Below are 115,343 nucleotides of genomic sequence, written 5' to 3'. Positions count from 1 at the left end.
AGCACGTGGGCCAGGGCCTTCGCCCTCATCCTCGCCTCGGTGAACGCCATCGCCCAGCTGGGCTTCGTCATGGCGATGCCGCTGTGGTCGATGGTCGCCATCGCCGTGGACATCCTGGTGATCTACGGCCTGACCGCGGGCTGGCCCTCCCGGGAGCCCGCGGACACGGGGCGCACGGAGGGCGACGAGGCCGTCTACCGCAGCGGGTACCGGGCGTCACACGCGGCCCCCCGCCCCACGGAGACGCCTGAACAGACTGGCGGACCGCAGCAGACAGGCGGACCGCAGCAGACCATGGGCCAGGGGTCCTGAGTTCCCTCCCGGGCCGCCTCCGTCCCCAGGACGGGGGCGGTTTCGCCTGGCTGGACCCGGCTGCCGGGCCACCGGCCCGTTCGGTCGGCGGCCCGGCTCCGGACTCAGCGCTTGCGCGGGTGCACGTGGCTGGTGACGGCCAGCCGGTTGTAGAGGTTCATCACCGCGGCGGCGGTGATGAGCGCGGCCAGGGACTCGTCGTCGAAGTGCTCCGCGGCGGCGTCGTAGGCCTCGTCGGACACCCCGTGCTCACCCAGCCGGGTGATCTCGTCGGTAAGCGCCAGGGCGGCCCGCTCGGCGCCGGTGAAGATCTCACCGGCCTCGTACCAGGCGGAGACCAGGAAGAGCCGCTGCTGGCTCTCCCCCGCCTCCAGGGCGGCCCGGGTGTGCAGGTCGACACAGAAGGAGCAGCCGTTGAGCACCGAGGCGCGCAGCTTGACCAGCTCCAGAAGGCTGGCGTCGAGGTGCCCGGCGATGACCTTGTCGATCTCGTCGAGTTTCCCGTAGACCTCAGGAAGTTTCTTTGCCCAGATCACGCGTTCTTTGGCCACGGGGGACCGCCCTCCTCGTCGAACACCTTCGCCGCCCCGGCATCGAACCGGGGCCCGGACGCCAACGCTACCAACGCCCCTCCCGTACGGCCTGCCCAGAGAGGAACCGGATGGGAAAGGCTGGCTCCGGCCATTTCCCGTGTTCCCACAATTCCTCGGCACCGGCATGGCGAAAAGGATATTCGCTCAGAATTCTACTTCCTCCTACCGGCCGCAGGTGCTAGGTTTTCTGACGCCCGCAGGAAGCGTCCCCCTCGGAGAGCGACCGATGCCCACCGACCCCGAATCCGGCACTGACGAGGGTGGCGCCAGCGGATCCCCGGGGCCGGCGGGCGCCGCGGCGCCAGTGGAGGGCCCCGGCCCCGTGGGCGCCCTGTCCCGGAGGATCGCGGGCAAGGCGGCCCCGCTGTATCTGTCCATGCTCGCCACCATGGCGGGCGGCATGGTCACCGCTGGGGTGCTCGGCAGTTCCGGAACCGCGCAGCTCGCTGCCTACGCCTTGGTCATCGCGGTGTTCAACCCGGTACTGATGGTCGTCCAGGGCGTGTTGCGCGGGTCGACGCCCTTCGTCGCCGAGAACGGGGAGGACCCCCGTGCGCTCGCTCCGGTGCTCCGCGACAGCCTCTGGCTGGCCCTGGTCACGGGCACGCTCGGCGGCCTCCTGGTCGCCACCGCACCCCTGTGGGGACGGCTGATCGGCGTGGCCGACCCCACGCTGGCCGCGTTCGGCCCCTATCCGCTGTTCATGGGCCTGTACGTGGTCATCGCCTCGGCACGGGCCGCGATGACCGTGCTGCTCATCGGGCTGGGGCACAACCGTGCCGTCCTGGCGCTGAGCCTGGTCACCACCGCCGTCGTGGTCGTCCTCACCCCCGCGCTCGTGCTGGGTCCGGGCCCGGTGCCCGCGATGGGCCTGACCGGTGCCGGGGTGGCGGCGCTGGCCGACGGGGGCGTCGCCGTCTGCCTGTCTCTGTACGTCGCGCGCCGCATGACCGTCCTGCGCGGGCAGCCGGTCCGGATCGGACCACCCCGCTGGTCGGGTGTCCGCCGGATCGCGCGGGTGGGCCTGCCCACCGGTTCCACGCTGCTGGCCAAGTTCGGCGCGATGGGCGTCCTGGCGCTGGCGGTGTCTCGGCTGGGTTCCGTGGACGCCGCCGCCCACCAGCTGCTCGTGGTCGTCGCCACCTTCGTCTTCCTCTCGGCCACGGCCACCGGCCAGGCCACCGTGCCCTTCACCGCCCGCGCCGCAGGAGGGGGCGACCGGGCCGGGGTACGCCGGTCCGTCCTGGCGGGCTACCTGGTGGCGCTCCCGGTGGTCGCGGTGGGCGCTGCGCTGGTGTGGGCCGCGTCGGATCCGGTCGTCGGACTGCTCACCGACGATCCCGAGGTCGCGGCCGCGGTGGGCGCGCTGCTGCCCGTGCTGTTCGTGGTGGTCGTGGCCGACACCGCGCAGGCGCTGCCGGGGATGGGGCTGCTGGGCATCAGGAACACCAAGCCGTCGATGTACACGTTCGCGGCCTGCTACGGGCTGCTGGCTCTGGTGGCGGTGCCCGTCGCCGGGGCCGGAGGGCTGGCGCTGGTATGGGCCGTGTACGCGGTGGCCACCATCGGCCTGGTGGCCGGGCAGGGCCTGGCGTTCTGGCGGCTGTCCGCGCGGATCTGACACGGCGGGGGCCGAACAGGGCCATGGCCGGCCTTCGAACGGGCCCTGCCCGGAGCAGGGACGACGCGCGGGCGTGACCGCTGGCCTCGTGGGGCGGCCTTGCTGGACCGAGCTGCCCGACCCCTTGCCACACTTATCGAATATCGATAGATTTCCATCGCTGTTCGATCGAGGGAGAGACAATGGGAAAGCTGACGGTGCTTGCGCTGCGCGCCGTGCTCGTGGTGCTGCTCGCCGGCTCGGTGTTCGTGCAGGCGGTGATGGTTCCGCTGCTGGCCATCGATCTGAGGGAGCTCAACGCGGACTTCTCGTACCTGCGCGCCCCGGTCCTCGTGATCACGATCCTGGGCGTCGTGACGGCCCAGGTCGTCATGGTCTGCGTGTGGCGGCTGGTGACGATGGTGCGACGCGGAACCGTGTTCTCCCATGCCGCCTTCCGGTATGTGCACATCGTGATCGGCGCGATCGTGGCGGCCGCCCTCCTGCTGTTCGCGCTCGCGGTCGTCCTGGCCCCGGGCGAGGCCGTCGCCCCGGGCGTCGTCCTCCTGATGTGCGGGACCGTCGTGGCGGTCCTGGGGGTCGCGCTCATCGTGCTCGTGCTGCGGATGCTGCTCGCTCAGGCCGTCGCGCGCGACGTCGAGGCGACACGGATGCGGGCCGAGCTGGAAGAGGTCATCTGATGCCGATCACCGTCGACATCGACGTGATGCTGGCCAAACGGAAGATGTCCGTGGGCGAGCTCGCGGACCGCGTCGGGATCACGCCCGCCAACCTGGCGGTGCTCAAGAACGGCCGCGCCAAGGCGGTGCGCTTCACGACGCTCACCGCGCTCTGCGAGGTGCTCGAGTGCCAACCGGGAGATCTGCTGCGCTGGGAGGCCGGGGACGCCGCGGGCGGGTGACGTCAGCCGTTGGCGACGGGGGCCGGGTCCCACACGTGGCAGACCCCGCCGAAGCCCTCCCCGACGACCGCCACGGCGAACCAGTGGATCTTGTACTCACAGCGAGGTTCGGTGTTCGAGGCCCGCCGTGGGTACAAGACGGTCACGGCACGGAGGGCGGGTCGGGGTCGCGGGCGTCGTGGGCGAGCAGGGCCAGTTGGACCCGCCCGGACAGGTCCAGTTTGCCCAGGGCGCTGGACACATGTGCCTTCACCGTGCCCATCGACATGTACAGCCGCTCGGCGATCTCGGCGTTGGACAGCCCGTCGGTGACCGCCTCGGCCACCTCCCGCTCGCGGTCGGACAGCAGCGCCAGCCGTTCCCGGGCCCGCTCGCGACGCGAGGGCGCCTCGGCGTGCTCCGCGGAGTCGGTACCGGCCACCCGGCCCATGAGCGCGCGGGTCACGCTCGGCGAGAGCACCGGCTCCCCCGCGGCCGCGCGGCGCACCGCCTCCACGATCCGCTCCGGCCTCGTGTGCTTGAGCAGGTACCCGGCGGCTCCGGCGCGTAGCGCCCGTACCACTGTGGCGTCGGCGTCGAAGGTGGTGAGCACCAGGACCTGGGGACGCACTCCGCTACCTCCGCGCAGCGCCTCGGTCGCGGCGATCCCGTCCATCCCGGGCATGCGAACGTCCATGAGCACCACGTCCGGCCGGTGCTCGACCACAGCGGCGGCCACCTCGGCGCCGTCCCCGGCCTCTCCCACCACCTTGATGTCCCCGTCGCCGGAGAGCATGACGCCCAGGCCGGAGCGGACCAGCGGGTCGTCGTCGACGAGCAGGACGCGTATCGGAGTGTTCACGGCCTCCACCGTGCCACCCCTCCCCACCTGAGGAAGAGTGCTCCCGGGCCCGGCCGGGGCCGTCCACGGACGCGGCCGTTCCGCTTCGCCCGCCATCGGCGTGCCACTCGTCCACGCCCCTCCCCGGCCCGCGGGAAGGGGCGTCGGATCGACCGGGCGGCTCAGTGGTCGTCGACGGGCTCCAGCACGAGGACCGGGATCTCGCGGTCGGTCTTCTTCTGGTAGTCGGCGTAGTCGGGGAAGGCCGCCACGGCGCGTTCCCACCACAGCGCCTTCTCCTCGCCCGTGACCTCACGGGCCGTCATGTCCTTGCGCACGGTGCCGTCCCGGAGTTCCACGCGCGGGTCGGCGATGACGTTGTGGTACCAGACAGGGTGCTTGGGCGCGCCGCCGAGCGAGGCGACCGCGGCGTAGCGGCCCTCGTGCTCCACCCGCATCAGCGGGGTCTTGCGCAGCTTGCCGCTCTTGGCGCCACGCGTGGTGAGCAGGATGACGGGCATGCCGCGCATGCTCATCCCCTCGGTCCCACCAGACTCCTCGATCTGCTCAACCTGGTTGCGCACCCACTCCGTCGGGCTTGGCTCGTACACACCTTCGAGCGGCATGGAATCCGTCCCATCGTCGTATCTCGTCTCGCCACAGGACACTACTCTCAAGACCTTGGCTTCCTCCTCTTCCTGAAGAAGAGGATTCCGACCACCCCTGACGGGATGGTGGCACTGCGCGCCTCGCGGCGCGCGCTGGTTCCCGCTTCACCGACACGGCGACCCAGAGGTCTCGACAGGCTGGCACGGTTCGCCCCGAAGGATCAGTCCATCCGCGCGCAAGGGTGTTCCGGGCCGCGTTCACGTCCGCGTGAGGCCTGTACCCGCACGCGCCGCACCGCAAGACCGATTGGCTCTCTCGGCTCTGCGACGCGACGTACCCGCACGGGTGACAGGTCTGGGACGTGTACGCGGGACCGACCTCCACGATCTTGGTACCGGTCCGGCGGGCGGCGTTGTGGCACGCGAGTCCGAACCCGGGCCACCCCTTGGCCAGGATCGCCCGGTTCAACCCCGCCTTCTGCCGCACGCCTCGGCCCGGTGCGTCGGCGGTGCCCTTGGCCGAGGCGGTCATGCTCGTGGTGTGGAGCTTCTCCAACACCACGACCGCGTTCTTACCGCACAGCACGCGTGCGGTCTGCGCGGCGAAATCAGCACGCCGGGCCCGTACACGCCCGGTCAGCTTCGACAGGGCGGCCTTGGCCCTGGCCCGGTTGGCCGACCCCTTGCGCTGGCGGCACAGGCGCCGGCGCAGGCGGCGTTCGCGCTCAACCTCCTTCGGACCTGGTCGAAATCGCCGTAGACCTGGCACTGTTCGGCCTGGTCGAGGGAGCGGCCGACACGGTGCTGGCGGCGCGCTGCGCGCCTGGACCGGCTCACCGCACGGGCTTTCCGAGGAGGCGGGGCCCTGCCCCGGCTCAGAGGGGGTCGACGTCCTGCTCCGGTGCCGCGCCGCTGCCGTCCCTGGCCGCTGTGAGGACGATGAGCAGTGCGAGCGCCGCCGGAACCGCGGCGGCTACGGGCACCAGGCCGGCACCGACCGCCATGGCGCCACCGCCGAGCGCCCCTCCGGATGCGGCCCCGACGTGGACCGAGGCGCTCTGCACGGCCATCGCCTGGGTGGCGGACCGCTTTCCGGCCCGGTCGAGCAGTAGCGCCTGGAGGCCGGGCGGAACCGCCCACGCGGCGGCTGACCAGCACACCAGCAACGCGGCGACCACCGCCACCGGGACCGGCCGCAGCGGCCACAGCAGTGCCAGGGCGAACATCATCACGCAGAAGACGCCGAGTGCGTACGCCAGGGACCGCACCGCTCCGAACCGGTCGATGATGCGGCCCGCGCCCTGGGTGCCCAGCAGGCCGCCCGCGCCGGAGCAGACCAGAAGCAGGGCGAGCACACGTGGGGTCACCCCGGACAGCCCGGCCAGGACGGGCGCCAGGTAGGTCTGGAAGGCCAGGTTGCCCGCCACCGCCAGAACGGTGACCGCCAGCAGGACGGCGACGGGGCCCCTGGCCAGGGGCCGCAACAGGTCGGCGGGGGTGACGCGCGCCCCTACGGGATCGCCGGAGGGCAGGGTCCGGGCGATCAGGGCCAGGGCCAGCACGCTCAGGGCGCCGCAGAGCAGGAAGGCGCCCTCCCAGCCGAACACCGCGCCGACCCAGGTCCCGGCGGGCACACCGAGAAGGACGGCGCCGGTGAGACCGGTCGTCACGGTGGCGAGGTAGCGGCCCCTGCGGCCGGGAGGCGCCTGGGCCGCGGCCGTGGCCAGGGCCGCGGGCATCACCACGGCGGCGGCCAGGGCCGCGGCCACGCGCAGCACGAGGAGCTGCGCCCAGCCGTCGACGGCGGGAACGGCCAGGTTGGCGGCGGTGAACACGACGAGCCCGACGCACAGGGCACGGCGCACGGGCACACGCGGTAGCAGGAGCGCCCAGGCCGGTGCGGACAGGGCGTAGGTCAGCGAGTACACGGTGACCAGCTGTCCGGCGGCCGACTCCGAGACGCTCAGGTCGGCGGCGAGTCCGGGCAGCACGCCCAGGACGACGAAGTCGTCGGTCTGGACGGTGAGGGCGGCAAGGGCCAGGGCCGGGAGCCAGATCGGACGGCGCATGGAAGTTAAGGTAACATTTGTTACCCTAACTGGGTGTGCCAGGGTGAGGGCGGAGGTGGTGTTGTGCCCAGACCGGCCGATCCCGAACGCCGGCGCGCTGTCGTCGACGCCGTCATCGACCAGTTGGCCCGTACCGGCGTGTCCGGTTTCACCCTGCGCGGCGCGGCCCAGGGCCTCGGGCGGAGCACCCGCGTGCTCACCCACCACTTCGCGGACAAGGAAGCCCTGCTCACGGCGGTGTTGGAGCGGCTGGACGAGCGCCAGCACACGGCGCTGCGCGCCACACCGGGCTGGGACGACCCCTCGGTACCGGTCAGCGCGGTCATCCGCGACTCCTGGCAGCGCCACCTGGGTCCGGAGCTGGAGATGACCCGGCTGCTGCTGGAGATCGAGGGCCTGACCGCGGGCGGGCGCCTGACCGCCCGGGCCGGCTTCGTGCGTGGGCGCGCCGAGTTCGTCGCCCGGTGCCTGCGGCTACGCGGGCTGCCCGCCGAGGAGGCCCTGACCCGGGCCACCCTGCTCAACGCGGCCTACTCCGGCCTGGAGGGCGACTACCTCACCACCGGGGACCGGGAGCGCGCCGAGGCCGCCCTGGACGCGCTGTGCGCCTGGGTCGACTCCCCCGCGCTCAGTCCCGGACCCTGACGCGGGCGAAGACGCCGGTGAGTCCGTCCAGGAAGGCCGACAGCGCCAGCTCGAAGCTCGCGTCGTCGATCTCGGTGGCGTGCTCGGGCAGGCGGTGGGCCTGCGACAGGTTCGGGTAGCGGTCCCGGTAGACGCTCACGTCGTCGTCGAACCCGCGGGCGAAGGAGTTGGTGGCGGCCCCCACGACCAGGTACTTGGTGGAGGCGCCGATCATCGTGGCGTAGCGGGGCGGCCACCCTGCGCCCACCAGCCCGCCGTGCACGGCGTCCGCGCGGCGCAGCGCCTCCTCACGGCGGCCGGGCCCGGAGGAGACCACCGGCAGCAGCTGGGGGTGCTCCGTGAGGGCGTCGCGGTAGGAGCGGGCCCAGACGGTGAGCCCCTCACGCCAGTCGCCGCCCTCGAACCCCGAGACGTCGATGTATGAGGTGACCTCGTTGGCGACGTCGGTGAGCAGCTCCTCCTTGGTGCGGTAGTGGCTGTAGAGGGAGGCAGCCTGGACGTCGAGCTCCTGGGCGAGTTTGCGCATGGACAGCCCGTCCAGCCCGTCCCGGTCGACGAGCGCGAGCGCGCTTTGACGGATGGCCGGTTTACTCAGGATCGGCGTCTTGGGTCGGGCCACGGAAGGATCCCCTTCTCCACTGCGGCGGACGAACCGGTCCCTCCGGCGTCCGGCCTGATCATCGCACGTCGGCGCGCCGTATGCGGCCTCTTGGTGGCTTTCGCGCACATGGACGCCCCGCCCCCCGCAACTCCCCCGCGGATTCCGCGGCGGCGCCGTGGCGCCCGCTCCCACCTGCTCCGAGACCCCCCTTGCACGCACGGCCATGGACACCGTACCCTCAAATAACCGAACACTGTTAGGTTACTGGGGAGACAGGCCGTGATCGATTTCTCACTGAGCGAAGAGCAGCGCGCCGTCCGCGACTGGGTGCGGACCTTCGTCGAGCGGGAGCTGATGCCGCTGGAGAACGAGGTGCTGCGCCGCGAGCGCGAGGGGCACCCGCCCGGACTCAACGCCGAGGAGAACACCCGCCTGCGCGAGCTGGCCCGCAAGTCCGACTTCTGGGGCGTGGAGACCCCCGAGGAGTACGGCGGCATGGGCCTGGACCCGATCACCGCCGCGATCATCGAGACCGAGCTGGGCAGGAGCTTCCTGACCTTCAAGTTCGGCGGTGAGGCCGACAACATCCTCTACCACGCCAACGACGAGCAGAAGAAGCGCTACCTGCTGCCCACCATCGCCGGTGAGCGCCGCTCCTGCTTCGCCATCACCGAGCCCGGCGCGGGCTCCGACGCCAAGGCCATCCGCGCCAGCGCGGTCCGCGACGGCGACGAGTGGGTCATCAACGGCGAGAAGACCTTCATCACCGGCGGCAACGAGGCCGACTTCGCCATGGTCTTCGCCGTCACCGACCCTGCGTTGGGCGCCAACGGGGGCGTGACCTGCTTCCTCGTCGACCGCGACGCGGGCTGGACCTCCGAGCCCATCGACACCATGGGCGAGCGCCGCCCCGCCGCCCTGATCTTCCAGGATGTTCGCGTGCCCCACGAGAACATCCTGGGTGAGGAGGGCCGCGGCTTCGAGCTGGCCATGAAGTGGATCGGCAAGGGCCGCTACCTGCTGCCCGCCCGTGCGCTCGGCGGCTGCGAGCGGCTGCTGGACATGGCGGTCGAGTACTCCCGCACACGCGAGACCTTCGGCGCGCCCATCGCCGACCGGCAGGCCATCCAGTGGATGATCGCCGACTCCCAGACCGAGATCGAGGCGCTGCGCCTGCTGGTGCTGCACGCCGCCTGGCAGGTGTCGATGGGCCGGGACTCGCGGCACGCGCAGTCCATCGCCAAGCTCTTCGGCGGTGTGAAGGCCAACGAGATCGTCGACCGCGTCATGCAGATCCACGGCGGCATGGGCTACACCCGTGAGCTGCCCATCGAGCGCTTCTACCGCGACGTGCGGCTGCTGCGCATCTTCGAGGGCACTGACGAGATCCAGCGCCGCACGATCGCCCGCGACCTGCTCAAGGGCCACGTGAAGGTGGGCGCAACCTTGGGCTAGGAGCGGGAGAAGGGGCCCGTGCCGCGCGTGGGAGCGCGGCACGGGCCCCTTCGTGTGCCCGGCCGGTCCGTGTGGTCGGAACCGGGGCGCGGGCGAACCCTCACCGCGACCTAGTGCACGCCGACCAGGTCGCAGACGAAGATCAGGGTCTCGTTCGGCTTGATGGCGCCCGGGGCGCCGCGCTCGCCGTAGGCCAGGTGCGGCGGGATGACCAGCTTGCGGCGGCCGCCCACGCGCATGCCCATGACGCCCTGGTCCCAGCCCTGGATGACCTGGCCCGTGCCGAGCCGGAAGCTCAGCGGGGTGCCGCGGTTCCAGCTGGCGTCGAACTCCTCGCCGCTGGAGAAGGCCACGCCGACGTAGTGGATGTCGACGGTGCTGCCGTGACCGGCCTGCGCGCCCTCGCCGATCTCGATGTCGGTGACCTCCAGGTCGGCGGGCGGCGGGCCCTCGATGAAGTCGATCTCCGGACGCTCAAGCGCCATGGTGGTACCCCTCGCGTTGTCTATGGGAACAGAAGAGCCCAGGGTATCGGCGCGCCCGGTGTGCCCCGGCTCGGACCTGGCACAGACCTGGCGCGGAGCGGCTCCGGCCGGTTCCTCAGGGGTCCCCGACGGTCGCGGCGACGATGTGCCCGCGCCCCTCGACCTTGATCGGCCCGCTGTCCGCCTGCACGAACACCGACTCGCCGCGCTGCAAGGTCAGCCCCTGGCCGACCTCGGCGACCAGCTCCACCTGGCCGTGCAGGGCGAGCACGACGGTCGGCCCCTCCCCCGGCAGGTGGGCGGTGATGTGGCCGGGACCGATCTCGTGCAGAGCGAACTCGGGCGCGGGCGGGCGGAACTCCCGGCGCCCCTCCACATGGCAGGGCCGGGCGTAGGGGATGGGCAGCACCGAGAAGTCGACCACGTCCAGCAGCTCGGGCGCGTCCACGTGCTTGCGGGTGAGCCCGGCACGCAGCACGTTGTCGGAACTGGCCATCACCTCCACGGCGGTGCCCTGGAGGTAGGCGTGCATGTTGCCCGCGGGCAGGAACAGGGCCTGCCCCGGCCACAGGGTGACCCGGTTGAGCAGTAGGGCGGCGACCGCGCCCGGGTCGCCCGGGTAGCGGTCGGCCAGGTCCGCGACGATGCCGCGGTGAAGGCCGTGCGGGCCGGAGGCCGACCACTCGCGCACGAAGTCACCGATCAGCCGTTCGCGGTCGCTGTCGGGGAGGGTGAGCAGGCGGGTCAGTGCGGCGCGCAGGGCGGCGTGGGTGTCGGGCAGGGCCAGGTCGCCGCGCAGTGAGGCGGCCAGTTCACAGGTGAGCCCGTCCAGGTCGGCGTGGGCCGCCGCGGGTTCGCGGAAGCCGCACAGCGCCTCGAAGGGTTCCAGGGCGAGGAGGAGTTCGGGCTTGTGGTGGGGATCACGGTAGTTGCGGTGGGGGGCTCCGAGGGGGATGCCCGAACACTCCTCGGCCTCGAACCCGGCCCGGGCGCGGGCGGCGCCGGGGTGCACCTGGAGGGAGAGGGGCTCTTCGGCGGCCAGGACCTTGAGCAGGAAGGGCAGCCGTCCCCCGAAGCGCTCGGCGGTGCGTCGCCCCAACACGCGGTGGGGGTTGTCGGCGATGAGGCCGGGCAGGGGGCGCAGGCCGCCATCGCAGTGCGCCGTACTCGGCGCACCGTGGTGGGCACCCAGCCAGAGCTCGGCCTGGGGCGTGCCGTCGGGATCGGTGCCCAGCAGCCGTGGGATGGCCGTGCGAGCTCCCCAGGCGTAGGGTCTTACCTGGTTGGTGAGCCTGTGCATCCGACCCCCGCTTTCCCGTCTGCGTGTTCTCACCCCGTGGACGCCCCTACGAGATGGCAACAGTCTCGCGAAGAGACCGGTCGCGGTCGACACGGCTCGCCCCACTCCTGGAGGTAGTGCACACTTCACCTCGCGGGGTGTACGGGCACCCTACGAGCACGGAGCCCGGCTGCGGCAACGAAGTTACTGGCAAGTAAATCATGATCCCGGGTACGTGAACAGCACCACACGACCATCTTCCTCGTACGCGGGCACCGGTAGGGGCACCGGTGGGATCCGCGCGCACGGTCACCACGGCGACAGCTCCCCTCCTTCGCTCCGTGCCGAGTGGATCCGTGTGCTGGACGGCCCGCCGACCGGCTACCGTGCGTTGGTTGTATTTGTTCCCCGACGGGTGAGGCGGACACATGAGGCTGCGCCAAGGCGGACCGGCGGACCTGCCGGCGGCGCTGGAGACGTTCGACGCCACTGTGGCGTGGCTGGCCGAGCACGGCCGCTCCGGCCAGTGGGGCGACCAGCCCTGGTCACACGACCCGGGCAGGGTCGCCCGGGTGGAGGGACTGGTCGCCGAGGGGCTGTGGGTGGCCGAGATCGGCGATGACACGGCCGGGTTCCTCACCATCACCGAGCAGGCCCCCGACTACGCGCCCCCGGTGGCCGAGCGCGAACTCTACGTCCACTTGCTGCTGGTCTCCCGTGCGTACGCCGGACAGAACGTGGGCGGCACGCTGCTCGCCCTCGCCCGCAGACAGGCACGCGGGCGCGGCATCGGACTGCTGCGCGTGAACTGCTGGGCGGGCGGCGACGGAGCGCTCGTGCGCTACTACGAGAGGCAGGGCTTCACCCCCGTCAAGCGGGTGCTCGCCGGAGACAAGGAGCTCCAGGTACTCCGGCAGAGGGTCTGAGCCGCGACGGGGCCGCCGCCTCAGCGCTCGCGGCGCACCTTGTCGGCGGCCTCGGCCAGACGGTCGATCATTCGCCGGGTCAGCTCAGGGTCGGGTTGGGGCAGTCCGGCGATCGCCGACATGTACAGGCCGTCGCCCGCGCGCAGGATGACCTCGGCCAGGACTGGGTCGGTGAGCTCGGCGTGCAGCAGTTCGCCCCAGCGGCCGAAGAGGCGCTGGACCTTGCGGGCGGCCTCCTCCGGCATGTCCTCCTGGCCGCGCAGGGCCGCGATGACCGCCCAGAACAGCTCGCGCTCCTCCGTGCTGCGCGGCAGCGAGGTGCGCAGGAAGACGCGGACCACGCCCTCCTCCCCCTCCACGGCCTCGCGGAACTCCTCCTCGGCCAGCACGCTCAGGCGCTCGATGAGCCCCGTGAACATGGCGGCCTTGGACGGGAAGTGGTACAGCAGCCCGCCCTTGGACACTGAGGCGTCACGGGCCACGGCCTCCAGGGTCACTCCTGAGTAACCCTCACCGATGAGGATGCCCTGGAGGGAGTCGAGGATCCGGTCGCGGGTGTTCGAAGCATTCACGATTGACACTGTACCGGCTGGACGGTACTGTACCGGCTGGACGGTTGAAGAGTCCCGACGCATGCCCTCGGTCGACCAGACTTCCCGTTCCCGCCCGCCCGGCCGTTCGCCTTCCGCCTCCCGCCGGGCCGCGACCGCGCCCTCTGAGCCGAGCGGCGCGCCACCAGCGATCACGTAACGAGGAAAGATGAGTTCCGCCAAGGCCGGAAACGGCACCACTGGCGTGCGCGGCCGCGACGGCGCGGCGCCCGCCCTCGCGGGTCCGCGCGAGTGGGCCGCCCTGGCCGTCCTGGTCCTGCCGGTGGTCCTGATCTCGGTCGACTCGACCGTGCTCGGGTTCGCCGTCCCCGCACTGAGCGAGCAGCTGCGTCCCAGCGCGGGCCAGCTGCTGTGGATCGTCGACGTCTACGGCTTCGTCCTGGCCGGGCTGCTGATCACCATGGGGTCCCTGGGCGACCGCATCGGTCGGCGGCGCCTGCTCATGATGGGATCGGCCGCCTTCGGGGTGGCCTCCCTGCTGGCCGCGTTCTCACCCACGGCCGAGGTGCTGATCCTGGCCCGCGCACTGCTCGCGGTGGCGGGCGCCTCACTGATGCCCTCCACCCTGTCCCTGCTGCGCAACACCTTCCTGGACCCGCGCCAGCGGCTGCTGGCCATCGCCCTGTGGGCCTCCGGGTTCTCCGGCGGTGCCGCGCTCGGCCCGATCCTGGGCGGCTGGCTGCTGGAGCACTTCTTCTGGGGATCGGTCTTCCTGGTCAACCTGCCGGTGATGGCGCTGATCCTGGTGCTGGTCCCGCTGCTGGTGCGTGAGTCGCGCAACCCCGAGCCGGGGCGCCTGGACCTGCTGAGCGTGGTGCTGTCGATGGCCGCGATGTTGCCCGTCGTGTACGGGATCAAGGAGCTGGCCACCGAGGGCCTGGAGGTCGTCCCAGTGGTGACGCTGGTGGCCGGCCTGGCCCTGGGCTACGTGTTCGTCCGTCGGCAGCGGGGACTCGACGACCCGCTGATCGACGTGGGCCTGTTCCGGTACCGGGTGTTCAGCGTGGCCGTGGCCACCAACCTGATGATCGTGTTCTCGCTGGTCTCGTCGCTGTTCTTCCTGACGCAGTACCTGCAGCTGGTCCTGGGAGTCTCGCCGATGCGGGCCGGTTTCGTGCTGGTCCCGGGGCTGGTGATGTCGGTCCTGGCGAGCCTGGTCGCGGTACGGCTGTCACGCCGTATGAGTCTGGCCACTGTGGTCGGCGGGGCCCTGCTGGTGACCGCGGCGGGGTTCGCTGTGCTGGTGTTCGCGCCGGAGGCCGGTGTGGTCACCGGTGTGACGCTGGTGGCGCTGGGCTTCGCGCTGATCGCCACGGGTTCGGGGTTCGCCGAGACGCTGACCAACGGCGCGATCATGTCGGCGTCCCCGCCGCAGCGCGCCGGCGCGGCCTCGGCGATCTCCGAGACCGCCTACGAACTGGGCGCCGCGCTCGGTGTCGCGGTGCTGGGCAGCGTGCTGACCGCGTCCTACCGGGCGAACCTGAGCGCGGTGGACACGGTCCCGCCGGACGCGGTGGACGCCGCCCGGGAGACGCTGGGCGGTGCCGCGAACACCGCCACCGATCTGGGCGGCGCCACGGGCGGTGCCCTCATGAACGCGGCGCGGTCCGCGTTCACCGACGGGATGCACCTGACCAGCGCCATCGCCGTGGTGATCGTCCTGTACGCCGCCGCGCAGGCCTGGGTGCTGTTGCGCGGCCGGGGCAACCCGGCGGTGGAACCGGTGCCCGCTCCGGAGCCCGCCGAGGAGGGCGCCGGGGCTGAGCGGGGCGACGGGTAGCCAGCACGACGGGTGGTCAGCACGGCACGGCCCCGGGGGGGGACGCGCCCCCGGGGCCGGCGTGTGTCCGGGGCCGACGGGCTCAGGGGAGGCGGACCAGGTCCGCCTCGGCCCCGTCCCAGCCCGGGGGGACCACCGCGTAGGCGTCGGCCAGGGCGGCGCCGCGCAGACTGCCCGGCCGATCGTGGCCTACCGGACGGGCACGGCCTCCCTCCAGGTGGACTGGAACGAGCCTGGTGTCCCTGGAGTGGGCGCTCACCCGGCCCTCCAGGACGGCCGGGGGAAGTCCCCGGCAGGGGTCCGGGCGGCCCGCCATGGCGGCGAGCAGGGGAACCAGCAGGGTCACCGCGGCGACGAGGGCGGCCCCCGGATTTCCCGGAAGGCCCACGAACACGGTCCGGTCGGTGTGCGCCAGCAGCTGCGGGTGGCCCGGACGGCAGGCGACGCCGTCCACCACGACGCGTGCGCCCAGCTCCGCCAGGACCGAGCGCAGGTGGTCGGCCGGCCCTCGGGAGGAGGAGCCGCACACGGCGACCACGTCACAGTCCGGGCCCGCCACTACGTCGAGCAGCGGTCGCCGGTCGTCACCCAGGTGGCGCACGTCCTCGACCCTGCCGCCCGCGCGGTCGACGATCCCCGGCAGCATGGGGCCGATGGCATCACGCACACTCCCGTCACCGGGCAGGCCCGAGGTGGTGACCTCGTCCCCGGTGACCAGTACCGAGACCCGAGGACGCAGCACGGGCAGAGTCTCGTGGCCCAGGCTGGCGGCCAGGCCCAGCGCCGCCGGACCGACCACGGCCCCGCGTGTGAGAACGGTCTCACCAGGGGCGGTCTCCTCCCCCGACCAGCGCACGTGGCGGCCCGTCTCGGCGGGTCCGTCCACCGTCCCGTCACGGGTGACGGCCAGCTCGTAGGGCAGCACGGACTCGGTGTCCTTGGGGACCCGGGCACCCGTGGCGATCTCGACGGCCTCGCCGGGACGCAGGCCCGCGGACGCCGAGGGCGCTCCCGCCAGCTGCGTGCCGACCAGCCGCCAGGGGCCCCCGCCCGCCACGGCGAAGCCGTCCATGGCCGAGGCGTCGAAAGCGGGCAGGCCCGCCAGGGCTCGCACGTCCGCGTGGAGGACCGCGCCCAGGGCGTCCGCGAGGGGAAGATCACGCGGGACGGGGGGCCTGCGCCCGCCCAGGGCCTCGGCGGCCTCGCGTGCCTGCGGCCACGGCCGGTGCGTGCCGTGTCCCTTCCCGCTCATACCGTCTCCCCCTCGCCGCGCCGGTGTGTCCCATTGTCCACCCGGCCGCCACGACACAGGTGCCGACACCCGCCCCGCCCGACCCCGGCTGGGCGAACCGGTTCCTCCCTGCGCCGATTTGCCGTATACCAACTTTCCGCTAGAGTTCTTATCAGCAGCACGGCGGAGCCCACGGGCCTCACGCTGAGCAGCAAGCGGACGTAGCTCAGCTGGTAGAGCATCACCTTGCCAAGGTGGGGGTCGCGGGTTCGAATCCCGTCGTCCGCTCGGAGGAGACGCGAAGCGCCCAGGCGTTTCTCGTGTAACTCGGTGGAGTGGCCGAGAGGCGAGGCAGCGGCCTGCAAAGCCGTCTACACGGGTTCAAATCCCGTCTCCACCTCACATCGCTTTACGCGGGCGATTAGCTCAGTTGGTTAGAGCGCTACCTCGACACGGTAGAGGTCATAGGTTCGAGTCCTATATCGCCCACCAGCATCACCCCAGGCCAGAGCTTCGACTCTGGCCTGGGGTGTTTCCGGGGCCCTTGTGGAAGACATTCGGGAGACCAGTCCCCGAGCGGGCCCCTCCGTGAGCCCGCTTTCACCGCCCCCACGGCAGTGCTCTCCCAGCACCGGCGCCATGGCGAGGAGCCGTTCCCGCTGCCGTACGTTCACGCCTGCGCACCTGTCCCGCCCGCACCGGCAAGCGGGAGGAGCTGTTGAGCCTGACCAAGGATTCAGGCAGGCAGGGATGGCTGGAGACCTCTTCCCGGATGGCGGCGTCGAGGTGGACCGCTATCCACTGATCATGGAGCAGCTGGTGGGCATGGCCCCAGCCCGGGGCGAGGAGGGGGTCGGATAGGGGCGGAAGGGCGCGTGCGCACCGGTGTCGGCACCGGTGCAGCCGACGTCGACCGGGTCGTGGAACGTCGAGTATGGCACGGGCCACCGGCGACCGGGAAGGCCTTCCCGCCCCATCGCGACGCTTCCTTGACCGCGACCGGGCGCCTGCGTCCGGCCTGCTGCGTCGTCGATGAGACAGTCCAATCGGTTGCACGCTTTGAGGTACCCGATCCCGAATTCGACGCCTCATGCCGAGGAAACCGCAGGACACAGGCGTGAGAGTCATCTGGGATGCTCTACTTCCTTGCAAACGATTGCACTAACCCCCCTTGACATGGAAAGCGCTTTCTCTACTCTCAGGTAAAGCACGTCAATGCTCATGCTCTACTACGAAGGGTAAGCAGTGAGACGATCAATCACGCGTCGACTCGTGTCGACGCTGGTCACTACGGCCGTGGTGGCGGCTGGTCTGGCCCTGCCGATGTCCCCGGCATCGGCGCAGACCGATGGCGCTACGGGTTACGCGACTCAGAACGGCGGGACCACCGGCGGCGCGGGCGGACAGACGGTACGGGCCACGACCGGAACGCAGATCCACGAGGCCCTGTGCGATCGGCCCAGCACCGGCACTCCGATCATTATCGAGGTGGAAGGAACCATCGACCACGGCAACACCTCCAAGGTGTCCGGCGACGGTTGCGACACCGCCGACGACGTGATCGAGCTCAAGAAGATCAGCAACGTCACGATCGTCGGCACCGGCGGCGGAGCCGTGTTCGACCAGCTGGGCATCCACGTCCGGGAGTCCCACAACATCATCATCCAGAACGTGACCGTCCGGAACGTCAAGAAGTCCGGCTCGCCCACGTCCAACGGCGGTGACGCCATCGGGATGGAGAAGGACGTCCGCAACGTCTGGGTCGACCACGTCACCCTGGAGGCGTCGGGCGGGGAGTCGGAGGGCTACGACGGCCTCTTCGACCTGAAGAACAACACCCAGTACGTCACCCTCTCCTACAGCGTCCTGCGCGACTCCGGTCGTGGCGGCCTGGTCGGGTCCAGCGAGAGCGACCGCTCGAACGGCTACGTCACGTACCACCACAACCGGTACGAGAACATCGACTCGCGCGCACCCCTGCTGCGCGGCGGCACCGGGCACATGTACAACAACCACTATGCGGAGCTGCACAAGTCCGGCATCAACTCCCGGGCCGGGGCCACTGCGAAGGTGGAGAACAACTACTTCAAGGACTCAAAGGACGTCCTGGGCACCTTCTACACCAACGAGAAGGGCTCCTGGGAGGTCAGCGGCAACATCTTCGACAACGTGACCTGGTCCGGCGAGGGCGACGAGAACTACCCCGCCGGACCCGACCCGCAGTCCAACACGTCGGTGAGCATCCCCTACTCCTACGAGCTCGACGACGCCGGCTGCGTGCTGGAGGTACTGGAGCAGACCGCGGGCGCGGGCAAGGGCAACCGGGTCTCGGACGGCAACTGCGAAGCGGAGGACCCGGTCGACCCGGACCCGACCGACCCGGACCCGACCGACCCGGACCCGACTGACCCGGACCCGACCGACCCGGACCCGACCGATCCCCCCGACGGGACCAACCTCAGCATCGGGGCCGGCGCCGACGGCTCCAGCAAGGCCAGCGGGACCAGCTACGGGAACGTCATCGACGGCGACACGAGCACCTACTGGTCGCCGAGCGGCTCGACCGGCCGCATTTCGGTCAAGTGGGGCTCCGACCCCACGGTGTCCACGATCAACATCCGCGAGGCGGCCGGAGCCGAAGGCAACATCGGCTCCTGGCAGGTCGTCGACCACGACACCGGCGCCGTCCTGACCACCGGAAGCGGAGCCGGTGTCATCACCTTCGACCCGACGACGCTGCGAAAGATCAACTTCGAGATCACCAGCTCGGACGGCACGCCGCGCGTCGCCGAGTTCGAGACCTACGCCGGCTCGCCGCCGGACGGCGGAGGCGACACCCCGCCTCCGGACGGCGGAGGTGACACCCCGCAGCCTTCGGGCGACGAGTTCTTCGTGGCTCCGGGAGGTAGCGACAGCGCCTCCGGCACCGAGTCCGACCCGACGACGCTCCCCTCGGCGATCGACCGGATCGAGCCCGGCGGGTCGATCTACATGCGCGACGGTACCTATGACTTCTCCGAGACGGTTCACATCGAGCCGGGGAACGACGGCCTGTCGAGCGACCGCAACGAGCTGTTCGCCTACCCCGGTGAGACCCCCGTGCTGAACTTCTCGGCTCAGAGCGAGGACTCGTCCAACAGGGGACTCGCCATCGGCGGCGACTGGTGGCACATCAACGGCGTCATCGTCGAGCGCGCCGGCGACAACGGAATCCTGCTGGGCGGCGACAACAACATCATCGAGGGGGTGACCACCCGGTACAACCGCGACACCGGGCTGCAGCTGTCGCGGTACACCGCCGGGGCTCCCAGGGAAGAGTGGCCCTCGGACAACCTGATCGTCAGCTCGGTCTCGCACGACAACGCCGACTCCGACGGTGAGGACGCCGACGGGTTCGCCCCGAAACTCACCGTCGGGGAGGGGAACGTGTTCCGCCACACCGTGGCGTACAACAACATCGACGACGGCTACGACCTGTACACCAAGTCGGACACGGGCCCGATCGGCGAGGTGACCATCGAACACTCGCTGGTGTTCGGCAACGGCTCGCTCTCAGACGGCTCCCAGCACTCGGACGGCGATCGCAACGGGTTCAAGCTCGGCGGTGCGGGCATCGAGGTGGACCACAACATCCACCACAGCATCGCCTTCGAGAACGGCAAGCACGGGTTCACCTACAACTCGAACCCCGGCACCATGACGGTCTCGAACAACCTGAGCATCGGCAACGAGGAACGCAACTTCCAGTTCGACGGTGGCGACTCGGTGTTCCGCGACAACACCTCGTGCGACAGCGGCTCGACCGACCGGTACAAGGGCGACGCCGATGGCTCGAACCAGTTCTGGGACGGTTCCAACGGTTCCCGCTGCTCCCAGTACTCCGGGTCCCTGGACTGGAGCTTCGACTCGAGCGGCCGCCTCGTGGTGACCATCGGCGGCAGTGAGGTCAACCTGTAACCGATCCGGCCGACAGTACCGGAGCCGACTGGATACCGGCCGGCCCGTCCGAACGAACCGGGCGGGCCGGCCGTTCCGGATGTTGACGCCAGGACCGCGCCCGGAGGTTCCCCCGGCGCGGCGGTCCGCCCCGGGATCCGCTGAAGAGGTGGTCGTGCGCGCATTCCTCGATCAGGTCCGTGTAGCGGGCGTCCAGGAACGGCGGGAGCCGGATCCACCGCTTGTCCGACTGATCCACCAGGGCCGCTTCGCCGTCGAGGCCCGGTTCTCCCGAAGCTACGGCGATCCGCAAGGCAGGCCATGTTTGCCTGCCGCAGCTCGGGTAGGGGCCGGGTGCGCACCTGCGCGCCCCGCGGGCCACGGGGGGCGGCCTACACGGCCGTGCGGCCCCGGGATGACACGGCGCGGGTGCGGGGCCGAGCGCCCACGGGGGATGAGCGCGCACGGCCCGCGCCGGGCCGCCGGCATCGGGGGGATCCGCAGGGTCCGGCGACATGCGGGAGCCCCCGCGCGACCAGGGGTCGCGCGGGGGTTTTTCCGTGCCAGCACGGTGAGGCGGTGCGTCTCGCCGCCGGTAGTCGCTCTTACCAGTGCGGCCAGAGTGCCAGCCGGATCCTCCCCGTTGGATTCTCCGCCAGAACTACCGGCCCCGAAACCGACGAGGGCCGCTCACACACCATCCGCTCAGATCTCTACGCCGTGAGGAAGTCGACGAGCGCGCGGGCGATCTGGCCGGGCGCGTTCTCCGTGGGGATGTGCCCCGCCTCGGGGACGCGTTCGAGCGTGGTCCGCAGGACCTCCGAGGCGAACCGCTCGGCGTACTCCACCTTCTGGAAGTCGTCGTCCTCGCCCCAGATCAGCAGCTTGGGCGTCGCGGACCGCCGCAGCGCGGGAACGAAATCACGGGTGTAGCGGCTGTCGGCCGCGCCCGCCATGGCCGTCCAGGAGCGGCGGACCCGCGCAGCGGTCCACGGATCCAGATAGCCCGCGATCCGCTGCTCGGTGGCGGCACCGGCCAGCGCCATCGCCACGATCCGCCGGCGGTCGGCGAGAAATTCACCGGCGCTGGTCGCCGCGGCGACCAGCGGGTCCCGGAACCGGGCCACGCCGGGCACCGGCCAGGAGTCGTAGGTGACCGAGTTGACCAGGGCCAGCCGGGGCACCTCCAGCCAATCGTGGACGAGGAGATGCTGGGCGACGCCGCCGCCGATGTCGTGACCCGCCACGGCGATGGGTCCGGAGACCTCCAGCGCGGAGGTGAATCGCGCCACCCAGTCCGCGAGGGCCGAGACCGTGGCCGTTTCCAGGGTGAGCTCGCCTCCCGAGCGCCCCAGCCCGGGACAGTGGCTGCTCGGCCAGCGCCTCGACGCGGCGCGGGTACTGCTGGAGCAGCCCGACCTGCTGGTCGAAGCCATCGCCTCCCGGGTCGGACTCGCCTCGGCGGTCAACCTGCGCCGCAGTTTTCGGGCACATCTCGGCACCACGCCCGGCGCCTACCGGCGCACCTTCAGCGAAACCTGACAGCGCAGTCGGGGTACCGGCAAGGAGCGCAGTCCCTGTCGCTGCGGCCGCTGACCGCGGTCCACCGCAGTTTTACTCCTGTGCAGGTCAGCTTCCCGCAACGCACGGGCAAGCCCTCGCGGTGGCCATGGCCCCGCTGCTGGGGCACTCTCGCGAACACAGAGAGTAAATACTCTGTCACCTTTTATCGCGAGGGGCATCGGTGCAGGTCACCGGGATAGAGGCCTCTGAGGACATGACCCACACACCGGAGGTTCTTCATGCGCAAGCTCGCCTCGTCCCTGGCGTTGGCCGCCGCCGTCCTGGTCGCGGGCGCCGCACCTGCCCACGCCCAGGACGACGACTTCCCTGTGGACGTCAACATCATCGCCATCCCATTGGTGGAGAACATCACCGACGCGCTTGGCTGGGATCCACCCGTGTAACCCGTACCGCTGACGGTTTCACACTGCCCTTCGGTCACGGCGCCGTAACCTTCCCTGCCCCCGCAACGAGTCGTTGCGGGGGCGGCTCCGGGTGGCTGTGGCGACGGCCACCCGGATCCACCGGCCACGCGCGTAGTCGCTCGGGTGTCGGCACAGGTATCCCTCGTCGGGTTCGCCGCCACGGCGGTGGCCGCCGTCCTTGCCGTGGCGGCGGGGGTCACACCAGCAGGACCAGGGCTCCTAGCGTGGCACCAGTCGCAGCCCCGGCAATGAGCGGCGCGGAAGGCCATGCCGCTCCGTCCGCCAGGCACAGCCCGGCGGGGAGTGTTCTCGCACCAGCATGCCAAGACGGGTCGTCCCGCTAAGGACGCGTTGGCTCAGGGTTTGTTCCAAGCGCCGGCAAGACCCACCCGTCGGCCATGGTGCGGTGGAAGCGCTCGACCTCGCCCTTGGTTTGCGGGCGGTACGGGCGAGTCCGCTTCGGCCTGTCCGGCGTCGACGCGCGATTCCTCCGGCCCCGGGATCGCCCAGCGAAGCGCCGGGAGCACAGGGGCAGGCGTGGCTCCGACCTCACGAATGCACCTGCTTCGGCAAGGTGAGGATTTCGGCGCCGTCGTCGGTGATAGCGATCGTGTGCTCACTGTGCGCTGTCCGGCAACCTGTCGCACTTCGGAGCGTCCACCCGTCGGCATCAGTGATGAGTTCAGCGGTGTCCGCCATGACCCACGGCTCCAGTGCCAGCAGCAGCCCAGGGCGCAGTCTGGGTCCACGGCCGGGTCGTCCGGTGTTCGGAACGTGCGGGTCCTGGTGCATCGTCGATCCGACGCCATGGCCTCCGAACTCGGTGTTGATCGGGTACCCCGCCCCGCTGAGGACCGAGCCGATGGCATGGGAGATGTCGCCGAGGCGGGCCCCGGGGCCGGCAGCGGCGATCCCTGCGTACAGTGCGCGTTCGGTCGCGCTGATCATCGCGACGCTCTCCGGGGGCTTCGATTCGCCCACGATGAAGCTGATGGCAGAGTCCGCGACGACTCCGCCTTTGGAGACGGCGAGGTCGAGTGTCAGCAGATCGCCGTCGGCAAGCGTGTAGTCGTACGGCTTTCCGTGGAGCACGGCGTCGTTGACGGCCGTGCAGATGTAGTGGCCGAACGGCCCGCGTCCGAAGGACGGCTCGTAGTCGACGTAACAGGACAGCGCTCCAGCCTCGACGATCATGGTCTCGGCCCACCGATCGATGTCCAGGAGGCTCGCGCCGACCGAGCTACGGCTCCTCAGCGTCTGCAAGATGTCAGCGACCAGGGCGCCTGCCTCCTTTGCCCGGGGCAGCTCGGTGGGGCTCAGGATCTCGATCATGCGGCGCCTTCCTCATGTGGCCAATAACTATACCGGCCATGCTATCCCGGTACTAGAATCGGAGCCATGGTCAGATTGCCGCTCACACTCGCAGAGGTCGAGCGCGGACAGCGCCTCGGCGCCCTGTTGCGTCGCGCCAGGGGAGAGCGCTCGATGCTCGAGACCGCGCTCGATGCACGCGTCTCACCGGAGACCCTCCGCAAGATAGAGTCGGGCCGCGTAGCGACCCCCGCCTTCCCGACCATCGCCGCGATCGCCGATGTCCTCGGCCTCTCCCTCGATGCGGTGTGGGCCGAGCTCAACCAGCCCGAACGTGGTGTTGAACCGACCAGCTCTGGTCACAGCGCACGTAAACGGCCGGCCTCGTAAGTCCCGATCCCGCAGCTGCGTCGGAGGCGCCGAGGAGAGGGAAAGCGCGGGCGCGGCTCTCAACCAACGTCCCCGGTCAGCACATCTAGGCCAGCAGCGGGACGGGGTCGAACCCGTACGACTCGCCCCCGCTCGCGCGGGGAGCACTGTCTTGCCCACCAGCATCACCGCGGGCCAGAGCTTCGGCTCTGGCCCTTCGCGTGTCCGGCGCCCCCGGACCGAAGCCGTCCGGGAGGCCCCCGAGCGAACCCCTCCGTGAGCCCGCTTTCACCGTTCCCACCACAGTGCACTACCAGGTGCACCGCTGCCGCGGCCAGGAGGGAGGTTGCTCCCAGTAGTACCAGGCAGCGAGCGCCTGCGCTGAGAACACCCGCGGCCAAGACGGCTCGCCAGGCCCGCACCGTGGGACGCGCGGACCTGGCGGCTTACACAGAGCCAGATCCAGGATCGATCAGGGTTTGCGCGCCATCCCGCAGTACTCGTCAGCGGCCGCGGGCAACCCACCACCGACGTCGACCCGAGAACTGCGCCATTCCAGAGCGGGCACCACTCCGGGCTCTATCAGGTCCAGTCCCGCGAAGTACTCGCTGATCTGCTCGGGTGAGCGCAGGATGTACGGCAGGGCGGCGTCGGCGTTCCACGCCTCCGCGGCCCGCCGCATCCCCTCGCTGGTATCGGTGCTGTCGGCGATCGCGAGGAAACTGCCCGAGGGCAGCCGTTCCATGTACGAGCGCACCAGGGCCACCGCGGTCTCGTGTGTCTGATGACCCAGGACGCCCAGCATCGTCAAGCCCACCGGACGGGTCAGGTCCAACGTCCGGGAGGCCGCCTCCAACACGGCCTCGGGTCGGTGCACGTCGGCGTCGACGTAGTCGGTGGCACCCTCCGCGGTACCGACGAGTAGGGCGCGGGCGTGCGCGAGCACCAACGGGTCGTTGTCCACGTAGACCACGCGCGCGGCCGGGTCCACGGCCTGCGCGATCTCGTGGGTGTTGTTGTGGGTGGGCAGCCCCGTACCCAGGTCCAGGAACTGGTCGATGCCTGCCTCATCAGCCAGATGGGTGACCGCGCGCAACAGGAAGGTGCGCTGGGCGCGCGCCACGTCGGCCATCTCCGGGAAATCCTTGAGGACGAGGTCGCCCAGGGCCCTGTCGGCCGGGTAGTTGTCCTTGCCTCCTAGCCAGTAGTTCCACACTCGGGCGGAATGGGGGATGGAAGTGTCGACGGGGGGTGGAGAGGTCATGGGAATCATGCTCCAAACGAGGGGTGGGGAGGGGCCACATCTCAGGTGTTCTGTGCTGAGCAGCGGAGAACGCGCTTCGCGGGGTACTCGCGATCGTGGTGTGGCACTGGCGGTGATTGTAGTACTGCGCTCTGCTCGGCAACGCCTCCCTGGCGTGCACGGCCTGAGGGTCAGCGGCTTTCGAAGCATCCGACACGATGGGGTCCTGAACTGCCGAAGTCTTCACCCCGAACGTCGGCACCGGCGTCCGCACACCGGTCGCGGACGCAGTGCGTACGCTCCTGGCCGCCGTACGGAACCCGCACATCAGCAGCTCATAGGCACCGGTCAGCGCGGAACTCGGCCAGGCGTGGATAATCCGCGACCAGGCCGTGGGAGGCAGCGACCGCGGCGTCGGCCGCCAACGACGCACCGGAACCGGCGGTCCCTTCCCGTTCCCGGGGGCGAGGCCGACGGCGGCGCCGGGAGGAAGACGGCGGAGGAGCACGCGAGGATGCTCGGGGGAAGCCACACATCGTCGCGGTCGATTCAAAGCAGCTTCATGGCGGCCTACTACGCCGTCGACGGAGGGATTCGCGCCACGGTCGGGCCCGGGGCCGCCGCCAAGGGCCGATGGTCCCTCCCGGCGCGTGCGCCGCCGTGTTCGGAAGGGTGGTAGGCGGTATCTCGTTCTGTGGACGTGCCACAGTGCGCATTCGCCGGCGGGTGACCTGAGCGGCACTCGTCGGCGGCCTGTCGTCGTCGGGCCTGCGCTACCCTCATCCCGTCTCCCCCCACACACGACCAGGTGGACGCATGATGCCCGAAGGCACGGCGCGCCCCGAGAACATCGAGGCCCCAGGGGGCCATGATCTGCCCGGGACACCGGTGTCCCGGCCGCTGGCACTGCTCGACGCCGGGCTCAACCGTCTGGGGCTGCGCGGACCCTTCTCCCGGGACCTCGTTCTGGGCGTGCTCGTCGCGCTGGTCTCGATCGGCGTGCTCATGTCGATACAGGTCATGGCCGTGTCGGCGGGAGCGGCGTTCGCGCCGACCGCCCCGACCGCCCCGGCCGCCGTCGCCGTCCTGGCGTGTGCGCAGTCGCTGGTGCTGTGCGTGCGCAGACGCACGCCTCTCCTGTGCCTGTCCGCCGTGGTTGCCGCCCAGGCCGGGATGTACGCGCTGCCGCCCGACGACGTCGCCTTCCAGGGGCTGGCGTCGTTCTTCGTGGCCTACACATGCGGATCCCTCCTCCCGCCGCGACGGCTGCTCTGGGTCCTCGTGGCTATCACGGCCGTGCTGGGCGTCTGCGGCTTCGTGTTCGCGCTGCCGCCGTTCGGGCAGGTCCGGGTTGGAGGTGAAGAGCTGGCCGAGCGAGACCAGGACGGTCGTGCCCTCGGTCCGCTTGCCGGGGTCCGGCCCGAGCGCCGGGTGACCGTGAGGCGGTGGGCCCGCTCAGGCTCCGGCTCGCGGCGCTGGGAGCGCGCAAGCCCACGATGGTGGGGCAGGCCGCCGACAGCGCGCGCACCACGGGGGCAGCGGGTCGGCGGCGGCTTCGGGCACCCTCGGGTACGTCACCGAGGGTGCCCGTCGAGCCCTGGCCGGTTGGCGCGCCTCGGTGCTCAGACGGCTGTTTCCACCCTCCTCGCGGGGAACCCGTGCGCCCGTGCGACCAGGACGACGAGCAGTACCGGCGCGAGGAGCAGGATGACGCTCCACGGAAAGGCGCTGAATCCGAGCACGCCGAGGAGGATGCCGCCGACGACTCCGCCGCCCGCCATGGCCACGTTCCAGAGGGTGACGAGCATGGCCTGCGCCGGATCGCCTCCGGCGTCGGTCGCCGCGGTCTGCAACAGCGTGGGGACACCGCCCCAGCCGAGCCCCCACAGGAACACCGCCGCGTAGACCATCACGGGGCTCTGCGCCAGCACTGTCAGGACCATGGCGGCCACACCGATCAGGATGATGCTCGTGACGGTCAGGAGGCGCAGCCCGCGGTCGATGTGTACGCCCACGACCAAGATGCTGACGAGGGAGGCCCCGCCGAAGAGCAGGAGCACGACACTGACGAATTCGCCCATGCCGACGCCCTCGAGGAAAGTGGCGATGTAGGTGTAGAGGATGGTGTGGGCCAGCACGTAGACCAGGGTGACGACGAGGACCGGCACCACGCCAGGAATGGTGAGGGCTCGCAGAACCGACGTTCGGTTCTCCGGCTTCCGCCCGGCGAAGTCGGGAGCGACCAGGGTGATCCAACCGATCACGACGAGCGCGAGCAGGGACATGACGGAGAAGGTGATGCGCCAGCCCACGAAATCGCCGACGAAGGACCCGACGGGCACGCCGAGGGACAGCGCGACCGGAATACCCGCCATGACGATCGCGATCGCCTTGCCCCGCAAATGCTCGGGAGCCAGGCGGCGCGCGTATCCGACGAGCATCGCCCAAGCCAGGCCGGCCGCCACTCCCGCGACGAAACGAGCCCCCATGATCAGGATGTAATCAGTCGAGAAAGCTGTGACGGTATTGGCCAGGGCGAAACCCGCCATCGTGACCACCAGCAGCCTCTTGCGCCGCCACCCCGCGGTGGCGGCGGTGAGCGGAATGGCGGTAAGAGCGGTTCCGATCGCGTAGATCGTCACCACCTGTCCCATCGCGGACTCGCTGACGCCCACGTCCGCGCTCATCGCGGGAAGCAGTCCGGCGGGCAGTGCCTCGGTCAGAACGGTGATGAAGACCGCCGTGGCCAGCGCCAGAAGAGAGGCCACGGGGAACTTCTGGCCCTTGGTGCCGTTCTCGGGTGAGTGTGTGCTTTCAGTCGGCATAGCCGCATACTGAAACCCTCACATTTATGTGAAGGTCAATCGCAACACGAATGGGGCAGGTCACATGCGCATCGGTGAATTGTCAGAACGCACTGGCGCCTCGCGCCGCCTGCTTCGCTACTACGAGGAGCAGGGACTGATCGCCTCCCAACGTTGCGCGAACGGCTACAGGAACTACGACGAGCGTTTCGTGGACCGGGTGACACAGATCAGGGGCCTGCTCGACGCGGGGCTTCCCACCAGGATCATCAAACAGATCCTTCCGTGCCTCGACAAGCCCCGGACGATCCACTTCTCCGACGCCACACCGGAGATGATCGCCACCCTGGAGCAGGAGCGCGATCGTATGACACGCCGCATCGAGTGTCTGGTCCGTAACAGGGACGCGGTGTCCGAGTACCTCGACGCGGTACGCAACAACCACTCCCACGAGGTGGCCGAGACCAGCGCGACGGCGGGTACCAGCTGAGCGGGCACCGCTCCCACGCCAGCGGTCGGGCCCCGCCGACCGGGGCTGGCCCGCGGCCCCGACCGGGCCTGGCCCTCATCGCCGCCTTCCGCCCCTGGGGAGTCGGCCCGTAAGACGGCATCGGCCTGGCCGGAGGCCGCGGGACCCGGCCCCTGGCGACGCGGCGGCACGGTTCCTGGACCACGGGTACCTCCAGCGGATCCGGCCCCACGGTTTGGACACCGACAGCGCCATGGCCGCGGTGACCGCCGCCGAGGAGACCAGCGGCGGGAACAGCAGCCGGGAGTCCACCGCGAACGGCGCCCCTCGGCGAGCCGCCTCGCGTCCCCGCGCCGCCGGCCCCGTGGCTGAGCGGGGACGGGCACGCTCTTCCGCCACCCGTCACGGCGTCACTCGGAGCCGTCCCGCCGGAGGACGTCCTCCTCGGAACTCCCGTCGAACCTGGTACGGCGCTCCCGTTCCCGTGCGCTGTAGGCGGCCTCGCGGACGGCCTCCTGGTCCTCGAAACTGGAGCCGAGTGCCCCGGCCACCGTCCCCAGGGAGCTGGCCAGCCAGGCGATGGCGACATAGCTGTCCAGTCCCGCGTGGCCGAGCGACGATTCCATGACGCTGCTGTCGATGACCACCAGGGCCTCCGTGAGCGTCACCCCGAGCAGCAGGAGGTACACGCACGCCACGCCGATCCCCACGGTGCAGACGGTGGAGACGTTGTACAGCACCGCCTCCTCCCGTGCCCGCATCGCCTCCGGGCTCTCCCACAGCCCGTTGTAGACGATGAGCCAGACCGTCATGGCCGCCAGCGCGAACACGCTGATCAGGGCCAGGCGCAACGGGCTGAGTGCGTCGGCGATGGACCACATCGAGTTGTAGAACACGCCGAAGGAGCCCGTCGCGGCGGCCGCGGCGAACGCGCTGGAGAGGCTGGGCACGAGTCGCCACGGCCGGTTGCTGCGCACCATGCCCAGCAGCAGGCGTGTACGTCCGCGCAGCCCGACCAGCACCAGGTGCTCGTCCATGTCGTACTCGGGCCCGACGTCGCGGACCGAGGAGACGCGTTCGGTGATGCGGTTCGCCGAGCGCGCAGACGCCTTCCTCTCCCCTCTACGCGGGTCCTCGTCGGTCATCCGCTCGACGAGGTGCACGACCCCCTGCCCCACGTGGGAGCGCATCCGTACCCAGCCCGTTGCGGGAAGGGAGAGCATCGCCGTCCTGTGCGTCCTGTTGAGGCTGAAGAGCAGCGGCCGGGTCCCCACGCGCCGGGGCAGGTCCGTCAGAGCGACCAGGTACTCCCATCCCTCCTCCGCCATCACGACACGGCCGATCGTGTTGAGGGGTACGTCGTCGTTCTCGTCGAGGACGAGCGGTTCGGAGCGTACGCCCACCCGCCACGGCACCGTGCTGTCGACCTTCTTGGACAGCACGTCGGCCAAATCGTCGGCCATCAGCTCCGCCACCTTGCTCGGCAGCCCCGGGTCCGCGAGAAAGCCGATGGTGATGCTCCGGCCGTCCTCGGGTCCGTCGTCCTTCGACACCGATACCACGCCCTGTCCCGCCGGGTCGGTCACGTCGTGAGTGGCTCACCGGCACGGCGTCTCCCGGGCGGGTACGCGGCCCGCGTATCCGAGCCCTTTCCACGCACCGTCACCGGCAGGGGTACCGACGCTCACGGACCGGCCGCTACCCAGGGGCGGCCCCGTTGACACAAGCGGGGACGGGGTCCCGGTGCTCGGCGGATCCGGCCGCACAAGAGGAGCGCCGGCAGCGCCACGGCGATGGTGTCCGCGGGTGACAAGGGTCCCAATCCGGGCAGAGGCTTTGACCCTCACGGGTGTAACAGTGTTTACTCCAAGGGGGTGAACGTCTGTTCACCCCCTTCGTGCGCCCCGCCCGAACAGCGTGAACGAGCGCGTCAGAGCGTGTGCGCGCACTCCCTTCCCGAACACCTCGCCCATGCGCGTCCCCCGGAACGCGCCACACCTGGAGGTCGAATGCCGTCCGTCCCACGCGTGCCCGCCTGGGCCACCACGGGAATCCTCACTCTGTGCGGACTGATCGTCTCGCTACAGCAGACGCTCGTCATCCCCCTGATGCCGGAGATGCCGCAGATCCTCGGCGTGTCCGCCGACGACGCATCCTGGCTGGTCACCGCCACACTGCTGACCGGTGCCGTGGCCACGCCGATCGTCTCCCGTATGGCCGACATGTACGGCAAGCGCAGGATGCTGCTCGTCTCCCTCTCCGTCATGACGGCGGGTTCGCTCATCGCGGCACTCGGCAGCGGCTTCCCACCACTGATCGTCGGTCGGGCCATGCAGGGGTTCGGCGCCTCCCTGATCCCGGTGGGGATCAGCATCCTGCGCGACGAGCTGCCCAGGGAGAAGCTCTCCGGGGGCGTCGCCCTGATGAGCGCCACACTCGGTATCGGCTCCGCTCTGGGACTACCGCTGTCCGGCGTGCTCTACGGCGCGTTCGGTTGGACCTCCCTCTTCTGGTCCACCGCGATCGTGGGGGCCGTGCTCATCATCGCCATCCGCCTGCTGATCAACGAGTCCGCGCAGCGCTCCTCCGGGCGCTTCGACATCGTCGGCGCGATCGTGCTCTCCGTCGTCCTCGTCGGCTTCCTTCTCGCGCTGTCCAAGGGGTCGTCATGGGGCTGGGCGAGCGGCCAGGTCATCGGCCTGACCGCGCTCTCCGCCGTCGCACTCGTGGTCTGGGTCCCCCTCCAGCTGCGGACCCGCGAGCCCATGGTGAACCTACGCACGGCCTTCCGGCGCCCGGTGCTGCTGACCAACGTGTCCTCGTACTTCGCCGGGTTCGCGATGTTCCTGAACGGCCTGGTCACCACCCAGGAGCTCCAGGTCCCCGCGGACACCGGGTACGGCCTGGCGCTGCCCGTGGTCACCGCCGGGCTGGCGATGGTGCCGGGCGGCCTGATGATGCTGTGCTTCTCGCCGGTCTCCAGCCGCATGCTCAACCGGTGGGGCGGGAAGCCGACCCTGCTGATCGGTGCGACGGTCATGGGCCTGACCTACCTGTGGCGGGTGTTCAACTCCGACACCGTCCTGAACGTGATGCTGGGCAACATGTTCGTCAGCGTCGGCACCGCCATCGCCTTCGCCGCCATGCCCACACTGGTCATGGCGGCCGTGCCCCGCAGCGAGACCGCCTCGGCGAACGGGCTCAACACCCTGGTCCGCTCGCTGGGTACCTCCAGCGGCAGTGCCGTGGTCGCGCTGATCTTCGCCTCCCTGACCGTGAGCGTGGAGGGAACGGTGTTCCCCGCCGGCGAGGCCATGGTCCTGATCCACTGGCTGGGCGTGGCGGTGGCCCTGGCCAGCGTGCTGGTGGGGGCGTTCATCCCGACCCGGGGGTACGGAGGCGACGAGGAGTACGGGACCATCGGCACGGCCTCCGGTCCCGGGCGCGCCAAGGAATCCGTGGGGGCGGAACCGTGACCAGACCCGACAGCCGCAGCACCATCATCGCCGCGGCGCGAGAGCTCTTCTCCGAGCACGGCTACAACGGGGTGACCATCCGCGACATCGCCGCCGCCGCGGGGGTCTCCCCCGCCCTGGTCATCAAGCACTACCGCAGCAAGGCCGAGCTCTTCAACGAGATGGGGCCGCACGAGGTCCCGCTCGCCGAACTGGGCCTGCCCCGCTCCGGCATCGGTCGCGCCCTGGTGCAGAAGGTCCTCACCCGGCGGGAGCACGGTATCCCCGACGGCTGGCTGATCGCCGCCGCCCACGTCCGCGAGTCACCCGAACCCGACCGCACCCGCGAGGAGACGCGCGGGAAGCTCCTGGACGGAGTCTCCGCCCTGATCGGGGACACCACCCCCGAACGCCGCTACGCCAGCGCCATCTCCTGCCAGATGCTCGGCCTGGCCGAGGGCGTCCGTGTCCTGGGCATGTTCCCCACCGGAGAGGTCTCCCGCGAGGAACTGCTGGGACTGTACGCCCCGATCGTCCAGCAGCAGGTCGACGCCTGTGCGCAGGCGTGCCCGGACGCGGGTTAGGGGTGCCTCCTTCGCGGGCCCGTCCGTCAGGCGCCGCCCAGGGAGGTGCCGGGCAGGCGGGTGGCGACCCACTGGTCGTCGGAGTCCCGGCGCAGCTCCAGGGGACCGTGGTCCTCGCCGGGATAGACCAGGGCGACCGTGGCGATGGAGGTGTCGCCCTCCAGGTCGGCACCCATGGTGACCTCGCCGGTTCCGATGCCGTCCCCGCCCTGGAGGGACTCGGCGTAGAGGGGGAAGGCCGTCGCGCAGTCGTCGGTCCCGTGCGCGTCCACCAGCACCCCCCGGGCGGCCTCGTCCATCAGCGCGCAACCCGCCTCACCGTCGGCTGCCTGGAGAGAGGCCACGAACCCCTCGGCGGCACGCACCGCCTCAGCTTCGGCCTCCCCGCCCGACGCGGCGTCGGCCCCCTGGTCCGCGGCCCCCTCGGGGGACGGCTCCCCCTCGGAGCAGGCCGTGACGGCCAGCAGCAGGGCCAAGGGCAGTGTGAACAGCGGAGACCGTCTCATCGGAGCGCCTTTCGGGGGTGGGGGTAGGGCGTCGTGCCTGCACCATTGTTACCGTATCCGCCCGGCCCGTGACCAGCGGTGTCCGAGAGGCGGTTGACGGGCGGCGGCGAGGCCGGGGTTGTCCGCGCCGCCGGGCTCTGGTGGTATGGGAACGCGGTCCCCGTCCCCCCGGGGGTCCGACCGGACTTTCTGGCGCACAGAGCACGCGCGGGCGTGCCACGGGCGGCTTCGCCGTGCGTCCGCGCCGGAGGTGACATGACGTATTCGCTGCGGGAGAGCCGTCGGACGGACCCGTTCGCGCGGATCCCTCCGGAGCTGGGCATCCGGCTGCGTCCGCTGGTGCCGCCGCTGGTGGAAGAGGCTCTGGAGGGCATCCGGCGCCGGGCGGAGGGCTACGCCACGCCCCTGGGGCCCGCCGACGTCGAGGGCCTGCGGCAAGTGATCGGCACGGGGGTGCACGCGTTCCTGGACCGGGTGGAGGACGGCGGCCGCTCCCCCGGGCACGTGGACGCACTGGCCGCCGAGTTCCGGGAATTCGGTGCCGGTGAGGCCCGGCACGGACGCACCCTGGAATGCCTTCACGCGGGGATGCGCACGGCGGCGGCCGTGGCATGGCGACGGCTGGCCGACGCGGACGCGCTCACCCGCGACCACATGGCGGTGCTGGGAGAGGCGATCTTCGCGTTCCAGGAGGAGATCTCGACCGCCGCGGGCGAGGGGCACGCGCAGGTGCGCGGTGCTGGTGTGGACGCGCTGCGCCGCCGCCGGGCGCGGCTGCTGGAGGTGCTGCTGGCCGGGGCGGGCGCGGAGCAGGAGGCACGGTCGGTACCGGCGCTGGCACGGGCGGCTCGGTGGCGGTTACCCGAACGGGTGGCGGTGGCCCTGCTGTACCGGGGGGCGGCTGGTGCGGCGGTGGACGGGACGGCGGACGCACTGGCGCCGACGGGCGCGGGCTCCACCGCGCCCGCGCTGCCCTCGGACGTGCTGGTGGCTCCGGGCCGGGCGGAGCCGTACGCGCTGGTACCCGATCCTGAGGGCCCGGGACGGCTGCGGTCGTTGGAGCGCTCGCTGCGCGGTGCGTGCGCGGTACTGGGGCCGAGTGTCCCGCTGGGTCAGGCGCCGGTGTCGCTGGCGCGCGCCCGGGACCTGGTGGAGCTGGTACGGGCGGGCGTGGTGTCGGGCGAGGGCGTGGTGCGGTGGCACGACCACCTGCCCGCGCTGCTGCTGGCGCAGGACACCGGCCTGGTCGCGGAGATGGCGCGGTCCCGGCTGGCCCCGCTGGAGCGGCTGCGCCCGCCGCAGCGGGAACGGATGGCCGACACGCTGCTGGCCTGGCTGGAGTCGGGGTTGAACGCCAGCGAGGCGGCGGAGCGGCTGCACATCCACCCGCAGACGGTGCGTTACCGGATGCGCCAGCTGGAGGAACTGTTCGGCGCCCGGCTGAACGACTCCCGTGAGCGCTTCGAACTGGAACTGGTGCTGCGGGCGCGCCGCTTGCTGGGCCCCGTGGAGGAGGACGGATAGGAAGCGACGGAGAACCCGGTTCCCGCCGGGAGGGCCCCGGCGGGAGCGGTCCCGTCAGCCCTCCGGGGCGAGTGCCCGCACGACGGCGGCCGGGTCCTGCCCCGGCCGCGGCATCGGCGCGATCACCGGGGTGGTCACGCCGTTGGACATGTAGTCACGGATGCGCTCGCGGCAGTACTCGGCGGGGCCGTGCACGATCAGCTCGTCCACCACCGAGTCCGGGATCGCGGCCAGCGCGCCCTTGCGGTCGCCCTCGTCCCATGCCTTCCACATCGGGTTCAGCTCCTCGCGGCCCAGCCACTCGTGGAACGCCCGGTAGACGGGGACGTTGAGGTAGGCGGAGATGGCCCACCGGCCGATCTCACGTGCGGTGTCGGCGTCGGTGTCGGGCATGGCGAAGATCCGCGCGACGACCTCCTTGTCCTCGCCGTACTGCCGTACGTAGGGGGTCACCTTGCCCACGTCCTCCGCCGACAGCCAGTTGATGATGGCGCCGTCGCCCTCGCGTCCGGCGAGCTTGAGCATGCCCGGGCGCAGGGCCGCCACCAACAGCGGCGGGGCCTGCTCGGGGACCGCCCCGAGCGTGAAGCCCTTGACGCTGAAGGTGTCGTAGTCGGCCTTGACCTTCTCCCCCGTGAGCGCGGTCCGCAGGAACCGCACAGTGTCGCGCACCTTCTTGAACGGCTCCTCGAAGGGGATGGAGTTCCACCGCTCCACGATCACGTTGGAGGAGGTGCCGATGCCCAGCGCGAACCGGCCCGGCGCGGCCGCGGCCAAGGTGGCGGCGCTCATCGCCAGGGTGGCGGGACCACGCGTGTACGCGGGCACGATCGCGGTGCCCAGGCGTAGTCGGGGAGCCCACACGCTCGCCAGGGCGAGGGGGGTGAAGGCGTCGGTGCCGTTGGCCTCGGCCGACCAGGCGTCGGTGTAGCCCAGGTCGGGCATCTGCTCGATGATGGACCGCTGCTCGGAGAGCGGGACCCCCTCCAGCGGGATGGTGATGCCCCAGCGAGTGGTCATGGCGACTCCCTGTCGGTGTTCGAAATACCGAATCCGGTTCTTGTTGGCAAGACCGTACCGCCCGGTCGGTCTGTTGTCTCGAAGCGCCTCCCCGTTCGCGCGCCCCGGCTTGTGCCCCCGTCTTCCGACACGGCGGGCCAGCCCCGAGACGCGCGCTCCCGGTGGGGCGTATGTTCGTAGGGCTCGGAACCGGACCCGCCGTCGTCGGGTACCCGGCCGGGCGACAGAAGCGCATCCCAGACGAACGAAGGAGGCCCCTTCGTGGCCACGCCACCCTCCCCTTACGACTTCTTGCCCCAGGTCCCGTCGTTCACCGTCACCAGCGACGACGTGACCGACGGGCAGACCCTCCCCAAGGCCCAGGTGAGCGGGATCATGGGTGCCGGAGGCGAGGACGTCTCACCGCACCTGTCCTGGAGCGGCTTCCCCGAGGGGACGCGGAGCTTCGCCGTCACCTGCTTCGACCCGGACGCGCCCACCGCCAGCGGTTTCTGGCACTGGGCGGTGGCGAACATCCCCGTCGAGGTCACCGAGTTGGCTACGGGCGCCGGCGATGGTTCCGGACTGCCGGAATCAGCCGTCACCCTTCGCAACGACGCGGGCTCACACCGCTACATCGGCGCTGGGCCGCCTCCCGGGCACGGCCCGCACCGGTACTTCTTCGTGGTGCACGCGGTGGACGTTCCCAGCCTGGACGTGGACGAGTCGGCGACCCCGGCCTTCCTCGGCTTCAACCTGTTCTCGCACGCTCTGGGCCGCGCGATGATCACCCCGGTCTACGAGCAGGAGTAGCCGGAAGGCAGGTGGCACGGTGAAGATCCGAGGACAGGCTCGGCGAACAGGCCACCGAAGACGTGGGGCGGGTGCACGGCACCGCCGCGCACCCGTCTTCGGCCTTTTCCTCTCGGGGTCCGGTGAATACACGCGCGAGAGACCCGTCTGGTTCACCTGACAACCGGATCCGGCCAATGACAAGCCGTCCGACAGCCCCGCGGTCTAGGCTCAGTATCCATCCTCCGCATGTCCGCCGACCATGTCCGAAGGGTTCGAACGGTGCCACAGCAGCCTGCGAGAAAACCAACCGTCGTGGTGACAACAGCAGGGTCGGCTTCTACCCCCGGAGTCATTCTCCACCTGCGCGAACACGGTTTCCGTGTGGTGGCGACCGATGTCGACCCCACCGCGCCCGGCCTGTATCTGGCCGATCGCGGATACCTGGTGCCGCCGGGTGACAGCGAGGCGTTCCTGCCCCGGATACGGGCACTGTGCGCGAGCGAGAACGCCGCTGCGATCGTTCCCCTGGTGGACGAGGAACTGGTCCACGTGGACGAACTGGCCAAGGACGGGGTGGCGGTGCTGCTCCCCCGGCTGGACTTCGTCACCACCTGCCTGGACAAGTACGTGCTGATGCAGGAACTGGAGGACGCCGGGATCGGGGTGCCCCACACCTGGCTGGCCTCGGAGTGGCCCAGCGGCGCGGCGGACGCCGCGTCCGGGGGACTCATCGTCAAACCGCGCAGCGGGCGGGGCAGCCGCGGGGTGGTGGTCATCGACTCGGTCCGCGACATGGCCCACGTGGTGGCCGAGGGCGGCTACGCGGCGGACGAACTGATCGTGCAGGAGAGGATCACCGGACCCGAGTACACGGTGTCGGTGGTGGTGTGGCGGGACGGCGACGTGCAGGCCGTGGTGCCCAAGGAGATCGTCCTCAAACAGGGGGTCACCAGGTACGCGGTGACCCGGCGCCACCAGGAGGTGATCCGCACCTGCCGGGCGGTGCAGGCCGCGCTCCGCGCCGACGGACCGTTCAACGTTCAGCTGTCCCTGGACGGTGACGGCAGGCCGAGGGTGTTCGAGATCAACCCGCGGTTCTCCTCCACCGCGTCGCTGACCGCGGCCGCCGGGGTCGACGAGATCACCGGGCTGCTGAGGCAGGCCGTCGCCGACGGCCCCCGCCTGGCCGACGACTGGCGCGAGGGGGTGGCGATGGTACGCCGGTGGACGGACGACTTCCTCAGCGAGTCCGAGTTCACCGCGCAAGGCATCTCCCCCGCGCCCGTGGGCTCCCCGGTACCGCACCGGCCGCTGCCATCGGGCAGTCAGACACCCGTCGCTCCGGTGCGTGCGCGGTGACCGCCGCGTACACGGTGACCGGCGCTCACCCGTTGTCGACCGCCGTGGCCACGGCGGTCGTGGAGGTCGGGGCCCTGCTCCGGGAGTGGCGGTCCAACGCCTCCGCGCTCAGCGGAACGTGGGAGGGCAGCCAGTTCAAGGCCCGGGCCGACACCATGGCGCACCGGGCCCTGTCGGAGCGGCTCAGGGCGATCGACGGGCGGATCCCGGTGGTCAGCGAGGAGGACCCGGAGTCGCTGCGCGGGGAGCGCCCGCCCCGGTACTGGCTGATCGATCCCATCGACGGAACCGCCAGCTACGTCCACGGTTTCCCCGGGTACGTGACCCAGGCGGCGCTGATGATCGGTGACCGGCCCGAGATCGCCGCGGTGTTCGCCCCCGAGACCGGGACCCTCTACACGGCCGTGCGCGGTCAGGGCGCACGCCGTGACGGACGCCTGCTGCCACCCTGCGAGGCCGCACCGCCCGGCCGGGGCGTGCTCACCGACAACACCCCCGAGCCGGAGGGGATCGCCCGCCGGGTCTACGAGCACTTCGGCTACGGCGAGTACCTGGAGAGCGGCAGCATCTCGCTGAAGCTGTGCCTGGTCGCCGAGGGCCGCGCGCACCTGTTCGTCAAGGACGTACCGGTCCGCGACTGGGACGTGGCCGCGCCCGCTCTCCTCCTGGCGGAGACGGGTGGACTGGTCACCCGTCTGGACGGAACGCCGTTCGGCTACCAGGGCACCTACGAGCACACGGGGCTGGTCGGTGGCGCCGATCCGGCGACCTGCCGGACCTTCGCCCGCTGGCTGGCCTCCTGACCGCCCCGAAAGGCCGTCCGGTGTGCCGCCGGCGCCTTCCCGAGACCTTCACGGGGCTTTCCGGGACGGCTGAGTGAGGCGGTGCCGGAACGACGTCGGCGCAGCTCCGGGGCTTTCCTCGAGGAGTACGGACTCACCTTCCGTGTATCCCTTTCCCACGCCGGGTGCGACGCGTATCGTGTGGTCACCAACTCGCGCCTTTGGGGGTGGGAAGTGGAGGATGAACGCCTGCCGCTGAACCAGATGCGCGCCTCGGACGCCGAACGCGATCTCACGGTGAACCACCTCACCGCCGCGTTCGTCGAGGGCCGCCTGGACCATGAGGAGTACGACCACCGGGTCGGTCTGGCGCTGGGGGCCGTGCTGGTCGGTGAGCTGCTCTCGTTGACCGCCGACCTTCCGGAACCCGGTTACCTCGCCCCCGGGCCCGCCTGGCCCGGCCCACCGATCCAACGGGATCCCTGGCATGAGCCCTGGTCGGAGACGGCGCGCACCGACCCGGGGTTCCAGCGCGATCCCCGCCCACGGTGCCACCACGGGCACTCCTCCGGAAAGGAACTGTCCGTTCTCTCCATCCCCTGGCACGAGTGGGGCGACGAATGGCGCTGGTGGCTGGGCGTCGCGGTGATCCTCACCGGTGTCTGGGGCGTGGTCAGTCTGATGGGCGGTGAGCTCGTACCCTACTGGCCGCTGGTTCCGCTGGGTATCTGGGCCGCAGTCCTGCTCGCCTCCGCCATATGGCCCAGCGAGGGGGAACCACCCTGACCGCCCGGGGCCCCGACGGCGCCCGTCAGCTCTCCGGCGGTATGCGACGGCGGGCGGGCCGGGCCCCTCACCGCCCGGCTCTCAACCCACCGCGTGAAGCCAGCGCACCGGAGCGCCGTCGCCCGCGTAGCGGAAGGGCTCCAGTTCCTCGTCCCAGGCGCGGCCGGTGAGGCGTTCGAGTTCGGCGGCCAGGTCGGTGCCGTCGGCGGCGGCCCGCTCCACGGCGAGGCGCAGGCGCCCCTCGGGCACGAGGACCTCCCCCGCGGCGCTGGTGACGGCGGTGAACATGCCGAGGGACGGCGTGTAGCTGTAACGCATGCCGTCGCAGCCCGGCGACCCCTCCTCAGTCACCTCAAAACGCAGGCGCTGCCACGTGTTCAGCGCTGAGGCCACCGCGCCCGCGGTACCCGGTTTCCCCTGCCAGTTGAGCTCGGCTCGGTGGTTGCCGGGTGCCGCCGGTTGGGCGACCCAGTCAAGTTTCACTGGCACTCCGACTACGCCCGCGACCGCCCACTCGACGTGTGGGCACAGCGCCGCGGGCGCGGAGTGGACGTACAAGACGCCACGTGCGGACACCGAACCTCCTGGTACGAACGAGTGCGCTTCCCCGACGCCCTCGTACCACGAGAAGGTTGCATACCCGCCTGAATGCTTTCGCCCCATTGTGCCCCACGGGCACACTGAGAACCAGCGCTCACACTGGTCTTTTCCAGCGTTCCCACCACGTCCGGAGGCTCCGAAGACTAGCGTGAACCCCGGCGAGTGGGAGTCCGATCATAGTGGGGGCAGGTTTGCCAGACCAGTCGCGTGAGGACATCCACAGCACCCAAACATCTCCTCAAACCGTACTTTCGACCTTTTCTTGGAAGGAAGCACCCCCACCTTCACTGGATTCGGCCACAACCAGCCGCGATACGACCGATCCGAAAACGGACAAAACCACACAGAACGCGGCCGAGCAAGGCGGTGGCCCGCCTCCAGCCCCCTCTCCGGTCCCCCGCTCCGACGGTGCCCCCGCCCGGCACGCCTCCACTGGTTCCGATGCCGCCCCCGGTGACACAGAACTCGTACGGCGGGCCTGCCGGGGCGAGCACAGGGCGTGGGAGGCCATCGTGGACCGCCACCTTCCCGTCGTGAACGCGGTCGCACACTCCTACCGCCTGTCCGCCCCGGACCGGGAGGACGCCGTGCAGACGGTATGGCTGGCCCTGAACCAGCACCTGCCCCGCCTGCACACCCCCGAGGGTCTCCGTGCCTGGCTGCGCCGGGTCACCCACGACGTCTGCGGCCGTCAACGCCGCCAGAGCGCCCGCCTCCAGCCGGTCGACCCCCACGACCTCTCCCGGGACGCCTTCGCCGAGGCGCCGGGCCCCGAGTCCGCGTACCTGCACAAGGAGAAGAACGATGAGCTGCGCCGTGCGATCCGGCGGCTCACCGACCCCGGGGAGCGGCGAGCCGCCCTGCTCTACCTCGACGAGTCCGCGGGTGCGGGTGCGCCCCCGGACCCCGACGACCCCCGCGCCGCGGACGACCAGGTGAATCCGAGGACCGCCGCGAACCAGCGGCGCCGCATGCTCCGCAGACTCCGCCGCCTCCTGGAGGAACCGACATGAGGAACCAGTCCGAGACCGGCCCCCCGACATGGGCTCTGGCAGGGCGGTCCGCCGCCCTGGCCGCCTTCGACCGCGGCGACGACGACGCCGACGTGGCTCTGTTGACCGTGGAGGCCGCTCCCAGCACCGAGGCTTTCCGCTCCGCGGACGACGGGGCGGACGGTGTGGCGGTGACCGTCCTGCGGTTCGAGCACGGTGACCTCACCATGGACCTCCAGGTCCACTCGGAGGGGAGGCTGCGCGCTCTGTCCGGGCTGACCACCGGGGAGTGCGAGCACGCGGTTCTGCGTGTGCGCCGTCCCAGCTCCTCCGACAGCCTGCGGGTCGGCGAGGACGGCAGGTTCACGCTGTCCGGCCTGGCCCGTGGCCCGATCAGCCTGGCACTGCGCAGAATGGGCCGTCCGCAGGTGGTCACCGACTGGTTCACCATCTGACCGGGCGACCGATCCGCCCCCTCGGTGCCGCGGTGCCGCACGCCGCTGTGCTCCGCTCCTGTGCCGCACGCCGCTGTGCCCCAGCCGCCACAGAACGGGACGCTCCGAACCCGGGTTGAAGACTGACTCGAACACGCCCCGATCGCTCTCCTTCGACCGGCTTCATCCGGGTTCGTACGGCCGGATTCTTCCCGTGTTGGCTCCGACCACTCCCGTGCGCCCCTCACGGCTGCTATTCCTGGGATCGGCCCGCCCCTCGGCGAAAGGCATCCCCTACGTGTCCCTGTGCACCCAGCCGGATCCCCCGTCCTCCGCATCCCCCGCGGCCTCCCTCCTCCCCGGTGGAGGGAACGGGCACGGCCACACCGCTCCGCACTCCGGCAGATCGCTGCTCGCCCGGGTCACCCACGGGGTGCGGCTGGCGCAGAGCGGCATGTTCGAGCAGACCGTGGCGCTGCTGGCCGACACCCACCGACGGCTTCGCGGCCATCCGGTGGCCGAATCCGCGACCGTGATGCCGGGGGTCCTGCTCAACCTGGGGCTGGCCCAGACGATGTGCGGCCGTTTCGCACAGGCCGAGGACCACCTGTGCGAGGCCCGCTCCCTGGCCGAGGAGCGCCACCTGCCGCTGATGGACATGGTGGTCCGCCAGAACCTGGGATGCCTGAGCCTCCACCGGGGAGACGCCTCCGCGGCCATCGCCACCTTCCACAGCCTGACCGACCGTCTGCCTCCGGAGCGGCGGGAGGCCCTGCACGTGGACCTGGCCGAGGCCCTGCTGGCCGAAGGGCTGGTGGAGGACGCGGCGGCGGCCCTGGCGGACGGGCCCTGGGCCGACGGCGCGCCCGCGTCGGCGAACACCATGCTGGTGGAGGCCAAGCTGTGTCTGCTGCGGGGCGACCACCTCCACACGGTCGAGCTCACCCGCCGGGTCCGGCACACGTTCGGCACGGGCTCCCTGTGGTACGGCCTGGCCGCACGCCTGGAGCGGATCGCGCTGTGCGACGACCGTGCCCGGCCCGTGTCACGGGCACGGGACGCCCTGGCCGTCCGGCGACCGTTGGCTGCACCGGAGTCGCGCGGGCCGGCCGAGCCGCACCGGGCACTGGACGAGCTGGAGCACGCCGCGTCCCGCCTCCCGGGGCCCTGGCTCGCGGGTGCGGGGGAAGACCCCCACGTGGTCCAGGCGGGACTGGGGAACGCACTGGCGGCCGATGACGCGGTGACCGCCCTGGAATGGGCGGAACTGGCCCGGACCTGGGCGGTACCCCACGTTCCCGGCCCCCGGGTGCGTACACCGGCGACGGCCTCGCTGGCCGACCGCTACAGGGACGCCCTGACCCACGGCCGCGACCCGAACGCCGTCGCCCGACGCCTGGAGTCCGCCCGCTGGCAGGCACACCACGAGGCGCGGTCAGCGCGGTCGGCCGGCTCCCCGCCGTCCTCCACGCCCGCACGGGAGCACGCGAGCGGTTCCCGACAGGTCCTCCGTCCCGAACCCGTGACCGACGCGCTGCTGGAGCGCCTCGGCGACCGGGCCTTCGTCCGGTACACGCGGGCCGGAGAAGAGGCCGTGGCGCTCGTGGCCGTGGCCGGACGGGTACACGCCCGCGTGCTGGGACCGCTCTCCCGCGTGGCACGGGTACTCGGCCGGTTCGTCCACCCGATGCTGCTTCCCGGGCACCCGGCCGGGTCCAACACCCGGGATGTGGCCGAGACCGCCGCCAGAACCCTGCTCGGCCCGCTGCTGCCGTTGCTGGGGGACCGTTCGCTCGTGGTGGCGGGCGATCCCTACCTGGGAGACCCGCCCTGGGGCGTGCTCCCCCCGCTGCGGGACCGCCCGGTGCACCTGGTGCCCACCGCGCGGTTCTGGTTGAACCGCGTCTCCTCCGGGACCACCACGTCCGCCGTGCCGGGGCGGGCACTGCTGGTGGCCGCGCCCGGCCCCGGCGGGGCCGGGCGCGAGGTGGCCGGGCTGGCCGACCTTTATCCGGGGGCACACGTACTCACCGCCGAGCGTGCCCGGCGCTCGGCGGTCCTGGCCGCCTTCGGGGAGGCCGACCTGGTCCACCTGGCCGGGCACGGACGCGTTCCCCACCGGTCGCCCATGCTCGCCTCGGTCGAGCTGGGCGACGGCCCCCTGCTCGCCTGCGACCTGACCGCCCTGTCCCGGGTACCGGACATGGTGATCCTGTCCACCTGCTGGAGCGGTCGGGGTTTCGCCGGCCGTGCCGGGGACCCGCTGGGGTTCGCGGGCGCGCTGCTCGCCGCCGGTGTCCGCACCGTGGTGGCCAGCCCCGTCCCCGTCGGGGACGAGAGGACCAGCGAGGCGATGCACCACTTCCACCGCTCGCTCACCGCGGGCGTCCCCCTGCCCGAGGCGGTGGCCGTTCACCTCGGGCGGATCGGCTTCTGCTGCTTCGGTGCCTGAGCCCCCTACCAGCCGCGCTCGCGCCACTCACCCAGGTGCGGGCGCTCAGCCCCCAGGGTGGTGTCGCTCCCGTGCCCGGGGTAGACCCAGGTGTCGTCGGCCATCGATCCGAAGAGGCGCTCCTCCACGTCCCCGAACAGGACACGGAAGTCCTCGTCGGACCAGGTGCGGCCGACACCGCCCGGAAAGAGGCTGTCACCGGTGAACAGATGGGTGTGGCCCTTGGGGTCGTCATAGCGCAGGGCGATCGACCCGGGTGTGTGCCCACGCAGGTGGATGACGGTCAGAAAGCTCTCCCCCACGGGAACACGCGTTCCGTGCACGACGGGCTCGTCCACGGAGACCGGGAGCTCCCCACTGTCATCGGGGTGGGCGACAGTGCGGGCACCGGTCTGGCCGACGACCTCGGCCAGGGCCTGCCAGTGGTCCTGGTGACGGTGGGTGGTGATCACCCTCGTCAGGCCGTTCTCGCCGATCAGTTCCAGGATGCGGTCGGGTTCGGCCGCCGCGTCGATGAGCACGGCCTCATCGGTGGCACGGCAACGCAGCAGGTAGGTGTTGTTGTCCATCGGTCCGACGGCCAGTTTGGTGATCGTCAGATGCGGTAGTCGTCGCAGGTCGGCGGTACCACCGACCCTGGTATCTCCGGAGTAACTCACCCGACCATTGTGGCCTGTGGTCGGGAGCGGACGCACCCGGGCCACACGGATCGGACGCCCGGTGATCCGGGCGTCCGACCTTCGGGGCGCCACGGAGGCGCCCCCCGGCATGCGGATGACCTGGTCACCGGGCCCAGCGCGGCGGGCGCTTCTCGAAGAAGGCGGCACGTCCCTCGGCCGCGTCCTCACCCCCGAAGAACTCGGCGGACAGCTCGCCCATCCGGGTGAACGCCTCGGTGCGCCGGTCCGGGGCGGCCAGCGCGCCCGTGCCCAGTTCTCCCAGGAGATCCTTGGTGCGCGACAGCGCGCGCGGTGCCGATCCCCGTATCCCTTGCAGAACCGCGTCCACCGCGTGTTCCATGTCCCGGTCGGGGACGGCCTGGGTGATGAGCCCCGCCCTGGCGGCGGCAGAGGCGTCGAACAGCTCGCCGGTGAGGAAGTAGTGGCTGAGCTGGCGCGAGTGCATCCGTGCGGACACCGGGACGGAGATGATGGCGGGAACCACGCCGATACGCACCTCGGTGAAGGCGAACGTGGCGCTCTTGGGCGCCAACGCGATGTCGGCGGCGGCCACCAGGCCGATACCACCGGCCCGAGCAGCACCGTTGAGGACGGCGATCACCGGTTTGGGGGCGCCCATGATCTGCTCGAAGACCTCGGGAAGCTCGGGCGCCGGTTCGACCGGGGCGCCCTGGAGCGCCGCGCCGACCTCCTTGAGGTCGGCTCCCGCGCAGAACACCGGACCGGTACCGGTGAGCACGATGCCGCGCACCTCGTCATCGGCCACCGCGTCGGCGAGGGCCTCGGACAGTTCCGAGCGCAGCCGCGCGGACAACGCGTTGCGGTTGCGGGGGGAGTCGAGGGTGACCGTGGCGATGGCGCGGTCAACGGTCAGGCGTACCAGGGGCGTGTCGTCCGGGGATGTCGGGGACGGGTGCTGCGTCATCGCAGGCGGGCCTTTCTCCGGGTGCGTCCTCGCGTGTGCGGGGAGGGGTGGGAACGCGCGCGGGCCTCGGCGCGCGTACACGTCGGGCTCGTGACCGGACGCGTCTCGCAGTATGCACGGATCCGGTTCAACCTTAGACGGCCCCGTTGTCAAGGCACCACGCTTCGCCGCGCCGAGTTCGTTGAGTCCCGGATACGGGCGGCGATCCACGTGTTACCCGAAACGGCGGGCTCCCCCTCGTCGCCACCCGCCGCGTCCGCCCACACCGGATGCCGGGACCGCACCACCCTGGCACGGGGCTCCCCGGTCCCGGCGGCCTCAGCGGTGGGTGGTCGCCGTGGACAGGGCGTCGGCGAAGTGCATCATCGCCGAGACGGCCGGAGCGCCGTCCGCCGCCTCGCTCACCCGCAGGGTGAGGGGCTCGGCGGTGATCGCTCCGGTGTAACCGTGGTCGAGCTCGCACGTCTCGTCCGCGCAGGAGGCCGGTTCGAGGTCGATGTGGGCGATCGCGCCCCAGTTCACGGAGAGGTTGACGCTCAACACCAGCTCGCTGGGCAGGCTGCCCGGCGTGTACTGGGCGGGGTTGGGCACCACCCGGGTGAGGGCCACCGACTGGATGTTGCCCAACTGGATGCTGTCGGTCGTGGTGGAAGCGTGCGAGGTGCCACCGGGTTCGGTGGGCGGGTGCTCATCGGTGTGGCACACCACGAGCCGGGTCGCGGTCAGCAGCATCACGGTGATGTGCCGCCGCATCTCCATGGCCGGGTCGAAGGTCGCCTCGTGGTGCACTATGAACGACTCGGCGTTCTCGTCACCCAGGACGTTGGCGACGGCGTCGATCACCAGCGCCGGGTAGTACCCGCTGCGCTCGATCTCCTGCCGCCAGTCCGTGGACACGGCACGTGTTTTCCTCATACTCCTATCCTGCCCTCTTCCCGTGACACTTCGCGACCGGGACGTGAAACGGGACGCCCATCCCATGATCAGAACGTCACCCCGCGCAGTCGCCGAGGACCGGCGTCGGGCCGCACCTCGGGAGCCTCGCGCAGCCATATGCGCGCACCCAGCACATGGGCTCCCGTGGCGTTGACCAGAACCGGGTCCAGATCGATGTAGCCGATCTCGGGGAATGCCTCCACCAGGCGTGACACCCGGATGAGGAGCTCCTCCAGGGCTTCCACGTTGGGCTGCTCGGCGAGTGAGGTCGCACCGGCGGGCAGCCCGAACAGCAGCGGGGCGGCGCGCACGGAGTGGATGATGTCGGCGGCGTCCATGTCGGTGAGCGGCGCCAGCCGGAAGGCCCGGTCGTCGAGCAGTTCGGCGGTCACGTCCGCCAGGCCGAAGGAGACCACCGAGCCGAAGGACTGGTTGTCTCCCGCCCGGACGACCGTGGGCACGCCGGGGGCGACCATGCGCTGCACGACGAGCGGGGCCTCCTCACCGAAGCGGTCGTACATGGACGCGAAGGCGCTGCGCACGTCCTCGGGGGCACGCAGGTCGGCGCGCACGAACGCACCGCCCGCACGCAGACGCATGTCCGGGGAGTCGGCCTTGACCACCACGGGGTAGCCCAGCTCCCCGGCGGCCACCACGGCCCCCTCCTCCGAGGAGACCGGGATACCGGGGTAGGCGGTGATGCCGTAGCAGGACAGCAGGTCGCGGGCGTCCTCGTCGGAGACCGCCTTCTCCTCGTCGTAGCGGCGCTCCCCGCCGAACCAGGCGATGTCGTCCGCCGAGGTCGTGGCGTTCTTGAGCGCTCGGGCGATGGTGGCGCGTGCACGGGCGCGGTCGATGTCGGGCAGCTCGGGGTGGCGTCCGGGCTTGCGGTTGCGCCACTGGGCGTAGCGGGTGGCGTAGGCCAGGGCGCGTACCGCGTCCTCGGGCGAGGGGTAGGAGGGCACCGACCCGCGCAGGGTCTCGCCCCGCGCGCCGACGTGGCGCAGCTCCTCGGGGACTCCCTGGCGGGCCAGGTAGGTGGTGACGATGGGTTTGGCCGAGTTCAGGGAGCGGGCCCGCAGCACCCGGGCCACATCGTCGGAGATGGGGTGCAGCGCGGGTACGAACACCACCACGACCGAGTGCACGTCCTCGGCGGCCAGCGCCGCCTCCAGGGCGCGGTCGAAATCCTCAGCGGTGGCCTGCGGCCCCAGGTTGACCGGGTCGTGCGGTTTGAGCCCCTGGCGCACGACCGCGTCCTTGACCAACAGCTCCAGGGAGTCGGAGTTGCCGATGACGCCCACGCGGGGCCCTTCGGGCACGGGCTGGTAGGCGAACACCTGGGCGGCGTCGAACATCTGCGTGATGTCGTCCACCCGCACCACCCCGGCCTGCTGGAACAGCGAGGTGACCGCGTAGTCGGGCAGGGAGAGCCCGCCCGCGGCGTGGCCGGTGGGCGTGGTCCGCGTCGAGCCGCCGCTGCGCACCGCCACCACCGGCTTCAGTTTGGCGAGGCGTCGGGCCAAACGCGTGAACTTGCGCGGGTTGCCCAGCGACTCCAGGTACTGCAACACCACCTCGGTGGTCGGGTCCTCCTGCCAGTACTGCATGAGGTCGTTGCCGGACACGTCCGCGCGGTTGCCCGCCGAGACGAAGGTGGACAGGCCCATCCCGCGTTCGGCGACGCGCTGGAGGATGGCGCGGCCCAGGGCACCGGACTGGGAGAAGAACCCGATCGTGCCGGTGGGCGGCAGATCCGGGGACAGGGTGGCGTTGAGCGAGACCGCGGGGTCGCTGTTGGCGATGCCCAGGCAGTTGGGGCCGACCACGCGCATCCCGGCGGCGCGGGCGGTACGCACCAGCTCGTCCTGGCGGGCGCGGCCCTCGGGACCGACCTCGCCGAACCCGGAGCTGACCACGATGAGCCCGTGCACGCCCTTCTCGGCGCACTGCTCGACCACGTCGACCACCGTGTCGGCGCGTACCGCCACGACGGCGAGGTCGACCTGGTCGGGGATGTCCAGGACCGAAGGGTAAGCGCGCACGCCCACGACGGCTTTGGCCTCGGGGTGGACGGGGTAGACGGGGCCCTGGAACTCGCCGCCCAGCAGGTTGCGCAGGGCGGTCTGGCCGATGGTGTGGGCGGTGCGGCTGGCGCCGATGACCGCGACCGACTCCGGGAAGAGCAGGCGGGCGATGGAGCGCGACTCCGCGCGCTGCTCGCGGGCCCGCATGACCTCGGTGGAGTCGTCGGTGGGCTGTAGGTCGAGGGTGAGGCGGATGACGCCCTCGTCGAAGGTCTGCTGGGCGGTGTACCCGGCCTCGCGGAAGACGTTGATCATCCGCCGGTTCTCGGGCAGCACGTCGGCGATGAAGCGGCGCATGCCGCGTTCGCGGGCGGCCGCGCCGATGTGCTCCAGCAGTACCGATGCCAGACCGCGGCCCTGGTGGGCGTCCTCCACGACGAAGGCCACCTCGGCCTCCTCCGGCGCCACCTTGTCGTAGCGCACCACGGCGACGAGGGAGTCGGAGATGGTGGCGACCAGCGCCACACGGTCCTCGTAGTCGACGTTGGTGAAGCGCCTGACGTCTCGGTCGGAGAGCTTCGGGTAGGGCGCGAAGAACCGGTAGTAGACGGTCTCTGGAGAGAGCCGGGCGTGGAACTCGCGGAGCAGGTCGGTGTCTTCGGGGGTGATGGGGCGCAGGTGCGCGGTGCCTCCGTCGGTGAGGACGACGTCGGCTTCCCAGTGGTTCGGGTAGGACTGCACGACTGCGAGACTAGACGACAAACGGCCGAATCCGGTGAAAGTTCGTGCGGGCGCCGCGAAAACCCCGTCCGAAAACCTCGCGCGGTGCGTCCGCGCGGGCTCGACCACACGAGTCCAGGAAGTCCTGTCCTGACAGGATTCGGGCTTCGGCGAGGCATTGGTCCCAGTGTGGCCGGGGCGCTGTCACTTCGTTACACGCCGCTGACAGTTCACCTGTTAACGTCGTGCGAGCACAGATCCTTATAACCCTCGGCGGTGGCTGGCGAAATGACACGAGTGGTCGTGATCGGTGACCTGATGACCGACGCCGTCGCACGCGCGTTCCACCCGTTGGCTCGCGGCAGCGACACTCCGGCGTCCGTGGTCATGTACGGCGGCGGTTCCGGGGCGAACATCGCCTCGTGGCTGGCCGTGGAGGGCACCGCGACCACGTTCGTCGGTCGCCGGGGCTCCGACATCACCGGCCGTACTCGTGAGATGGAGCTCATGGGCTACGGCCTGGACTCGCGCATGGTGATGGACCCCGAGCGCTCCACCGGCACCTGCGTGGTGATGATCACCCACCGGGGCGACCGGACGATGCTGAGCGATCCGGGTGCCAACGCCCGCCTACAGCCCGAGGACCTGCCCCGCGACGTGTTCGGCCCGGACGGGCACCTGCACGTGTCGGGGTACACGCTGATCAACCCCGACTCCCGGCGCGCCGCCCGGGTGGCGCTGCGCATGGCCCGCGAGAGCGGGATGTCGATCTCTGTGGACGCCGGCTCGCACGCGCCGTTGGAGCGCGCGGGCGCGGAGAACTTCCTGGACTGGACCCAGGGTGCGCGCCTGCTGTTCGCCAACGTCGCCCAGGCCCGGGTGCTCACCGGACGGGACGAGCCGGAGGCCGCCGCGAAGGTGCTGACCGCCTGGTTCCCGAACGTGGTGCTCAAGCTCGGCGAGGAGGGCGGCCTGTGGGCGTCCAAGACCCGCGAGGACTGCGTGACCGCGCCCGCCGAGCTCGTGGACCCGTCCCCGGGCTCCGTGGGCGCCGGTGACGCGTTCATCGCCGGTTTCCTGCCCGCGTGGCTGGTCGGACGCCACCCCAAGGAGGCGCTGGGCCGGGCGCACCACCTGGCGGCACGCGCCCTGCACCAGCCGGGCGCACGCCCGGATCTGGGCGAGGGCGAGCCGGTCCGCCGCAGCAGACCGCGCGGCCAGCGCATCCGTTAGACCGTGTTTCGCGGGGCTGTCCGTCCCGCGGCGGGGTCGGCGCGTCCGCCGACGCATGCCCTGGCTACCGGGGCGGTTCATGGCCGCCGTAGGTCTGGTCGGCGGCCATCCCCGTGGGAGCGGGCTCGCCGTGGCCGACCGTCGGTGGGGTGAGGGGCGCGAGCCGGGGATGGTTGCGCAGCTGCTCGGTGCCGAAGCCGAGGTAGACCACCGCGACGGCCAGCCAGGGGACGCACGGGCCCTGCCATCGCAGGGGTTCGCAGTCCTCGAAGAGCTGCACGAGGCTCCAGTGCTCCAGCAGGGGTTCGGCCTGCATGATGCCCCCGTGCCACCACGACAGCCAGCGGTGGCCTCCGATCAGGGCGATGATCCGCTGGTTGGTCAGATAGGCGACAACCCGCTGGAACTCGCGCCACTGCGGAGCCGCCATCGCCTGTGCCCGTGAGCGGGCGCTGGCGTTGCCGATCGCCTGTCCGGCCAGACCCGCGGCTACGAACATCGGGGAGCCGAAGTAGAAGCCGGAACGCTGCTGGTAGGTGACGTCCTGCCCGTAGTAGCGGGAGTAGTCCATCACCAGTTCGGCGTGGGCGACCTCCCGCGCCTGGAGGCGCACGGGGACATAGGGCAGGACGGGTAGCGGTTTCTCGGCGAGCAGGGCCTCCTTGAGCCGTCGAGCCTGTTCCCAACCTTCGATCCAGGCCTGTTCGTCCTGCCGGTGCGGCATAGTCCGCCCCTTCTCCATGAAGTTGTCAGGTTTGCCGGTGAAACCGTGAAGGAGTGCCCGGACCGAGCCGGGACCGCGACAATCCTACTTCGAGGCACCCCTGCCTCCACAAGGTCGAGGGCCTGCGCAAACCTCTGCCACACAACGGATCCAGGTCCGCGAGGCACCGGGCGACACAGCGGTGGACCCGTCCAACGGCACGTCGACCGCGACCTGGCCGACGCCGCGGTCCACCGCTCCCGCCCGCGCGCCCCGCCGCCCGGGACCACCGTCGCCGGCTCAGCTTCCGGTGGTGGCCAGGGTGAGCGGAAGGACCTCGGGCGCCCCCGCCCCGCGAAGCAGCGCGGTGCCCACGGTCAGGCTCCAGCCTGTGTCGACGAAGTCGTCGACCAACAGCACCGGACCCGGTGTGCGCTCCTGGAGCTCGGCCATCCGCCCGGTCAGCTCCTCCCCCGCCACCAGGGCCGAGTACACCTGTTCCAGGCGCATCGCGCTGTTGTGCCTGCGGGGCCCCGGTCCGCGCTCGGTGCGGTACTCCAGCGCGCCCACGGGCGTGAGCCGTCCGAGCTCGGCCAGCCGCGAGGCCAGGTCGGTGATCATCCCGGGCCGGGTGAGCGAGGGCATCGTCACCACCCCGACGGGGCGGCTCTCCCAGCCCCAGGAGGCCAGGACCCGCACCACACCCTGGAGCACGCGCTCGTCCACCGGCGCGTCGGGGGCGTCGACGGCCAGGACGCGGCGCAGCTCGTTGCCCCAGCCGATGTCGGTGAGGCGGCCCAGGGCACGCCCCTCTCCGGCCCGCAGCTCCTCCTTGATCTTGCCGGACAGGTTCACGCCCAGGGTGTTCATCCCGGTCGGCCACTGGCGGCGCGGCGCGATCGGCGTGCCGGGGCGGTCCAGCTGCTCTGCGGCGGCCTCACGCCGGGCGGGGTCGGCGTCCGCGGGCCAGTACTCACCCGTGCACACGTCACAGCGTCCGCAGGACATGGCCCCGGGATCGTCCAGCTGGCGGCGCAGGAACTCCATGCGGCAGGTGTCGAGGTCGAGGTAGTCGAGCATGGCGCGCTGCTCACGCTCGCGTGCCCGGCTGACGGCCGCGTAGCGGTCGGCGTCGTAGGTCCACGGCTGCCCCGTGGCCACCCAGCCGCCCCGGACCCGGCGCACGGCCCCGTCCACGTCCAGCACCTTGAGCATCTGTTCCAGGCGGGTGCGGCGCAGGTCCACCCGGGTCTCCAGGTGGGCGGGCGACAGCGGCCGGTCGGCGGTGGCGAGCACCTCCAGGGTCTGGCGTACGGTCTGCTCTGGCGGGAAGGACAGCCCGGCGAAGTACTCCCAGATCTGGGTGTCCTCGCGTCCGGGCAGCAGCACCACCTCGGCCCGCTGCACACCGCGTCCGGCACGGCCGACCTGCTGGTAGTAGGAGATCGGGGACTGCGGGGCGCCCAGATGGATGACGAAGCCCAGGTCGGGCTTGTCGAAGCCCATGCCCAGGGCGCTGGTGGCGACCAGGGCCTTGACCCGGTTGGCGAGCAGGGCGTCCTCGGCCTCGCGGCGCTCCTCGGGATCGGTCTGGCCGGTGTAGGCGCGTACGTCCATGCCCTGTTCGGCCAGGAAACGGGCGGTCTCCTGGGCGGCGCTGACGGTGAGCGTGTAGACGATGCCCGAGCCCTGGATCTTGGGCAGGTGCTCGGCCAGCCAGCCGAGCCGTGCCGTGGAGTCGGGCAGTCGGGCCACGGCCAGGCGCAGGCTCTCGCGCTCCAGGGAACCACGCAGGACCAGGGTGTCCTCCCGCTCGCCGCCCGCCCGGAGCTGTTCGGCGACGTCGTGGGTGACGCGCTCGTTGGCGGTGGCGGTGGTGGCCAGCACCGGGACGCCGTCGGGCAGGTCGTGCAACAGGGAGCGGATGCGCCGGTAGTCGGGGCGGAAGTCGTGTCCCCAGTCCGAGACGCAGTGGGCCTCGTCGATGACGACCAGGCCCGCACCGGCGGCCAGCTCGGGCAGGACCCGGTCGCGGAACTCGGGGTTGTTGAGGCGTTCGGGACTGACCAGCAGCACGTCGACCAGACCCGCCGCCACGTCGGCGTAGGTGGTCTCCCAGTCAGTGGTGTTGGAGCTGTTGATGGTGCGCGCGTGGATACCCGCGCGCTCGGCGGCGGCGATCTGGTTGCGCATCAGCGCCAGCAGCGGGGAGACGATGACGGTGGGCCCCGCCCCCTCGGCGCGCCTGAGCGCGGTGGCCACGAAGTACACCGCCGACTTGCCCCAACCGGTGCGCTGGACGACGAGAGCTCTGCGACGCTCGGCGGCCAGGGCGTGGATGGCGGTCCACTGGTCCTCGCGCAGCCGGGCGGACTCCCCGGCCAGGGCACGCAGGTGTGCCTCGGCGCGTTCGCGCAGCGCGCCGCCGGTGGCGTCGGTGTGGGAGGTGCTGTCAGGGGTGGGTGTGGCCATACGTCCTTTGGTACCAGAGCCCGGGGACAGCGAAGTGATGGTCCACAGGCCCGTTTCCCCAAGGACGCTCCAGGATGGCCGCTTCGGGACTGAGTTCCAGAAAAGCACACAAGATCAAACTTGTAACAGAAAGAGAACTTTCCACTTTCCCGGCATTGCGCTCCTCCGTGTCCGACTGAACACTCATCGCCAGGGCTCACATCTGGGAGCGCTCCCGCAAATCCGGAGAGCGTCCTCCCGCGAGAACGAGCGAAAGGCGCACCATGCAGCATCCATGGAGTCGATCGGGCTCCCGCCACCCACGCTCCCGGGCCTCGTCCCGGCGGAACACACGGTTCGGGGCGTTGGCGGCCGCGGCGGCACTCGCCGTCGCCGGAACGTCCGCCCTGGCCGTCACCCACGACGGCGTCGACGCCGCCAGCGCGTCCGCGTCAGCGGCGCAGGTCCAGGTGGGAGCGGGGAGCTACGCCGACGCCCGCCCCGAGGGAGCCTCCGGCCCCTCCGACCTCAACGGCGATCCGGTCTCGCCCAAGGTCACCAGCGACTACGAGGGCCCCGCCCCCACCAACGAGTGGTGGTCCTCCCTCATCTTCCAGCGCTACCCCGACAACCCGTACGGCGAGAACCTCTTCGCCCACCCGGCCACCTTCCGCCCCCACTCGGGTGGACTGGAGATGGGTTATCCGAAGGATCCCCAGGTCATCGCCGAGGGCCTCAAGTACGAGCACCCGCACACGGCCGACCTGTCCCTGGGCGTGACCGGGCTCGACTCCCCCGACACACGAGTAGCCGACAGCGGCGACTGGACGGTCACCGCGCACTGGGAGGGCGGCGGCTCCGCCCTGCGCGCCACCATCGGCCAGGGCCTGCCCTTCGCCTACGCCGAGACCAGCGGCGGCGATGCCGAGGTGGCCTTCTCCAGCCCGCCCGAGGTCTGGCACGAGGACGGGCCGGTGATCGGCGCGAGCGTCGACGGCCGCCACTACGCCCTCTTCGCACCCTCCGGCGCTCCCTGGTCCCGGTCCGGGGACACCTTCACCGCCGCCACCGGTGACGACGGCCACTACTCCGTGGCGGTGCTGCCCTCCCCCGAGGACCTGGACGCCTTCGCCCCGCACGCCCACTCCTTCGTCACCGGCTCCATCGTCGAGTACGACTACGACGAGGCCGCCGCCACCCTGACCAGCACCTACCGGCTACGGACCGAGGCCCGTGAGGACGGGGCGGCCGGCACCCTGATGGCGCTCTACCCCCACCAGTGGGACAACGCCGCCACCGAGCTCACCGGCCTCTCCTACGCCTCGCCGCGCGGCGAGATGCGCGTGGTCGAGGGCGCCAGCTTCACGACCGAGCTGACCGTGAACGGCGTCCTACCGAACCTGCCCACGGTCGACAGCGCGGACCACGACCGGATGCGCCAACTCATCGACGAGGTCCTCGCCGACTCCGAACCCTTCCCCGAGCCCGGCGACACCTACTGGGACGGCAAGGCCATGGGACGGCTGGCCCAGCTCGTGCCCATCGCCGACTCCATAGGACACACCGAGGCCCGCGACGAACTCCTCGACCTGGTCAGGCAACGCCTGGAGGACTGGCTGACCGCCGGGGGCACACGCCAGTTCCACCACGACACCGAGTGGGGCGCCATGCTCGGCTACCCCGACAGCTTCGGAGCCGCGCAGGAGCTCAACGACCACGACTTCCACTACGGCTACTTCGTCTCGGCCGCCGCCGTGGTGGCCCGCTATGACAGCGACTGGGCCGACGAGGACTCCTGGGGCGGCATGATCCGCCTGCTCGTCCGCGACGTGGCCGCCACCGACCCCGACGACGACATGTTCCCGCGGCTGCGCTCCTTCTCGCCCTACGCCGGGCACGGCTGGGCCTCCGGGCACGCCGGGTTCGCCTCGGGCAACAACCAGGAATCCTCGTCCGAGGGCATGCACTTCGCCGCAGCCACCGCCCTGTTCGGCTCGCTGACCGGTGACGAGGAGCTGCGCGACCTGGGCGTGTACCTGCACACCACCCAGGCCTCCGCCATCGCCCGCTACTGGCAGGACCACGGCGGCGACACCTTCCCCGAGGGCTTCGAGCACGACGTCGTGGGCATGGTCTGGGGCGACGGCGGCGACTACCGCATCTGGTGGGACGGCGGCGAGGAGGAGCACTACGGCATCAACTACCTGCCCTTCACCGCGGGCTCGCTGTACCTGGGGCACGACCCCGAGCACGCCGGAGCCATGTACGAGTCCCTGGTGGACCGCCTCGGCGGCGAACCGAGGATCTGGCGCGACATCCACTGGGCGCACCGCGCCCTCTCCGACGGTGACGACGCCCTGCGCATGTTCGAGGAGCAGTGGGACACCTACGAACCGGAGGCGGGCAGCTCCAAGCCGCACACCTATCAGTGGGTCTCCACACTCGCCGAGGTCGGCACCGTCGACACCTCCGTCACCGCCGACACCGCGCACTACGCGGTCTTCGACGACGGCGGAACCCGTACCCACACCGCGTTCAACCCCGGCCCGGACCCGATGACCGTCTCCTTCTCCGACGGCGTCGAACTGCGCGTGGAGCCGCGTTCCCTGGCCTCCACCGCTGGCGAGGGCGGCGGTGGCGACCCCGGGGGCCCGGACGAGCCCGGGGATCCGGACGAGCCCGGGGATCCGGGGGACGGCGGGGTCGGTGACGGACGCCTCCACCTGACCCCCTCCGCGCTCTCCGACGCCCCGCACGACTCCGTGAGCGATATCACCATGGCCTCCGCCGGAGGAGGCAACCAGGACGGCCTGCCGCCGGACGACCGGGTGGTCCTGAGCGCCGACGGCCTGACCGGCTCCCACACCGGCGGCACCACGGCGTTCTCCCTGCCGGTGGACTCCGGAGGCGCGGTCGGTAACGCGGTCCAGGTCCGCGTGGTCTACGACCTGGACGGTGACGGCACCGACGACCGGACGGAGACCTACAGCTACTTCGCCACCGACGACCGGGACGGCTGGGAGGAGTACACGCAGGACCGGGGCGTGGTCAGCGGTGACGGAACCCTCGGTGACCTGGACGGCGGCTCCGTCCGCGTCGAGCTGTGGAGCGCCCTGGGCAGTCAGCCCTCGAAGGTTCTGGTCGGCCCCCAGGACGGCGCCTCGATCACGATTCCCTTCACCGGCTGACGACGGCCGCGACCGCGGGAACACCGCGGGGACACCGGCCCTCCGGCGTCCCCGCGGGTCCGGGGAGAACCAGCTGTGACCGGCGGTTGGGCCTCTTCCCTCCCTCTGGTGACGGTGGTTTTCGCCTCAACCCGCCCATGGGGCGAAAACCACCTCGGAGATAGACAAAAACCCATGCGTCATGCGACTCACACGCGCCCAACCACGCGTCTGTGTACGTTTCAGTCTCTGGCACAGGCCAGAATTACGGACATGGCCCGTACTACTACCCGTCCCCCCGAGGATCTCGCCGAGAAGATCATCGACATCGACGTCTCCGAGGAGATGCGCGGCAGCTTCCTGGAGTACGCCTACTCGGTCATCTACCAACGCGCGCTACCCGACGCGCGCGACGGTATGAAACCCGTGCAGCGGCGCATCCTCTACCAGATGAACGAGATGGGGCTCCGGCACGACCGCGGCCACGTCAAGTGCGCCCGTGTTGTCGGGGAGGTGATGGGGCGACTGCACCCCCACGGTGACAGCGCCATCTACGACGCGCTCGTGCGCCTGAGCCAGTCCTTCGCCATGCGGGTGCCGCTGGTCGACGGACACGGCAACTTCGGCTCTCTGGGCGGCGACGACGCACCCGCCGCCATGCGCTACACCGAGGCCCGCCTGGACAACGCCGCCGAGCTGCTGGTCTCCTCCATCGACGAGAACGTCGTCGACTTCGGGCCCAACTACGACGGCCAGGAGACCGAGCCGGAGGTCCTGCCCGCGGCGTTCCCGAACCTGCTGGTCAACGGCGCTTCCGGGATCGCGGTGGGCATGGCCACCAACATGGCCCCGCACAACCTGGGCGAGGTCATCGCAGCCGCCCGTCACCTGATCGCCCACCCCGACGCCACCCTGGAGGAACTCACCGAGTTCGTACCGGGCCCGGACCTGCCCACCGGCGGCACCATCACCGGGCTGGACGGCATCCGCGACGCCTACCGAACCGGCCGCGGCACCTTCAAGACGCGCGCCACCGTCTCCATCGAGAAGGTCTCCGCGCGCCGCACCGGTCTGGTGGTCACCGAGCTGCCCTACAGCGTGGGCCCGGAGAAGGTCGTCAGCCGAATCAAGGAGTTGGTACAGAACAAGAAGCTCCAGGGCATCTCGGACCTGAAGGACCTCACCGACCGCAACCAGGGCCTGCGCCTGGTCATCGAGCTCAAGAACGGCTTCAACCCCGAGGCCGTCCTGGAGGAGCTGTACCGCCTGACGCCGATGGAGGAGTCCTTCGGCATCAACAACGTCGCCCTGGTGAACGGCCAGCCCCAGACACTGGGACTGCGCGAGCTCCTCGAGGTCTACGTCAACCACCGCCTCGACGTGGTGCGCCGCCGCAGCGAGTTCCGCCGCACCAAGCGCCAGCAGCGCCTGCACCTGGTGGACGGCCTGCTCGTGGCCCTGCTGGACATCGACCGGGTCATCTCCCTGATCCGTGAGGCCGACGACACCGCGGGCGCGCGTGAGGCGCTCATGGGCGCCTACGACCTGTCCGAGATCCAGGCCCGCTACATCCTGGACACCCCGCTGCGCCGCCTGACCCGCTTCGACCGGCTGGAGCTGGAGACCGAGCGGGACAAGCTCAACAAGGAGGTCGAGGCCCTCACCGAGGTCCTGGAGTCGGACAAGAAGCTGCGCCGCATGGTCTCCAAGGAGATGAGCGAGGTCTCCAAGCAGTTCGCCACCCCGCGCCGCACCCAGCTGCGTGAGAGCGACGGCGCTTCGCGCAGCGCGGTGATCCCGCTGGAGATGGCCGACCAGCCCTGTCACGTACTGATGGGCGTGGACGGCACGGTCGGCCGGAGCAAGGGCGCCACCGTGCCGAGCGTGTACGAAGGCCTGCGCACCCGGCACGACGCGGTCCACGTGTCCGTCCCCACCACCTCGCGCTCGGACATCGGCCTGGTCACCGACCTGGGCCGGATGATCCGCGTCCCGGTGGTGGAGCTGCCCGAACTGCCCGACGAGGGCGGGGAGGGGCCGCCGCTGGCCTCGGGGCTGCCCGTGGCCGAGTTCGTCCAACTCGAGGAGGACGAGCGGGTGGTGTCGGTCGTGTCGATGGACGCCTCCGGCCCCGGCTTCGTCGCCGGCACCCGCGGGGGCGTGGTCAAACGGGTCTCCCCCGACTACCCGCCCAACAAGGACGACTTCGAGGTCATCTCCCTCAAGGACGACGACCGCGTCGTGGGCGTCACCCAGCTGTCCACGGGCGAGGAGGACCTGGCCTTCATCACCTCCGAGGCGCAGCTGCTGCGCTTCTCCGCGACCGCCGTGCGCCCCCAGGGACGGCCCGCGAGCGGCGTGACGGGCATCCGTCTCTCTGAGGAGGCGAGGGTGCTGTGGTTCGGCGCGGTGCCCAGCCCGGAGGACTCGGTGGTGGTCACCATCTCCGGCTCCTCCCACACGCTGGAGGGCACACAGGCCGGCTCGGGCAAGATCACACCGTTCGAGGTCTACCCGACCAAGGGCCGGGCCACCGGCGGCGTGCGCTGTCACCGCTACCTCAAGGGCGAGGACACACTGCTGTTCGGCTGGATCGGCCGCTCTCCCGCCCGCGCCGCCCGTGCCGACGGCAAGCCGGTACGCCTGCCCGACCTGAGCGACCGCAGGGACGGGTCGGGTGAGGCCCTCCCCCGCGCGATCGTTACCGTAGGTAGTGGGCAGACCAACGCCGGGATCACCCCTCCCGGTACCGGCGCCTGAGTTCTTCGTCTGAGCGCCGCGCGCACCGGAGCGGTCCGGTGCGCGCGGCGCGTGCGCGACCACGGGACAAAGGAGCGATTTCACGTGAGTGACAACAACGGCGCCACATCCGCCACGGACGCCTTCAACGACCTCATCAAGGCCAACGAGGCCTATGCCGAGTCCTTCTCGCTGGGAGGGCTCCAGCCGGTGGCTGCCAGCGGTCTGGCCCTGGTCACCTGCATGGACTCAAGGATCGAGCCCCTGGACATGCTCGGGCTGAAGCCGGGGGACGCCAAGATCCTCCGTAACGCGGGCGCGCGGGTGACCGACGACACCCTGCGCACCCTGGTCCTGGCGGTGTACCTGCTCGGCGTGAACCGGGTGCTGGTCATGCCGCACACACGCTGCAAGATGGCCTCCGTGGAGAACGACGGCGTCGTCCACGACCTCATCGAGGACGAGTACGGAGTGGACACCCGCAGCCTGGAGTTCCACACCGACAACGACCAGCTGGGGGCTCTCCGGCACGACCTGGAGCGCATCCGCCACCATCCGCTGCTGCCCGAGGACCTGCCGGTGGCGGGCGCGGTCTACGACGTGGACACCGGACGGATCTCCCCCGTCGACTTCTGAGGGCCCGTTCCGGGAGCGTCCGCGTCGGCCGAAGGTGTGTCGCGGCGCACGTGTCCGGGGATCTCTTCAGTGGGTACGGAGGCCAGGAGCGGCCGCGCCAGGCCGCTCCGCGCTCCTTCGCCCCATACTTCCCACCAGGGAATGCGGCCGTCACCCCGGCCGTTGAGATCCGGGACGGCGCCGCGTCGTCGGAAGGAGCACCGTGGAAGAGAACACCTACGACACCTTCAACCGCGCCCGTATGTTCCTGGAGCTGGGCGACCCCATCTACGCCGCCCGGACCCTCGAACCGGTCCTCGAGCACGAGCCCGACAGCCGTTCCCTGCTCGAGCTGTTGGGCCGCGCCTACTTCCACTCCGCGCAGCTCAACAAGGCCGAACAGACCTTCCGCAGGATCATCGAGCTGGACCCGGTGGACAACTGGGCGCACATCGCGCTCGCCCGCACGCTGGAGCGCCAGAGCCGCCACGAGGAGGCGGCCACCTATCGGCGCATGTACTCGGTGATGTCCGGCGGTTCACTGGACTAGACGTACCGGTCCCAGCGGTCAGTACACCCCTCAGTGATCGGTACACCCAGGGCGTACCCCTTTGGCAACGCCCCTTCGGGGCTTCGCTTCGTCCGACGGGAGACGGCGGTCCGGGCGGGGCCGAGGCCACGGGCCCTGGCTCCTCCCGTGCCCGTGCGGGCTACCCTGCTGGACATGGCACCCTCACCAAACGAGCCGGACGACGCCACCCCCTGGGTGGACCGGTGTGACGACAGCGTCCGCTCCTGGGCGGACGAGGCGGTACGCCGGGTCGTGGCCGACGCCAACCGCTCGGCCGACACCCATCTGCACGTGTTCCCGCTGCCTCCGGAGTGGGGCATCGACCTCTACCTCAAGGACGAGTCGGTGCACCCCACCGGAAGCCTCAAGCACCGGCTGGCGCGCTCGCTGTTCCTGTACGGGCTGGCCAACGGATGGATCGGTGAGGGCACCACGGTCGTGGAGGCCAGCTCGGGCTCCACAGCTGTCTCTGAGGCCTATTTCGCCCAGCTGGTCGGGTTGGACTTCGTCACCGTCATCCCGCGCAGGACCAGCCCGGAGAAGATCGCCCTCATCGAGCGCTACGGCGGCAAGTGCCACTTCGTGGACGCTCCGCCCGAGATGTACGCCGAGGCCGAGCGGCTGGCCGCCGAGACGGGCGGCCACTACATGGACCAGTTCACCTACGCCGAGCGGGCCACCGACTGGCGCGGCAACAACAACATCGCCGAATCGATCTTCGAGCAGCTCAGCCTGGAACGCCACCCCTGCCCCGACTGGATCGTGGTGGGCGCGGGCACCGGTGGCACCTCCGCCACCATCGGCCGCTATCTGCGCTACCGGCGCCTGGGTACCCGCCTGGCGGTGGTGGATCCGGAGAACTCGGCGTTCTTCCCCGGCTGGGTGACCGGCGCGGCCGACTATTCCACGGGCATGCCCTCCCGTATCGAGGGGATCGGCCGCCCCCGCATGGAGCCGAGTTTCGTGCCCTCGGTGATCGACCTGATGATGCCCGTGCCCGACGCCGCGAGCATCGCCGCGATGCGGCACCTGCACGACCTCACCGGGCTGTGCGCCGGGGGCTCCACGGGCACCAACCTGTGGGGGGTGTGGCACCTGATCGCCAGGATGCTCCGTGAGGGCCGCAAGGGCAGCGTGGTCACCCTGATCTGCGACGGCGGCGAACGCTACCAGCACAGCTACTACAACGACGCCTGGGTGGCGGAGCGGGGGCTGGACCCCGCCCCCTACCGCTCGGCCGTCGACCGCTTCCTCGCCGAGGGGGTCTGGGCACCGCCGCGGACCCCCTGACCGCTCAGGTGTCGATGCGGGCCACGTCCAGTTCCTGGGCGCCCTGCTGGATGAAGCGGCGGCGCGGGGCCACCTCGTTACCCATCAGCAGGTTGAACACCGAGGCGGCCTCCTCGGCCTGTTCCACGCGGATCCGGCGCAGCGTGCGGTGGTTCGGGTCCATGGTGGTCTCGGCCAGCTGGTCGGCGTCCATCTCACCCAGGCCCTTGTACCGCTGCACCGGCTCCTTCCAGGAGATCTTGCGCTTCTCCAGGTCCAGCAGCGTGCGGGAGAGCTCGGCGTCGGAGTAGGTGTAGATGTAGCGGTCCTCGGGCTTGGCTCCGCGCTTACGCCGGACGTTGGTCAGCTCGATACGGTGCAGCGGCGGAACGGCCGCGTAGACCCGTCCGGCTTCCAGCATCGGGCGCATGTACCGGTAGATGAGCGTGAGCAGCAGGCAGCGGATGTGCGCACCGTCCACGTCGGCGTCGGCCATGAGGATGATCCGGCCGTAGCGGGCCGCGTCGATGTCGAAGGTCCGCCCCGACCCCGCGCCGACCACCTGAAGGATGGCCGCGCACTCGGCGTTCTTGAGCATGTCGGCGACCGAGGACTTCTGCACGTTGAGGATCTTGCCCCGGATCGGCAGCAGCGCCTGGAACTCGGAGTCGCGGGCCAGCTTGGCGGTGCCCAGGGCCGAGTCACCCTCGACGATGAACAGTTCGCTGTGCTCCAGGCCCTCGCTGCGGCAGTCCACCAGCTTGGCGGGGAGCGCCGAGCTCTCCAGGGCGTTCTTGCGCCGCTGGGTCTCGCGCTGCTGGCGCGCGGCCAGGCGGGCCTTGGCGGCACCGACGACCTTCTCCAGGACCATGCGGGCCTTGGTCTTGTCCGTCCTCTTGGTGGAGGCCAGGAACTCGCGCAGCTCCTTGCCGACCACCTGGGAGACGATCTTGGCCGCCGCGGAGGTGCCGAGGATCTCCTTGGTCTGGCCCTCGAACTGCGGCTCGGGCAGACGGACCGTGACGACCGCGGTGAGGCCCTCCTGGGTGTCGTCCTTGGTGACGGGGTCGTCGTTGTTCTTGAGCAGCTTGGTGGCGCGCAGCTGGTCGTTGACCACCCGCACCAGGGCGCGCTCGAAGCCGTTGATGTGGGTGCCGCCCTTGGGCGTGGCGATGACGTTGACGAAGCTGCGCACGGTGGTGTCGTAGCCGGTACCCCAGCGCAGGGCCACGTCCACGTCCAGACGGCGGTCGACATCGGCGGGCACCATGTGCCCCGCGTCGTCCAGGACGGGAACCGTCTCGGTGAAGTTACCGCTGCCCTGGATGCGCAACACGTCGCTGACCGGCTCGTCAGCGGCCAGGAAGGTGCAGAACTCGCTGATGCCGCCGTCGAAGCGGAACTCCTCCTCGTAGACGGGCTCGCCCTCCGCGCGCTCGTCGCGCACGGCGATGGTCAGCCCCGGCACGAGGAAGGCGGTCTGGCGGGCCCGGTCCAGGAGTGACTCTCGGGCGACCTCGGCTTCCTTGAGGAAGATCTGCCTGTCCGGCCAGAACCGGATACGGGTGCCGGTGGTCCTCTGAGCCACCTTGCGGCCCTGCTCCAAGCCCGAGACGGCGGTGAAATCGGCATCGGGGCCGGGGCCGGCGAATCGGCCGGGGATACCCCGGCGGAAGCTGATCGCGTGGGTGCGGCCCTGGCGGTCGACCTCCACGTCCACCCGGGCCGACAGGGCGTTGACCACCGAGGCGCCAACGCCGTGCAGACCGCCGGAGGCGGTGTAGGAACCTGAGCCGAACTTGCCGCCAGCGTGCAGCTTGGTCATGACCAGCTCCACACCGGACAGGCCGGACTTGGGTTCGGCGTCCACGGGGATACCGCGGCCGTCGTCACTCACCGACACCGATCCGTCGGTGTGCAGGGTGACGTCGATCCGTCCGCAGAAGCCGCCCAGGGCCTCGTCCACGGAGTTGTCGATGATCTCCCACATGCAGTGGGTGAGGCCGCGGCTGTCGGTGGACCCGATGTACATGCCCGGCCGTTTGCGCACCGCCTCAAGACCTTCGAGGACCGACAGGTGTCGGGCGGAGTAATCCTCGGGGTCGTGAACGGCTGCGGTCAAGGCGGTCACTCGGACATCTCCTGCGTATTGAGGGCCATCAGGGCGCTGATGCGGTGCGTGCCCTTTGTACCGCGCCGCACTGACGATAAGGGGCGGCGTGCCGGTCGCTTGCTACCGCCGGGGCCCGGCGGGAGGACGGGAGCCTGCCCCGCGCGAGACTACCACCTCTGGTGAATGCGCCCCGTATGCTCCGCTTATCCGGGAATGCAGCCCCTCCCAACGGGTACAACCAGGACGTGAAGCGACATCGATCTGGAAGGAGCTCTTCAGGGCATCAACCAGGCAGATTCCGCTGTCGGCGTACACGGGCCCTGGTTGGGAACGTCTTGGTCGGGTTAGATGTTGTCAGAGGTGACTAACGCCGAGTATTGAGGATGGCGAAGTGACTGGAACCCTTGCCCCCACCCAGCCGCTGACGGCTGCTGACCGTTGCGACCGCTGTGGTGCACAGGCTTATGTCCGGGTGCTGCTGAACTCCGGCGGTGAACTGCTGTTCTGCGCACACCACATGCGCAAGCACGATGACTCACTCCGAAAGATTGCCTCGGACATCCAGGACGAGACCGACAAGCTCCACGAGAGCAAGACGGACGAGCGTTAGCCACACGAACGGGCGAAGGCGGCGGTTCACCGAACCGCCGCCTTCGTGATGTTCAGCCCAGGACCCGGTTGTGATAGCCGGAGACCCTGGTGAACCCGGCCCGCTCGTACAGGCTCAGGGCCGGGGCGTTGTCGGCGACCACGCACAGGTAGGCCCGGCGCGCCCCCTCGTCGTACGACCACCGCAGCAGGTCGGCCAGGAGCCCGGCGGCCACGCCTCTGCCGCGTGCCCGGGGCTCGGTGAACATGGCGCATACGCCCACCGACCTCCCGTCCAGCACCGCGGCGCCCCTCCCGCCCGGGGCGGTGGCGTAGGCGGCGTCGACCTGGCCGAGGATGCGTGTGGCCTCCAGGCCCGACCAGGCCGCCGCGGGCTCGGTCGAGACCGAGGACGTACCGGGGGCCTCGGGAGGTCCACCGAGGTCGCGGGCCAGGACCAGCGTGGGCTCCACCACCGCGTATCCGTGCCCGGCCAGGCGCCTGTCGACCTCCTCCTCCCCCGGCCACACCTGTACGCAGGGCCGCACTCCGCGCCCGGTGTAGTAGGAGGTGACCTCGGACACGTCCGCGTCGGGATCCAGCACCAGCGCGCAGTTGGCCCGCTTGGTGATCCCCTCGGCGAAACCGAACCGCCAGCCACCGCTCTCCTCGACCTCGAAGGGCGGCCAGTCCCGCGTCACCCTCCGCGCCCACTCATGCATGTCCGCTCCTTTCATCCGAAGCGGCCGATGCTATCCAGGGGCCTTCCGGGTGGCCGCGCGCGACCGCCCCGGCCGTGCTCCGCGGAACACGCTCTAGCATGGGCGGGCACCCGCAACCCGCGTTCACCTGGGAGCCCGCACCATGATCGTCCTGCTGCCGCCGTCCGAGGGCAAGGCCACCTCCGGGGAGGGGCCGCGCCTGGACCCGGACGCGCTGACCCTCCCGGAGCTGTCAGGGGCACGGAGGAGAGTGATGGCGGAGCTGACGGAGCTGTGCGAGGGGCCAGCGGACACCGCCCTGGGCACCCTGGGCATCGGCCCCGGCCAGGCCGACGCGCTCAAGCGCAACCTGGACCTGTCCACCGCGCCGACGCTGCGCGCCGCCGACCTCTACACGGGCGTGCTCTACGACCGGCTCGGTCTGCCCGACATCCCGGACGCGGCCGGAAGGGTCCTCATCTTCTCCGGCCTGTGGGGCGTGGTCGGCCCCGCCGACCGGATTCCCCCGTACCGCCTGTCCATGGGCGTGAAACTGCCGGCCCTGGGCGGCTTGGGCGCCTACTGGCGCCGCGCGCTGTCCGCGCCCCTGGGCGAGCTGACCGGAGACCAGCTCCTGGTCGACTGCCGTTCGGCGGTCTACGCCGCCGCGTTCGCCCCCAAGAACGGCATCGCCGTCAAGGTGCTGCGCGAGCGCGTCGTGGACGGGACCACCAAGCGATCGGTGGTCAGCCACATGGCCAAGGCCACCCGTGGCGGCATCGCCCGCTCCCTGCTCCTGGAGGGCGTGGACGCCGCCACCCCTGACGAACTGGCGACCGCCCTGCGCGACCTGGGGCACACCGTGGAACTGCCCGGCCCGCGTGTGCTGAACGTCATCGTCCGCGACTGACGCACGTTCCGGGAACCCGGAGAAGAACCACGGTGCCCCCGAGCAGGCGGACACAGGCCAGCCGACGCACCACGGGGAGCGGCTGCCTACCACTCCCGGTCACATAACGACTCGGTATCGCAACTTTATGCCGCACCTACAGCGCGTACGGCAGCATGGACAACGTCGGATGGATGACACGGCGTTGTCGGAGCACAGCGGGCTCCGCGACGCGGTAGATGCCCTGGAGCACCACGGGGGATGCTCCGGACACACGCGGGAGTCGCCACACCCGCGCGAACCATGAGGACGCCGAAACCCGGTGTGCCGTCCCGCTCAGTGAGCGGGACGGCACACCGGGCACGGTTCCCGGTCCTCGTCAGCCTCCGGCCCGTCCGGCTCCCGGGGCCGTCAGCCATGGGAGCGGTGGGTCGGCCACCACCTGGAAGGACTAGTCCAGGTAGTCGCGGAGTACCTGCGAACGCGACGGGTGACGGAGCTTGGACATCGTCTTGCTCTCGATCTGCCTGATGCGTTCCCGGGTGACCCCGTAGACCTTGCCGATCTCGTCTAAAGTCTTCGGCTGGCCGTCTGTGAGCCCGAAGCGCATGGACACCACGCCCGCCTCACGCTCGGACAGCGTGTCCAGCACCGAGTGCAGCTGCTCCTGGAGCAGCGTGAAGCTGACCGCCTCGCCCGGCTGGATGGCCTCGGAGTCCTCGATCAGGTCACCGAACTCGCTGTCGCCGTCCTCGCCCAGCGGGGTGTGCAGGGAGATCGGCTCGCGCCCGTACTTCTGGACCTCGACGACCTTCTCGGGGGTCATGTCGAGTTCCTTGGCCAGCTCCTCCGGGGCGGGCTCGCGGCCCAGGTCCTGGAGCATCTGGCGCTGCACACGGGCCAGCTTGTTGATGACCTCGACCATGTGCACCGGGATACGGATGGTGCGTGCCTGGTCGGCCATGGCGCGGGTGATCGCCTGGCGAATCCACCACGTCGCGTAGGTCGAGAACTTGAAGCCCTTGGTGTAGTCGAACTTCTCCACCGCGCGGATCAGACCGAGGTTGCCCTCCTGGATCAGGTCCAGGAACAGCATGCCGCGGCCGGTGTAGCGCTTGGCCAGCGACACCACCAGACGGAGGTTGGCCTCCAGCAGGTGCTTCTTGGCGCGGCCGCCGTCCTCGGCGATCCACTCCAGCTCGTCGCGCAGCTCGAAGGTGAGGACGTCGCTCTCCTCGGAGAGCTTCTCCTCGGCGAAGAGGCCGGCCTCGATGCGCTTGGCCAGCTCGACCTCCTGCTCGGCGTTGAGCAGCGGGACCTTGCCGATCTGCTTGAGGTAGTCCTTGACCGGGTCCGCCGTCGCACCGGCCGCGATGACCTGCGCCGCCGGGGCATCGTCGTCATCGTCGTAGAGGACGAACGACTCGTCCTCGTTGGCGGGCTTGGCGGGGGCGCCCACGACCTCGGGCTTGACGGGCTTGGCGTCCTTGTCGGCCGAGTCCGAGGTGTCCTCGACCAACTCCAGCTCGGCGCCGGTGTGCTCGAGGTCGTCCAGGCCGTCCTCGTCCTCCGTGTACTCGCCGTCCGCTGCGAGTTCGAGGTCCTTCTTGGCCGTCGTCTTCTTGGTGCCGGCGGCCTTGGCGGTGGTCTTCTTGGCCGCGGCCTTCTTGGGCGCGGCCTTCTTGGCCGCGGTGGTCTTCTTGGCCGCGGCCTTCTTGGGTGCCTTCGCGGCGGTGCCCTCGGCCTCCTCGACGGCTTCGGCGACGGAGTCGACCACCGCGGTGACCGTCTCGGGCTGCTCCTTGGCCGCCGCGGCGCGCGCGGGCTTGGCGGCACTGCTGGTCGTCGCGGCCTTGGTCGAGGTGGACCGCGTGGTCGCTGACTTGCGCCGCGGCGCCTTGCGCCGGGAGGAGGCCGACTCGGGGACGAGTACGGTCACGCCTTCCTTCGCGAGGCTGCGAAGCACGGACTGCGCCTGCGACATCGGGATTTCGGCCTCTTCGAAGGCACGGCGCACGTCCTCGGGCTCAAGAAAGCCCTGGGACCGCCCACGCTCGATCAGCTGCTGAATGACGGGCTCTTGCAGTGACTCGGACTGCTTCGAGCGAGTCGAACTGGCAGATGACACAAACACCTCTCGAACGGACGTGTGGCGAGATTGTCGGACTCGGTGGTCCGCCTGGCCGGGACCGGGCACCGCGCCCTCTCCCGCCTGCGGCCTGGGATCGTCCCCACTGGGGCGGGGAAGCCGTTGGTCTTTCAAGCGTATGCGCTCCCCAGGGGTCAGCCCTTTCAAGCGTATGCGCTCCAGGAGGTCATCCCCGCAGAGGATCACCCCCGCGTCGCGGGGCGGAACGGCTTCTTCACTGTAGGCAAGGCAATGGACTTGTTCGTACGGTCTGTTTTCGGTTCACCGCCGGTCCACCGCTCCGCCGCGAACCGGTGCTACCGCTCCGACACGGAATCGATCACCGGAAGCTGCACTGCGAGCAGAGTGACGTCATCGTCCTGCTCATACCCATCGAGCATGCTCTCAACAAGGTACTCCAGCATCTGCTGTGGATCGCCCACCACCTCCGGAGGGGCCGACGACGCCACATCGACGAGCTCGTCGAGTCCGGAGTCGACGGGCCGTTTACGGTTCTCAACCAGTCCATCGGAGTACAGGACGACGGTGTTACCGGGTTGCACGAAGAATTTGTGGTGACCCCGCGGGGAGCTGACCCCCAGTGGTGTGTCGGGATCGGTGTCGAGCAGGGACGGGCCGGCGCTGCCCGCCACGACCAGCGGCGGAAGGTGCCCCGCGTTGCTGAGGTCAAGCTGACCGGTGACCGGATCCAGCACGAAATAGACCAGGGTGGTCACTTGGTCCATACCCTCTGTCGCCGAGAACATGCGGTCCAGCCCGGTGAGGACGTCGGCGGGTTCGGGCATGGAGAACGCCAGGGCGCGCAGCGCGTTGCGGATGCGGCTCATCCCCGCCGCGGCCGGGATGCCCTTGCCCATGACGTCGCCCAGGACCCCGGCGACGCGGCCGTCGGGCAGCGGGAAGGCGTCGTACCAGTCGCCACCGACCTGCACGTTCTGTGAGCCGGACCGGTAGTAGGCGGCCAGGCGCACACCGCGCACCTCCGGCAGCTCCTCGGGCAGCAGGCTGCGCTGGAGTTCCTCGGCGGTGCTGTGCTCCTGCTCGTAGAGGGTGGCGCGGCCGATGGCCAGCGCGCACTGCCCGGCCAGGGCCTCCAGGAACACGCGTTCCTCGTCGGTGACCGTACGGGGTGACGAGAAGGCGAAGCGCAGCGCGCCGATGGGGTGGCCCGCGGCCATCATCGGTAGTGCGACCCAAGCCCTCTCCGGCGTGGACCGGACGAGTTCGTCGACCTCGGGGGCCTCGTCGAGCAGCTCGGACAGTTCGGCCGTGTTGGCGGCCAGGCGGGGCAGCCGATCGGCTATCGCCCTGGCGGCGATGTCCGGGTGGTCGGTCGGGAAGGCGGTCCTGGGCAGCCGGTGGGCGTGCGCGGCGGCGATGGTACGCAGCCGGAGGCGGCCGCGGTCCAGCAGGACCACGCACGTGTGGTCGGCTCCCACCCCCGAGCGGCCGATCTCGGACATGGCGTTGACGACCTCGTCGGCGGTGAGCGCCTCGGCCAGGTCGGAGGTGGCCTTCTGTAGACGGGCGGTACGCATGGCCGCCTCGCTGAGCTGCTGGTTCAGGCGCTGACGGAGTTCGTCGGCCTCGCGCTCGTTGGTGACGTCGACGAGGGTGCCGACCCATTCGACGACTCGGGAGCCGTCCATGATCGGGCGGGCGCGGGCCCGGTAGTGGCCGTAACCTCCCGAGCGGGTGCGCACGCGGAACATGGCGTCGAAGGGGGTGACGTCGAGGACTGCGTCGTCCCAGGCGCGCTCCACGCGGGGACGGTCGTCGGTGTGCAGGACCTCCAGCCAGCCCCGGCCCAGGAAGTGGTCCAGGTCCTGACCGGTGACGGCCCGCCACTGGGGGCAGTCCTCTTGGAAGCCGCCGTCGGGCCCGGCGGTCCAGACGATCTGGTTGCCCACTTGCAGCAGGGCGTGCAGCCGCTGCTCGTCGCGGTGGGCGGCGCCGACGCGTTCGGCGCCTCGGCCGACGTCGTGGACCGCGATGAGGGCGACGTGGGAGTCGCCGGTGTCCGGTTCGGTGACGGGAAACCAGGTGAGGTCCCACAGCTGACCGGCGGAGGTGCGGTGGCGGTGGTGCACGGCGTGCCCGTCCTCGCGCACGCTGGCCAGGCAGGCGCGGTGGCTGGCGGCCGCGGCCCGTTCACCGCTCTCCTCCAGCAGGTCGCCTGGGGCCCTGCCCAGGCACTCGGCCGGGGTGCGGCCCAGGACCGCGGCCATCCGCTGGTTGATCGTGCCGAAGGCGTCATCGGTGTCGAGTAGTGCGAATCCGACTGGAGAGTCGGTGAGAAGGGATTTCACCGCGTCGGGGAGTTGCGCCCCGCTGATCCGGGGCGGCGGAATGGACGTCTCGGCGCTCAACTGCTCGACACCTCCGGAACCGTCGATTCCCCATCCGTGTTTCGTTGGGGCTGCTGCCTGGGCCGCGCGACCCCTGTCGACCACGCGGTCCGTCCACGGCGTGAAAGCCGGAAAGCAAGCGGCGCCGAAGGTGGTCGGGGGCTCCGCGGCTCTCGGGAGTCACGCTCGATGACTCCTCTCGGCCGCTGTCACCGCTCAAGCATAAGACACACCCGTCCGCGCGCAACGGCCGTCGTGCCGGGTACCGTCCGCAGACGCGGAAGGTAAATAGTAGGCCACCGGACGATCACACCACAGCAGACCGGTGGTTTCTCCGGCGTGTTTTCGGTTAATTCCCGGTGATGGAGGCCCGTGACGGGTTTGCGCCCCACCCTTCGCAACACTAACGTTATACGTCCGAAACGCCCTTTTCGCCTCGTTGACCTGCGGTGATGAAGGTGTTCAAGTAAACGGTGCTTCCCGCAGGTTTTATCAACAGCGTGCCGGAAGAGGGGTTGACTCTCTGTCCAGAACAAGTGGAATGGGTGGAGGTCACCGTCCAGGCCATCTTCAGCTAGGGGTGTGAGCGAGAATGCTCCAGACCTTCCCGGTCCAGGATCTCAGGCAGATATCAGCGCGGCTCCATGACGAGTTCAGCGCCTTGTCCCATCGCTGCGTCGAGCGCTGCGTCAGCGATACCTGGAACTGTGTCGAACACCTGGGCATCACGGTCACACCACACCTGGTCGAGCGGGTCGCCCGCGAGCACCTGGAGGCGATGGTGAACTCCGTGCCGCCCTCACAAACCGTCAGGAAGGCATCGCGAAGGTCGGGAACATCCCTGTTCGCCGGCCACCGAACCGTTCCCGGACCGCGCTGAGCCCCACAGCAGCCAGCGGACGTGGCCACCCGGACCGCGCCCGAGTGTGTCAGCCGACACGGAGCCGTCCCGGGTCCCTCCGAACGCGAGTCCCGTGCCCGGGGCTGGCATACGCTCGGATGGTGCCCTCCCCGATGCCTCCGCCCACAGGTCCCGAACCGCTGCCCGACGCCGTATTCGACGAGATGCTGCGCGCCGCCAGGGCACTGCTCGCCATGCGCCATCCCCTCGACGCGGAACTGGCCTTCAGCGAGATGCTCGGCTCCTGGTGGGGTGAGCGGATCCCCGGCGTGGACGTCGAACGGCTGCTCGGTGAGGGGCTGATCACGCATGCAACCGCCTCCGGCAAGCCCGCCGGACTCGGCGTGCTCGCGGCGACCACCGCCCTGGGCACCTCGTCAGCACAGCGGAGCCTGGCCGAACAGGGGATGATCGCGCTCAGGGAGCGCGGATTGCAGGCACCCGAGTGGGCTTCCCAACTCGGCGTGGTCACCCCGGTCTCCGCCTACGCCAGCAGCGACCAGTTCGGCGACACCGACGACGTGGTGTGCGTGTTCAGCCGCGACCACGACCGCCCCGGTGTTTCGAAGTCGCGGCCGCCCGAGCACGCGCTGATCCTGGTCCTGGACCACAACGGCGGCGGCGTGCTGCGCGACGCCTGGGTGACCACCAAGGTCGAGCAGTTACTGGAGCAATGCCGGGCGAGAGCCGAGGCGGACGAGTTCGCCCGGTTCACACGGGTGGAGCTGACCGAGGCGCGCGCGCTGCTGTCCCGGGCGCTGGAGCGTACCGAGCAGGCGGTGCGCGCGTCGGCTGACCCGGCCTCGGGGCCGACCGTGGAGCTGGTGGGGCTGAAGGGCTCGGATCTGACCGGGGGCTCGCTGGCCGCGCACTTCGCACTGGCCAACGCCCGGGTGCGGACGCTGCCCGTCCCGCCCGAGGACGTGGAGGTCTCCCCCGTACCGGTGTGGCTGCGCGACCGGCGGGCGGTGCTGGCCGCACGCTTCCTGTCCTCGGACGAGGCCGCCGAACTCTCCGACTCCTACGCGGCCAGCCGCTGCGCCGACCACATCATCGCGCACGGCTGCGACGTGGACAGCGGCCGGCCGATGCGCGTCAGCCCGCGCAAGGTGGAGTCGTTCCTGCTGCACTGGTTGCCCGGCCGGGTGGTGCTGCTGCCCGAGGAGCAGGAGGCCATGCCGCACGTGCTGGCGGCGTGGGTGCGCTGGGCGGGCGCGCGCGGCGGGCTTCCGGATGTGGCGGTGGGGGCGACGCTGGACGCTGTGTGGGAGTCCACCGCCGAGTTCACCCGCACCTACCGCGATCCGGCACGCCCGCTGGGGCTGCGCCAGGAGGCGGTGCGGCGGCTTCTGCCTGACGGCGACTTCGCGTCGCTGGCCCGGCGGATGTTCGCGTTCCCGCTGCTGGCGAGCGAGCTGGTGACGTGGGCGCCGGAGGAGTTCGACCCGGACACGGCCAGGGGCCGGCGGGCGCTGCTACGGCTGGACCACTACGGCGAGTACGAGGCGTCCACGCCGCACAGCGGTCGGCACTCCACCGGCCAGGACCGGTGGTACCGACCCGTGACCGGGGGCGATCCGGGGCGGGAGCGGGAACTGGACCGGCACGAACAGCTGGCCAGGCGGCTGTGGCACGGGCGGCCCGCGAACCTGTGGGCGGCGGCGCGCCGGATGCTGGACCGGGGCCTGGACCGGCCCACGGTGCTGGCCGCGCTGGGCGAGGTGCTCAACTCCTCCGCCGGTGAGAGCGACCTGCGCCGCCGCCTGGACGCACTGTAGGTTTCCGGGCCCTTCCCCTCCGTGGGGAGCGTCAGTCCAGCATGCGCTCGCGCAGCCTCTCCACGGTGGCGTCCGAGAGGTTGAGCCCGTCCGCGACGTAGTCGTCGAAAGAGCCGTAGACCTCGTCGATGTGGTCGAAGGACGTCCGCAGGTACTCGGCGCGCACCCGCGTCATCGGAGCGACCTCCGCCCAGTCCAGGCCGCTGTTGGCGGCCAGCGCCCGCATCCACTTGTCGGTGTTGGCCTGGCGCTCGTTGCTGGCCAGGTAGTCGGCGACGACGGTCTCGCGGTCCACTCCCAGCAGGCCGAGGAGCAGGGCGGCGCCCCAACCGGTGCGGTCCTTGCCCGCGCTGCAGTGGAAGACCAGTGCGGCCGGGCCCTTGGCGACGCGTTCGACCAGGTCCCGGTAGCCGGTGAGCGCCTCGTCGTCGGTGACCAGCTCGCGGTAGACCCCGTGCATGAAGCGCTCGGCGGCGCCGTCGGAGAACATGCTCCGGGCCTTCTCGGGGTCGGCGAGTGCCAGGGAGAAGTTGGCCCCGGCCGCGTCGGGGTTCTGCACGGCCACGGCCACGTACTCGGCGCCCTCGGGCGTGATGTCGGGCAGGGTTTCGCGCTCGTGGGGGGTGCGCAGGTCGACGAGCTGCCGGATGCCCAGGCCGTTGTAGACCGACAGCTCCTCGGCGGAGATGGAGTGAAGGGCGTCGGAACGGTACACGAGGCCGTGGCGGACGGTGTGGTCTGAGGCCGTGCGGTGACCGCCGAGGTCGCGGAAGTTGGGGGCGCTGGAGAGGATGAAACCGTCGTTCGTCACATCCGCGACGATACCCATCCGGTCCAGGGCCCCGTCAGTCGGCATCCGACCTTTCGGGGAACAGCGGGTGAGCGCCCGTTCCCGTGGTGGTCAGGAACCCTCTCGCATGGCGGTGATCTGTTCCCCCGTCTCCTTGACGTCCTTGGCGGTGTCCACGCCGCGCCAGAACCCGTCGATGCGGTAGGCGGTCAGGCGCCCCGCCTCGGCCAGCTCGGGGAAGGTGGAGGACTCGTGGTCACCCCTGACGGGCAGCAGCGAGGTGACACCCGGCTCGAACAGGTACACCCCGGCGTTGATCCACACCGGCAGCAGCGGGCTCTGGGTGAAACCCTCGATCCGGTCCTGGCCGTCCACGTCCACGATGCCCCAGGTCGTACGGAACCGGGTCAGGGCCAGGGTGGCCAGGCCGCCCCGCTCCCGATGGTGGGCGACCATCTCGTCCAGGGGGAACCAGGTGAGCACGTCGCCGTTGAGCGCGAAGTAGGGAGCCTCCTGGTCGCGCAGGCCGGAGGAGGCGTAGCGCAGGGCGCCGCCGCGCCCGAGCGGCTCGTCCTCGACCAGCAGCGTGATCTCCGGTCCGCCCTCGCGGGCCTCCAGGTACTCGCGCAGCACCTCGGCCTTGTAGCCGCAGGAGACGACGACCTGTTCCACACCGTGGCCGTCGAGCCATTCCAGCTGGTAGTCGATGATGGGCCGTCCGGCCACCTCCACCATCGCCTTGGGTCGGGTGTCGGTGTAGGGCCGCAGCCGGGTGGCCTGGCCACCGGCGAGGATGAGCGCCTGGGTGACGGGGGACACGGAGGAGGAAGCGGATGAAGCGGTCATGCCCCGGACACTAGCAGCACGCCGGCGGGCCGCCCCTAAGTCTGCTGGGTGGCCTCGGCGTAGGCCTTGCGCACGTCCGCGCTGGTCACCACGGTGAGTTCGGCCGCGGTCGCGGACTCGCCCACCTCATGGGACACCCGCAGGTCTCGGTGGGAGCACGCCTTCTCGAACAGGGAGCGGGCGAAGCGGCCGTTGCCGAGCTCGTCGATCCACCCGGCCTCGCACACGTGCGCGAAGATGCTGCACAGGTCCTCACGCGCGGTGTCGTCGAAGGTGTCCCCGGTGCGGGCCGCCACGGCTTCGGCGATCTCGGTGAGTTCGGCGGGTGAGTAGGAGGGGAAGCGCACCCGCACGTTGAACCGCGAGGACAGCCCGGCGTTGGAGGCCAGGAAGCGCTCCATCTCGGCCGGGTACCCGGCGAGCACGACCACGAGCCGGGACCGGTCGTCCTCGGCCCGCTTGAGCAGGGTCTGGATCGCCTCGGCTCCGAACGCGTCGCCGCCGCTGTAGCCGGGGTTGACCAGCGAGTACGCCTCGTCGACGAACAGCACACCGCCCAGGGCCCGGTCCACGAGCCGGTTGGTCTTGACCGCGGTGGCGCCCAGGTGCTCACCGACCAGATCGGCGCGCTGGGCCTCGACCACGTCGGCTCGGCCGAGCAGCCCGAGGGCGGCGAAGACCCGGCCGAGCACACGCGCGACGGTGGTCTTGCCGGTGCCGGGCGGGCCGGAGAACACGAAGTGCCGCATGGGCGCCTGGTTGAGCAGCCCCTGCTCCTCGCGGAGTTTGGCCACCCGCAGCTGGGCGACGATGGAGCGGACCTGCTCCTTGACCGGTTCCAGGCCGATCATGGCGTCCAGTTCGGCCAGCGCCTCCTCGATACCCGGCGCCTCTTCGAAACCGGGCAGACGGGAGGTCAGCTCCCGGTAGGCGGACTCGACGTCGGCGGCACGGACGGTGATGAGGTCCTCGGCCTCGGGTCGGGGCGCGGGCTCCTCGCCGTCCACCCCCGCGGTGACCACGCGCACGTCGCGGGCCTGGGCGGCCTTCTCTACCACCGAGCGGGCGAAGCGGCCGTTGCCGAGCTCGTCGATCACCTCGCGCTGGACCACCTGGTCGAATCTTCGCCCCAGCGCCTGGGCCGCCCCGGCCTCCAAGGTGTCGCCGCGTTGGTGGACGAGGGACTCGGCGATGCGGAACAGCTCATCGGCCGAGTAGCTGGGGAAGCTGATGCGGGTGGCGAAGCGGGAGGCCAGACCGGGGTTGGAGACCAGGAAGGTGTCCATCTCCTTCTCGTATCCGGCCAGGACGATGACGAGCTGGTCCCGGTCGTCCTCCGCTCGCTTGAGAAGGGTCTGCACCGCCTCGTTGCCGAACCGGTCGGACTGGCCGTCGCCCTCGTTGACCAGGGAGTAGGCCTCGTCGACGAACAGCACGCCGCCCAGGGCCCGGTCGATGAGCTCGTTGGTCTTGATGGCGGTGGCGCCCAGGTACTCCCCCACGAGGTCGGCGCGCTGGGCCTCGACCACGCGGGAGGTGGGAAGCAGGCCGAAGGAGTGGAAGATCGTGGCCAGGGTGCGCGCGACGCTGGTCTTGCCGGTGCCGGGCGGGCCGGAGAAGACCAGGTGGCGCAGGGGGCGCTCGACGGGGAAGCCCGCGTCGGCGCGCAGCCGGGCGGCCTCGATGGAGGCGGCGATCCCGCGCACCTGCTGCTTGACCGGATCGAGCCCGATCATGTCCTCCAGCTCGGCCAGGGCCTGGTCGACGGGGACGGGTTCGTCGTCGGAGGTCTCGCCCGCGGCGGGTCCGGCCGGACGTGGGCCGGTGTCGGAGCGGCCGCGCAGTGGTTGGGCCCGGCCCTCGGTATCCGGTCTGTCGAAGGGGTCGGAGCGGTCCCCGCGTCTGGTGCGGCGGGAGACGGGCATGGCCTTGGCGGTCTCGCGCCGGTTGGCCTCGCTGTCCCTGACGATCTGGTGGGAGGCGGACAACCGCCACAGCAGGCAGGAGCCGGCGGCGACGTAGAGAAGGGCGATCCCCCAGGACGCGGAGAAGGACTCGATGACCAGTCCGACCAGGGCGAGCGAGAATCCGGCGATGAGGCCTGCGGTGAGGGAGAGCGCGGCGGTGTGCCAGACGGGGAACTCGCGCACCCTGCCGGCCGCCAGGGCCACCAGCAGGGGCAGCGGCGGGACCAGCAGCGTGACGGGGTCTCCGGTGAGGGGGATCTGGAACAGGGGGACGGCCACGGCGAGCCAGAGCACGCACACCATCACGGTGACGAAGGCGTCGGTCGAGCGCATGAGTGCGGCGAAAACCATCAGCAGGACGAGGGTCCCGGTGACCGAGCCCAGGACGGAGAAGTCCATGACGAAGGAGACGACGGCGACCACGGTGAGTAGTACCAGGGCGGACACGAGGCGTCTGCCGAGGGGGATCCGGTGGTAGAGGGCGCGCAGACGGTCGAGTCCCGAGGCGCGTTCCGGCTTCGCGGCGGCGGTGGAGCGCATCTCACGCGTCATCCATACCCCTTCCTGCGTGGGGGTCCGTGGTCGGTCGGCTCTCCTGACCGGTGGGAGTCGGGGTGGATGGGCGCCGAGGGGACCGGCGTCCATCCCAAAGCCTTGCCCCAAGCGGAGCCGATGTCCAGTGCGGGGCGGCGTGTCGTGCTCCGGCGCCCCGGCCGGGGACCGGGAATCGCGGAAGAACGGCCCGTCCGCGACCTTCGGTGGGGGATGTCCGAACAGCGGCTCCGACGGGTCAGAGGAGGGAGATCTGTCCGCCGGGACCGGGGCGGACCTTGCGCAGGTGCTTCCATCGGGGGAGGCCGTCGAGGTAGGCCCAGCTCATGCGGTGGTGCGGGGTGGGGCCGGACTCGGCGAGAGCGGCCCGGTGCACGGGCGAGGGGTACCCGGCGGCCCGCTCGAACCCGTAGCCGGGATGGTCGGCGGCCAGCTCGGCCATGAGGGCGTCGCGGTGGACCTTGGCCAGGACCGCGGCGGCGGCGACGCTGATGCAGGCCAGGTCACCCTTGACCTGGGTGCGGACCCGCCAGGGGCTGCCGATGAAGTCGTGCCTGCCGTCGAGGATGACGGCGTCGGGGCGCGGAGCGAGCGCGTCCAGGGCCCGGCGGGAGGCACGGTGCAGGGCCTCGGTCATGCCGACCTCGTCGATCTCCTCGGGGGAGGACCAGCCGAAGGCGTGGTCGGCGACCCAGGGGCGAAGCTGGTCGGAGAGTTCGCGGCGGCGTTTGGGGGTCAGTCGCTTGGAGTCGGTCAGCCCGGCGGGCGGACCGCCCCCGCCGGGGACGGCGGCGCAGACCAGCAGCGGTCCGGCCCAGGCACCGCGTCCCACCTCGTCCACCCCGGCGACCACCCGTGCACCGGAGGCACGGAGCTCGTCCTCCAGCTCGTAGGTGGGGGCGGCGGGCGGCGCGGCTGGCGTGGGATTGGTCGGCACACACCCACCTTAGAGCGACCGGGCCACCGTACGGGCCGGTTCCGCCGGGGCCGGGACAGGCGCGGCGCGACGGCCGAAGGCGTGCGCGGCATCGAGGCGGCGGCCCGCTCGTGTCTCTCCCGACCGCCTTCGCGGTGGGCATGCTCACATGGCTGGCCGCTCCCTGCCCGGCGGTGCGGCCGGGGCGGAGCGCCCTCATAACGGGTGTCCCCGCCCCGGCACCGCTCTCCTCGTGGGCGATGACGGCACTGGTCACCGCGGTGTGCGCGCTGACGGCCGTGAGTGGCGGACAGCGGCCCTGGGACTACCTCGCACTGTCCCCGAAGGCGGTGACGCGCCACCGGGGACAGGGGCGTGAACCCTTCGGGGCACAGGCAAAAGTTTCCGATGTTTCGCCTCGTCGCTCCGAACACGCCCCGCCACTGCTCTATCCTGTTGGGCAGGCCGCGCTATGGCGGCCGTATCGACTGTGACGCGGCCCCGTGGTCCTCCTGCCACCTGATGCGGGTCAGCGTCTCCATGACACGGATTCGGTGGGGGGAACACCATGTCCGCCGCAGCTTCTGGCCCGAACCCTGACGGGTCCGTGGCCAAACTGATCGAGATCGCGGAGAAGCCGACCGCCGGCCAGCGCCTGATCAGCTGGGCCTCGCGCCCGCCCGGGCGGCTCTACATCCCCGCGTGCGGTGTGGTGGCGCTGGTCCTGCTCTTCGAGGACAGCGTGCCCGCCGGGCACCTGCCCACGTTCGTCATCGGCCTGGTGGGCGGCCTGCTGCTGGCCGGGATGGGCGCCCTGCGCCTGGGGATCGCGTTGGCCGTGGCTCGTCCGATGATCCGCTTCTACTGGCTGCGCTGGGTCTCAGCTCCGTTGATCGCCGCCGTGGCGCTCGGGCTGTCCGTGGCCGACGTCCCCCTCCAGAGCCGGGTGCAGGCCTCCGCCGAGGAGCTACTGGACCTGCGCGGGGACGCCGACGAACGCACCACCCTCCCGCTCAACGGCCAGCGGGTGGGGCTGTACTCGCTGCACAGCATCTCGGTCTCGGGTGACATCACGCACTACGCCGTCGAGGGCTCGGGGCTGTTCGGCCCCTCGGGGCTGGCCTACAGCACTGAGGAGATCCCCGAGGGCGTCTTCGTCCCCGGCCAGGGTTCGAAGATCTATGAGCACGTGTCGGACGACTGGTACGTCTGGGTGGACCACTAACGGCCCTTCCGTGGGCCGCCGGCTTCGGCGGTGCCCCGGCACTTCCCGCCATCTCGGACACCGTGGTGGAGGGAAACGCCGGGGCACCGCCGTTCTCGTGTCCGGGCTCCGTCGCCCTCCACCACCCTCAACCGACGCGCTCCACGCGCAGTCCTGCCCTCCCGTCACCCTCCACCACCCTCAACCGACGCGCTCCACGCGCAGTCCTTACTCTTTCCTTGCCGATGTCTGTCCTGCTCCAACTCTCCTCTCACCTTCGACGGATACAGATGGACGCGGCCCCCCGGGAGAGGCCCATCGGTCCTCTCCCTCACGGCAGCGCCGCCAACCCTGAGGAGAGGCTTCATGCGCGAGTTCGTGCTCACCCTTCACCTGCGGCTTCACGACTCGATCACCGCGCTGCGCCGAGCCCACGCACGCGGTGACGACGATCTGGCCAGCGCACAGGCGGGCGAGGTGGAAGACCTGGTGGAAATCGCGGCCCGGCACGGGATCGACATCGAAGCGGGCTACACCGCGCTCTCCCCCATCGGCTGATCCGCTCGGGGGAGGGAACCTGTCCAGGCTCCTCCCCCCGTCCCGGAACGGCAGGAGGGGCCCGCGACCGTTCTCTCGGTCGCGGGCCCCTCCTCATGCCCCGCCGGACAACCCGGCCACGGGACCAACGGACAGGCGCCGGGGCTACCGGCCCCGCCCCTGCCCGCCGTAGCCCTCACCACGCTCGAACTGCTGGCGCATGGCGGTGTCCTGCTGGCGCCGGTACTCCTCAGTCATCTGCTGCTGGCGCTCGGCCGCCGAGGCCACCGCGCCCTGCGCGGAGTCCATGACATCCTGCGCACCGCCCGACGGGCCGTCCAGCGGCGCCTGCCCGGAACCGCTGTTCATCACCTGAGGCAGCAGCTGCGCGGTCAGCAGCGTCGACAGCGCCGAGCTGTCCCCGGAACCGGCCTCGGTCTGCACCACCACCGGACGCGGCGCGTGCTCGGCCAGCACGGCGCCCACGTCCAGACGGCGACGGGCCAGCTCGTACTCCAGCACCGCCCGATTGTCCCGGTAGGCGGTGGCCAGGCGCTGCTGCGCCTTCGCCTCGTTCTCCGCGGCCACCAGGTCGGCCCGGCCGCGCGTCTCGATCTCGTAGCGCACCCGCTGCGCCTCGGTCTCCTGCTCCTCCAACATCTGCGCCACGTCCTTGCGCGCCTTGTTGAGGGAGGCGTTGACCTCGACGATCTTCGCGTCACGGGTCTTCTTGGACCGCTCGATGTCCATCAGCAGGGTGTCGATGCGGCGCTTGCGCGTCAGTTCCCACTCCTGCTCATAGGCCACCAGCTCCTTGGCGACCCGCTCCCGGGTGGCCAGGTGCTGCTGGTACTGGTTGGGCAGCTGCACGTCGGGGATGTTGCAGCCGGTGATGCGCACGCCGTACTTCTCCAGCTGGCCGTTGAGCAGGCGGCGCATGTCCTCCACGTTGGAACCGCGCAGGTCGTAGGCGGACTCGGTGTTGACCTGGCGGCTGCGCTGACGGATGGCGTCCTGTACCGCGCTGGACAGAACCAGGTCGAAGTTACTGGCTCCGATAATCGTCACGAACCGGATGGGATCGGTAATCTGGAACTTGAGGAAGAACTCGATCGACTTCAGCGGCACGTTCTCGCGCGTGGGGCAGGCCACGACCGGCGCCGTGTAGGGGATCTCGGTACGGGTGTCCACCACGAAGTCCACCCGCGACCACGGATGCCACAGGTAGTGGCGCCCCGGGCCGATCGGCTTCACGATCGCGCCGTACTTGGTGAGGATCCCGTGCGTTCCCTCCTCGATCTCGATGATGGAGCCGCGCCACCACCACAGGCCGGCGGCGACGATGCTGAGCACACCGACGACCAGGGTCGGGATGGCCCAGACGGTGTAGGCGATCGTGGCGGAGCCCCCGCCCATCACGGCGTTGAGGGCCATCATCAGCGCCGAGCACAGGGCGAACAGGCCGAACCAGACCAGGATCGTCCACCGCAGGCCGCGGTTGTCGCGCGGGATGACGACGGGGACGATCGCGCCCTGGTCGCCGCCGCGCAGCAGACCGGCCAGGTCTCCCCAGGAGGCGAGGGACTCCTTGATGCTGGAGCCACCGCCGGCGTTCACGGGCTGGCTCATCTACTGACCTCCCTGGTTCGGGCCGGGACCCTGGGGACCGCCCTGTGACCACGGCGGTTGGGGCGGGTCCTCTGAAAACTGGTAAGAGGTTCCGGAGGGCGGCGGGGCGTCGTGCGGGGCCTGCCCGCTCGCGGACGACCGGCCCTCGTGCCGCCCGTGCGGCTCCTGTGATTCCTGAGCGCCCCGGGAAGTGTCAAGACGCTCGTCGATGGATCCCTCGGAGACGGACTGGCGGATCTCCTCCACCAGGTCCTCCCCCGGGTCCTCGCCACCCGACCCGGCCTCGGGCTTGTCCGTGTCCTCCACCAGCGCGCTGATCTCCTGCTCGCGCTCGGCGATCCGGGTCTGGATCGCGCCCAGGCGGGTGCGGAGGGACTCCATGTCCTCCTGGGAGAACAGGGCGGCGTCGGTCTGGCCGATGATCTCCTGGGCGATGCGCAGGTAGTCGACGCTGGCGGCGTCGCCCGACCCGATCCGCAGGACCTGGGGCAGGCTGTCGGCGACCGCCTCCAGCTTGTCCAGGAGGTTCTCGCGGAAGCGGTAGTTGAGGATCTCGGGCGCCTCGGCGGCACTGACCGCGCGGATGTCCAGGGCCTGGGCCTGAAGGAGGGCGGAGTTCGCGTTGGCCTCGGACTCGGCCTCGACGAAGCGTTGGCGGGCCAGGGCGCGGGCCCTGTTGGTCTCGCGTTCCAGGGCGGTGTCCATCTGCGCCTGGTACTGGGCGATGTCGGCCTGGATAGCGGACAGGGTCTCGTTGAGGGTCGCCAGCTCCTTGTTCAGGTCGCCCTCGTTCTGCTCCTTGCGCAACTGGAGCTCGTAGTCGAAGGTGTAGGCGTCCTTGGCCACGCGCACCATCTCCGGCGCCGCCAGGTCCATCCGGTACTCCTGGCTGGAGGGCTCGGCGTGGGTGATGTTGGCGCTGGTCAGTTCGACGCTCCCGCCGAACTGGCGGTTGAGCTGTTCCACCAGGCTCTGGGTGTTGTCGCCGACCATGTCATAGATGTCCGAGGCCTCCTGCTCGTAGACGAGGCTCCGGGTGGTCTCACTGATCGCGTTGTTGAGCTTCTCCTGGAAGCCGTTCACACCGCCCAGCGTGTAGACGAAGTCGGTGGCGTTGATGATCCTGAACTGCACGAACAGGTCGATGGAGGCCTGCACGCCGCTCTTGGTGGGTGCCGAGCGGATCGGCGCGTTGAACGGGTACTCGCGTGTGGTGTTGACGATGTAGGAGACGCGCTTCCAGGGGTTGAGGAGCGTGACCCTGCCGGGCTGGTAGATGTTCTCCATCTTGCCGAAGCGGGTGACGATGGCCTCGCACCCCTCCGGCACCATCACCATGCCCTGGCGCCACCACATGAACGCTGTCACCGCGAGGGTGATGATCCAGTAGTGGATACCGAAGAGCGGATTGAGCAGGACGTTTCCGCCCACGAGGGCCTGGGAGGCCAGAACCGTGGAGGCGCCGATCACGCCGATGACCACCAGCGCGATGGCCGGAAGCATCGTCACGAGGGTACGGCCGCGGGGGATCACCATGGAGCAGATGACGTGGACCGGACCGTTGGAGCCGCGCTCGTAGTAGCTGCGGTTGAGCGCCTCGCCCGCGTTGCTGAGGGAGGTGCTCTTCTGCTCGATCCGGGTTCCGACGGAGGCACCCTGATCACGGGCGGCGATGAAGTCCTGTGGGTCGAGTCCACCACCCTCGGTGGCCTCCGAAGAGGCCTGTTGCAGTGCATCGGACGCCGCCTGGCGCGGGTCGCCTCCCTGGGCGACGGCACTGGCAGCGCCGCGCACGGTCTGCGCGAACGACATAGACATGAACTCCTTGTTGGGAGATCGGGAACTATCGGCTTCGACGTCGCGTATCGCACGCTGGTTCCAGGTGAGAACTGTCCGCGCGCCCGGGTGAGCCGTAGTGGACAGCACCAAGCCTGGCACGGAAGACAACCGAAACCCAGAGCTGTGTCCGTAGCGTGACGAGCACACCCGAGGACGAACGCGGCTCCTGGCCGGATCCGTGTCCGCGACGTGCGCGCCAATCGCTCCTCCGCCGGGTTAACGTCGTTGTCGAACGCACCGCACCGGTCTCGACCGGAACCAGAGGGGGAACCAACGATGCCCGCAGTACCCAGTGCCGTCCTCACCAGCGCGGGCCTGCTCGGCGGCTACACGGTGGCCCGTAGGACCGGCAACCGCCCGCTGGGCGGGGCCGTGCTGGCGGCGTTCGGCGCCGCGGCCTTCGAGACATGGCGGCGCCGCTCGGGAGCGGGCACCGCGATCGCGCTGACCGGCGTGTACGTGGGCGCGTTCGGACTGTCCCACCCGCTGGCGAAGAAGGTCGGCGCCTGGCCCGCCGTCCTGGGGGTGACCGCCGCAACCGCCGCGGTCGCGGCCGCCTCGGGGGACCTCCACCGCAGCTGACCCCCGTCAGGGAGCCGCGACGGGGCCGACGGCCGGGCACGTGAGCACCGGGCCGAGAAGGCCCCGAACGGGAAAGGGGCACGGCGCCCGGCGCCGTGCCCCTCCCGGCTCAGCGGATCAGCTGCAACCGCTGGTGGCGCCGCATCCCTCGCAGGCGTAGCAGCTGCCAGACGGGCGCATCTTGGTGCCGCAGGTCATGCACAGCGGCGCGTCCGCGACGAAGCCCCTGTCCTCCATCAGCTCCGTGGTGGAGTGCGCCTGGGCGGGCCTCTCCTCCACCGCGTGCGTCTCCTCCTGGGACGCGACCGGAGCTTCGTCGGCCTCCACCCCTCGGGTGGCCGCCGACTGGGCGTAGGACTCCACCTGCGTGGCGACCTGGGCCGGGTCCTCACCCGCCAGCTGGGCCTGGCGCTCGGCGGCCGACAGCACCCCCAGAGCCGCGCGCTCCTCGTAGGGGAGGTGGTCCAGGGCCAGGCGGCGGAAGATGTAGTCCACCACCGACTGGGCCATGCGGATGTCGGGGTCGTCGGTCATGCCCGCCGGGTCGAAACGCATGTTCGTGAACTTCTCCACGTAGGTCTCCAGCGGGACCCCGTACTGGAGGGCGATGGAGATGGCGATGGAGAAGGCGTCCATCACCCCGGCCAGGGTCGACCCCTGCTTGCCGAGCTTCATGAACACCTCGCCCAGGCCGTCGTCGGGGTAGGAGCCCGCGGTGATGTAGCCCTCGGCGCCGCCCACGGAGAAGGACGTGGTCTCGCTCGGGCGCTTCTTGGGCAGGCGGCGCCGGACCGGGCGGGCCGCCTCCACGGGCCTCGCCTCGGGCTCGGCCTTCTCCTTCGTCTCCGACTTGCCGGTGGACAGCGGCTGGCCGACCTTGCAGTTGTCCCGGTAGACGGCGAGCGCCTTCAGGCCCATCTTCCAGCCCTGGAAGTAGATGTGCTCGAAGTCCTCGACCGCGGCCTCCTCCGGCACGTTCACCGTCTTGGAGATCGCACCGGACAGGAACGGCTGCGCCGCGGCCATCATCCGCACGTGGCCCAGGGGCTGGATGTAGCGGCGGCCCATCGCGCAGTCGAACACCTCGTAGTGCTCGGGGCGCAGGCCCGGCGCGTCCACGACGTGGCCGTTCCCGGACACGTACTCGACGATCGCCTCAACCTGTTCGTCCTGGTAGCCCAGGTTCCTGAGCGCGCGCGGGATGGCCTGGTTGACGATCTGCATGGAGCCGCCACCGACCAGCTTCTTGAACTTGACCAGCGAGAAGTCCGGCTCGATGCCCGTCGTGTCGCAGTCCATCATGAACCCGATGGTGTTGTGGCTGACCAGGCCGTTGGCCACGTAGGTGACGTTGTCGGGCACCGAGATGTCGTAGGTGGGCCGCACCCCGCCGTCCTGGTTGTCAGCGACCCTCTCGAAGACGTAGCCGAGGGCGTGGCCGAGCCGTGTGTCGGGGGTCTCGGCGTGGATCCGCGCGGCCAGCCGGCGGGCGACACCGCCGTGCCTCCGAAGCGACTGCGTGACACTGTCGCGTTCGGGGTGCCCGGCCGGGACGAGTTCGTCCCACACCCGCCGGGGCAGCATGATCCGGTCACCCTGGGCCGAACGCTCCGGCTCCAGAACGGCCATGAGCCGGTTCTTGCGGTCGCCCATGAACCCGACGGTCTCGTCGAAGCGGAGCGCGTGGTCGACGTCGCGCAGCCGGACCACGTGGCAGTCGCCGCCGTAACCGCTCTGGGCCACCCGCGTGGTCGTCGCCATGCCCAGGGACAGCAGCAGGGTACGGACCTCACCGGCGAAGGATTCGTACGCGGTGGACAGGCTCGGGACACCTTCGAGCACGGTGCCGTCCGCCTCGAACAGGCCGCGCAGGAAGGCTCCGTACACCGAGGGGTCGTTGGCCTCCAGGATCGAGGAGGGCACACGGGGCGTCCAGCCCTTGCCCGTGTGGTCCTGTCCGGGCAGGTTCTTGGCGAATCCCGCCGCCTTCCACCAGCGGGCCAGGCGGACCGAGGACAGGGTGACCTCCTGGTAGCCCTGCTTTCCGGTCACCGTCGGAACGAGGTTGAACAGCCCCTTGGCCAGGATGCCCAGGCGCTCGACGAGGTCGCTGTCGGTGTCGGCGACGCAGAGGCGGATCCCCTTGGCGTGCAGGCTGCCCTCACCCATGAAGTAGCCGACGAGCTCGGCGAGCTCCTCGTCCACCGCGCCGGGTACGACCAGGTCGCGGTCCCCCGCGTAGTAGGCCTGGTCCAGGACGGGCAGGACCACGTGCCGGGACTTGCCGACCAGGGTGCTCATCTGGATCGGGACCACGTCGTCCGGGGTGATGTCGGCGAACCGCCTCCATTCCCAGGCCCCCGTCTCGGGGTCGACGACCTTGATCCGGTGCGTGTGGGTGCCCTGGAGCCGGTAGCCCCCGCTGGTCACGATGCGCCGGGTGGGCTCCTCCCCGTTGACGAAGAACCTGGTCGCCTGCCTCGGCCCCTCGTCCGTGGACACCTCCGCGGACAGGTCCTGCCACCTGGGACCGTAGACGTCGCCCAGCTCGGAGAGTCGGACCAGGCCCCGGTCGGTGGTGACCATGGAGTCGCCGGTGAGGCAGCCGGTGGGTGCGATCAGGCTCGCCTGGGCGTTGCGCCAGCCGTTGCGCTCACCGACCTTGAGGCACTCGGCCCACTCCCGGGTGGCCGCTGTGTGGATCGGCTCCTCCAGGACGCCGACGGTGCGCAGGTCGTCGTTGGCGGCGGCGTGCTTGCGCATAATCCGCTTGTGGGCCTGCTCGTTGCGCTTGTAACCGTCGTAGGGGCCGACCGCCCCGGCGAGCTCGGCGCTGCGCCGATAGGCGGTGCCGGTCATCAGCGAGGTGATGGAGGCGGCGACGGCGCGCCCGCCCTCGGAGTCGTAGGCGTGACCGGTCGCCATCAGCAGGGCACCCAGGTTGGCGTAGCCGATGCCGAGCTGGCGGTAGGCGCGGGTGGTCTCGCCGATCTTCTCGGTCGGGAAGTCGGCGAAGGTGATGGAGATGTCCATCGCCGTGACGACCAGCTCGGTGAGCCTGGTGAAGCGCTCCACGTCGAAGGTGTCGTTCTCGTCCAGGAACTTCAGCAGGTTGATCGAGGCCAGGTTGCAGGACGAGTCGTCCAGGTGCAGGTACTCCGAACAGTTGGCGACGACGGTGCCGCCCACGATGTAGGAGTGGTTGCGGGGCTCGGTCAGGTTGTACGTGGTCTCGAAGCCCCGTGAGTACCTGGAGACCAGGTGCACGGTCGTCTTCGTCCTGTACATGCGGCGGAAGTCCAGGGCGCCCCTGAGCTTTTCGCTCTTGCCCTCGAGAGAGAAGTTGACGAGGGCGGAGAACTCCTGCATGGACTCAGCGGAGATCCGCAGATCGAAGAACGGGCCATCGCTGCCGTAGGAGGCGGCGGTGCCGTCCTTACGGGTGTAGGAGAACGAATCCGGCTTGCCCTCCGAGGTCCTGTAGATCCGGCTCGCGATACCGAACGGGGCGAGGAGTTCCTGGACGTCACGCAGCAGCTGGTCGGAGCGACTGCCCAGACCGATGTAGCGTGTCCCCTTGGCCTTCTGGTCCACCGCGCACCCGTCGGCGTCGAACAGTCCTTGGAGGAACTCCAGCACGGTCTCCTCGGGCGCCTCGAAAAGCGACGGCGGCACGGACTTGTCCGCCGCGTGGGCGCCCAGGCCCAGTGCTCGTACGAACTCGACCATCGTGCGACGTGTGACCCTGAGCTGCTGGGTCCCGTTCGACTGGAGACTCGGCTTGCTCCGGTGCCCGGTGAGGCGCTCGATGAGCGCCTGGTGCCGGGGCAGGACGTCCGACTGCTCCTCGGCCGTGCCGTAGACGGTCACCACCGCCTGGTCGCTGACCGACCCGTCTCCGACGAGCCAACCCAGGTAGTGCGCGAGATCGGGGTCCTCGTCCCACTTCTCCGGCAGGTGTAGCGGACGAACGCCCGGGTAGGCCGCCGCCGTCCGTACGGCTTCCAGGGCCGCGCGGGGGACCCGCAGCACCGGGTTCGAACGGGGCGCGTACTGGAAGGACCGAACGACCCGGTCGTCAGGGAGCAGCTTCTCAGCGTGTACCCAGCCGCGGTTCTCGGTCCACACCCGGTGGTTGGGGGTGCAGCGCAGGAGAGAACCGTCAGAGAAACGCAGTTCGAGGATCTCGTTGGTCCCGGTGACCATGTACCGGGTGGGAGTCGTCGCCACGACAGCGTTCTGGGCGTCCGTCTCGGCAGTGACATCGTTGGTGTACACGGAGAACGTCTCGTTTTGGGCCGCGCGCCTGACCAGGTCACCGATGGGGATGTGTCCACGGTCCGTCAGCACACGCTGGTCAGCCGGGAAACACGGGTTACTTGCGCTGATCCGTCCGCTTTCTGGCGTGGTGTGCCAGTCCTGGATCGTGCCGTCGTATTGGATGCCCGGGTCGGCGCACTCCCACGCGGCCCTGGCCATGCGGTGGAACAACTCCTTGGCGTCGACGGTGGCGACGACCTCACCGGTGGTCCGGGAGGTCAGGCCGAAGTCGGAACCGGCCTCCACCGCACGCATGAACGCGTCGGAGACCCGGACGGAGTTGTTGGCGTTCTGGTACTGGACGCTGAACATGTCGTCACCGCCCAGGTCGACGTCGAACCCGGCGTCGCGCAGGGCGCGGATCTTGCGCTCCTCGCGGGACTTGGTCTCGACGAACTCCCCGATGTCGGGGTGGTCGACGTCCAGGACGACCATCTTGGCCGCACGGCGGGTGGCACCGCCGGACTTGATGGTCCCGGCCGAGGCGTCGGCACCGCGCATGAAGGAGACGGGGCCCGAAGCGGTGCCCCCCGAGGAGAGCAGCTCCTTGCTGGAGCGGATGCGCGACAGGTTCACACCCGCGCCGGACCCGCCCTTGAAGATGGTCCCCTCCTCCTTGTACCAGTCCAGGATCGACTCCATGGTGTCGTCCACGGACAGGATGAAGCAGTTGTGTACGCGAAGGCTCCCCGAGAGGTACTCACCGCTCTCGGTCTGGATGTCGTAGACCTCCATGGCGCCGAGGTTCTCGATACGTGCGATCTCCAGGCGCTTGGTCTCCTTGGCCGCGAGGCCCGGCCTTCCCAGGCTCTGCTCCAGTTTGAGCGCCTTGCGTTCGTCCAAGAAACCGATCCTGGCGTGGAACGCGTCCCGCTCTCCCAGGGCCTGGATCCCCAACGCCCAAAGATCGTGGCGGTTCTCCCTGGGCTCCGGCTTCCGGCGCACCCGGGAGAAGATTCCGAATCGGAGAAGCAGCTGCTGGACTCCTCTGACCAGCTTCTCGGAGATCATGTCCAGTCCGAGGAGGGTCGAGCTCTCCCGATCGGAGACATAGCCCTCCGCCTGGAAGAGGCTGCGCAGGTATCCGCGCACAACCGGCAGAGGGGCGGTGAACAGGAATTCCGGGACCTCCATATCCGTGCCGCGCACACGCAGTCCCCAGCGCTCAACGAAGTCGCTGAGACAGTTCCCGTAGAGCCTGGTCCGTCGGCAGTCCAGGGTGTCGTCCTGGGTCCTGACACGGGTCTCCTTGCGGTGCACTCCGGGAAGCACGTTGTCCAATGCGGAGGTGACCCACTCCAGTTCCGCTGGCGTAGCGGTCATCGCTTCGATGGTCAAGGACTTGTTCGTGCCCTCGTACCGCCCAACGAATCCGTCGGCCTGGAGCCATCCCGCGAGCGCCGCCTCCGCGACGTCCTGCGAACGGATCTCGGACTCACCGAAGGCCTCGCGCCGGTGCCACTGCACCTTGTCGCCAGGACGGAGTCCCCCCGCAGGAAGGAAGCGTCCTTGGTCGAGTGCGTCCCCGGTCGCCTTCCACACCAGGTGGTCCGACGTGACGTCAAGGGCGTAACCAGCCTTGGTGTGGAGGCGCAGAACATCCTTGACGCCGTTCGCTTTGGTCGCCACGACACGGGTCAGACCGTGCGCGTCGTAGACCTTGGTGCCGACGGCGTCCTTCTCCACGAGTTCGCCGATAGGCACGAGTCCGGCCGGAGTGCTGACCATCGCGTCGTAGGGCTGGCACGCGCTGACCTGCTGCGACGAGGCGGTGCCGACGTTGAACCACACCGGTGAGTTGAAGCTGAACAGCTGGTGGGCGAGGGCGTACTTGAGCTCGTGGTCGAAGACCTCGGCGTCGTCGTCGGAGGCGAAGTAGCCGTGCTCGCGGCCGGTCGCGGTATAGGCGCCGACGACGCGGTCGATGAGCTGCTTGAGACTCCACTCGCGCTCAGGGGTGCCGACCGCGCCACGGAAGTACTTGCTCGCCACGATCTGTGTGGCGTTCATCGACCAGGAGGCGGGGAACTCCACACCGCGCTGTTCGAAGTTGACCGTGCCGTCACGCCAGTTGGTCATGACGACGTCGCGGCGCTCCCATTCCAGGGAGTCGTAGGGGTGAACTCCCGGGGAGGTGAAGACACGCTTCATCTTCATCCCCTTGCGGCTCCCCTTGCCCTTGCGTCCTGTCGGGCCGCTGACGGTTTCCGTCATCGCGGAGTCTCCCCTACCTCGTGGGCACGGCCTGCCGACCGTGCGCGGCGTCCTTCTCGTGGGATGGTGCGGGACCGGACGTGTCCTCCTCCGGGCCCGGCTCGGGGCGGCGCCCCGCCCGCGGTCCGCCCCCCGGCCGCGGGGAGGCGCTACCCGGTGATGCTGGTCCGGGTGTCGGGCTCGGGCTCGCGGTCCCTGCGCAGGCTGGCGATCTCGGACTCGAAGTCGGCGAGGCTCTCGAAGCCGCGGTAGACGCTGGCGAAGTGCAGGTAGGCGACCTCGTCGAGTTCGCGCATCGGGCCGAGGATGGCCAGGCCGATCTCGTGGGCCGGGACCTCGGCCAGACCGCGACCGCGGATCTCCTCCTCGACCTGCTGGCCGAGTTTGGCGAGGGCGTCCTCGGAGACCGGACGGCCCTGACAGGCCCGACGCACCCCGGCGATGATCTTGGTCCGGCTGAAGGGCTCCGTGACCCCGGAGCGCTTGGCGACCATCAGCAGGACGGTCTCCTGGGTGGTGAACCTGCGCTCGCAGACGGGGCAGGACCGGCGGCGCCGGATGGCCGCGCCGTCGTCGGTGGACCTGCTGTCGATCACCCTGGTGTCCGGATGGCGGCAGAACGGACAGTGCACCCTGGTTCACCTGCTTCTCTCACCGAACGACAACCCTTAGGTACCACTAAACCACAACTTCTGGGCAACCGCCTCTGCCGCAACACCAGATGTTGTGGTCGAACTTAGAGGCCTGCGTCGCATGACGCAACCTTGGCAGAGGCGTGTTCCGACACGGTGAGCAACCACACGGCCGCGGGGACGAGGGCGGCGGAAGGACGGGGGCTCGGCACCCGTCGGCTCTCGCGGGGTGCCCGGCGCCGCGGTCCAGGATAGCGCCGATGACCGCCCCGGCCGCGAATCGAGATAGCCCGTGGCACCCGAAACCGCTGCGCCGTCGGGATTTCGGTCGGACCGACAACAGGGAAGATGCCTTCCGCATCCCACCAAAACCAGCCCCGCGGACACGTGTTCGCGCATTTTGGGGACAACGCGGCGTGAACGCGTGTACACACATAAGTACGGGCGGGAAATTGGCCGCGGAAAGGCGCGGAGCAATTGTCCCGTCCTCGAACGCTTGTTTGATATCACCGTGCGCAACGACTAAAGTTGACCCTGATTTCACGCTGGTTTCGCCATCACGCGGACGCCCAGGTCGGCGCGGTCGCGGGCCGACGGTGGCCAGTCACGCAAGCAGGCCCTGATCGAACCGAATGCCGAGGAGGCCCGGCCGTGCCGGAGGAGAATCCCGGAGCCGCAGACACCGCCACCGTTCTCGCACCAGTGGAGAACACGGGCGGGTCCACGCCCGAAGCCCCCAAGCTCACCGCGCGCCAGCAGAGCGTGCTGAACTGCATCCAGCGCTATGTACGGGAGAGGGGCTTCCCCCCGTCCATAAGGGAAATCGGGGAAGCGGTCGGCCTGTCCAGCCCGTCCAGCGTGGCGCACCAGCTCAAGGTGCTCCAGCGCAAGGGCTACCTGCACCGCGACCAGAACCGTCCGCGCGCGGTGGAGCTGCGTACCCCCGGCCGCGTCAGCGGTACGGCCGTGACCCCCGAGGACCTCGACCCCTCGCGTGCCGCGGCCGTACCGCTGATCGGCCGGATCGCCGCAGGTGGTCCGATCCTGGCCGAGGAGTCGGTGGAGGACGTGCTCGCCCTGCCCCGCCAGCTGGTCGGTGAGGGACGCCTGTTCATGCTCACCGTCGTCGGTGACTCGATGACCGACGCCGCGATCGCCGACGGCGACATGGTGGTGGTCCGTCAGCAGCCGGACGCCGACAACGGCGAAATCGTGGCGGCCCTGCTGGACGAGGAGGCGACCGTCAAGGTGCTGCGCCGTGAGGAGAACGGCCACGTGTGGCTGATGCCTCGCAACGAGGCATACGAGCCCATCAACGGTGACGCCGCCACCATCCTCGGTAAGGTCGTCGCGGTCATGCGCCGCGTCTGAGCGTTCCGGCGCATCCCCCGGCCCGTTCCCCCGAACGGTCCGGGGGCGCTTCCCGTTAGGCTGTGGGCGTGTTCACGCCTGCTTCTTCCCCTGCTGCCCGCTGGCGCACCGCGCTGGTCGGCGGAGCCACCGCCGTCCTGCTGTCCACCGCCTGCGCTCCCGCACCGGAGAGCGAGGGGACCGCCGGGGCACCGGGCGCCGGCGGTACCGAACGGGAACTGACCTTCCGGGGCGGCGGGCACGAGGTGTCCGCGAGCTTCCGTGCGCCGGAGGACGTCTCCGGCGGCGTTCCGGGCGCGTTGATCATCTCCGGCAGCGGTCCCACCGACCGCGACGGCAACAGCAGCATGCGCCCCGACGCCAACACCAACTGGAACCTGTCCCGGGTGCTCGCCGACGCCGGGGTCGCCTCACTGCGCTACGACAAGTACGGCAGCGGACCCGGCTTCGAGCCCGCGGCGTCCGAAGGCGAGGCCCAGCCGGTGGATCCGCTGATCTTCGACGAGCAGGTCGCGGCGGCCTACGACGAACTCGTCTCCCAGCCCGAGGTGGACCCCGGGCGTGTGGTGGTCGTCGGGCACAGCGAGGGCGCCCTCTACGCGCTGCGCTCCCACGAGCTCATCGACGGGGAGCACCCTCCCCCCGCCCTGGTGCTGGCCACCCCTCCCGGCACCCGGTACCTGGACCTGATCGACCGGCAGCTCACCGAGCAGGTGCGCATGGCCGAAGGACTGGGACAGATCGAGGAGGGACAGGCCGTCGAGACGCTCTCCGACGCGCGCACCGCACGGGCGGCGATCAGGGCGGGTCGCTCTCTCCGGTCGACGGATATCGACACGGTGAACGTCCAGGGCCTCTACTCCCCGTCGAACGAGGACTTCCTGGCCTTCATGGACTCCTTCGACCCCGTCGAGCTGGGCGAGCAGCTGCCCGAGGACACACCCGTGCTGGTGCTGTGGGGTGAGGAGGACGCCCAGGTCTCCCGCGAGGACGTCGACCGGCTGATGACCGGATTGGAGGACGCCGAGCGCGTCGACATCCCCGGCACCGACCACATCCTCCGCCGCTACGAGGACAAGCCCGGCGCCACCGTCCTGGACGCCGAGCGCCCCTTCGCCGAGGAGGTCTCCCCGGCGCTGGAGGAGTTCTTGGACAGCGCCTGGTAGCCCGCCTCCGCCGCGCGCGACCGGGTACCGCCGCCCGCCCGTCCCCGGCCCGTTACTCCGGCACGGGCTCCGGCAGCGCCTCCACCACGGACAGCGCGAGTTCCTCGGCCCCCGCGGTGATCCGCTCCTCGTCGCCGGGCACGGCCGCGTCATAGCTGGCCGCCGCGCTGTAGCAGGTCTCCAGGTACAGGTTGGACACCCGTGTGCCCACGCAGGAGCTCGTGTACGGCTCGCCCTGGACCCAGGTCACCGCCTCGTCACCGACCCCGTCCAACTCCCGGGTCTCGTGCTGAGAGGTGGTGGTGTCCAGGTTGTCGACGGCCGTCGTGACACCGCCCGGATTCGGTGCGGCCACGATCACCAGCGTGGCGGTGCCCGGAACCGTTTCGCCCGGCCCCTCCGGGGTCGCCCATCGGCACTGCCAGCCCGTCCCGAAGGGGGACTGTGCGCCGCCGACCGACTCCTCGACCTCCATCTCGTACCCGGGAACCAGCTCCCCCAGCGTCTCCGTCTCGGCGAAGGCGCACTCGGGCGCGGACTCGAAGTCGCCCATCTCGGGGCCGTCCCGGTTCACCACGTACCAGATCGCTCCCGCCGCGAGCACGACCAGGACCAGCGCTGCGGCGGTCACGACGACGGTGGCGCACCCCCGGCTCTGTGGCTGGGCGGAGGGCACCACCTCGGGTCCGGGCGGTTGCGGCCCTTGTGGCTGAGGGTTCTGCGGTTGCTGCTGTGGCGGGTACTGCCCTTGGGGCTGCCCCATCCTTTGCGGGTACTGCTGACCCTGCGGCGGCTGCTGGGAGGGCTGGGGCGGCTGACCTGGCGCCTGCTGAGACTGCGGGGACTGCGGGGACTGCGGTGGCTGTCCGGCGTTCTGAGACTGCTGCGGGGGCTGCTGCCCTGGCGGCGGCTGGGGCGGCTGGGAGGTTCCAGGTCGTTCCCCCTGCCCGTGCTCCCGTCCCTGTGGCTGTCGGCCCCGCGGATACCGGGACTCCGGGTACTGGTCGTTCACAAGGCCTCTCCGAGCTGTTCGGCGAACTCCACGGTCAGGTTCCGGGCGTCATCGAAGCCGACCGGTTCGGTACCGGAGCTCCCGGCGTAGGACACACGCACGAGCAGGTTGTCGGTGGGAAAGGCCAGCTCCGCGGTACCGGGCACCTGGCCACGCCATACCTGTCCCTCTCCGGAGGGCAGTTCCACCACATCGCCGCGCACGGGCACCAGGGCGGCGTAGGCCTCCCGCGCCCGCTGGTCGCCGCTGACCGCTTCCTCACCCGTACCGTCGGTGAAACGGGCGGACAGGTCCACGCGCAGCACACCCTGCGAGCCGTCGGACAGCCCGGCGGAGGACCACGAGCACACCGAACTGTCGCCGCCTGGCAGGGGGCCGTGTTCGGAGGTCTCCTGGACCGCGCCGGGTACCAGTCCCGTGACGAGCTCCTCGGAGACCACCCCGCACCCGGGCGCGGCGGTGTGGACGTCACCGCCCTCGGGAACGTCCGGGTCGTCCCCGGCCAGCCACAGACCACCGCCGATCGCGACCGCGGACAGCACCGCCGCACCCGCACCGATCACGGCCACCCGAACGAGGGGACCCACCCGGCCACCGCCTCCCTGTCGGCCGCCGCGCCGACCGCTCTGGGGACGGCGGCCGACTCCAGCGGCCGCCGCCCCCGTACCGGTCAGCCGACGACGATGTTCACCAGCTTCGGCGCGCGCACGACCACCTTGCGGATCTGCTTGTCGCCGATGAAACCCTGCGCCTTCTCCGACGCCAGGGCCAGCCGCTCCAGTTCCGCCGGGTCGATGTCGGGCGCGACGGACAGCTTGTCACGGACCTTGCTCTGCACCTGCACCACGCAGGTCACGGACTCCTGCACCAGCAGGTCCGGGTCGGCCTCGGGCCAGTGCCCGGCGGAGACGCTGTCGGTGTGCCCCAGCTTCTCCCAGCCCTCCTCGGCGACGTAGGGCGTGAACAGGGACAGGGCCACGGCCACGAACTCGGCGGCCTCGCGGACCGCCGGGTCCGCGGCACCGGGACCGGCGTCGATGGCCTTGCGGGCGGCCGAGACCAGCTCCATGACGCGGGCGACGGCCACGTTGAACCGCCGGGCCTCGACCAGGGACGTGATCTGGTCGATGGTGCGGTGGGTGACCCGGCGCAGACCAGTGTCGCCCCCGGCGGGGTCGGCGCCCGGCTTGCTGGCGGCGCCCGCCTCGCCCATCACCCGGTAGGCGCGGTTGAGGAACTTCTGCGCGGCCACCACGGAGACGTCGGCCCAGTCCACGTCCTCCTCGGGCGGGGAGGCGAACAGCATCGTCAGCCGGACCGCGTCCACGCCGTAGGCGTCGATCTCCTTGCCCAGGTCCACGCCGTTGCCCAGCGACTTGGACATGGCCCGGCCCTGGTTGATGACCTGGCCCTGGTTGGTCAGGCGGCGGAAGGGCTCGGTGAAGGAGATCATGCCCATGTCGTACAGGACCTTGGTGAAGAACCGCGCGTACATCAGGTGCAGGGTGGCGTGTTCCTTGCCCCCGATGTAGTGGTCCACCGGACCCCACTTGTCAACGGCCTCGGTGTCGAAGGGGGCCGTGTCCAGACGCGGGGAGCAGTAGCGCAAGAAGTACCAGGACGAGTCCACGAAGGTGTCCATGGTGTCGGTGTCGCGCTGGGCGGCGCCGCCGCAGGAGGGGCAGTCCACGTTGACCCAGTCCGTGGCGGTGGCCAGCGGGGACACGCCCTTGGGTGCCAGTTCGGCGCCCTTGAGCTCGGGCAGGGTGACCGGCAGCTGCTCGTCGGGGACGGGCACCTCGCCGCAGGAGGGGCAGTGGACGATCGGGATGGGCGTGCCCCAGTAGCGCTGGCGGGACAGCAGCCAGTCGCGCAGCCGGTAGTTGACCGTGCCGCTGCCGGTGCCGCGTTCGGCCAGGACCTCGATGATGCGCTCGATGGCGTCGGTCTTGGTCAGCCCGTCCAGCGGACCGGAGTCGCGCAGGGTGCCCTCCCCCGCGGTGGCCACGCCGGTCTCGGCCGGGTCGGGTTCGCCGGTCTCCACCACGATCCTGACCGGCAGGTCGAAGGCCAGGGCGAAGTCCAGGTCGCGCTGGTCGTGCGCGGGCACGGCCATGATGGCGCCGTGTCCGTAGTCGGCCAGAACGTAGTCGGCCGCCCACACGGGCATGCGCTCGCCGTTGACCGGGTTGACGGCGTAGCGGCCCAGGAACACGCCGGTCTTGGGGCGCTCGGTGGCCTGGCGCTCGATGTCGGAGAGCTTGGCGACGTCGGCGCGGTAGGTGTCGAAGGCCTCGCGCTGCTCGGGTGCGCACAGTTCGTCGGCCAGGTCGGCGTCGGCGGCCACGACGAAGAACGTGGCGCCGTACAGGGTGTCGGGCCGGGTGGTGAAGACGGTGACGGGCTCGTCGCGGCCCTCGATGGCGAAGTGGACGTCCGCGCCGGTGGAGCGGCCGATCCAGTTGCGCTGCATGGCGAGGATCTCGTCCGGCCAGCGGCCGTCGTCCAACTGGTCCATGTCGTCCAGCAGGCGCTGGGCGTAGTCAGTGATCTTGAAGTACCACTGGTTCAGGCTGCGCCGAACGACGTCGGCGCCGCAGCGCTCGCACCTGCCCTGCACGACCTGCTCGTTGGCCAGCACGGTCTGGTCCTGGGGGCACCAGTTGACCTGGCCTTCCTTGCGGTAGGCCAGCCCGCGGTCGAAGAAGCGCGTGAACAGCCACTGGTTCCACTTGTAGTACTCGGGATCACTGGTGTGCAGGCGGCGCGACCAGTCCACGCTGATGCCGTAACGCTGGAACGAGGCCGCCTGGGTCTCGATGTTGGCGTAGGTCCACTTGGCGGGGTGGGAGTTGTTCTTGATGGCCGCGTTCTCAGCGGGCAGGCCGAAGGAGTCCCAGCCCACGGGGTGCAGGACGTTGTCGCCGCGCTGGAGGCGGTAACGGCTGATGACGTCACCGATGGCGTAGGCCTCGGCGTGGCCCATGTGCAGGTCACCGGAGGGGTAGGCGAACATGTCGACGATGTAGGAGCGCGGACGGGTGTCCGCGGGGTCCTCGTTGGCCTGGAACGGAAGCTCGGCGGCCCAGCGCGCCTGCCACTTGTCCTGGAGGGCGCGGGCGTCGTAGGTGTCGCCCGTCTTCTGGTCGCCGTCTACCGCTGTCATCGCTACATGTTCCTTAGTCGGTTCCGGGTGTACACGACTCAGGTTAGCGGCTGGCGGAGCCGGTCGCGGACGGGTTTCTCACCTCCCGAACGCCTGACTGGAACCGGGTGCCGCCCCAGGTCCCGGACGCTGTCACGGAGGGTGGTGAGGCGAAGATCGGTGGGATTGGCGACCCTGGCCTCTGCACACCGACCAGCCGGTTTGTTACTCTGCCGTAAAAGTGGCACAGAACACGCGACCCCGGTCACACCGGGTTCCGCTTCCCTGTTCCGCCTTGGACTCATCTGCCTGCGGGAGGCCCCCATGCTCAACCTGTCCGTGCTTCTGGAGGACGGCGCCCGGTCGGTTCCGGAGAAGGAGTGCCTGGTCCTCGGCGACCTGCGCCTCAACTACGGCGTCACGAACATGATCGCCAACCAGGTGGCGAACCTCCTGGTCGCGCGGGGGGTCAAGCCCGGAGACCGGATCGCGCTGGCCAGCCCGAACACGCCCTACTTCCCCTTCGTGTACTTCGGCGCCCTCAAGGCGGGCGCCGTGGTCGTACCGCTGAACGTGCTGCTGACCCCGCGCGAGATCGCCTACCACCTGGAGGACTCCGGCGCCAAGGCCCTCTTCTCCTTCACCGGCTCACCGGAGCTGCCGCTGGGCGAGCGCTCCTTCGAGGCGTTCAACCAGGTGGGCAGCTGCGAGTTCTACGTGGACCTGCCCGCGTCCCCGGGCGCCACCGAGTCCACCATCGAAGGGGCCGAAACCCTTTGGAAGGCCTTGGAGGGCCAGCCCGGCGAGTTCGAGACGGTACAGGCCAGCCCCGACGACACCGCGGTCATCATCTACACCAGCGGCACCACCGGCAAGCCCAAGGGCGCACAGCTGACCCACAACAACCTGCTGTTGAACGCGGTCGTCGCCTCCAGCATGGTCGAGCCCCACCCCGACGAACGCGACATCTCCCTGGTTGTCCTGCCGCTGTTCCACATCTTCGGCCAGACCGTCATGCTCAACTCGGTCCTGTACCGCCAGGGGACCATGGTCCTCATGCCGCGCTTCGACGGTGCCGAGGCACTCCGGATCATGGAGAAGGAGGGCATCACCGGTTTCGCGGGGGTGCCGACCATGTACTGGGGCCTGCTGGGGGCCGTACACGCCGCCGAGCCGGGGACCTACGACCTGAAGAAGATCGCGGGCAACATGGTGGACGCGGTCTCCGGCGGCTCCGCCCTGCCCGGCCAGCTCGCCGAGGACTTCACCGAGACCTTCGGCGTGGGCATCAAGGAAGGCTACGGCCTGTCCGAGACCTCCCCGGTCGTGTCGTTCAACAACCCCAAGGTCAAGGCCAAGACCGGCTCGATCGGCCTGCCGGTGTGGGGTGTGGAGATGAAGCTCATCGACCCCGACTGGAACGACCAGGAGGAGGAGGGCGAGATCGCGGTGCGCGGTCACGTGGTGATGAAGGGCTACCACAACCGCCCGGAGGTCAACGCCGAGGTGATCCGGAACGGCTGGTTCCGCACCGGCGATATCGCCCGCCGCGACGAGGAGGGCTTCTACTTCATCGTCGACCGCTCCAAGGACATGATCATCCGCGGCGGCTTCAACGTGTACCCGCGTGAGGTCGAGGAGGTCCTGATGACCCACGAGGCGGTCAGCCTGGCCGCGGTCGTGGGCGTCCCCCACGACACCCACGGCGAGGAGATCAAGGCGTTCGTGATCCCCAAGGAGGGCGTCGAGACCACCCCCGAGGAGATCATCGCGTGGTCCAAGGAACGCCTGGCGGGTTACAAGTACCCGCGTCAGGTGGAGCTGCGCACCGAGCTGCCGATGACCTCCACCGGCAAGATCCTCAAGCGCGAGCTGCGCGCCTGACCCGCGACCGCCCCCAGCGCGCGTCCGGGCCGATCCCCTTGCTCACGGGACCGGCCCGGACGCCGGATCCGGTCCCGTGGCCGGCAGTCCGCCTCAGGGCGGGTCCAGGTCGTGTTTTTTGCATCATTTCGGGCTCGCGTCCACCGGGCCGCCTCTCGCTACGCCTCTGCGCTCGTGAAGCACGACCAGGCTGAACTTCGCACATCGTCTTGCGAGAGATGGCCCGGACGGCCGCTCACCGACCCGAAAGCATTCTGAAAAACACTCCCTAGCCCTTGACGGCCCCCTGGACGAGCCCGGAGACCAGGAAACGCTGTACGAGGACGAAGAAGACCATGACCGGGATGGTGATGAGCGTGGAGGCGGCCATCACGTGCCCCCAGTCGTTGGCGTACTGGCCGAAGAACTGGCGCAGCCCGACCGCCACCGTGTACTTGTCACTCTGGGTCATGAAGGTCAGCGCCAGCACGAACTCGTTCCACGCCACGATGAACGAGAAGATGGCCGTGGCCACCAGGCCGGGTGCGACCAGAGGGAACAGCACCTTCCAGAACATCTGTCCCCACGAGGCGCCGTCGATGTAGGCGGCCTCCTCCACCTCGACCGGCACGGCCGCGACGAATCCGCGCATCATCCACACCGCCAGCGGCAGGGACAGCGCGACGTAGACCACGCCCAGGCCCAGCAGGGTGTTGAGCAGCTGTAGGTCACGCACCTGGAGGAAGAGCGGAATGACCAGCGCCTCCAGCGGCACCATCTGAACGACGAGGACCATCACCAGCACGGTGGTGCGCAGCCGGAAGCGGAACCTGGCCACCGCCACGGCGGCCAGCAGCGAGAGCACGCACGCGCCCGCCACGGTGATGCAGGCGACCGTGAGCGAGTTGCGCATGTAGGTGCCGAAGTTGGCCTCGGTGAGCACGTAGACGAAGTTGTCGAGGGACACACCGGTGGGTAGCAGCGCTCCGGCTCCCGAGGTGGCCCGGTCGGAGAACGCGCTGATGAGCATGAAGTAGACGGGGAAGAGGGTGAACAGCAGCAGGACGGCCACCCCGACCCCCTTGGCCAGGAACCGGCCCGCCCGCAGGGCCTCTCCCCTGCGCCGGGCGTCGCGGACCTGTGCCTCCCACTCGGGGTCGGCGGCGGACGTGTCTGTGCGCGTGACCACGGGTGCTCCTCCTCAGCTGTGCCCGGAAGGCCGGAACCGGTCACCCCATGCCCGGGCCGGGCCGCTGGAGCGTGTTCGGTGGGTGCCGGGGCGTCGCACGGCAGGACGTGCGCCCGCCGGACATGCCCTAGACTCCTCCACTGTCCGGAGGCGGATGCCCGCGCCCCGGCGGTGGAGGAGGAAGTATGGCCGTGCTGACAGGGTCGCCGGAGGCGGTGGCGTAGCGCCGTGCACGATTCCGCCGGACCCTCCCCCACCGAGGTCGTCATCAGTTGGATCCCGTATGACGCGCGCTTCCGGGATCGCGCGGTCAGGCACGCCCTGGGCGACGTCAGCGGGCAGTCGCTGTACGCCTACGTCGACAGCCTGGTCAACCGGGACAACGACGACGGGCGCCCGCTGGACGAGTACGACCTGCGCACCATGGCCGCCGTACGCGAGGACCTCGACCGGCACTTCCTGGCCTCGGTGGACTGGCGCCGGGTGCGCGACAAGCTGGTCGCCGGGGTTCACGGCCTGGTCCGCTGAGCGGATCCGCTCCCGCACCACCGCGCTCATCCGACCCCGTCCTCGCGGAACAGCGCACGCAGGTAGAACACGGTGATCACCAGCAGCAGAAGGGTGAGCAGGACGGCGATGGCCGAGCCGAGGCCGTAGTCGTTGTGGCCGAAGGAGCGCACGTAGGACCACACGCCCAGGTTGAGCATGTGCGACCCTCCCACGTCGCCACCGGGCATCAGGTAGATCTGCGCGAACACCTTGAAGTCCCAGATGGTGGAGAGCACGGTGACCACGGCGAACACCGGACGCAGCACCGGGAACGTGACGTGCCAGAAGCGCTTCCAGGCGCCCGCGCCGTCGATGCGAGCCGCCTCGTGCAGCTCCCTGGGGACGGTGAGCAGTCCGGCCAGGACGGTGACCGCCACGAACGGGAAGCCGCCGTGCACGATGTTGAGGGTGACGATGGCGTAGAAGAACAGCCGGTCGGCGAACCAGTTGTACCCGGACGGGTCGAGCAGGCCCAGGGAGGTCAGCGCCTGGGCGACGACGCCGTTGTCGACGTCGAAGATCCAGATCCACACGTAGGTGCCGCTGACCGCGGGCATGGCCCAGGCGACCATGACGCAGGAGACGACGATCACCCGGGGCACCGGGCGCAGTGTGGCCAGCAGCAGTGCCACCAGCGTGCCCACGACGATGGTGGTGAGCACCGCGACCGCGGCGAAGACCACCGTGTTGAGCATGGCGACCCGCCACAGGTACGGGTCGCCCAACAGAGTGGCGTAGTTGGCGAAGCCGATGAAGTCGGACTCGCCCGAGACCAGGTTGCGTAGCTGGTAGTCGCGGAAGGACAGCCATACGATCCGGCCGAGCGGGAACAGCAGTAGCAGTCCGATGACCGTCAGCGCGGGTGTGAGCAGCACCCACGGCAGGAGCGCCCTACGCCCGCGCATGCCCAGGAGCGGCGCCCGCCGCCGCGGCCCGGACCGCCCGGAGGACGGCCCGGACGGACTGCGGGTGCCCTGCTCCGGTCCGCTGCTGGTGTCCAGCCCGACCGGTGTTCGCACGTGTCTACCCTTCGTTGAGGATGCGTTCGATCTCGTTGGCCGCGTCCTCGGTGGCCTCGTCCACCGAGGCGTCGCCGTTGAGAATGGACTGCTGCATGCCGACCAGGACCTTCTCGGCCTCCACCTGGGTCCAGGCCGGGGTGACGGGCACGCCCCGGCTGGCCTCGTTGAGCTGGACGGCGAAGGGCTCCAGGATGGGTGCGGCGGAGGCGGAGAACTCGTCGACCTCCTCGACCACCCCCGGGAAGAACCCGGTCTCCTCGGCCCAGCGCATGGAGAGCTCGTCACCGGTCAGGTGCTGGACGTACTGCCAGGCCGCCTCCTCGTTGCCCGTGCCCTCGAAGACCGACAACAGCGATCCGCCCGCGAAGGAGGGCATGTACCCGCCGTCCGGTCCGGGCAGGGTGAAGGAGTCGATCCTGCCCTCCAGGTCGGGGTTGGCCTCCAGGATGGCCTTGGGGTTGGCGCTGCCGAGGATGGCCATGGCGGCCTCCTCGTCGGCGACGGCCTCCATGACGTCGATCTCGTTCCAGTTGACGGCGCCGGTGGTGGAGGTGCCGTCCTCCAGGGCGAGGTCGGTGAAGAACCCGACCCCGGCACGGGCCTCGTCGCTGTCGAGCTGCGAGCTCCAGGTGCCGTCGGATCCCTCGACGGCGATCTCGCCCCCGCCGCCCCAGATCCAGGGCATGACCGAGTACTGGGCGTCGCCGGGGACGGGGAAGGCGATCATGTCCTCCTCGGCCTCGGACAGGGACAGGGCCGCCTCACGCAGCCCGTCCCAGTCCTGCGGGGCCTCCAGGCCGTGCTCCTCGAACAGGTCGCTGCGGTAGACGACGGAACGGATGGAGGCGTACCAGGGGACGCCGTAGACGCCCTCGTCGAGCTGGCCCATCTCCATCAGGCCGGGAATGTACTGGGAGGCGTCGACGCCGTAGCCGGACAGGTCGTGCAGGGCTCCGGCGTCGGCGAAACCCGGGGTGAAGGTGTTGCCGAGTTCGGCGACGTCGGGCGTGGTACCGCCCGCGATGGCGGTGGAGATCTTGTTCTGGGCGTCCTGCCAGGGCACGAACTCGACCTCGACCTCGATGCCGGTCTCGTCGGTGAACGCGGTGTTGGCCGCTTCGAAGAACTCCGTCTCGTCAGGGTTGGTGCCCTGCATGATCCAGACCAGGAGGCTGTCGGTGTCGGAGGCGTCGCCTCCGGCACTCCCTCCGGTACCGCACGCCGTCGCGGCCAGGACCAGGGCCGCGGCCGCCGCGGGGAGCGGAACGTACTCATGTGCTCGTCTGCGGGCCATCAGCTCGCCTCCCGTTCCTTTCGAGGGTCCCCTCAGGGTTGGTAGGAAACCTACGTAAAGAACCGCCTGGAGTGAAGTAAACCACTATCTTTTGTGTCTGACCCGTTAGGAGGCGGGGACGGCCAGGAGTGTCGCGGCCGCTGGGACCGGTTACCAAGAGTCCCCTCGCCCTCCCGCCCGAGCTCGGGCGGGAGGGCGAGGGGACTTTCCGTCGGGAGTGGTGAAGGGCGGGAGAAGCGGAGCACGGCCTTACGGAGAACACGGGGTCCGCCGGAGAGCACCGCCTATTCGGTCAGCCCGGTGACCTGGCGCAGGATGGAGAGAAGCTCGGCGCGCTTGTACACGGCCAGGCCGATGGCGGCGCCGAAGGCGGCGAGCATGTGTACGTAGACCATGGGATCGCCCTGGGTGAAGCGTTCCGCGGTCTCCTCCTCGCCGACCGAGTGGGCCTCCCACGCGGTGGAGACGGCGAACTCCAGCTCGGGTGGAAGCATCTCGGCGACCATGCGCGCGACGGCCTCGCGAGAGTCGGCGGGCTTCCACACCACGCCGGTCTGCTGCACGCGGCGGCTGAGGAAGGCGGTGATGACCTTCAGCTCGGACATGACGGCGTCCGCGTCGTCGGAGGCGCGCGGGATGACCCCGTCGAGCTCCTCCTGGTCGCGGTCCGCGTAGGCGGCGATCAGGTCGACGGCCGTCCGCTTGACGTGCTCGGGCACGTCGGAGGCGGGTGTGTGCCCGTCGGTGCTGCCGTCGAAGGACTCGGACACGGTATGGCCCCTTCCGGTGGTTGTTCGGCTGGGTCCATGATGCCGCCAAACCGCCCCGCGGAGCCCGCGGACAGGCCAGAATCCCCTACCCGCGAACAGGAGAGGGGCCCGGCGGCGGGGGCTGTCGGGACGGCGGCGCGTGGAGCGGGCCCGGCGGCCCCGGGCGGACCGCGGCGGGGCCCGCCCGGGCTTCGGTCAGAACCAGGGACGCAGCGGCACGTGCGCCTCGGTGCCGTCCAGCTTCACACCGAGGACCTGGTGCAGCTGCACCACGTCGCGCTCGAAGCCGAGCACGCACCCGGCCATGTAGAGCCGCCAGACGCGTGCGGTGCCCTCACCGACCTCGGCGACGGCCTCGTCCCAGTTGCGCTCCAGGTTGGCGCCCCAGTGGCGGAGGGTGAGGGCGTAGTGCTCGCGCAGGTTCTCCTGGTGCCGGATCTCGAAGCCGGCGTCGTTCATCGCGGTCTGGATCCGGCCGGGGCCCTCCAGCTCGCCGTCGGGGAACACGTACCGGTTGATGACCCCCTTGGGGTTCATGGGCGGCAGGTCGTTGCGCGGCCGGGTGATGCAGTGGTTGAGCAGCCGCCCCCCGGGGACGAGCTTGGCGTTGAGTGACGCGAAGTAGGGGTCCAGGTTCCTGGCCCCCACGTGCTCGGTCAGGCCGATGGAGCTGATCCGGTCGTAGCTGCCGTCGGGAACGTCCCGGTAGTCCATGTGACGGACCTCGGCCAGCTCCGACAGCCCTTCCTGCGCGATCCTCTTGCCCGCCCACTCGGCCTGTTCCTTGGACAGGGTGACGCCGAGCGCGCGAACCCCGTGCTCGCGGGCGGCGTGCATGACCATGCCGCCCCATCCGCAGCCCACGTCGAGCAGGCGCATCCCCGGCTCCAGCCCGAGCTTTCGCGAGACCAGCTCGTACTTGCGGAACTGGGCGCTCTCCAGGGCGCCGTCGAAGCGCTTCACCCGATCCAGGGAGCCGTCCTCGTCGTCGAAGACGGCGCAGGTGTAGGTCATGGACGGGCCCAGGACCAGTTCGTAGAAGGCGTTGGAGACGTCGTAGTGGTGGTGGATGACCTCGGCGTCGCGCTGTTTGGAGTGTCGCCAGCCCAAGCCGGTGAGGCGGCCGCGGGACATCTCCTGCGGCGGCGGGGCGACCCGGTTGACGAACTTGACCCAGCCCACGGACCGTACGATCTCGGCGATGTCGCGCACGGAGACGTTGAGCCCGTCGGTGAACACGAAGTCCGCCACGCGCTTGAGGGCGGTGTACATGTCGCCCTCCAGCTCCAGGTGGCCGGAGACGTACGCGCGGGCCAGACCGACCGTGTTGGGCGACTGGACCAGGTAGTTGACGGCGACCGGGGTGCGCACGTGCAGCGCCACGTCGCTGTTGGGGTCTCCGGCGCTGCTGCCGTCATACGCGGTGAATCGGATGGGCGCGTCGGATCCCATGACACGCTCGAAGATCTCGGCAAGCCGCATGCTCTTGTCCTTCCTGTCTCGGATGCGGCCCATCGCCTCGGGTCGCGTCCCGGTGATGTGATGCCTCAGCGGTTGCGTACGCACTTGGCGTACAGGTCGAGCAGTCGTCCCTGGGGGTCGTAGGCCTCCTTGAGGCCGGTGTAGGCCTGACCGTTGTAGAGACGCCAGAACTCCTCCTCGGTGTAGAAGGAGTCCGAGTACAGGGACTTGTGGCCGCCCAGCTCGGCGACCCTCTCCTCGACCAGGCGATTGTGGTGGGCATGGCGCTGTCCCGGCTTCATGTCGACTAGGCCCCAGAAGCCGAAGTTCACGTAGAGGCGGTCCCCGTCCAGCGGGTAGAGCGGCCACACGTACTCGTCGGTGCCCAGTCCGGGCCGCCGGGGCTCGCGCAGCCGCAGGGGGCACATCCAGACGGGGGTCATGCCGATCTCGTCGTGGTAGGAGTCCAGGAACTCCGCGCCGCGATCGACGTCCACCTCGATGTCCTGGATGAGCGGCTCCTGGGGCCGCTTGCCCCGGTAGTGGGTGAGGAGCCGGAAGAAGTCGGTGCGCCGGTCCCAGGCGACGAGTCTGCGGTAGACGTCGGAGCGCTTGAGGGAGCGCGGCCACAGGGGGCGCACCAGCGGGTGCTGGGTGCCGAAGGCCCGGGAGCACCAGAACCAGTCGGTGTCCCAGCGCCACAGGTAGTCGCTGATGGTGAGGTAGTCACCGGGGCCGGTGCCCGCGTAGCGCTGGATGGACCGGTAGTAGATGTCCTTGCCGGTGTAGTCGCTGGTCCAGGGAGCCTGGTCGGTGAAACGGGCCAGGGTCAGGTACAGCTCGTCGCGGGAGAAGGCGACCCCGTCCACGAAGTCGACCGGCTGTCCGTCGTGCTCGCGGTCGGCACAGATACGGGACAGGGCGTCCATGGTCTCGGCGGAGTCGTGGAAGCGCAGGTGGCGCAGGTGCACGTAGGGGGAGACCGGTTCCAGGTCGATGCGCAGGCGCAGGCTGTAGCCCAGGGTCCCGTAGGAGTTGGGGAACCCGTAGAAGAGGTCACTGTGCTCATTGTCGCGGGTGGCGGTGACGACGTCACCGCTGCCGGTGAGGATCTCCATCTCCTGGACGGCCTCGTGCGGCAGGCCGTTGCGGAAGGAGGAGGACTCGATACCCATGCCGGTGACGGCCCCGCCGAGGGTGATGGTGCGCAGCTGCGGAACGACGGTCGGCATGAGTCCGTGCGGAAGGGTGGCGGCGACAAGGTCCTCGTAGGTGGTCATACCGCCCACATCGGCGAGGCGTTCGACCGGGTCGATGGCGATGACGTCGGTGAAGCCGGACACGTCCAGGGCGGGCGCGCTGGTGGGCTCGCGGAACCGGAAGAGGTTCGAGGTGGGCTTGGCCAGGCGCACCGGCGCGTCCTGGGGCAGCGCACGATAGTCGCGGCGCAGCTTCTGGACCGCCGCTATGTGCTCGGCGAAGCCCGTCCGCGCTCCTGCGGAGGTCGCGCTGCTCGTTCCCTGGTGTTGAGGAGCCATCCCAGTTTTTTCCGTTCCTCGACGAAGCACAGCGTGGGTCGGATCCGGGCGTGCGAAGGCACACGGACGGCCGATCCACTTAGTTCTACCTATCAGTAACGGTCTTGTGCCACCCCATTTTCACGTGTCCTCCGCACAGATCCCCTATCCGCGGCCGTATCCGGCCACGGCCTCGGAGAAGGACCGGCCACCCGTTGCGTGCCCGTTCGGCGGGGTGGTACGGGGCTGGCCGTAGGATGTGACCCGTGCGTATCGCTCTCGTAGATTCCGGCATCGGCATGCTCTCGACCGCGGCGGCCCTGCGCTCCGCACGGCCGGACGCGGACTTGTTCCTGTCCATGGACCCGGATCACATGCCCTGGGGCCCGCATACCCCGGACGAGGTGATCGCACGCGCGCTGGCCGGAGCCCGCGCCGCCCGCGAGGCCGCCGGCGACCCGGGGCTGGACGCCGTGGTGGTGCCGTGCAACACCGCGTCGGTGCACGGGCTGGCCGACCTGCGCACCGAGTTCGAACCACGGGTGCCGGTGATCGGGACGGTCCCCGCGATCAAGCCCGCGGCCGCCGCCGGAGGGCCGATCGCGGTGTGGTCCACCGTCGCGACCACGCGCAGCGGCTACCAGCGCCGACTCGTCGAGACCTTCGCGCGCGACGTGGAGGTGACCCCGGTCGCCTGCGTAGGACTGGCCGAGGCGGTGGAGTCGGCCGATCCCCGGCTGATCGGTGACGCCGTGGCCTACGCCGCCGAACTGACCCCCGCCGACGTGCGCGGTGTGGTGCTGGGATGCACCCACTACGACCTGGTGGGCGAGCGGATCTCGGCCGCCCTGGGCGGGCGGGCCGCGCTGTTCACCGCCGCCGACGCGGTCGCCGCGCAGGCTCTGCGCCGGATCGGCGATATCCCCGCCGGCGAGCGCCCCGGGCGGGTGCGTGTGCTGGCCAGTGGCAGGCCCGCCCGGCTGCCCTCCGCCGCGCTGTCCTACCCGACCGGGCGCTCGCTCATGGACGGAGTACGCGCCGCTACCGGGTAGCCGTCCGAGGAGGGCTGTGGGCGTCCGCGCCGCCGGCCGCCCCCCGCCTGTTCACGAGCGCCACGGCACCGCCGGCCACGGCCACCCCCGCCAGCGAACCCACGGTGTGCGCGAGGACGTCGCCGGTGTCGGCCAGGTTGCCCACGGCCCACTGGCCCACCTCGATCGAGACCGAGAGCCCGGGGCCGGCCAGGACCCTCGCCGTCCAGGAGGAGAAGGCGTGGAGGGCCAGGATCCCCACGGGAACGAAGAGCAGGGCATGGAAGACCTTCTCCTCCACGATCAGGGCCTGGGACCCCATCGGCCCACCGGCATGCGCGATCGACTCGCCCATGTCCTGTTCCACGAGCAGTTCCTTGTCCGGCGGGACCGGCTGGCCCTCGGTGTCCAGGACCACCAGGCCGTCGTCGGGCGTCCCGTGCGCGAAGAAGTCGTAGGGTTCCCGTTCCAGGAGTTGGGCCTTCTCGTCCGCGGAGACCGGGTCGACGCTGTAGTACGCCCGTTCCCCGCTGGTGAGTTCCTGACCGAAATGTGCCACGGGGGTCGCGTCCCGCTGGAGTTCCTGGACGGAGGACAGGGGATTCCACACGACGTAGCCGCTCCCCGTGTCCCATTCGGGGACGGAGGCGGCCAGGACCAGGAGGCAGGTGGCCGCCCCGGCGCCGAGGAGTGCGCGCGCCAGGGCCCGGAGCCGCCCGGGCCCCTTCCGGTGTCCACGGGCCAGGACCAACGAGAACATCAGTAACACGAGTAGCGCCAGACACACGGTCACAGGTGTGACGTAGAAGAGCACCATCCACATATCGCCTCCGTGGGAAGTTCGGGAACCCGAAGCTCTATCAGAGCCGAGCGGGCCCACGGTTCGGGGCCGCCAGCACGAATCCGGACGCGCTGGTCAACGTGGGGGCGTTCGGTGGAGGCGGTCGCCGCTGGGACACGGTGGTCGCTAGGGGTGCGGGGCCAAGGCGCCCGACCATATGGTCTCCACGGGCGCGGACGCGCCCCTGACCGCGTCGTTTCCCAGCGCACCGGCCGCGAGGGTGCTCACCAGGTTGCGCACCCCGACGGTGTCGTTGTCGTGCAGGAGGGTCTCCAGCAGCGACAGCGCCGCGCGCTGGTCCCCCGGCCGCTCGCGCACGTGCCGCCACTGGGGCTCGGTCACCGCGTCCGACAGCATCAGCGTCCGGCCGACCTGGCCGAGCGCGGTCAGCAGCGGGGTGTCGTGCGGGACGTGTTCCAGTGCGGCGTTGACCTGCTCGGCCTGCTGCTCGGGGTTGACCTCCTCGGCGGGCTGCGCCTTGAGGAAGTCCAGTACGTTCTCGGCCGGGACCAACGGCTGGACCGGCGGCATCCGCTCGATCATGGCGCGCACCTCCACCAGGTCCCCCACGATCTCGTCCGTGCGCCCCAACTCTCCGATGAGCCGCTCCGCCCGCCGCGCGGAACAGCTCGCCACCCAGCGGGCCCCGCGGCCCGAGGCGAGGCGGGCAGCGGACAGGGCGAGCTCCGCTCCGCGGCGAGGGGCCCCCACCCGCTCGAAGTAGCGCGACCAGGTGGTCACGCGCACGCCCAGCCGCCAGTCGTTGCGGACGGCGCCCTGGCACACGAGGTTCTCCACCGCCTCCACCCACGCGGGCCGCAGGCCCGGATACGCCTCGGCCTCCTCCACGGTGGGCAGAGGTGCGATGGCCTCCTGGGGCTGGCACTGGCCCAGCCGGGCCAGCCAGGACAGCAGTCGCGCCCGCTCGAAGCGGATGCGCCGGTGCAGGGCGGCCCGGCGGGGGTTGGCCTCGTCCAGGGCCAGTTCCGCCTCCATCCGGTCCAGCGCCTCCAGGGCATCGGCGTGCTTGTCCTGGTACCGCAGGGCTCTGACGAGGGTGAACACACCGTCGGCACCGAGCATGGCCGGGCCGGTGGCGGTGTGCTCGTAGCGCCGCAGCTCAGCCTCGGCGCGGTCGGCCAGGTCCTCGTCGATGAGGAGGTTCACCCGAGCGAGGGTGAACGCGGGCCAGGCGGGGGTGCGTTCCCAACCGGCCAGACGCCGGGTGGACAACAGGTCACGACGCAGGTCGGTGGTGCCCCGGGCGTCGACGTTGGCGTGACAGCGCACCAGGGTCTCCAGCAGGGAGACCGGCAGCGGACCGTGAACGTGCGGATCGGGCTCGTCCTCGGCGGCCGAGCTGACCTGGGCGAGCGCCCGCCTGCCCTCGGCCAGGGCCCCCACCCGCACCGCCAGCGGCCAGTGCGCGAAGAAGAACAGGGTCGGCGGCCCGAAGGCCCCCGGCACCCCGGGCCCGGTCGCCCCCGTCTCGGAGACCAGCCGGCGCGCGGTACGCAGTGCCGAACGGGCCACGGCCTCCACACGCACCGCGTCCCCGGCCTCACAGAGCACCGGCAGGCTCGCGACCGCGTCAGCCAGTTCCGTCTGTCCCGCCGCCCTGAACTGGCGTGCGGCCTCCCCCACCCATGTCCACATCGGCATGATCACTCCCCCTGTAAGTGCCGTGTGAGAACAGAACGTAGCAGCGTGGTGACAAGGCTGTCCGCAGAACGCGGAAACCGGTGCAGCACGGGTTTCCGCATCCGCTAGAGGTGGATTCGGCCCGATAGACTGGAGTCACCGTGGTGCCCCTGCGGGGAACCACCGCGGCCCCAGCACAGACAGCCGCACCGAGCCGCACCCGAGGGGACATGAGCGCCGATGGGATGGCGAGACCGTTTCGGACTCCGCAAGGCCAACCGCAGGGGCAAGGCCCGTTTCGACCGGGCCTCCGAGGATTCGGACATCAAGGCGCTGATCGACTTCGCCAAGAGCAAGGTCGGGGTGGAGTTCTTCGTCGAGCCGGAGACCTTCGCCACCCGGACCACAGCCGTCGCGGTCGCCACGAACGGTGAGTGGATCCGCCGCCGATGCGGCTCCCCCGAGGTGATCCGCAAGGTGGCCAGCAAGCACGCGGTGCCCGCGTACGACGTGCAGATCATGGGCTACCCGCAGCGGATGCGCGACTGGAGCGCCCGTAACAAGCGCGGCCTGTCGATCGACGAGTAGTGGCGCACGCGCACGATGCCCTCTAGTGGGTTGACGTAGGACATACCGCACCGACACGCCGTCGGGGCGCGGTCGAAACCCCTCAGCAGGTCATTTTGGGCATTGATGACGAGTCCTTGCCGCGACTTCCTCACCGAACGGGTTCCCTAACGGGCTCCATTCGTCGCATACTCGCCTGGGAGGGGGGACTCTGATGAAGCAGGATCTCACGGCCTTGTGCTGCGACTGCGGCACGATTCGCGAGGTGAGCGACTACCAGAGTGTGGGCGAAGCACAGTCCGCCTACGGGCTGGCCCGCTGCGTCGTCTGGCGCAAGTGCCGCACCTGCGGCTACCGCACCTATCACGCCTACCTACGTGAGGATGAGGACCGCGACGAGTTGGAGGACGCCCTCCGGCTGGACGGCGCGCTGGCCGCCGAGGCCCTCGACGAAGAGGTGGAGCAGCTACGGCTGTGCGGGGTCGAGATCGGCCACGCTCCCGTCCCGGCCATCTGGGACGGGCAGTCCGTGGGCATGGTGACCCAGCGGCTGACCGACCGCGCCTACTCGATCGTGTTGGATCCCGAGGCGTCCGTGGTCTCCCGGCTCAAACTCATCGACATGATGTGGAACGAGCTGTTGGTCGGTGATCACGACGATCGCTGGTTCATCCAGGAGGCCGAGGACGACGAAACCCCCGCGTACGCGGTCCGACTGTTCGGCTACCGCACCCGGGGCTGAGACGGAGCACCCCCCGTAGGAGCGGACCGGCCGCACCGGGCCCGCCCCCACGACGGCACACAGCCGGACATCCCGTTTCCGTGGGCGCCCGGCCGCCGTTCTGCCGGTGGCCCGGCGCGTTCGGTATCCCACGGGCCTCTGAGGCCCCGAACCAGACCTACCCCGCGGCGGGTTCGGGCTCGGCCCGGCCGGACAGGCGACGCAGCGCCGACCTGGCCACCGCCGGGTCGGTGGTCCCCCAGTAGGGCGGTAGGGAGGCCCGCAGGAAACCGCCGTAGCGGGCGGTGGCCAGGCGCGGGTCCAGGACGGCGATGACGCCCCGGTCGTCGGTGGAGCGCAACAGGCGTCCGGTTCCCTGGGCGAGCAGGAGTGCGGCGTGGGTGGCGGCCACCGAGAGAAAGCCGTTGCCACCGTGCGCGGCCACGGCGCGCTGGCGGGCCGAGGCCAGCGGGTCGTCGGGCCGGGGAAAGGGGATGCGGTCCACGATGACCAGTGACAGCGAGGGCCCGGGCACGTCCACGCCCTGCCACAGCGACAGGGTGCCGAACAGGCAGGATCGCTCGTCCTCGGCGAACCGGCGGACCAGCTGGCCGGTGGAGTCCTCCCCCTGGCACAGGATCGGGTGGTCCAGTCGCTCACGGAGCTCTTCGGCGGCCTGCTGGGCGGCGCGCATGGAGGAGAACAGCCCCAGCGCACGGCCGTCGGCGGCTTCGATGAGCTCGGTGATCTCGTCCAGGTAGGCGGGCGCGAGCCCGTCGCGGCCTGGCGATGGCAGATGGGTGGCCACGTAGAGGATGCCGCTGCGCGCGTGCTCGAAGGGCGAGCCGACGTCCAGTGCGCGCCAGCGGGGCTCCCCAGCCGCGCGGTGGGGACCGTCACCGTCGTCGCCCCTTTCTCCCCCGCTGCCGTCGGGACCGGAGCCGCTCTGTGTCCCCTGGAGCTCGTCCGTCCCCTCTGCCTCGTGGGTACCGCCCGAACCCGAGCTGGTGCGGCCCGCGCGATCAGCGGCCTCCTGGGTGACCTCGCGGCCCAGACCCCACTGGTTGGCCAGGGCGGTGAAGGAACCGCCCAGTGTGAGGGTGGCGGAGGTCAGGACCACGGTGCGGTCTCCGAAGAGTTTGTCCCGCAGCAGCCCGCCGACGCCGAGCGGGGCCACGTTGAGCGTGGGCTGGCGGCCCGGTGTCCTGGTCAGCCACACGACCTCGGTGCGGTCGCGCAGGGCGGGCTCGAAGGACTCCAGGACCCGCACAGCGGTGTCGTGCACCTCTTCGAGGGCGGCTAGAGCCAGGCGGCGGTCGCTGGCTCCGTCCGGGTCCAGCTCACCGGGCGAGGGGCCGATGGCGGTGACGCAGGCCGAGGCGGCGTCGCGGGTCACGGCGACCGCGTTGGCGAGGGCGTCGTCGATGTGGTCCAGGCGCCCCTCGGCCGACTCGGTGAACATCAGTGCCAGGCCGTCGGCGCACTCGGTCAGGCGCTCGCTGACACCGGGTTCGACCAGACGGGCGGCGCGCTTGGCGGCGGCGTTGACCGTGCGCTCGCTCAGACCGCCGGTGGCCACGGAGGTGGCACGGTCGACGAGCTCGTGCGCCTCGTCGATCATGATCGTGTTGTGCTCGGGCAGGATGTGGTAGCCCTGCGACATGTCGATGGAGAGCATGGCGTGGTTGGTGACCACCACGTCCACGCCCTGGGTGGCCTCGCGGGCGAACTCGGCGAAGCACTCCTGTCCGAAGGGGCAGATCCGGGCACCCATGCACTCGTTGGCGCCCACCGATACCTGACGCCAGGCCAGGTCGCTGACACCGGGGGCGAGTTCGTCCCGGTCGCCGGTGATGGTCTCCTCGGCCCACTCGTGCAGCCGGGCCACCTGACGGCCCAGCGAGGAGAGCTGGCGGGGGTCGAACAGCTCGGTGTCCTCGGCGTCCTCGTCAGCGGTCTGCATCCGGTTACGGCACAGATAGTTGCGACGGCCCTTGAGCACGGCGAACGTGGGTTCGTGGGGCAGCAGCGGCGCGAGGGCCTTGGCCAGGCGTGGCAGGTCGCGCTCGATCAGCTGGTTCTGCAGGGCGATGGTGGCGGTGGAGATCACCACCGTGCTCTTGGCGGCCATGGCGTGTCTGATCGCGGGCACCAGATAGGCCAGGGACTTACCGGTGCCGGTACCGGCCTGGACCACCAGGTGTTCGCGCTCGTCGACCGCTTGGGCCACGGCACTGGCCATGGCCGCCTGGCCCTCGCGGCGGCTGCCGCCCAGGGCCGCGACGGCCGCTTCGAGAAGGACGGGGATGTCGGGAAGATCTGCCACGGATCGACAGTACCGGCCACGAAGGACAGGGCGGGCGTCGTCCACAGGACGGATCGGTCGCCGCGGCGTCGTGGAACACACCGTGAAGGCCGTGCTCCCGACCGTCGGGCACGCGCTCGACGAACGGTACCCGCGGCCATCCGGTCGGGACCTCTGACCGATACCGGTACCGACCGCGCGCCCTCTAGGTTGGCGGGGATCCCGGCGATGCCCCGGCCACGAACACGCGCACGGTCGGGCCGTGGCTCCCCCCGTGCCCGCGGTCCGTGCCGTACGGCGCCGGCCCACGTGTCCGGGAGGCCCTCGTCCCGAAGGAGACCGTCCCCCATGCCGCCGACGACCGGTACCCCTCTGCCGACAGGGCGCGGGAAGGAAAGCTCGAACACGGCGTGGCCGGCCATCACCGTCCCCGAACCACCGGGGGACACCGGCCCCGGGCGAGCGGCCCCGGAGTTCTCGCGGGTCCGGCCGGCCGGTAACGGCCTGGAGGCGCGCACGTGACGGCCACGGGCACCAGGGCCCCGGGCCGGAGCGGCAGACTCGCGGGCCTGGACGTCCTGCGGGGTGTCTCGCTGCTGCTGGTCGTCGTCTACCACGGCTTCCCCGACGCGGTTCCCGGAGGCGGCGTCGTGGGGGTCACCATGTTCCTGGCCCTGAGCGGTCATCTCGTCACACGCTCACTGCTCTCCGAGTGGGAGCGGGTCGGCACGATCGACGTCCCGCGCTACACCCGGCGCCGAGCGGTCCGGCTGCTGCCCGCCCTGTGGACGATGCTCGCCGGGCTCACCCTGGTCACGCTCCTGTTCGACCCCCTGAACGATGTCGAGCTGCTCCCCAGAACACTGCTCGTCGGGTTCACCTACACCACCAACGTCCCGATCGACATAGGCTCCGACGCGACCTTCCACCTGTGGACCCTGGCGACCGAGGTCCAGTTCTACGTCCTGTGGCCGCTGGTGGTGTGGATCGGCCTGCGCGGCGACCGCCCGTGGACCACGATC

The 115,343-nt window shown here is 70.4% G+C and carries 92 protein-coding genes, 3 tRNA genes and 1 pseudogene (2 of these 96 only partly in view); 47 read left to right on the top strand and 49 right to left on the bottom strand.

Features of this window, described 5'->3' with window-relative positions:
• Positions 1-312, top strand: partial view of a DUF7144 family membrane protein gene (locus AC0T5L_RS17870; protein WP_476166626.1) — the 3' portion only. The gene continues 222 nt to the left of window position 1, outside the view; only the last 312 of its 534 coding nucleotides appear in the window; its start codon lies beyond the left edge, outside the window; its stop codon occupies positions 310-312.
• A gap of 104 nt (positions 313-416) precedes the next feature.
• Here the strand turns inward: AC0T5L_RS17870 and AC0T5L_RS17865 are convergent, their stop codons facing one another.
• Positions 417-863: a carboxymuconolactone decarboxylase family protein gene (locus AC0T5L_RS17865; protein ID WP_476166625.1), complete on the bottom strand. Its 447-nt coding sequence runs from the start codon at positions 861-863 to the stop codon at positions 417-419.
• Between the two features lie 268 nt (positions 864-1,131).
• Here AC0T5L_RS17865 and AC0T5L_RS17860 point away from each other — a divergent pair, with 268 nt between their 5' ends.
• The 3 genes from AC0T5L_RS17860 to AC0T5L_RS17850 all read left to right on the top strand — a co-directional run bounded on the left by AC0T5L_RS17860 (position 1,132) and on the right by AC0T5L_RS17850 (position 3,427).
• Positions 1,132-2,526 carry an MATE family efflux transporter gene (locus tag AC0T5L_RS17860; RefSeq protein WP_476166624.1) on the top strand — a complete coding sequence of 465 codons (1,395 nt, stop codon included), beginning with the start codon at positions 1,132-1,134 and terminating at the stop codon, positions 2,524-2,526.
• Between the two features lie 182 nt (positions 2,527-2,708).
• The gene (locus AC0T5L_RS17855; RefSeq protein ID WP_476166623.1) at positions 2,709-3,206 is read left to right on the top strand and encodes a DUF2975 domain-containing protein; all 498 of its coding nucleotides are present in this window, start codon (positions 2,709-2,711) and stop codon (positions 3,204-3,206) included.
• Positions 3,206-3,427 carry a helix-turn-helix domain-containing protein gene (locus AC0T5L_RS17850; RefSeq protein ID WP_476166622.1) on the top strand — a complete coding sequence of 74 codons (222 nt, stop codon included), beginning with the start codon at positions 3,206-3,208 and terminating at the stop codon, positions 3,425-3,427. Before AC0T5L_RS17855 ends, AC0T5L_RS17850 begins: the two co-directional genes overlap by 1 nt.
• Before the next feature lie 2 nt (positions 3,428-3,429).
• Here AC0T5L_RS17850 and AC0T5L_RS17845 read toward each other — a convergent pair whose 3' ends face one another.
• The 5 genes from AC0T5L_RS17845 to AC0T5L_RS17825 form a co-directional block, all read right to left on the bottom strand.
• Complete coding sequence (locus AC0T5L_RS17845) at positions 3,430-3,573, bottom strand: hypothetical protein (protein ID WP_476166621.1); 144 nt, start codon at positions 3,571-3,573, stop codon at positions 3,430-3,432.
• Complete coding sequence (locus AC0T5L_RS17840; RefSeq protein ID WP_476166620.1) at positions 3,570-4,277, bottom strand: response regulator; 708 nt, start codon at positions 4,275-4,277, stop codon at positions 3,570-3,572. The genes AC0T5L_RS17845 and AC0T5L_RS17840 overlap by 4 nt, the downstream gene beginning before the upstream one ends.
• A 152-nt stretch (positions 4,278-4,429) precedes the next feature.
• On the bottom strand, positions 4,430-4,873 hold the full coding sequence (locus tag AC0T5L_RS17835) for a nitroreductase family deazaflavin-dependent oxidoreductase (RefSeq protein WP_476166619.1): 444 nt from the start codon (positions 4,871-4,873) through the stop codon (positions 4,430-4,432).
• Positions 4,815-5,624 carry an RNA-guided endonuclease InsQ/TnpB family protein gene (locus AC0T5L_RS17830; protein WP_476166618.1) on the bottom strand — a complete coding sequence of 270 codons (810 nt, stop codon included), beginning with the start codon at positions 5,622-5,624 and terminating at the stop codon, positions 4,815-4,817. Before AC0T5L_RS17830 ends, AC0T5L_RS17835 begins: the two co-directional genes overlap by 59 nt.
• Before the next feature lie 106 nt (positions 5,625-5,730).
• The gene (locus AC0T5L_RS17825) at positions 5,731-6,924 is read right to left on the bottom strand and encodes an MFS transporter (protein ID WP_476166617.1); all 1,194 of its coding nucleotides are present in this window, start codon (positions 6,922-6,924) and stop codon (positions 5,731-5,733) included.
• Positions 6,925-6,987: 63 nt separating this feature from the next.
• Between AC0T5L_RS17825 and AC0T5L_RS17820 the strand changes: the two genes are divergently transcribed.
• A complete protein-coding gene (locus AC0T5L_RS17820) occupies positions 6,988-7,569 on the top strand; it encodes a TetR/AcrR family transcriptional regulator (RefSeq protein ID WP_476166616.1) in 582 nt (193 codons plus the stop codon).
• Here the strand turns inward: AC0T5L_RS17820 and AC0T5L_RS17815 are convergent.
• A complete protein-coding gene (locus AC0T5L_RS17815) occupies positions 7,553-8,188 on the bottom strand; it encodes a TetR/AcrR family transcriptional regulator (protein WP_476166615.1) in 636 nt (211 codons plus the stop codon). The genes AC0T5L_RS17820 and AC0T5L_RS17815 overlap by 17 nt on opposite strands.
• A 261-nt stretch (positions 8,189-8,449) precedes the next feature.
• On the opposite strand from AC0T5L_RS17815, the gene AC0T5L_RS17810 reads away from it, so the two are divergent.
• Complete coding sequence (locus tag AC0T5L_RS17810) at positions 8,450-9,625, top strand: acyl-CoA dehydrogenase family protein (RefSeq protein ID WP_476166614.1); 1,176 nt, start codon at positions 8,450-8,452, stop codon at positions 9,623-9,625.
• 110 nt (positions 9,626-9,735) lie between these two features.
• On the opposite strand, the gene AC0T5L_RS17805 is transcribed toward AC0T5L_RS17810, so the two are convergent.
• Both AC0T5L_RS17805 and manA read right to left on the bottom strand, forming a co-directional pair.
• Entirely contained in the window at positions 9,736-10,110 is a 375-nt protein-coding gene (locus AC0T5L_RS17805) for an FKBP-type peptidyl-prolyl cis-trans isomerase (protein WP_476166613.1), read from the bottom strand.
• Positions 10,111-10,225: 115 nt separating this feature from the next.
• Positions 10,226-11,410: a mannose-6-phosphate isomerase, class I gene (gene manA, locus AC0T5L_RS17800; RefSeq protein ID WP_476166612.1), complete on the bottom strand. Its 1,185-nt coding sequence runs from the start codon at positions 11,408-11,410 to the stop codon at positions 10,226-10,228.
• Between the two features lie 407 nt (positions 11,411-11,817).
• On the opposite strand from manA, the gene AC0T5L_RS17795 reads away from it, so the two are divergent.
• Positions 11,818-12,315: a GNAT family N-acetyltransferase gene (locus AC0T5L_RS17795; protein WP_476166611.1), complete on the top strand. Its 498-nt coding sequence runs from the start codon at positions 11,818-11,820 to the stop codon at positions 12,313-12,315.
• Positions 12,316-12,335: 20 nt separating this feature from the next.
• Here AC0T5L_RS17795 and AC0T5L_RS17790 read toward each other — a convergent pair whose 3' ends face one another.
• Positions 12,336-12,887 (bottom strand): TetR/AcrR family transcriptional regulator, encoded by a 552-nt coding sequence (locus tag AC0T5L_RS17790; protein ID WP_476166610.1) that lies wholly within the window; start codon positions 12,885-12,887, stop codon positions 12,336-12,338.
• 187 nt (positions 12,888-13,074) lie between these two features.
• Here AC0T5L_RS17790 and AC0T5L_RS17785 point away from each other — a divergent pair, with 187 nt between their 5' ends.
• Positions 13,075-14,706 carry an MFS transporter gene (locus AC0T5L_RS17785; protein WP_476166609.1) on the top strand — a complete coding sequence of 544 codons (1,632 nt, stop codon included), beginning with the start codon at positions 13,075-13,077 and terminating at the stop codon, positions 14,704-14,706.
• Positions 14,707-14,788: 82 nt separating this feature from the next.
• Here AC0T5L_RS17785 and AC0T5L_RS17780 read toward each other — a convergent pair whose 3' ends face one another.
• Complete coding sequence (locus tag AC0T5L_RS17780; RefSeq protein WP_476166608.1) at positions 14,789-15,958, bottom strand: molybdopterin molybdotransferase MoeA; 1,170 nt, start codon at positions 15,956-15,958, stop codon at positions 14,789-14,791.
• Between the two features lie 194 nt (positions 15,959-16,152).
• Here AC0T5L_RS17780 and AC0T5L_RS17775 point away from each other — a divergent pair.
• The 4 genes from AC0T5L_RS17775 to AC0T5L_RS17760 all read left to right on the top strand — a co-directional run bounded on the left by AC0T5L_RS17775 (position 16,153) and on the right by AC0T5L_RS17760 (position 19,894).
• Positions 16,153-16,225 (top strand) — tRNA-Gly (locus tag AC0T5L_RS17775).
• 41 nt (positions 16,226-16,266) lie between these two features.
• A tRNA-Cys gene (locus AC0T5L_RS17770) sits at positions 16,267-16,337 on the top strand.
• A gap of 15 nt (positions 16,338-16,352) precedes the next feature.
• A tRNA-Val gene (locus tag AC0T5L_RS17765) sits at positions 16,353-16,429 on the top strand.
• Between the two features lie 780 nt (positions 16,430-17,209).
• Entirely contained in the window at positions 17,210-19,894 is a 2,685-nt protein-coding gene (locus AC0T5L_RS17760; RefSeq protein ID WP_476166607.1) for a pectate lyase family protein, read from the top strand.
• A 692-nt stretch (positions 19,895-20,586) separates the two neighbouring features.
• Here the strand turns inward: AC0T5L_RS17760 and AC0T5L_RS17755 are convergent.
• Entirely contained in the window at positions 20,587-21,309 is a 723-nt protein-coding gene (locus tag AC0T5L_RS17755; protein WP_476166606.1) for an alpha/beta fold hydrolase, read from the bottom strand.
• Between AC0T5L_RS17755 and AC0T5L_RS17750 the strand changes: the two are divergent.
• Both AC0T5L_RS17750 and AC0T5L_RS17745 read left to right on the top strand, forming a co-directional pair.
• Positions 21,227-21,415, top strand: a pseudogene (locus tag AC0T5L_RS17750) (helix-turn-helix domain-containing protein); the annotation flags it as partial. The gene AC0T5L_RS17755 and the pseudogene AC0T5L_RS17750 overlap by 83 nt on opposite strands.
• Before the next feature lie 260 nt (positions 21,416-21,675).
• Positions 21,676-21,840 carry a hypothetical protein gene (locus AC0T5L_RS17745; RefSeq protein ID WP_476166605.1) on the top strand — a complete coding sequence of 55 codons (165 nt, stop codon included), beginning with the start codon at positions 21,676-21,678 and terminating at the stop codon, positions 21,838-21,840.
• A 570-nt stretch (positions 21,841-22,410) separates the two neighbouring features.
• Here the strand turns inward: AC0T5L_RS17745 and map are convergent.
• Positions 22,411-23,193, bottom strand: coding sequence for a type I methionyl aminopeptidase (map, locus tag AC0T5L_RS17740; RefSeq protein ID WP_476166604.1), 783 nt, complete (start codon positions 23,191-23,193; stop codon positions 22,411-22,413).
• A gap of 66 nt (positions 23,194-23,259) precedes the next feature.
• On the opposite strand from map, the gene AC0T5L_RS17735 reads away from it, so the two are divergent.
• Positions 23,260-23,562: a helix-turn-helix domain-containing protein gene (locus AC0T5L_RS17735; protein WP_476166603.1), complete on the top strand. Its 303-nt coding sequence runs from the start codon at positions 23,260-23,262 to the stop codon at positions 23,560-23,562.
• Positions 23,563-24,013: 451 nt separating this feature from the next.
• On the opposite strand, the gene AC0T5L_RS17730 is transcribed toward AC0T5L_RS17735, so the two are convergent.
• Positions 24,014-24,805, bottom strand: a complete 792-nt coding sequence (locus tag AC0T5L_RS17730; RefSeq protein WP_476166602.1) for an SAM-dependent methyltransferase — start codon at positions 24,803-24,805, stop codon at positions 24,014-24,016.
• Positions 24,806-26,406: 1,601 nt separating this feature from the next.
• Entirely contained in the window at positions 26,407-27,609 is a 1,203-nt protein-coding gene (locus AC0T5L_RS17725; RefSeq protein ID WP_476166601.1) for an MFS transporter, read from the bottom strand.
• A gap of 64 nt (positions 27,610-27,673) precedes the next feature.
• Between AC0T5L_RS17725 and AC0T5L_RS17720 the strand changes: the two genes are divergently transcribed.
• Complete coding sequence (locus AC0T5L_RS17720; protein ID WP_476166600.1) at positions 27,674-28,078, top strand: MerR family transcriptional regulator; 405 nt, start codon at positions 27,674-27,676, stop codon at positions 28,076-28,078.
• A gap of 389 nt (positions 28,079-28,467) precedes the next feature.
• Here the strand turns inward: AC0T5L_RS17720 and AC0T5L_RS17715 are convergent, their stop codons facing one another.
• Complete coding sequence (locus AC0T5L_RS17715; protein WP_476166599.1) at positions 28,468-29,643, bottom strand: hypothetical protein; 1,176 nt, start codon at positions 29,641-29,643, stop codon at positions 28,468-28,470.
• 423 nt (positions 29,644-30,066) lie between these two features.
• On the opposite strand from AC0T5L_RS17715, the gene AC0T5L_RS17710 reads away from it, so the two are divergent.
• Positions 30,067-31,533 (top strand): MFS transporter, encoded by a 1,467-nt coding sequence (locus AC0T5L_RS17710; protein WP_476166598.1) that lies wholly within the window; start codon positions 30,067-30,069, stop codon positions 31,531-31,533.
• Positions 31,530-32,096 (top strand): TetR/AcrR family transcriptional regulator, encoded by a 567-nt coding sequence (locus AC0T5L_RS17705; protein WP_476166597.1) that lies wholly within the window; start codon positions 31,530-31,532, stop codon positions 32,094-32,096. Before AC0T5L_RS17710 ends, AC0T5L_RS17705 begins: the two co-directional genes overlap by 4 nt.
• 26 nt (positions 32,097-32,122) lie before the next feature.
• On the opposite strand, the gene AC0T5L_RS17700 is transcribed toward AC0T5L_RS17705, so the two are convergent.
• A complete protein-coding gene (locus AC0T5L_RS17700; RefSeq protein ID WP_476166596.1) occupies positions 32,123-32,602 on the bottom strand; it encodes a hypothetical protein in 480 nt (159 codons plus the stop codon).
• Positions 32,603-32,857: 255 nt separating this feature from the next.
• On the opposite strand from AC0T5L_RS17700, the gene AC0T5L_RS17695 reads away from it, so the two are divergent.
• Positions 32,858-34,126, top strand: coding sequence for a PucR family transcriptional regulator (locus AC0T5L_RS17695; RefSeq protein ID WP_476166595.1), 1,269 nt, complete (start codon positions 32,858-32,860; stop codon positions 34,124-34,126).
• A gap of 54 nt (positions 34,127-34,180) precedes the next feature.
• Here the strand turns inward: AC0T5L_RS17695 and AC0T5L_RS17690 are convergent, their stop codons facing one another.
• Positions 34,181-35,146 carry an LLM class F420-dependent oxidoreductase gene (locus AC0T5L_RS17690; RefSeq protein WP_476166594.1) on the bottom strand — a complete coding sequence of 322 codons (966 nt, stop codon included), beginning with the start codon at positions 35,144-35,146 and terminating at the stop codon, positions 34,181-34,183.
• 261 nt (positions 35,147-35,407) lie between these two features.
• On the opposite strand from AC0T5L_RS17690, the gene AC0T5L_RS17685 reads away from it, so the two are divergent.
• From AC0T5L_RS17685 to AC0T5L_RS17670, 4 genes are all read left to right on the top strand, one after another.
• Positions 35,408-35,938 (top strand): YbhB/YbcL family Raf kinase inhibitor-like protein, encoded by a 531-nt coding sequence (locus tag AC0T5L_RS17685; RefSeq protein ID WP_476166593.1) that lies wholly within the window; start codon positions 35,408-35,410, stop codon positions 35,936-35,938.
• A 294-nt stretch (positions 35,939-36,232) separates the two neighbouring features.
• A complete protein-coding gene (locus AC0T5L_RS17680; protein ID WP_476166592.1) occupies positions 36,233-37,279 on the top strand; it encodes an ATP-grasp domain-containing protein in 1,047 nt (348 codons plus the stop codon).
• Positions 37,276-38,082 carry a 3'(2'),5'-bisphosphate nucleotidase CysQ family protein gene (locus AC0T5L_RS17675; RefSeq protein WP_476166591.1) on the top strand — a complete coding sequence of 269 codons (807 nt, stop codon included), beginning with the start codon at positions 37,276-37,278 and terminating at the stop codon, positions 38,080-38,082. The genes AC0T5L_RS17680 and AC0T5L_RS17675 overlap by 4 nt, the downstream gene beginning before the upstream one ends.
• A gap of 213 nt (positions 38,083-38,295) precedes the next feature.
• On the top strand, positions 38,296-38,847 hold the full coding sequence (locus AC0T5L_RS17670) for a DUF1707 SHOCT-like domain-containing protein (RefSeq protein ID WP_476166590.1): 552 nt from the start codon (positions 38,296-38,298) through the stop codon (positions 38,845-38,847).
• An 81-nt stretch (positions 38,848-38,928) separates the two neighbouring features.
• Here AC0T5L_RS17670 and AC0T5L_RS17665 read toward each other — a convergent pair whose 3' ends face one another.
• Positions 38,929-39,423, bottom strand: a complete 495-nt coding sequence (locus tag AC0T5L_RS17665; protein WP_476166589.1) for a DUF3145 domain-containing protein — start codon at positions 39,421-39,423, stop codon at positions 38,929-38,931.
• A 533-nt stretch (positions 39,424-39,956) separates the two neighbouring features.
• Between AC0T5L_RS17665 and AC0T5L_RS17660 the strand changes: the two genes are divergently transcribed.
• The 3 genes from AC0T5L_RS17660 to AC0T5L_RS17650 all read left to right on the top strand — a co-directional run bounded on the left by AC0T5L_RS17660 (position 39,957) and on the right by AC0T5L_RS17650 (position 43,325).
• Complete coding sequence (locus tag AC0T5L_RS17660) at positions 39,957-40,460, top strand: RNA polymerase sigma factor (protein ID WP_476166640.1); 504 nt, start codon at positions 39,957-39,959, stop codon at positions 40,458-40,460.
• The gene (locus tag AC0T5L_RS17655; protein ID WP_476166588.1) at positions 40,457-40,894 is read left to right on the top strand and encodes a hypothetical protein; all 438 of its coding nucleotides are present in this window, start codon (positions 40,457-40,459) and stop codon (positions 40,892-40,894) included. The genes AC0T5L_RS17660 and AC0T5L_RS17655 overlap by 4 nt, the downstream gene beginning before the upstream one ends.
• A 277-nt stretch (positions 40,895-41,171) precedes the next feature.
• A complete protein-coding gene (locus tag AC0T5L_RS17650; protein WP_476166639.1) occupies positions 41,172-43,325 on the top strand; it encodes a CHAT domain-containing protein in 2,154 nt (717 codons plus the stop codon).
• A gap of 5 nt (positions 43,326-43,330) precedes the next feature.
• Here AC0T5L_RS17650 and AC0T5L_RS17645 read toward each other — a convergent pair whose 3' ends face one another.
• The 4 genes from AC0T5L_RS17645 to AC0T5L_RS17630 form a co-directional block, all read right to left on the bottom strand.
• On the bottom strand, positions 43,331-43,984 hold the full coding sequence (locus AC0T5L_RS17645) for an MBL fold metallo-hydrolase (RefSeq protein ID WP_476166587.1): 654 nt from the start codon (positions 43,982-43,984) through the stop codon (positions 43,331-43,333).
• 124 nt (positions 43,985-44,108) lie between these two features.
• Entirely contained in the window at positions 44,109-44,930 is an 822-nt protein-coding gene (locus tag AC0T5L_RS17640) for an enoyl-CoA hydratase-related protein (protein ID WP_476166586.1), read from the bottom strand.
• Positions 44,931-45,248: 318 nt separating this feature from the next.
• A complete protein-coding gene (locus AC0T5L_RS17635; protein ID WP_476166638.1) occupies positions 45,249-45,827 on the bottom strand; it encodes a DUF5998 family protein in 579 nt (192 codons plus the stop codon).
• 86 nt (positions 45,828-45,913) lie between these two features.
• Positions 45,914-48,634, bottom strand: a complete 2,721-nt coding sequence (locus tag AC0T5L_RS17630) for a bifunctional acetate--CoA ligase family protein/GNAT family N-acetyltransferase (RefSeq protein WP_476166585.1) — start codon at positions 48,632-48,634, stop codon at positions 45,914-45,916.
• Positions 48,635-48,910: 276 nt separating this feature from the next.
• On the opposite strand from AC0T5L_RS17630, the gene AC0T5L_RS17625 reads away from it, so the two are divergent.
• On the top strand, positions 48,911-49,846 hold the full coding sequence (locus AC0T5L_RS17625; RefSeq protein ID WP_476166637.1) for a carbohydrate kinase family protein: 936 nt from the start codon (positions 48,911-48,913) through the stop codon (positions 49,844-49,846).
• A 64-nt stretch (positions 49,847-49,910) separates the two neighbouring features.
• Here the strand turns inward: AC0T5L_RS17625 and AC0T5L_RS17620 are convergent, their stop codons facing one another.
• Positions 49,911-50,570 carry a hypothetical protein gene (locus tag AC0T5L_RS17620; RefSeq protein WP_476166584.1) on the bottom strand — a complete coding sequence of 220 codons (660 nt, stop codon included), beginning with the start codon at positions 50,568-50,570 and terminating at the stop codon, positions 49,911-49,913.
• A 279-nt stretch (positions 50,571-50,849) separates the two neighbouring features.
• The gene (locus AC0T5L_RS17615; RefSeq protein ID WP_476166583.1) at positions 50,850-53,021 is read right to left on the bottom strand and encodes a RecQ family ATP-dependent DNA helicase; all 2,172 of its coding nucleotides are present in this window, start codon (positions 53,019-53,021) and stop codon (positions 50,850-50,852) included.
• A 263-nt stretch (positions 53,022-53,284) separates the two neighbouring features.
• Between AC0T5L_RS17615 and AC0T5L_RS17610 the strand changes: the two genes are divergently transcribed.
• The 5 genes from AC0T5L_RS17610 to cds1 all read left to right on the top strand — a co-directional run bounded on the left by AC0T5L_RS17610 (position 53,285) and on the right by cds1 (position 61,382).
• Entirely contained in the window at positions 53,285-56,188 is a 2,904-nt protein-coding gene (locus AC0T5L_RS17610) for a glycosyl hydrolase (RefSeq protein ID WP_476166582.1), read from the top strand.
• A 252-nt stretch (positions 56,189-56,440) separates the two neighbouring features.
• Positions 56,441-58,927 (top strand): DNA gyrase/topoisomerase IV subunit A, encoded by a 2,487-nt coding sequence (locus tag AC0T5L_RS17605; protein ID WP_476166581.1) that lies wholly within the window; start codon positions 56,441-56,443, stop codon positions 58,925-58,927.
• A gap of 84 nt (positions 58,928-59,011) precedes the next feature.
• The gene (locus AC0T5L_RS17600) at positions 59,012-59,542 is read left to right on the top strand and encodes a beta-class carbonic anhydrase (protein WP_476166580.1); all 531 of its coding nucleotides are present in this window, start codon (positions 59,012-59,014) and stop codon (positions 59,540-59,542) included.
• A 202-nt stretch (positions 59,543-59,744) separates the two neighbouring features.
• Entirely contained in the window at positions 59,745-60,071 is a 327-nt protein-coding gene (locus tag AC0T5L_RS17595) for a tetratricopeptide repeat protein (protein ID WP_476166579.1), read from the top strand.
• Positions 60,072-60,245: 174 nt separating this feature from the next.
• Positions 60,246-61,382 (top strand): L-cysteine desulfhydrase Cds1, encoded by a 1,137-nt coding sequence (gene cds1, locus AC0T5L_RS17590; protein ID WP_476166578.1) that lies wholly within the window; start codon positions 60,246-60,248, stop codon positions 61,380-61,382.
• Positions 61,383-61,386: 4 nt separating this feature from the next.
• Here the strand turns inward: cds1 and AC0T5L_RS17585 are convergent, their stop codons facing one another.
• Positions 61,387-63,492: a DNA gyrase/topoisomerase IV subunit B gene (locus AC0T5L_RS17585; RefSeq protein ID WP_476166577.1), complete on the bottom strand. Its 2,106-nt coding sequence runs from the start codon at positions 63,490-63,492 to the stop codon at positions 61,387-61,389.
• Between the two features lie 373 nt (positions 63,493-63,865).
• Between AC0T5L_RS17585 and AC0T5L_RS17580 the strand changes: the two genes are divergently transcribed.
• A complete protein-coding gene (locus AC0T5L_RS17580) occupies positions 63,866-64,084 on the top strand; it encodes a DUF7455 domain-containing protein (RefSeq protein WP_073703693.1) in 219 nt (72 codons plus the stop codon).
• A 52-nt stretch (positions 64,085-64,136) separates the two neighbouring features.
• On the opposite strand, the gene AC0T5L_RS17575 is transcribed toward AC0T5L_RS17580, so the two are convergent.
• Positions 64,137-64,784 (bottom strand): GNAT family N-acetyltransferase, encoded by a 648-nt coding sequence (locus tag AC0T5L_RS17575; protein WP_476166576.1) that lies wholly within the window; start codon positions 64,782-64,784, stop codon positions 64,137-64,139.
• A 142-nt stretch (positions 64,785-64,926) separates the two neighbouring features.
• Here AC0T5L_RS17575 and yaaA point away from each other — a divergent pair, with 142 nt between their 5' ends.
• On the top strand, positions 64,927-65,673 hold the full coding sequence (gene yaaA / locus AC0T5L_RS17570) for a peroxide stress protein YaaA (protein ID WP_476166575.1): 747 nt from the start codon (positions 64,927-64,929) through the stop codon (positions 65,671-65,673).
• Positions 65,674-66,103: 430 nt separating this feature from the next.
• On the opposite strand, the gene AC0T5L_RS17565 is transcribed toward yaaA, so the two are convergent.
• Positions 66,104-67,780 (bottom strand): RNA polymerase sigma factor, encoded by a 1,677-nt coding sequence (locus AC0T5L_RS17565; protein ID WP_476166574.1) that lies wholly within the window; start codon positions 67,778-67,780, stop codon positions 66,104-66,106.
• Positions 67,781-68,097: 317 nt separating this feature from the next.
• Positions 68,098-70,170 carry a SpoIIE family protein phosphatase gene (locus tag AC0T5L_RS17560; protein WP_476166573.1) on the bottom strand — a complete coding sequence of 691 codons (2,073 nt, stop codon included), beginning with the start codon at positions 70,168-70,170 and terminating at the stop codon, positions 68,098-68,100.
• Positions 70,171-70,741: 571 nt separating this feature from the next.
• Here AC0T5L_RS17560 and AC0T5L_RS17555 point away from each other — a divergent pair.
• Positions 70,742-71,029, top strand: coding sequence for a hypothetical protein (locus AC0T5L_RS17555; protein WP_476166572.1), 288 nt, complete (start codon positions 70,742-70,744; stop codon positions 71,027-71,029).
• Between the two features lie 185 nt (positions 71,030-71,214).
• On the top strand, positions 71,215-72,828 hold the full coding sequence (locus tag AC0T5L_RS17550) for a hypothetical protein (protein WP_476166636.1): 1,614 nt from the start codon (positions 71,215-71,217) through the stop codon (positions 72,826-72,828).
• Positions 72,829-72,859: 31 nt separating this feature from the next.
• On the opposite strand, the gene AC0T5L_RS17545 is transcribed toward AC0T5L_RS17550, so the two are convergent.
• The 4 genes from AC0T5L_RS17545 to AC0T5L_RS17530 form a co-directional block, all read right to left on the bottom strand.
• Complete coding sequence (locus AC0T5L_RS17545) at positions 72,860-73,657, bottom strand: tyrosine-protein phosphatase (protein WP_476166635.1); 798 nt, start codon at positions 73,655-73,657, stop codon at positions 72,860-72,862.
• 72 nt (positions 73,658-73,729) lie between these two features.
• Positions 73,730-74,464, bottom strand: coding sequence for a nucleotidyltransferase family protein (locus AC0T5L_RS17540; protein WP_476166571.1), 735 nt, complete (start codon positions 74,462-74,464; stop codon positions 73,730-73,732).
• Positions 74,465-74,499: 35 nt separating this feature from the next.
• Positions 74,500-76,983 (bottom strand): AAA family ATPase, encoded by a 2,484-nt coding sequence (locus AC0T5L_RS17535; RefSeq protein ID WP_476166570.1) that lies wholly within the window; start codon positions 76,981-76,983, stop codon positions 74,500-74,502.
• A 238-nt stretch (positions 76,984-77,221) separates the two neighbouring features.
• Positions 77,222-77,920: a ribonuclease HII gene (locus tag AC0T5L_RS17530; RefSeq protein ID WP_476166569.1), complete on the bottom strand. Its 699-nt coding sequence runs from the start codon at positions 77,918-77,920 to the stop codon at positions 77,222-77,224.
• A gap of 547 nt (positions 77,921-78,467) precedes the next feature.
• Here AC0T5L_RS17530 and AC0T5L_RS17525 point away from each other — a divergent pair.
• A complete protein-coding gene (locus tag AC0T5L_RS17525) occupies positions 78,468-79,124 on the top strand; it encodes a hypothetical protein (protein ID WP_476166568.1) in 657 nt (218 codons plus the stop codon).
• A 345-nt stretch (positions 79,125-79,469) separates the two neighbouring features.
• Positions 79,470-79,661 carry a hypothetical protein gene (locus AC0T5L_RS17520; protein WP_476166567.1) on the top strand — a complete coding sequence of 64 codons (192 nt, stop codon included), beginning with the start codon at positions 79,470-79,472 and terminating at the stop codon, positions 79,659-79,661.
• 144 nt (positions 79,662-79,805) lie between these two features.
• On the opposite strand, the gene AC0T5L_RS17515 is transcribed toward AC0T5L_RS17520, so the two are convergent.
• Together AC0T5L_RS17515 and AC0T5L_RS17510 are read right to left on the bottom strand one after the other, a co-directional pair.
• Positions 79,806-81,269 (bottom strand): SPFH domain-containing protein, encoded by a 1,464-nt coding sequence (locus AC0T5L_RS17515; RefSeq protein WP_476166566.1) that lies wholly within the window; start codon positions 81,267-81,269, stop codon positions 79,806-79,808.
• A complete protein-coding gene (locus tag AC0T5L_RS17510) occupies positions 81,270-83,081 on the bottom strand; it encodes an SPFH domain-containing protein (RefSeq protein ID WP_476166634.1) in 1,812 nt (603 codons plus the stop codon).
• Positions 83,082-83,384: 303 nt separating this feature from the next.
• Here AC0T5L_RS17510 and AC0T5L_RS17505 point away from each other — a divergent pair, with 303 nt between their 5' ends.
• Complete coding sequence (locus AC0T5L_RS17505) at positions 83,385-83,690, top strand: hypothetical protein (RefSeq protein WP_476166565.1); 306 nt, start codon at positions 83,385-83,387, stop codon at positions 83,688-83,690.
• A 117-nt stretch (positions 83,691-83,807) separates the two neighbouring features.
• Here AC0T5L_RS17505 and AC0T5L_RS17500 read toward each other — a convergent pair whose 3' ends face one another.
• Both AC0T5L_RS17500 and nrdR read right to left on the bottom strand, forming a co-directional pair.
• Positions 83,808-90,224, bottom strand: coding sequence for an LAGLIDADG family homing endonuclease (locus AC0T5L_RS17500; protein WP_476166564.1), 6,417 nt, complete (start codon positions 90,222-90,224; stop codon positions 83,808-83,810).
• 149 nt (positions 90,225-90,373) lie between these two features.
• The gene (gene nrdR, locus AC0T5L_RS17495; protein WP_476166563.1) at positions 90,374-90,856 is read right to left on the bottom strand and encodes a transcriptional regulator NrdR; all 483 of its coding nucleotides are present in this window, start codon (positions 90,854-90,856) and stop codon (positions 90,374-90,376) included.
• Positions 90,857-91,507: 651 nt separating this feature from the next.
• Between nrdR and lexA the strand changes: the two genes are divergently transcribed.
• Positions 91,508-92,227 carry a transcriptional repressor LexA gene (lexA, locus tag AC0T5L_RS17490; RefSeq protein ID WP_476166562.1) on the top strand — a complete coding sequence of 240 codons (720 nt, stop codon included), beginning with the start codon at positions 91,508-91,510 and terminating at the stop codon, positions 92,225-92,227.
• A gap of 68 nt (positions 92,228-92,295) precedes the next feature.
• Positions 92,296-93,393 (top strand): alpha/beta fold hydrolase, encoded by a 1,098-nt coding sequence (locus AC0T5L_RS17485; RefSeq protein WP_476166561.1) that lies wholly within the window; start codon positions 92,296-92,298, stop codon positions 93,391-93,393.
• Between the two features lie 52 nt (positions 93,394-93,445).
• Here AC0T5L_RS17485 and AC0T5L_RS17480 read toward each other — a convergent pair whose 3' ends face one another.
• The 3 genes from AC0T5L_RS17480 to leuS form a co-directional block, all read right to left on the bottom strand.
• On the bottom strand, positions 93,446-94,072 hold the full coding sequence (locus tag AC0T5L_RS17480; RefSeq protein WP_476166560.1) for a hypothetical protein: 627 nt from the start codon (positions 94,070-94,072) through the stop codon (positions 93,446-93,448).
• Positions 94,073-94,401: 329 nt separating this feature from the next.
• Entirely contained in the window at positions 94,402-94,992 is a 591-nt protein-coding gene (locus tag AC0T5L_RS17475) for a hypothetical protein (protein WP_476166559.1), read from the bottom strand.
• Positions 94,993-95,075: 83 nt separating this feature from the next.
• Positions 95,076-97,571: a leucine--tRNA ligase gene (gene leuS, locus AC0T5L_RS17470; RefSeq protein ID WP_476166558.1), complete on the bottom strand. Its 2,496-nt coding sequence runs from the start codon at positions 97,569-97,571 to the stop codon at positions 95,076-95,078.
• A gap of 303 nt (positions 97,572-97,874) precedes the next feature.
• Here leuS and AC0T5L_RS17465 point away from each other — a divergent pair, with 303 nt between their 5' ends.
• Positions 97,875-99,434 carry a long-chain-fatty-acid--CoA ligase gene (locus tag AC0T5L_RS17465; RefSeq protein ID WP_476166557.1) on the top strand — a complete coding sequence of 520 codons (1,560 nt, stop codon included), beginning with the start codon at positions 97,875-97,877 and terminating at the stop codon, positions 99,432-99,434.
• Between the two features lie 268 nt (positions 99,435-99,702).
• Here the strand turns inward: AC0T5L_RS17465 and AC0T5L_RS17460 are convergent, their stop codons facing one another.
• Positions 99,703-100,602 carry a carbohydrate ABC transporter permease gene (locus tag AC0T5L_RS17460; protein ID WP_476166556.1) on the bottom strand — a complete coding sequence of 300 codons (900 nt, stop codon included), beginning with the start codon at positions 100,600-100,602 and terminating at the stop codon, positions 99,703-99,705.
• 228 nt (positions 100,603-100,830) lie between these two features.
• Between AC0T5L_RS17460 and AC0T5L_RS17455 the strand changes: the two genes are divergently transcribed.
• A complete protein-coding gene (locus AC0T5L_RS17455; protein ID WP_476166555.1) occupies positions 100,831-101,130 on the top strand; it encodes a hypothetical protein in 300 nt (99 codons plus the stop codon).
• A gap of 26 nt (positions 101,131-101,156) precedes the next feature.
• On the opposite strand, the gene AC0T5L_RS17450 is transcribed toward AC0T5L_RS17455, so the two are convergent.
• From AC0T5L_RS17450 to AC0T5L_RS17430, 5 genes are all read right to left on the bottom strand, one after another.
• Positions 101,157-102,056, bottom strand: a complete 900-nt coding sequence (locus AC0T5L_RS17450) for a carbohydrate ABC transporter permease (RefSeq protein WP_476166633.1) — start codon at positions 102,054-102,056, stop codon at positions 101,157-101,159.
• A gap of 118 nt (positions 102,057-102,174) precedes the next feature.
• Positions 102,175-103,467, bottom strand: a complete 1,293-nt coding sequence (locus tag AC0T5L_RS17445) for a sugar ABC transporter substrate-binding protein (RefSeq protein ID WP_476166554.1) — start codon at positions 103,465-103,467, stop codon at positions 102,175-102,177.
• A gap of 284 nt (positions 103,468-103,751) precedes the next feature.
• The gene (locus AC0T5L_RS17440) at positions 103,752-104,237 is read right to left on the bottom strand and encodes a hypothetical protein (protein WP_476166553.1); all 486 of its coding nucleotides are present in this window, start codon (positions 104,235-104,237) and stop codon (positions 103,752-103,754) included.
• A gap of 195 nt (positions 104,238-104,432) precedes the next feature.
• The gene (locus AC0T5L_RS17435; RefSeq protein ID WP_476166552.1) at positions 104,433-105,719 is read right to left on the bottom strand and encodes a class I SAM-dependent methyltransferase; all 1,287 of its coding nucleotides are present in this window, start codon (positions 105,717-105,719) and stop codon (positions 104,433-104,435) included.
• 65 nt (positions 105,720-105,784) lie between these two features.
• Positions 105,785-107,236: an FAD-binding oxidoreductase gene (locus AC0T5L_RS17430; protein WP_476166551.1), complete on the bottom strand. Its 1,452-nt coding sequence runs from the start codon at positions 107,234-107,236 to the stop codon at positions 105,785-105,787.
• 245 nt (positions 107,237-107,481) lie between these two features.
• Here AC0T5L_RS17430 and AC0T5L_RS17425 point away from each other — a divergent pair, with 245 nt between their 5' ends.
• Positions 107,482-108,267: a glutamate racemase gene (locus tag AC0T5L_RS17425; protein WP_476166550.1), complete on the top strand. Its 786-nt coding sequence runs from the start codon at positions 107,482-107,484 to the stop codon at positions 108,265-108,267.
• On the opposite strand, the gene AC0T5L_RS17420 is transcribed toward AC0T5L_RS17425, so the two are convergent.
• A complete protein-coding gene (locus AC0T5L_RS17420; RefSeq protein ID WP_476166549.1) occupies positions 108,257-109,063 on the bottom strand; it encodes a VanZ family protein in 807 nt (268 codons plus the stop codon). The two genes, AC0T5L_RS17425 and AC0T5L_RS17420, sit on opposite strands and share 11 nt — an antisense overlap.
• 150 nt (positions 109,064-109,213) lie before the next feature.
• Positions 109,214-110,749: a hypothetical protein gene (locus AC0T5L_RS17415; protein ID WP_476166548.1), complete on the bottom strand. Its 1,536-nt coding sequence runs from the start codon at positions 110,747-110,749 to the stop codon at positions 109,214-109,216.
• A gap of 219 nt (positions 110,750-110,968) precedes the next feature.
• Here AC0T5L_RS17415 and AC0T5L_RS17410 point away from each other — a divergent pair, with 219 nt between their 5' ends.
• Together AC0T5L_RS17410 and AC0T5L_RS17405 are read left to right on the top strand one after the other, a co-directional pair.
• Positions 110,969-111,316, top strand: a complete 348-nt coding sequence (locus tag AC0T5L_RS17410; RefSeq protein ID WP_476166547.1) for a hypothetical protein — start codon at positions 110,969-110,971, stop codon at positions 111,314-111,316.
• 193 nt (positions 111,317-111,509) lie between these two features.
• A complete protein-coding gene (locus AC0T5L_RS17405; protein WP_476166546.1) occupies positions 111,510-112,037 on the top strand; it encodes a DUF6315 family protein in 528 nt (175 codons plus the stop codon).
• Between the two features lie 157 nt (positions 112,038-112,194).
• On the opposite strand, the gene AC0T5L_RS17400 is transcribed toward AC0T5L_RS17405, so the two are convergent.
• Positions 112,195-114,342 carry an ATP-dependent DNA helicase gene (locus AC0T5L_RS17400; protein WP_476166545.1) on the bottom strand — a complete coding sequence of 716 codons (2,148 nt, stop codon included), beginning with the start codon at positions 114,340-114,342 and terminating at the stop codon, positions 112,195-112,197.
• A 497-nt stretch (positions 114,343-114,839) separates the two neighbouring features.
• Here AC0T5L_RS17400 and AC0T5L_RS17395 point away from each other — a divergent pair, with 497 nt between their 5' ends.
• Positions 114,840-115,343, top strand: the beginning of a protein-coding gene (locus tag AC0T5L_RS17395; RefSeq protein WP_476166544.1) for an acyltransferase family protein. The gene runs 537 nt beyond the window's last position; 504 of the gene's 1,041 nt are visible here — the first part of the coding sequence; it begins with the start codon at positions 114,840-114,842; its stop codon lies beyond the right edge, outside the window.

The organism is Nocardiopsis sp. TRM 82005 (assembly GCF_056312425.1).
This window is presented reverse-complemented; position numbering and strand designations above follow the sequence as displayed.

Bases quoted from the DNA above. Each gene is read 5' to 3' on its own strand.
- AC0T5L_RS17405 (WP_476166546.1), top strand. From the start codon at position 111,510: ATGAAGCAGGATCTCACGGCCTTGTGCTGCGACTGCGGCACGATTCGC.
- AC0T5L_RS17850 (WP_476166622.1), top strand. From the start codon at position 3,206: ATGCCGATCACCGTCGACATCGACGTGATGCTGGCCAAACGGAAGATG.
- AC0T5L_RS17825 (WP_476166617.1), bottom strand. From the start codon at position 6,924: ATGCGCCGTCCGATCTGGCTCCCGGCCCTGGCCCTTGCCGCCCTCACC.
- AC0T5L_RS17620 (WP_476166584.1), bottom strand. From the start codon at position 50,570: ATGCCGCACCGGCAGGACGAACAGGCCTGGATCGAAGGTTGGGAACAG.
- AC0T5L_RS17555 (WP_476166572.1), top strand. From the start codon at position 70,742: ATGCTCCAGACCTTCCCGGTCCAGGATCTCAGGCAGATATCAGCGCGG.
- AC0T5L_RS17420 (WP_476166549.1), bottom strand. From the start codon at position 109,063: ATGGTGCTCTTCTACGTCACACCTGTGACCGTGTGTCTGGCGCTACTC.
- AC0T5L_RS17755 (WP_476166606.1), bottom strand. From the start codon at position 21,309: ATGGCTTCGACCAGCAGGTCGGGCTGCTCCAGCAGTACCCGCGCCGCG.
- AC0T5L_RS17795 (WP_476166611.1), top strand. From the start codon at position 11,818: ATGAGGCTGCGCCAAGGCGGACCGGCGGACCTGCCGGCGGCGCTGGAG.
- AC0T5L_RS17785 (WP_476166609.1), top strand. From the start codon at position 13,075: ATGAGTTCCGCCAAGGCCGGAAACGGCACCACTGGCGTGCGCGGCCGC.
- manA (WP_476166612.1), bottom strand. From the start codon at position 11,410: ATGCACAGGCTCACCAACCAGGTAAGACCCTACGCCTGGGGAGCTCGC.
- AC0T5L_RS17430 (WP_476166551.1), bottom strand. From the start codon at position 107,236: ATGGCTCCTCAACACCAGGGAACGAGCAGCGCGACCTCCGCAGGAGCG.
- AC0T5L_RS17730 (WP_476166602.1), bottom strand. From the start codon at position 24,805: ATGACCTCTCCACCCCCCGTCGACACTTCCATCCCCCATTCCGCCCGA.
- AC0T5L_RS17735 (WP_476166603.1), top strand. From the start codon at position 23,260: ATGGTCAGATTGCCGCTCACACTCGCAGAGGTCGAGCGCGGACAGCGC.
- AC0T5L_RS17700 (WP_476166596.1), bottom strand. From the start codon at position 32,602: ATGAGACGGTCTCCGCTGTTCACACTGCCCTTGGCCCTGCTGCTGGCC.
- AC0T5L_RS17745 (WP_476166605.1), top strand. From the start codon at position 21,676: ATGCGCAAGCTCGCCTCGTCCCTGGCGTTGGCCGCCGCCGTCCTGGTC.
- AC0T5L_RS17435 (WP_476166552.1), bottom strand. From the start codon at position 105,719: ATGCGGCTTGCCGAGATCTTCGAGCGTGTCATGGGATCCGACGCGCCC.
- AC0T5L_RS17855 (WP_476166623.1), top strand. From the start codon at position 2,709: ATGGGAAAGCTGACGGTGCTTGCGCTGCGCGCCGTGCTCGTGGTGCTG.
- yaaA (WP_476166575.1), top strand. From the start codon at position 64,927: ATGATCGTCCTGCTGCCGCCGTCCGAGGGCAAGGCCACCTCCGGGGAG.
- AC0T5L_RS17605 (WP_476166581.1), top strand. From the start codon at position 56,441: ATGGCCCGTACTACTACCCGTCCCCCCGAGGATCTCGCCGAGAAGATC.
- AC0T5L_RS17500 (WP_476166564.1), bottom strand. From the start codon at position 90,224: ATGACGGAAACCGTCAGCGGCCCGACAGGACGCAAGGGCAAGGGGAGC.
- AC0T5L_RS17525 (WP_476166568.1), top strand. From the start codon at position 78,468: ATGTCCGCCGCAGCTTCTGGCCCGAACCCTGACGGGTCCGTGGCCAAA.
- AC0T5L_RS17710 (WP_476166598.1), top strand. From the start codon at position 30,067: ATGCCGTCCGTCCCACGCGTGCCCGCCTGGGCCACCACGGGAATCCTC.
- AC0T5L_RS17535 (WP_476166570.1), bottom strand. From the start codon at position 76,983: ATGACGCGTGAGATGCGCTCCACCGCCGCCGCGAAGCCGGAACGCGCC.
- AC0T5L_RS17515 (WP_476166566.1), bottom strand. From the start codon at position 81,269: ATGAGCCAGCCCGTGAACGCCGGCGGTGGCTCCAGCATCAAGGAGTCC.
- AC0T5L_RS17415 (WP_476166548.1), bottom strand. From the start codon at position 110,749: ATGCCGATGTGGACATGGGTGGGGGAGGCCGCACGCCAGTTCAGGGCG.
- AC0T5L_RS17725 (WP_476166601.1), bottom strand. From the start codon at position 27,609: ATGCCGACTGAAAGCACACACTCACCCGAGAACGGCACCAAGGGCCAG.
- AC0T5L_RS17655 (WP_476166588.1), top strand. From the start codon at position 40,457: ATGAGGAACCAGTCCGAGACCGGCCCCCCGACATGGGCTCTGGCAGGG.
- AC0T5L_RS17690 (WP_476166594.1), bottom strand. From the start codon at position 35,146: ATGACCACTCGCTGGGGCATCACCATCCCGCTGGAGGGGGTCCCGCTC.
- AC0T5L_RS17615 (WP_476166583.1), bottom strand. From the start codon at position 53,021: ATGGCCACACCCACCCCTGACAGCACCTCCCACACCGACGCCACCGGC.
- AC0T5L_RS17540 (WP_476166571.1), bottom strand. From the start codon at position 74,464: ATGACCGCTTCATCCGCTTCCTCCTCCGTGTCCCCCGTCACCCAGGCG.
- AC0T5L_RS17780 (WP_476166608.1), bottom strand. From the start codon at position 15,958: ATGAGCGGGAAGGGACACGGCACGCACCGGCCGTGGCCGCAGGCACGC.
- AC0T5L_RS17805 (WP_476166613.1), bottom strand. From the start codon at position 10,110: ATGGCGCTTGAGCGTCCGGAGATCGACTTCATCGAGGGCCCGCCGCCC.
- leuS (WP_476166558.1), bottom strand. From the start codon at position 97,571: ATGACAGCGGTAGACGGCGACCAGAAGACGGGCGACACCTACGACGCC.
- AC0T5L_RS17465 (WP_476166557.1), top strand. From the start codon at position 97,875: ATGCTCAACCTGTCCGTGCTTCTGGAGGACGGCGCCCGGTCGGTTCCG.
- AC0T5L_RS17410 (WP_476166547.1), top strand. From the start codon at position 110,969: ATGGGATGGCGAGACCGTTTCGGACTCCGCAAGGCCAACCGCAGGGGC.
- AC0T5L_RS17575 (WP_476166576.1), bottom strand. From the start codon at position 64,784: ATGCATGAGTGGGCGCGGAGGGTGACGCGGGACTGGCCGCCCTTCGAG.
- AC0T5L_RS17860 (WP_476166624.1), top strand. From the start codon at position 1,132: ATGCCCACCGACCCCGAATCCGGCACTGACGAGGGTGGCGCCAGCGGA.
- AC0T5L_RS17695 (WP_476166595.1), top strand. From the start codon at position 32,858: ATGACGTATTCGCTGCGGGAGAGCCGTCGGACGGACCCGTTCGCGCGG.
- map (WP_476166604.1), bottom strand. From the start codon at position 23,193: ATGATCGAGATCCTGAGCCCCACCGAGCTGCCCCGGGCAAAGGAGGCA.
- AC0T5L_RS17720 (WP_476166600.1), top strand. From the start codon at position 27,674: ATGCGCATCGGTGAATTGTCAGAACGCACTGGCGCCTCGCGCCGCCTG.
- AC0T5L_RS17545 (WP_476166635.1), bottom strand. From the start codon at position 73,657: ATGGGTATCGTCGCGGATGTGACGAACGACGGTTTCATCCTCTCCAGC.
- AC0T5L_RS17610 (WP_476166582.1), top strand. From the start codon at position 53,285: ATGCAGCATCCATGGAGTCGATCGGGCTCCCGCCACCCACGCTCCCGG.
- AC0T5L_RS17445 (WP_476166554.1), bottom strand. From the start codon at position 103,467: ATGGCCCGCAGACGAGCACATGAGTACGTTCCGCTCCCCGCGGCGGCC.
- AC0T5L_RS17450 (WP_476166633.1), bottom strand. From the start codon at position 102,056: ATGCGCGGGCGTAGGGCGCTCCTGCCGTGGGTGCTGCTCACACCCGCG.
- cds1 (WP_476166578.1), top strand. From the start codon at position 60,246: ATGGCACCCTCACCAAACGAGCCGGACGACGCCACCCCCTGGGTGGAC.
- AC0T5L_RS17520 (WP_476166567.1), top strand. From the start codon at position 79,470: ATGCGCGAGTTCGTGCTCACCCTTCACCTGCGGCTTCACGACTCGATC.
- AC0T5L_RS17505 (WP_476166565.1), top strand. From the start codon at position 83,385: ATGCCCGCAGTACCCAGTGCCGTCCTCACCAGCGCGGGCCTGCTCGGC.
- AC0T5L_RS17640 (WP_476166586.1), bottom strand. From the start codon at position 44,930: ATGACGCAGCACCCGTCCCCGACATCCCCGGACGACACGCCCCTGGTA.
- AC0T5L_RS17550 (WP_476166636.1), top strand. From the start codon at position 71,215: ATGCTGCGCGCCGCCAGGGCACTGCTCGCCATGCGCCATCCCCTCGAC.
- AC0T5L_RS17510 (WP_476166634.1), bottom strand. From the start codon at position 83,081: ATGTCGTTCGCGCAGACCGTGCGCGGCGCTGCCAGTGCCGTCGCCCAG.
- AC0T5L_RS17835 (WP_476166619.1), bottom strand. From the start codon at position 4,873: ATGCCGCTCGAAGGTGTGTACGAGCCAAGCCCGACGGAGTGGGTGCGC.